Source organism: Galbitalea sp. SE-J8, assembly GCF_030345695.1.
GTDB lineage: Bacteria > Actinomycetota > Actinomycetes > Actinomycetales > Microbacteriaceae > JAUASV01.
The window spans coordinates 169,143-282,442 of the sequence record NZ_JAUASV010000001.1 but is presented as its reverse complement, the minus strand read 5'-3'; the positions used below and the strand labels follow the sequence as shown (position 1 = coordinate 282,442).

The 113,300-nt window shown below is 72.4% G+C and carries 106 protein-coding genes, 1 tRNA gene and 2 pseudogenes (2 of these 109 cut by a window edge); 67 read left to right on the top strand and 42 right to left on the bottom strand.

Annotated features, from left to right (window positions below):
* The 8 genes from folK to QT381_RS01285 form a co-directional block, all read left to right on the top strand.
* Positions 1 to 130 carry the final stretch of a 2-amino-4-hydroxy-6-hydroxymethyldihydropteridine diphosphokinase gene (folK, locus tag QT381_RS01320; protein ID WP_289246820.1) on the top strand. Its footprint begins 410 nt before the window's first position, so only the last 130 of its 540 coding nucleotides appear in the window; the start codon falls outside the window, past its left edge; it ends in the stop codon at positions 128 to 130.
* Positions 127 to 639 carry a DUF3180 domain-containing protein gene (locus tag QT381_RS01315; RefSeq protein ID WP_289246818.1) on the top strand — a complete coding sequence of 171 codons (513 nt, stop codon included), beginning with the start codon at positions 127 to 129 and terminating at the stop codon, positions 637 to 639. The genes folK and QT381_RS01315 overlap by 4 nt, the downstream gene beginning before the upstream one ends.
* A 35-nt stretch (positions 640 to 674) precedes the next feature.
* Positions 675 to 1,160, top strand: coding sequence for a PH domain-containing protein (locus QT381_RS01310; RefSeq protein WP_289246817.1), 486 nt, complete (start codon positions 675 to 677; stop codon positions 1,158 to 1,160).
* Between the two features lie 10 nt (positions 1,161 to 1,170).
* Positions 1,171 to 2,898: a PH domain-containing protein gene (locus QT381_RS01305; protein ID WP_289246816.1), complete on the top strand. Its 1,728-nt coding sequence runs from the start codon at positions 1,171 to 1,173 to the stop codon at positions 2,896 to 2,898.
* Entirely contained in the window at positions 2,885 to 3,769 is an 885-nt protein-coding gene (gene panC / locus QT381_RS01300) for a pantoate--beta-alanine ligase (protein WP_502877397.1), read from the top strand. Before QT381_RS01305 ends, panC begins: the two co-directional genes overlap by 14 nt.
* Before the next feature lie 54 nt (positions 3,770 to 3,823).
* Positions 3,824 to 5,350, top strand: coding sequence for a lysine--tRNA ligase (gene lysS / locus QT381_RS01295; RefSeq protein ID WP_289246812.1), 1,527 nt, complete (start codon positions 3,824 to 3,826; stop codon positions 5,348 to 5,350).
* A gap of 336 nt (positions 5,351 to 5,686) precedes the next feature.
* A complete protein-coding gene (locus tag QT381_RS01290) occupies positions 5,687 to 5,827 on the top strand; it encodes a hypothetical protein (protein WP_289246810.1) in 141 nt (46 codons plus the stop codon).
* A 297-nt stretch (positions 5,828 to 6,124) separates the two neighbouring features.
* Positions 6,125 to 6,298, top strand: coding sequence for a hypothetical protein (locus tag QT381_RS01285; protein WP_289246869.1), 174 nt, complete (start codon positions 6,125 to 6,127; stop codon positions 6,296 to 6,298).
* A gap of 547 nt (positions 6,299 to 6,845) precedes the next feature.
* Here QT381_RS01285 and QT381_RS01280 read toward each other — a convergent pair.
* Positions 6,846 to 8,093, bottom strand: a complete 1,248-nt coding sequence (locus tag QT381_RS01280) for an aspartate aminotransferase family protein (protein ID WP_289246809.1) — start codon at positions 8,091 to 8,093, stop codon at positions 6,846 to 6,848.
* A gap of 155 nt (positions 8,094 to 8,248) precedes the next feature.
* Here QT381_RS01280 and QT381_RS01275 point away from each other — a divergent pair, with 155 nt between their 5' ends.
* Entirely contained in the window at positions 8,249 to 9,187 is a 939-nt protein-coding gene (locus QT381_RS01275; RefSeq protein ID WP_289246807.1) for a hypothetical protein, read from the top strand.
* Positions 9,188 to 9,592: 405 nt separating this feature from the next.
* Here the strand turns inward: QT381_RS01275 and QT381_RS01270 are convergent, their stop codons facing one another.
* Positions 9,593 to 10,561, bottom strand: a complete 969-nt coding sequence (locus QT381_RS01270; RefSeq protein ID WP_289246806.1) for a phosphotransferase — start codon at positions 10,559 to 10,561, stop codon at positions 9,593 to 9,595.
* 122 nt (positions 10,562 to 10,683) lie between these two features.
* A complete protein-coding gene (locus tag QT381_RS01265) occupies positions 10,684 to 11,568 on the bottom strand; it encodes a cytochrome c oxidase assembly protein (protein WP_289246804.1) in 885 nt (294 codons plus the stop codon).
* A 192-nt stretch (positions 11,569 to 11,760) separates the two neighbouring features.
* Between QT381_RS01265 and QT381_RS01260 the strand changes: the two genes are divergently transcribed.
* From QT381_RS01260 to QT381_RS01245, 4 genes are all read left to right on the top strand, one after another.
* Entirely contained in the window at positions 11,761 to 14,265 is a 2,505-nt protein-coding gene (locus tag QT381_RS01260) for an ATP-dependent Clp protease ATP-binding subunit (protein ID WP_289246802.1), read from the top strand.
* 163 nt (positions 14,266 to 14,428) lie between these two features.
* Positions 14,429 to 15,595: an SLC13 family permease gene (locus tag QT381_RS01255; RefSeq protein WP_353889746.1), complete on the top strand. Its 1,167-nt coding sequence runs from the start codon at positions 14,429 to 14,431 to the stop codon at positions 15,593 to 15,595.
* 214 nt (positions 15,596 to 15,809) lie between these two features.
* Positions 15,810 to 16,313: an amino-acid N-acetyltransferase gene (locus tag QT381_RS01250; RefSeq protein WP_289246801.1), complete on the top strand. Its 504-nt coding sequence runs from the start codon at positions 15,810 to 15,812 to the stop codon at positions 16,311 to 16,313.
* A 47-nt stretch (positions 16,314 to 16,360) separates the two neighbouring features.
* Entirely contained in the window at positions 16,361 to 16,960 is a 600-nt protein-coding gene (locus QT381_RS01245) for a hypothetical protein (protein WP_289246799.1), read from the top strand.
* A gap of 46 nt (positions 16,961 to 17,006) precedes the next feature.
* On the opposite strand, the gene QT381_RS01240 is transcribed toward QT381_RS01245, so the two are convergent.
* Positions 17,007 to 17,216, bottom strand: a complete 210-nt coding sequence (locus QT381_RS01240) for a hypothetical protein (RefSeq protein WP_289246797.1) — start codon at positions 17,214 to 17,216, stop codon at positions 17,007 to 17,009.
* Positions 17,217 to 17,359: 143 nt separating this feature from the next.
* Between QT381_RS01240 and QT381_RS01235 the strand changes: the two genes are divergently transcribed.
* The 3 genes from QT381_RS01235 to QT381_RS01225 are packed head-to-tail and all read left to right on the top strand — an operon-like array spanning position 17,360 to position 18,193.
* Positions 17,360 to 17,566 carry a hypothetical protein gene (locus tag QT381_RS01235; protein ID WP_289246795.1) on the top strand — a complete coding sequence of 69 codons (207 nt, stop codon included), beginning with the start codon at positions 17,360 to 17,362 and terminating at the stop codon, positions 17,564 to 17,566.
* Complete coding sequence (locus QT381_RS01230; protein ID WP_289246794.1) at positions 17,563 to 17,907, top strand: hypothetical protein; 345 nt, start codon at positions 17,563 to 17,565, stop codon at positions 17,905 to 17,907. The genes QT381_RS01235 and QT381_RS01230 overlap by 4 nt, the downstream gene beginning before the upstream one ends.
* Positions 17,900 to 18,193 (top strand): hypothetical protein, encoded by a 294-nt coding sequence (locus tag QT381_RS01225; protein WP_289246792.1) that lies wholly within the window; start codon positions 17,900 to 17,902, stop codon positions 18,191 to 18,193. The genes QT381_RS01230 and QT381_RS01225 overlap by 8 nt, the downstream gene beginning before the upstream one ends.
* Before the next feature lie 159 nt (positions 18,194 to 18,352).
* Here QT381_RS01225 and radA read toward each other — a convergent pair whose 3' ends face one another.
* The gene (gene radA, locus QT381_RS01220; protein ID WP_289246790.1) at positions 18,353 to 19,723 is read right to left on the bottom strand and encodes a DNA repair protein RadA; all 1,371 of its coding nucleotides are present in this window, start codon (positions 19,721 to 19,723) and stop codon (positions 18,353 to 18,355) included.
* A gap of 159 nt (positions 19,724 to 19,882) precedes the next feature.
* Between radA and QT381_RS01215 the strand changes: the two genes are divergently transcribed.
* Positions 19,883 to 20,392, top strand: coding sequence for a GNAT family N-acetyltransferase (locus tag QT381_RS01215; protein WP_289246788.1), 510 nt, complete (start codon positions 19,883 to 19,885; stop codon positions 20,390 to 20,392).
* Between the two features lie 272 nt (positions 20,393 to 20,664).
* Here QT381_RS01215 and QT381_RS01210 read toward each other — a convergent pair whose 3' ends face one another.
* The 4 genes from QT381_RS01210 to QT381_RS01195 form a co-directional block, all read right to left on the bottom strand.
* Positions 20,665 to 21,393, bottom strand: a complete 729-nt coding sequence (locus tag QT381_RS01210) for a DUF5666 domain-containing protein (RefSeq protein ID WP_289246786.1) — start codon at positions 21,391 to 21,393, stop codon at positions 20,665 to 20,667.
* A 74-nt stretch (positions 21,394 to 21,467) separates the two neighbouring features.
* Entirely contained in the window at positions 21,468 to 22,685 is a 1,218-nt protein-coding gene (locus QT381_RS01205) for an ABC transporter permease (RefSeq protein WP_289246785.1), read from the bottom strand.
* Complete coding sequence (locus QT381_RS01200) at positions 22,682 to 23,413, bottom strand: ABC transporter ATP-binding protein (protein WP_289246782.1); 732 nt, start codon at positions 23,411 to 23,413, stop codon at positions 22,682 to 22,684. The genes QT381_RS01205 and QT381_RS01200 overlap by 4 nt, the downstream gene beginning before the upstream one ends.
* Positions 23,413 to 24,750, bottom strand: coding sequence for an efflux RND transporter periplasmic adaptor subunit (locus QT381_RS01195; RefSeq protein ID WP_289246781.1), 1,338 nt, complete (start codon positions 24,748 to 24,750; stop codon positions 23,413 to 23,415). Before QT381_RS01195 ends, QT381_RS01200 begins: the two co-directional genes overlap by 1 nt.
* Positions 24,751 to 24,893: 143 nt before the next feature.
* Between QT381_RS01195 and QT381_RS01190 the strand changes: the two genes are divergently transcribed.
* Positions 24,894 to 24,984: transfer RNA gene (locus QT381_RS01190), tRNA-Ser, on the top strand.
* A 144-nt stretch (positions 24,985 to 25,128) separates the two neighbouring features.
* On the opposite strand, the gene QT381_RS01185 is transcribed toward QT381_RS01190, so the two are convergent.
* From QT381_RS01185 to QT381_RS01175, 3 genes are all read right to left on the bottom strand, one after another.
* Positions 25,129 to 25,788 (bottom strand): methionine ABC transporter permease, encoded by a 660-nt coding sequence (locus tag QT381_RS01185; protein WP_289246779.1) that lies wholly within the window; start codon positions 25,786 to 25,788, stop codon positions 25,129 to 25,131.
* Positions 25,788 to 26,813, bottom strand: coding sequence for a methionine ABC transporter ATP-binding protein (locus tag QT381_RS01180; RefSeq protein WP_289246865.1), 1,026 nt, complete (start codon positions 26,811 to 26,813; stop codon positions 25,788 to 25,790). The genes QT381_RS01185 and QT381_RS01180 overlap by 1 nt, the downstream gene beginning before the upstream one ends.
* A gap of 95 nt (positions 26,814 to 26,908) precedes the next feature.
* Positions 26,909 to 27,922 carry a MetQ/NlpA family ABC transporter substrate-binding protein gene (locus tag QT381_RS01175; RefSeq protein WP_289246777.1) on the bottom strand — a complete coding sequence of 338 codons (1,014 nt, stop codon included), beginning with the start codon at positions 27,920 to 27,922 and terminating at the stop codon, positions 26,909 to 26,911.
* Between the two features lie 247 nt (positions 27,923 to 28,169).
* Here QT381_RS01175 and QT381_RS01170 point away from each other — a divergent pair, with 247 nt between their 5' ends.
* The 3 genes from QT381_RS01170 to QT381_RS01160 are packed head-to-tail and all read left to right on the top strand — an operon-like array spanning position 28,170 to position 31,047.
* Positions 28,170 to 29,009, top strand: coding sequence for a DUF1684 domain-containing protein (locus QT381_RS01170; RefSeq protein ID WP_289246776.1), 840 nt, complete (start codon positions 28,170 to 28,172; stop codon positions 29,007 to 29,009).
* On the top strand, positions 29,006 to 30,118 hold the full coding sequence (locus QT381_RS01165) for an LLM class flavin-dependent oxidoreductase (protein WP_289246775.1): 1,113 nt from the start codon (positions 29,006 to 29,008) through the stop codon (positions 30,116 to 30,118). The genes QT381_RS01170 and QT381_RS01165 overlap by 4 nt, the downstream gene beginning before the upstream one ends.
* A complete protein-coding gene (locus QT381_RS01160; protein ID WP_289246774.1) occupies positions 30,088 to 31,047 on the top strand; it encodes an ATP-grasp domain-containing protein in 960 nt (319 codons plus the stop codon). Before QT381_RS01165 ends, QT381_RS01160 begins: the two co-directional genes overlap by 31 nt.
* Here the strand turns inward: QT381_RS01160 and QT381_RS01155 are convergent.
* Entirely contained in the window at positions 31,037 to 31,783 is a 747-nt protein-coding gene (locus QT381_RS01155; protein ID WP_289246773.1) for a tyrosine-protein phosphatase, read from the bottom strand. The genes QT381_RS01160 and QT381_RS01155 overlap by 11 nt on opposite strands.
* Before the next feature lie 158 nt (positions 31,784 to 31,941).
* Between QT381_RS01155 and QT381_RS01150 the strand changes: the two genes are divergently transcribed.
* The 16 genes from QT381_RS01150 to QT381_RS01075 all read left to right on the top strand — a co-directional run bounded on the left by QT381_RS01150 (position 31,942) and on the right by QT381_RS01075 (position 48,610).
* The gene (locus QT381_RS01150; RefSeq protein ID WP_289246772.1) at positions 31,942 to 32,847 is read left to right on the top strand and encodes an alpha/beta fold hydrolase; all 906 of its coding nucleotides are present in this window, start codon (positions 31,942 to 31,944) and stop codon (positions 32,845 to 32,847) included.
* Positions 32,844 to 34,157, top strand: coding sequence for an O-acetylhomoserine aminocarboxypropyltransferase/cysteine synthase family protein (locus tag QT381_RS01145; protein WP_289246770.1), 1,314 nt, complete (start codon positions 32,844 to 32,846; stop codon positions 34,155 to 34,157). The genes QT381_RS01150 and QT381_RS01145 overlap by 4 nt, the downstream gene beginning before the upstream one ends.
* A 61-nt stretch (positions 34,158 to 34,218) precedes the next feature.
* Positions 34,219 to 35,847: an ABC transporter substrate-binding protein gene (locus QT381_RS01140; protein ID WP_289246769.1), complete on the top strand. Its 1,629-nt coding sequence runs from the start codon at positions 34,219 to 34,221 to the stop codon at positions 35,845 to 35,847.
* Positions 35,848 to 35,854: 7 nt separating this feature from the next.
* Positions 35,855 to 36,814 carry an ABC transporter permease gene (locus QT381_RS01135; RefSeq protein WP_289246767.1) on the top strand — a complete coding sequence of 320 codons (960 nt, stop codon included), beginning with the start codon at positions 35,855 to 35,857 and terminating at the stop codon, positions 36,812 to 36,814.
* Positions 36,811 to 37,773, top strand: coding sequence for an ABC transporter permease (locus tag QT381_RS01130; RefSeq protein WP_289246766.1), 963 nt, complete (start codon positions 36,811 to 36,813; stop codon positions 37,771 to 37,773). The genes QT381_RS01135 and QT381_RS01130 overlap by 4 nt, the downstream gene beginning before the upstream one ends.
* Positions 37,770 to 38,561: an ABC transporter ATP-binding protein gene (locus tag QT381_RS01125; RefSeq protein ID WP_289246765.1), complete on the top strand. Its 792-nt coding sequence runs from the start codon at positions 37,770 to 37,772 to the stop codon at positions 38,559 to 38,561. Before QT381_RS01130 ends, QT381_RS01125 begins: the two co-directional genes overlap by 4 nt.
* On the top strand, positions 38,558 to 39,346 hold the full coding sequence (locus QT381_RS01120) for an ABC transporter ATP-binding protein (RefSeq protein ID WP_289246763.1): 789 nt from the start codon (positions 38,558 to 38,560) through the stop codon (positions 39,344 to 39,346). Before QT381_RS01125 ends, QT381_RS01120 begins: the two co-directional genes overlap by 4 nt.
* Positions 39,343 to 40,338 (top strand): LLM class flavin-dependent oxidoreductase, encoded by a 996-nt coding sequence (locus QT381_RS01115; protein WP_289246762.1) that lies wholly within the window; start codon positions 39,343 to 39,345, stop codon positions 40,336 to 40,338. Before QT381_RS01120 ends, QT381_RS01115 begins: the two co-directional genes overlap by 4 nt.
* Positions 40,335 to 41,729: an LLM class flavin-dependent oxidoreductase gene (locus QT381_RS01110; RefSeq protein WP_289246761.1), complete on the top strand. Its 1,395-nt coding sequence runs from the start codon at positions 40,335 to 40,337 to the stop codon at positions 41,727 to 41,729. The genes QT381_RS01115 and QT381_RS01110 overlap by 4 nt, the downstream gene beginning before the upstream one ends.
* Positions 41,726 to 43,072: an LLM class flavin-dependent oxidoreductase gene (locus QT381_RS01105; RefSeq protein ID WP_289246760.1), complete on the top strand. Its 1,347-nt coding sequence runs from the start codon at positions 41,726 to 41,728 to the stop codon at positions 43,070 to 43,072. Before QT381_RS01110 ends, QT381_RS01105 begins: the two co-directional genes overlap by 4 nt.
* A gap of 34 nt (positions 43,073 to 43,106) precedes the next feature.
* Entirely contained in the window at positions 43,107 to 43,451 is a 345-nt protein-coding gene (locus tag QT381_RS01100) for a carboxymuconolactone decarboxylase family protein (RefSeq protein ID WP_289246759.1), read from the top strand.
* Positions 43,452 to 44,494: 1,043 nt separating this feature from the next.
* A complete protein-coding gene (locus tag QT381_RS01095) occupies positions 44,495 to 45,289 on the top strand; it encodes a helix-turn-helix transcriptional regulator (RefSeq protein ID WP_289246757.1) in 795 nt (264 codons plus the stop codon).
* Positions 45,290 to 45,393: 104 nt separating this feature from the next.
* The gene (locus QT381_RS01090) at positions 45,394 to 45,921 is read left to right on the top strand and encodes an MmyB family transcriptional regulator (RefSeq protein ID WP_289246756.1); all 528 of its coding nucleotides are present in this window, start codon (positions 45,394 to 45,396) and stop codon (positions 45,919 to 45,921) included.
* A gap of 102 nt (positions 45,922 to 46,023) precedes the next feature.
* Positions 46,024 to 46,923, top strand: coding sequence for a helix-turn-helix transcriptional regulator (locus QT381_RS01085; protein ID WP_289246755.1), 900 nt, complete (start codon positions 46,024 to 46,026; stop codon positions 46,921 to 46,923).
* A 21-nt stretch (positions 46,924 to 46,944) separates the two neighbouring features.
* Positions 46,945 to 47,739, top strand: a complete 795-nt coding sequence (locus QT381_RS01080; protein ID WP_289246753.1) for an SDR family NAD(P)-dependent oxidoreductase — start codon at positions 46,945 to 46,947, stop codon at positions 47,737 to 47,739.
* A gap of 31 nt (positions 47,740 to 47,770) precedes the next feature.
* A complete protein-coding gene (locus tag QT381_RS01075; RefSeq protein WP_289246752.1) occupies positions 47,771 to 48,610 on the top strand; it encodes an alpha/beta hydrolase in 840 nt (279 codons plus the stop codon).
* 72 nt (positions 48,611 to 48,682) lie between these two features.
* On the opposite strand, the gene QT381_RS01070 is transcribed toward QT381_RS01075, so the two are convergent.
* On the bottom strand, positions 48,683 to 49,168 hold the full coding sequence (locus QT381_RS01070) for a MarR family winged helix-turn-helix transcriptional regulator (protein ID WP_289246751.1): 486 nt from the start codon (positions 49,166 to 49,168) through the stop codon (positions 48,683 to 48,685).
* 134 nt (positions 49,169 to 49,302) lie between these two features.
* On the opposite strand from QT381_RS01070, the gene sigJ reads away from it, so the two are divergent.
* From sigJ to QT381_RS01045, 5 genes are all read left to right on the top strand, one after another.
* Positions 49,303 to 50,241 (top strand): RNA polymerase sigma factor SigJ, encoded by a 939-nt coding sequence (sigJ, locus tag QT381_RS01065; protein ID WP_289246750.1) that lies wholly within the window; start codon positions 49,303 to 49,305, stop codon positions 50,239 to 50,241.
* 149 nt (positions 50,242 to 50,390) lie between these two features.
* A complete protein-coding gene (locus tag QT381_RS01060) occupies positions 50,391 to 51,146 on the top strand; it encodes an SDR family oxidoreductase (RefSeq protein WP_289246748.1) in 756 nt (251 codons plus the stop codon).
* 747 nt (positions 51,147 to 51,893) lie between these two features.
* A complete protein-coding gene (locus tag QT381_RS01055) occupies positions 51,894 to 52,232 on the top strand; it encodes an ArsR/SmtB family transcription factor (protein WP_289246747.1) in 339 nt (112 codons plus the stop codon).
* Complete coding sequence (locus QT381_RS01050; protein WP_289246746.1) at positions 52,229 to 52,699, top strand: SRPBCC domain-containing protein; 471 nt, start codon at positions 52,229 to 52,231, stop codon at positions 52,697 to 52,699. The genes QT381_RS01055 and QT381_RS01050 overlap by 4 nt, the downstream gene beginning before the upstream one ends.
* A 35-nt stretch (positions 52,700 to 52,734) precedes the next feature.
* Positions 52,735 to 53,910, top strand: coding sequence for a methyltransferase domain-containing protein (locus QT381_RS01045; protein WP_289246745.1), 1,176 nt, complete (start codon positions 52,735 to 52,737; stop codon positions 53,908 to 53,910).
* On the opposite strand, the gene poxB is transcribed toward QT381_RS01045, so the two are convergent.
* The 10 genes and pseudogenes from poxB to QT381_RS00995 form a co-directional block, all read right to left on the bottom strand.
* On the bottom strand, positions 53,870 to 55,588 hold the full coding sequence (gene poxB, locus QT381_RS01040) for a ubiquinone-dependent pyruvate dehydrogenase (protein ID WP_289246744.1): 1,719 nt from the start codon (positions 55,586 to 55,588) through the stop codon (positions 53,870 to 53,872). The two genes, QT381_RS01045 and poxB, sit on opposite strands and share 41 nt — an antisense overlap.
* A gap of 59 nt (positions 55,589 to 55,647) precedes the next feature.
* Positions 55,648 to 57,021, bottom strand: a complete 1,374-nt coding sequence (locus tag QT381_RS01035; protein WP_289246743.1) for an FAD-binding oxidoreductase — start codon at positions 57,019 to 57,021, stop codon at positions 55,648 to 55,650.
* Positions 57,018 to 57,848 carry a sulfurtransferase gene (locus QT381_RS01030; protein ID WP_289246863.1) on the bottom strand — a complete coding sequence of 277 codons (831 nt, stop codon included), beginning with the start codon at positions 57,846 to 57,848 and terminating at the stop codon, positions 57,018 to 57,020. The genes QT381_RS01035 and QT381_RS01030 overlap by 4 nt, the downstream gene beginning before the upstream one ends.
* A 42-nt stretch (positions 57,849 to 57,890) precedes the next feature.
* Positions 57,891 to 58,655, bottom strand: a pseudogene (locus QT381_RS01025) (DUF1684 domain-containing protein); the annotation flags it as partial.
* Entirely contained in the window at positions 58,655 to 59,839 is a 1,185-nt protein-coding gene (locus QT381_RS01020) for an LLM class flavin-dependent oxidoreductase (RefSeq protein WP_289246742.1), read from the bottom strand. The pseudogene QT381_RS01025 and the gene QT381_RS01020, both read right to left, overlap by 1 nt.
* A gap of 30 nt (positions 59,840 to 59,869) precedes the next feature.
* Positions 59,870 to 60,883, bottom strand: a complete 1,014-nt coding sequence (locus QT381_RS01015; protein WP_289246740.1) for a ketopantoate reductase family protein — start codon at positions 60,881 to 60,883, stop codon at positions 59,870 to 59,872.
* Positions 60,884 to 60,896: 13 nt separating this feature from the next.
* Positions 60,897 to 62,540, bottom strand: a complete 1,644-nt coding sequence (locus tag QT381_RS01010; protein WP_289246739.1) for a dipeptide ABC transporter ATP-binding protein — start codon at positions 62,538 to 62,540, stop codon at positions 60,897 to 60,899.
* On the bottom strand, positions 62,537 to 63,412 hold the full coding sequence (locus tag QT381_RS01005; RefSeq protein WP_289246738.1) for an ABC transporter permease: 876 nt from the start codon (positions 63,410 to 63,412) through the stop codon (positions 62,537 to 62,539). The genes QT381_RS01010 and QT381_RS01005 overlap by 4 nt, the downstream gene beginning before the upstream one ends.
* Positions 63,409 to 64,365, bottom strand: a complete 957-nt coding sequence (locus tag QT381_RS01000; RefSeq protein WP_289246737.1) for an ABC transporter permease — start codon at positions 64,363 to 64,365, stop codon at positions 63,409 to 63,411. The genes QT381_RS01005 and QT381_RS01000 overlap by 4 nt, the downstream gene beginning before the upstream one ends.
* Before the next feature lie 64 nt (positions 64,366 to 64,429).
* Positions 64,430 to 66,049, bottom strand: a complete 1,620-nt coding sequence (locus QT381_RS00995; protein ID WP_289246736.1) for an ABC transporter substrate-binding protein — start codon at positions 66,047 to 66,049, stop codon at positions 64,430 to 64,432.
* A 236-nt stretch (positions 66,050 to 66,285) separates the two neighbouring features.
* Here QT381_RS00995 and QT381_RS00990 point away from each other — a divergent pair, with 236 nt between their 5' ends.
* The 8 genes from QT381_RS00990 to QT381_RS00955 all read left to right on the top strand — a co-directional run bounded on the left by QT381_RS00990 (position 66,286) and on the right by QT381_RS00955 (position 73,719).
* The gene (locus QT381_RS00990) at positions 66,286 to 66,993 is read left to right on the top strand and encodes a hypothetical protein (protein WP_289246735.1); all 708 of its coding nucleotides are present in this window, start codon (positions 66,286 to 66,288) and stop codon (positions 66,991 to 66,993) included.
* A 29-nt stretch (positions 66,994 to 67,022) separates the two neighbouring features.
* Positions 67,023 to 67,994: an EamA family transporter gene (locus QT381_RS00985; RefSeq protein WP_289246734.1), complete on the top strand. Its 972-nt coding sequence runs from the start codon at positions 67,023 to 67,025 to the stop codon at positions 67,992 to 67,994.
* Positions 67,995 to 68,028: 34 nt separating this feature from the next.
* Complete coding sequence (locus QT381_RS00980; protein ID WP_289246732.1) at positions 68,029 to 68,502, top strand: SRPBCC family protein; 474 nt, start codon at positions 68,029 to 68,031, stop codon at positions 68,500 to 68,502.
* Positions 68,503 to 68,613: 111 nt separating this feature from the next.
* A complete protein-coding gene (locus tag QT381_RS00975; protein ID WP_289246730.1) occupies positions 68,614 to 69,570 on the top strand; it encodes a nucleoside hydrolase in 957 nt (318 codons plus the stop codon).
* A 7-nt stretch (positions 69,571 to 69,577) separates the two neighbouring features.
* Positions 69,578 to 70,501, top strand: a complete 924-nt coding sequence (locus QT381_RS00970; protein ID WP_289246729.1) for an alpha/beta hydrolase fold domain-containing protein — start codon at positions 69,578 to 69,580, stop codon at positions 70,499 to 70,501.
* Between the two features lie 819 nt (positions 70,502 to 71,320).
* Complete coding sequence (locus QT381_RS00965) at positions 71,321 to 72,082, top strand: SOS response-associated peptidase (protein WP_289246728.1); 762 nt, start codon at positions 71,321 to 71,323, stop codon at positions 72,080 to 72,082.
* 9 nt (positions 72,083 to 72,091) lie between these two features.
* Positions 72,092 to 72,628, top strand: coding sequence for a hypothetical protein (locus tag QT381_RS00960; protein ID WP_289246727.1), 537 nt, complete (start codon positions 72,092 to 72,094; stop codon positions 72,626 to 72,628).
* A gap of 227 nt (positions 72,629 to 72,855) precedes the next feature.
* Positions 72,856 to 73,719, top strand: a complete 864-nt coding sequence (locus QT381_RS00955) for a universal stress protein (RefSeq protein ID WP_289246726.1) — start codon at positions 72,856 to 72,858, stop codon at positions 73,717 to 73,719.
* A gap of 71 nt (positions 73,720 to 73,790) precedes the next feature.
* Here QT381_RS00955 and QT381_RS00950 read toward each other — a convergent pair whose 3' ends face one another.
* The 4 genes and pseudogenes from QT381_RS00950 to QT381_RS00940 form a co-directional block, all read right to left on the bottom strand.
* A complete protein-coding gene (locus tag QT381_RS00950; RefSeq protein ID WP_289246725.1) occupies positions 73,791 to 74,594 on the bottom strand; it encodes a DNA-formamidopyrimidine glycosylase family protein in 804 nt (267 codons plus the stop codon).
* A 2-nt stretch (positions 74,595 to 74,596) separates the two neighbouring features.
* Complete coding sequence (locus QT381_RS00945; protein ID WP_502877405.1) at positions 74,597 to 79,210, bottom strand: Lhr family ATP-dependent helicase; 4,614 nt, start codon at positions 79,208 to 79,210, stop codon at positions 74,597 to 74,599.
* Between the two features lie 204 nt (positions 79,211 to 79,414).
* Positions 79,415 to 80,383 (bottom strand): annotated as a pseudogene (locus tag QT381_RS15785) (DEAD/DEAH box helicase); the annotation flags it as partial.
* Between the two features lie 233 nt (positions 80,384 to 80,616).
* Positions 80,617 to 81,231 (bottom strand): alpha/beta hydrolase, encoded by a 615-nt coding sequence (locus tag QT381_RS00940; RefSeq protein WP_289246723.1) that lies wholly within the window; start codon positions 81,229 to 81,231, stop codon positions 80,617 to 80,619.
* A gap of 136 nt (positions 81,232 to 81,367) precedes the next feature.
* On the opposite strand from QT381_RS00940, the gene QT381_RS00935 reads away from it, so the two are divergent.
* Complete coding sequence (locus QT381_RS00935; RefSeq protein WP_289246722.1) at positions 81,368 to 81,949, top strand: NUDIX hydrolase family protein; 582 nt, start codon at positions 81,368 to 81,370, stop codon at positions 81,947 to 81,949.
* A 31-nt stretch (positions 81,950 to 81,980) separates the two neighbouring features.
* On the opposite strand, the gene QT381_RS00930 is transcribed toward QT381_RS00935, so the two are convergent.
* From QT381_RS00930 to QT381_RS00920, 3 genes are all read right to left on the bottom strand, one after another.
* Positions 81,981 to 82,409: a TA system VapC family ribonuclease toxin gene (locus QT381_RS00930; RefSeq protein WP_289246721.1), complete on the bottom strand. Its 429-nt coding sequence runs from the start codon at positions 82,407 to 82,409 to the stop codon at positions 81,981 to 81,983.
* Positions 82,406 to 82,666: an antitoxin gene (locus QT381_RS00925; protein ID WP_289246720.1), complete on the bottom strand. Its 261-nt coding sequence runs from the start codon at positions 82,664 to 82,666 to the stop codon at positions 82,406 to 82,408. The genes QT381_RS00930 and QT381_RS00925 overlap by 4 nt, the downstream gene beginning before the upstream one ends.
* A 107-nt stretch (positions 82,667 to 82,773) precedes the next feature.
* Complete coding sequence (locus tag QT381_RS00920; RefSeq protein WP_289246719.1) at positions 82,774 to 83,373, bottom strand: TetR/AcrR family transcriptional regulator; 600 nt, start codon at positions 83,371 to 83,373, stop codon at positions 82,774 to 82,776.
* Positions 83,374 to 83,496: 123 nt separating this feature from the next.
* Between QT381_RS00920 and QT381_RS00915 the strand changes: the two genes are divergently transcribed.
* A complete protein-coding gene (locus QT381_RS00915) occupies positions 83,497 to 84,318 on the top strand; it encodes an alpha/beta hydrolase (RefSeq protein WP_289246717.1) in 822 nt (273 codons plus the stop codon).
* On the opposite strand, the gene QT381_RS00910 is transcribed toward QT381_RS00915, so the two are convergent.
* From QT381_RS00910 to QT381_RS00890, 5 genes are all read right to left on the bottom strand, one after another.
* A complete protein-coding gene (locus QT381_RS00910; protein ID WP_289246715.1) occupies positions 84,308 to 84,697 on the bottom strand; it encodes a GNAT family N-acetyltransferase in 390 nt (129 codons plus the stop codon). The genes QT381_RS00915 and QT381_RS00910 overlap by 11 nt on opposite strands.
* The gene (locus tag QT381_RS00905) at positions 84,694 to 85,194 is read right to left on the bottom strand and encodes a GNAT family N-acetyltransferase (protein WP_289246714.1); all 501 of its coding nucleotides are present in this window, start codon (positions 85,192 to 85,194) and stop codon (positions 84,694 to 84,696) included. Before QT381_RS00905 ends, QT381_RS00910 begins: the two co-directional genes overlap by 4 nt.
* 41 nt (positions 85,195 to 85,235) lie before the next feature.
* Positions 85,236 to 86,858, bottom strand: a complete 1,623-nt coding sequence (locus QT381_RS00900; RefSeq protein WP_289246713.1) for a DEAD/DEAH box helicase — start codon at positions 86,856 to 86,858, stop codon at positions 85,236 to 85,238.
* 238 nt (positions 86,859 to 87,096) lie between these two features.
* Positions 87,097 to 87,714, bottom strand: a complete 618-nt coding sequence (locus tag QT381_RS00895; RefSeq protein WP_289246712.1) for a DUF1684 domain-containing protein — start codon at positions 87,712 to 87,714, stop codon at positions 87,097 to 87,099.
* On the bottom strand, positions 87,711 to 88,175 hold the full coding sequence (locus QT381_RS00890) for a hypothetical protein (protein WP_289246711.1): 465 nt from the start codon (positions 88,173 to 88,175) through the stop codon (positions 87,711 to 87,713). The genes QT381_RS00895 and QT381_RS00890 overlap by 4 nt, the downstream gene beginning before the upstream one ends.
* Before the next feature lie 137 nt (positions 88,176 to 88,312).
* On the opposite strand from QT381_RS00890, the gene QT381_RS00885 reads away from it, so the two are divergent.
* The 3 genes from QT381_RS00885 (at position 88,313) to QT381_RS00875 (ending at position 94,304) form a co-directional block, all read left to right on the top strand.
* Positions 88,313 to 88,615, top strand: coding sequence for a DUF427 domain-containing protein (locus tag QT381_RS00885; protein ID WP_289246710.1), 303 nt, complete (start codon positions 88,313 to 88,315; stop codon positions 88,613 to 88,615).
* A 132-nt stretch (positions 88,616 to 88,747) separates the two neighbouring features.
* Positions 88,748 to 91,753: an ExeM/NucH family extracellular endonuclease gene (locus tag QT381_RS00880; RefSeq protein WP_289246708.1), complete on the top strand. Its 3,006-nt coding sequence runs from the start codon at positions 88,748 to 88,750 to the stop codon at positions 91,751 to 91,753.
* 37 nt (positions 91,754 to 91,790) lie between these two features.
* The gene (locus tag QT381_RS00875; protein WP_502877395.1) at positions 91,791 to 94,304 is read left to right on the top strand and encodes a bifunctional metallophosphatase/5'-nucleotidase; all 2,514 of its coding nucleotides are present in this window, start codon (positions 91,791 to 91,793) and stop codon (positions 94,302 to 94,304) included.
* A gap of 43 nt (positions 94,305 to 94,347) precedes the next feature.
* Here QT381_RS00875 and QT381_RS00870 read toward each other — a convergent pair whose 3' ends face one another.
* From QT381_RS00870 to QT381_RS00860, 3 genes are read right to left on the bottom strand one after another with little or no spacing between them, the layout of a single operon-like run.
* Positions 94,348 to 94,857, bottom strand: coding sequence for a CGNR zinc finger domain-containing protein (locus QT381_RS00870; RefSeq protein ID WP_289246707.1), 510 nt, complete (start codon positions 94,855 to 94,857; stop codon positions 94,348 to 94,350).
* A gap of 17 nt (positions 94,858 to 94,874) precedes the next feature.
* Positions 94,875 to 95,330 (bottom strand): SprT-like domain-containing protein, encoded by a 456-nt coding sequence (locus QT381_RS00865; protein WP_289246705.1) that lies wholly within the window; start codon positions 95,328 to 95,330, stop codon positions 94,875 to 94,877.
* 36 nt (positions 95,331 to 95,366) lie between these two features.
* Positions 95,367 to 96,470 (bottom strand): PQQ-dependent sugar dehydrogenase, encoded by a 1,104-nt coding sequence (locus tag QT381_RS00860; RefSeq protein WP_289246704.1) that lies wholly within the window; start codon positions 96,468 to 96,470, stop codon positions 95,367 to 95,369.
* 140 nt (positions 96,471 to 96,610) lie between these two features.
* Between QT381_RS00860 and QT381_RS00855 the strand changes: the two genes are divergently transcribed.
* The gene (locus tag QT381_RS00855) at positions 96,611 to 97,624 is read left to right on the top strand and encodes a CAP domain-containing protein (protein ID WP_289246702.1); all 1,014 of its coding nucleotides are present in this window, start codon (positions 96,611 to 96,613) and stop codon (positions 97,622 to 97,624) included.
* Positions 97,625 to 97,761: 137 nt separating this feature from the next.
* On the opposite strand, the gene QT381_RS00850 is transcribed toward QT381_RS00855, so the two are convergent.
* Positions 97,762 to 98,628, bottom strand: coding sequence for a spermidine synthase (locus QT381_RS00850; protein WP_289246699.1), 867 nt, complete (start codon positions 98,626 to 98,628; stop codon positions 97,762 to 97,764).
* Positions 98,629 to 98,848: 220 nt separating this feature from the next.
* On the opposite strand from QT381_RS00850, the gene QT381_RS00845 reads away from it, so the two are divergent.
* The 9 genes from QT381_RS00845 to QT381_RS00805 all read left to right on the top strand — a co-directional run bounded on the left by QT381_RS00845 (position 98,849) and on the right by QT381_RS00805 (position 109,975).
* On the top strand, positions 98,849 to 99,892 hold the full coding sequence (locus tag QT381_RS00845) for an alcohol dehydrogenase catalytic domain-containing protein (protein WP_289246698.1): 1,044 nt from the start codon (positions 98,849 to 98,851) through the stop codon (positions 99,890 to 99,892).
* Positions 99,893 to 99,950: 58 nt separating this feature from the next.
* Positions 99,951 to 100,688, top strand: coding sequence for a FadR/GntR family transcriptional regulator (locus QT381_RS00840; RefSeq protein WP_289246697.1), 738 nt, complete (start codon positions 99,951 to 99,953; stop codon positions 100,686 to 100,688).
* 65 nt (positions 100,689 to 100,753) lie between these two features.
* Positions 100,754 to 102,037: an extracellular solute-binding protein gene (locus QT381_RS00835; RefSeq protein WP_289246695.1), complete on the top strand. Its 1,284-nt coding sequence runs from the start codon at positions 100,754 to 100,756 to the stop codon at positions 102,035 to 102,037.
* 132 nt (positions 102,038 to 102,169) lie between these two features.
* Positions 102,170 to 103,030 (top strand): carbohydrate ABC transporter permease, encoded by an 861-nt coding sequence (locus QT381_RS00830; protein WP_289246694.1) that lies wholly within the window; start codon positions 102,170 to 102,172, stop codon positions 103,028 to 103,030.
* Positions 103,027 to 103,911: a carbohydrate ABC transporter permease gene (locus tag QT381_RS00825; protein ID WP_289246692.1), complete on the top strand. Its 885-nt coding sequence runs from the start codon at positions 103,027 to 103,029 to the stop codon at positions 103,909 to 103,911. Before QT381_RS00830 ends, QT381_RS00825 begins: the two co-directional genes overlap by 4 nt.
* Complete coding sequence (locus tag QT381_RS00820) at positions 103,911 to 105,218, top strand: apiosidase-like domain-containing protein (protein ID WP_353889745.1); 1,308 nt, start codon at positions 103,911 to 103,913, stop codon at positions 105,216 to 105,218. Before QT381_RS00825 ends, QT381_RS00820 begins: the two co-directional genes overlap by 1 nt.
* A gap of 23 nt (positions 105,219 to 105,241) precedes the next feature.
* Positions 105,242 to 106,090 (top strand): phosphogluconate dehydrogenase C-terminal domain-containing protein, encoded by an 849-nt coding sequence (locus QT381_RS00815; RefSeq protein WP_289246691.1) that lies wholly within the window; start codon positions 105,242 to 105,244, stop codon positions 106,088 to 106,090.
* Positions 106,090 to 106,926: a sugar phosphate isomerase/epimerase family protein gene (locus QT381_RS00810; protein ID WP_353889740.1), complete on the top strand. Its 837-nt coding sequence runs from the start codon at positions 106,090 to 106,092 to the stop codon at positions 106,924 to 106,926. Before QT381_RS00815 ends, QT381_RS00810 begins: the two co-directional genes overlap by 1 nt.
* On the top strand, positions 106,919 to 109,975 hold the full coding sequence (locus QT381_RS00805) for an alpha-mannosidase (protein ID WP_289246690.1): 3,057 nt from the start codon (positions 106,919 to 106,921) through the stop codon (positions 109,973 to 109,975). Before QT381_RS00810 ends, QT381_RS00805 begins: the two co-directional genes overlap by 8 nt.
* Before the next feature lie 38 nt (positions 109,976 to 110,013).
* On the opposite strand, the gene QT381_RS00800 is transcribed toward QT381_RS00805, so the two are convergent.
* On the bottom strand, positions 110,014 to 110,307 hold the full coding sequence (locus tag QT381_RS00800; protein WP_289246689.1) for a hypothetical protein: 294 nt from the start codon (positions 110,305 to 110,307) through the stop codon (positions 110,014 to 110,016).
* Positions 110,308 to 110,529: 222 nt separating this feature from the next.
* Positions 110,530 to 110,994: an NAD-dependent epimerase/dehydratase family protein gene (locus QT381_RS00795; protein WP_289246688.1), complete on the bottom strand. Its 465-nt coding sequence runs from the start codon at positions 110,992 to 110,994 to the stop codon at positions 110,530 to 110,532.
* 26 nt (positions 110,995 to 111,020) lie between these two features.
* On the opposite strand from QT381_RS00795, the gene QT381_RS00790 reads away from it, so the two are divergent.
* Positions 111,021 to 111,815 (top strand): SDR family NAD(P)-dependent oxidoreductase, encoded by a 795-nt coding sequence (locus QT381_RS00790; RefSeq protein ID WP_289246687.1) that lies wholly within the window; start codon positions 111,021 to 111,023, stop codon positions 111,813 to 111,815.
* On the top strand, positions 111,812 to 113,300 hold the 5' portion of the coding sequence (locus QT381_RS00785) for a D-apionate lactonase family protein (protein ID WP_502877393.1). 314 nt of this gene lie beyond the right edge of the window; only the first 1,489 of its 1,803 coding nucleotides appear in the window; the start codon lies at positions 111,812 to 111,814; its stop codon lies off the right edge, out of view. The genes QT381_RS00790 and QT381_RS00785 overlap by 4 nt, the downstream gene beginning before the upstream one ends.

Genomic DNA, 113,300 nt, shown 5'->3' with positions numbered 1-113,300 from the left:
GTGGCTGCAGGTCGACGCGGACGCCGCCATCCCGGGGCGCGGGCGCGTGGACGCGCTGCTCGCGGCGACGGGGGAGCATCCGCCCTCGGCCGGCCCGCTGCTGACGGATGCCGCGGGGGCGACCCGATGACGCGCACCCGGCCCACCGTGCTGCTGCTGGTCGCGCTGCTCGGCGGCGCGGGCGGCTGGTTCGTCGAGGTCTGGCAGGTCGCGGTCGGGCACCCGGCCGTCGTGCCGCCCTGGACCCTCGCCGTCGTGCTCGCCCTCATCGGCGTCATCATCGTGCTCTACGCGATCCCGGTGTGGCGTTCGACGAGCGGCCGCTCGAAGCGCGAGAAGCCGGATGGCGCCGTGCCCGCGAAGCGCGTCGACCCGTTCTACGCGACCCGCGTCGTGCTGCTCGCGAAGGCCTCATCGCTCACCGGCGCGATCCTCGGCGGGGCGGCCGTCGGCATCCTGTTCTTCCTGCTGACCCGGTCCGTGGTCGCGGCGGTAGAGTCGGTCACGCTCGCGATCGTCACGGCCGTGGGCGCGCTCGTGCTGCTCGTCGGCGGGCTCGTCGCCGAGCGCATGTGCACGCTGCCGCCGGACGACGGCGAGGGCGAGCAGGACCACCCGAGCGTCGCGCCGCACTCCTGAGCAGCCGGCGCTCGTCGAGGGGGAGAGGAATCACCGTGACCGCTCGCCTCGACGTCGCCCCCGGCGACTGGCTGCGGGTGTCGGCCCGCTACGTCGTGGTCGACGCCGTCGGCTGGGCCGTGTCGGGGGCCGTCGCCGTGGGCGTCTCCTTCCTGCCGTGGCTCGCGTTCCACTGGGGCTGGGCGTGGCCGCTCCCGATCGTCGTCGGCGTGGTCGCGCTCGTCGTCGTCGGGCTGACGCCGCGCCGCGTGCGCGCCATCGGCTACCGGCTGCGCGACGACGACCTGCTCGTGCGGCGCGGGCTCGCCTGGCAGCGCTTCCTCGCGGTGCCCTACGGGCGGATGCAACTCGTCGACGTGACGCGCGGCCCGCTCGCTCGGGCGCTCGGCCTCGCCGAGCTGCGCTTCGTGACGGCCGCCGCGTCGAGCACGATCGTCGTGCCGGGGCTGCCCGTCGCCGAGGCGGAACGGCTGCGCGACGAGCTCGTGGCGCTCGCCGAGAGCCGCCGGGCCGGGCTGTGAGCGCGGGCCTGTGAGCGACCGGCCCGCGAGCGAGCCGCCCGCTCCCGCGGGCGCGTCCCGCGTCGACTCCTCGCACCTCGCCGACGGGGACTGGCACCGGCTGCACCCCGCCACCCCCCTCCTGCGCGGCGGGGTCGCCCTCGTCGCGATCGCGGGCGTCGTCGTCGTGAACCTGCGCGACACGGTCATCGACGCCCTCGTCGGCGGCGGCGACCGTGCCGATCGTGACAGCGACCCCATCCGCTGGCTGCTCGGCAGCCCGTACCTTCCGCTCGCGCTCCTCGGCGTGCTCGTCGTGCTGCTCCTGCTCGTCGGCGGCTACTACCTGTCGTGGCGGATGCGCTCCTTCCGCGTCGGCGACGAACTCGTGGAGGTGCGCAGCGGCGTGCTGTCCCGCAACCACCGGCGCGGGCGGCTCGACCGCGTGCAGGGCGTGTCCATCCAGCGGCCGCTGCTCGCGCGCCTGTTCGGCGCCGCGCGCCTCGAGATCGACGTCGCCGGGCAGGACGCCAACGTGCGCCTCGACTACCTCTCCACGGCGGCCGCGGACGCGCTGCGCCGCGACATCCTGCTGCTCGCCTCCGGCGCGCGCGCCCTGGAGCTGAAAGCGACGGGCCAGCGTCGCCACGACGCTCCCCACCGGCACGGACCGCCGGAGCTTCGCACCGTCGGTAACCGCCGGAGTGGGCCCGGCGCCGAGGGAGCCGGCGACCGGGGCTCGGTTTCGGCAGGCTCGTTCGTCGACGCGCGCGTCTCCGAGTTCCTCGCGCCCGAGCTCGACCCCGCCCTCGCCGCCCCCGAGAGCGTCGTCGCGATACACCTCGGCCGGCTCATCGGCTCGATCGTGCTCAGCGGCCCGATGTTCTGGATCCTGCTCGTCACGATCGCGCCCCCGATCGTGTTCCGCGACGCGCCCGTGGTGGCCCTCGCATCCGTCGTGCCCGGCGTGCTCGGCGTCGGCAGCTTCCTCGTGCGGCGCTTCACGCGCTCGCTGCGCTACACGATCGCGGCGACGCCCGACGGCATCCGCATCGGCTTCGGGCTGCTGTCGACGAGCAACGAGACGCTGCCGCCGGGCCGCATCCACGCCATCGAGGTGTCGCAGCCGCTGCTCTGGCGACCGTTCGGCTGGTGGCGCGTGCGGATCGACCGGGCGTCGTCGTCGCGCACCAACGGCGCGGCCGGCCAGGCGAACACGACGATCCTGCCGGTCGGCGACCGGGACGACGTGCGCCGGGTGCTCGCCCTGGTGTTCCCGGAGGCGAGCGTCGAGGCGATCGACGCGGGGCTGACCCGCGGCGGCCCGTTCGTGGGGTCGCCGCCGCGCGCCCGGGTGCTGCGCTGGTTCTCCCGCCGCCGCAACGGGTACGCCCTCGCCGCTGACCTCGTGCTGCTGCGCACCGGCGCCGTGCTCCGGGCGCTCGTCGTCGTGCCGCTCGCGCGGGTGCAGGGCGTGTCGGTCCACCAGGACCCGCTCGAACGGATGCTGCGCCTCGCCTCCGCGCGCGTGCACACCGTCGCGGGACCGGTCGTGCCGCGCGTCGGCGCCCTCGACGCGCGTGACGCCGAGGCGCTGCTCGAGGCGGTGGCGTCCGGGGCGATCGCCGCGGCATCCGTCGACCGCGCGCACCGCTGGCGCATCGACGCGGGGGCCGCACCGCTGGTTGAGGATCGCGCGAGCGAAGCGAGCCCGCGTCTCGAGACCCCGCCGTCGGCCGACGACGATGCGCGGCACTAGCCTGTCGGGAGCGCCCGACCCGAAGGACTCCTCCGTGCACCACCCCCGCATCGTCACGACCATCGCCGAGCTGCGGGAGGCGCTCGCCGCGAGCGGCTCCGTCGGGCTCGTGCCGACGATGGGCGCGCTGCACGACGGACACCTCGCGCACGTGGCGCGCGCCCGCGAGCTCGTCGACACGGTCGTCGTCTCGATCTTCGTCAACCCGCTGCAGTTCGGTCCGAACGAGGACTACCTGCGCTACCCGCGCGACCTCGAGGCGGACGCGGCGAAGCTCGCCGACGCCGACCTCATCTTCGCGCCCGAGCCCGCCGAGATGTACCCGAACGGCGCGATCGAGACCCGCATCACCGCGGGCCGCGTCGGCGACACGTTCGAGGGCCGCTCGCGCCCGGGGCACTTCGACGGCGTGCTCACGGTCGTCGCGAAGCTGCTCAACATCGTCGGGCCGCGCGTCGTGACGTTCGGCGAGAAGGACGCCCAGCAGGCCTTCCTCGTCGAGCGGATGATCCGCGACCTCGACATCCCGACGCGCGTCGAGCTCATCCCGATCGTGCGCGAGGACGACGACCTCGCCATGTCGAGCCGCAACCGGTACCTCTCCGACCGCGAGCGGGTGGCCGCGCGGGCGCTCTCCCGCGCGCTCGAGGCCGCCGAGTCATCCGCCGACCGGGGCATCGACGCGGTCATCGCCGCATCCCAGTCCGTCGTGATGGGCGAGCCGCTCGTCGAGCTGGACTACTTCGCGATCGTCGACCCGGCGACGTTCCAGCCCGTCGACGACGGCTACCGCGGGCCCGCCCGGGCGATCATCGCGGCACGGGTCGGCTCGACGCGGCTCATCGACAACACCCGCCTGCGGCTCGGCTGACGCGGCCGGGCTCGCCGGCGGGGGCGGCGCCCCCGCCGGATACCATGGGGGACCGTGACCCCCCAGACCCCCGCCGCGCCCGACGAGGCCCCCGAGCCCACGGCCGAGGAGGTCAGCGAGCAGAAGGCGGTGCGGCTCGCCAAGCGCGAGCGCCTCATCGACGAGCGCACGGATGCCGGCGGCGGCGCCTACCCGGTGAGCCTGCCGCTGACGACGACGATCACCGCCGTGCGCGCCGCGCACCCCGACCTCGAGCCGGACGCGACGACTGGCGAGATCGTCGGCATCGCCGGCCGCGTGGTCAACGCGCGCAACACCGGCAAGCTCTGCTTCGCGAGCCTGCAGGCGGGCGACGGCGAGCGCATCCAGGCCATGGTGAGCTTGGCCGAGGTGGGCGAGGAGAGCATCCGGCGCTGGAAGGAGCTCGTCGACCTCGGCGATCACGTGTTCGTCTCGGGCGAGGTGATCAGCTCGCGGCGGGGCGAGCTCAGCATCCTCGTGACCGACTGGGCGATCGCGGCCAAGGCGATCCTGCCGCTGCCGAACCTCTACAAGGAGCTCAGCGAAGAGAACCGGATGCGGTCGCGCTACCTCGACCTCATCCAGCGCGAGCAGGCGCGCACCACGGTCGTCGCCCGAGCCCGCACGAACGCGAGTCTGCGCGCGACGTTCGCACGGCACGGCTTCCTCGAGGTCGAGACGCCGATGCTGCAGACGATGCACGGCGGGGCATCCGCTCGTCCGTTCGTGACGCGGTCGAACGCGTTCGACACGGAGCTGTACCTGCGCATCGCGCCCGAGCTGTTCCTGAAGCGCGCGGTCGTCGGGGGCATCGACCGGGTGTTCGAGATCAACCGCAACTTCCGCAACGAGGGCGCCGACTCGACGCACAGTCCCGAGTTCGCGATGCTCGAGGCCTACCAGGCCTACGGCGACTATCACACGATCGCCGACCTCACGCAGGAGCTGATCCAGGATGCGGCGGTCGCCGTCGCCGGGTCGACGACCGTGACGTGGGCCGACGGCACGGCGTACGACCTCGGCGGCGACTGGGACCGCGTCTCGATGTACGGGTCGCTCTCCGCCGCCGCGGGCGTCGAGATCACGCCCGGGACCCCGCTCGCCGAGCTCGAGGCGCTCGCCGCGCGCGAGGGCGTGGAGGTGACGCTCCCCACGCACGGCAAGTACGTCGAGGAGCTCTGGGAGCACTTCGTCAAGGGCGGCCTCACCCGGCCGACGTTCGTGATGGACTTCCCGGTCGACACGAGCCCGCTCGTGCGCGACCACCGCGCGATCCCCGGCGTGGTGGAGAAGTGGGACCTCTACGTGCGCGGCTTCGAGCTCGCCACCGGCTACTCGGAACTCGTCGACCCGGTCATCCAGCGCGAGCGCTTCGTCGAGCAGGCCCAGCTCGCGGCCCGCGGCGACGACGAGGCGATGCGTCTCGACGAGGAGTTCCTGCGCGCCCTGGAGCACGGCATGCCCCCGACGGGCGGCATGGGCATGGGCATCGACCGCCTCATGATGGCGATCACGGGCCTCGGCATCCGCGAGACGATCCTCTTCCCCCTGGTCAAGTAGCCGGTGCCGCGGGTGGCGGCGGGTGCCGCGGGTGCGGCGCGGTGGGGCGGTGCGGCGCGCCGCGGTTCGTGTGCCGCCTGCGTCCGCTCGATGTAGGAAATGCAGGAGTGCTCGTCAGGGGTGTTTTCGACATCCGCGCGAACATAGGGGCCCGTACTGCGTGAGGTGACATAACGGCGCGGCCCTCCTGCATTTCGGTCGTCGCCGCCGCGTCGAGGGACGAGTCGGGGCGAAGGGCCAGCGCGGTGCGCGGGCGCCGGATCGCGGTGCGCGGGGCGGGATGCCGGGGCACCGAGTGCGGATCGGTCGGCCGCGGGCGCGACTAGGCTTGCCGCCGTGTCTGAGCCCGGCGATCCGCAGCGCGATCCGAACGAGCGGAAGCCGGTCAGCTTCGCTCGGATCGTGATCTGGGTGGTGGTCGCTGGCATCGGCGTCTGGTACATCGCCCAGGGGTTCATCGGGATGATCGGGGACTAGGCGATGGATCGTCGCTCGTCCCGCCTCATCATGACCGCCGCGCTCGTCGGCATCCTGGTCGTCATCGCGATCGTTGCCCTCTGGCCGCGCTGACTCCCCCGCGACTTTTCGTCGATCGACGCAATTCACCGCGACGAGGCGGTCGATCGCCGCAACGCACCGACGCGCGCAACGCACCGCGCGCAACTCCTCGGGCCGCGTGACCACCGGCCCGCGCAACCCGGCCCGCGCAACGCACCCGGCCAGACCGCCGCCGATGCGACGCCGCGTTCAGCCGGGCCGCGTACTCTGGACGCCGTGATCCAGGACTACGGCTGGGCGGTCGTCTTCTCCCTTGCCCCGACGGTGCTCGTCGGGCTGCTGTTCTGGTTCATCATGCGCGCGCTGGTGCGCGCCGATCGCACCGAGCGCAAGGCCTACGCCGACATCGAGGCCGAGGAGCGCGCCCGCATCGCGCGTGATCGCGCCTAGGACACGGATGCCGCGCCCCGCCGGTCGGACGGCGCCCGAGCGTTGATCGAGCCGACGTCTCGCGGCCGCATTCGCCCGTTGGTCGAGGAGTCCGCGAGCGCAGCGAGCCGACGTCTCGAGACCACCACGGATCCTTCGGCGAGCGAGTGGTCTCGAGACGCGTCCTCGCTGCGCTCGGGCGCTCCTCGACCAGCGGAGGGGGCGCTCCTCGACCAGCGGAGGGGGCGCTCCTCGACCCGCCGGTCGGACGGCGCCCGAGCGTTGAGCGGGCCGACGTCTCGCGTCCGCATTCGCCCGTTGGTCGAGGAGTCCGCGAGCGCAGCGAGCCGACGTCTCGAGACCGCCACGGATCCTTCGGCGAGCGGGTGGTCTCGAGACGCGTCCTCGCTGCGCTCGGGCGCTCCTCGACCCGCCGGAGGGGGCGTTCCTCGACCCGCCGGAGGGGGCGTTCCTCGACCAGCGGGAGGGGGCGTTCCTCGACCAGCGAGAGGGGGCGCTCCTCGACCGGCGGGAGGGGGCGCTCCTCGCCCCGCGGCGGACGTCGGCGTCAGTCGCCGGTCCCGGCGAGGGCCGCCTCGAGCTCCGTGACGAGTCGGTCGGCGTCATCCGTCGAGAACGGCAGCGGCGGACGGATCTTGAGAACGGTGTTGTCGGCGCCGGACGCGGCGAGGAGCACGCCGCGGTCCCGCATCCGGTTCACGACGGCCACTGTGCGGTCGGTCGATCCGAGCTCGACGCCGACGTAGAGCCCGGCGCCGCGCACGTCGACGACGCCGAGCGACGCGTCGAGCCCGCGCAGCGCGGCGAGCAGGCGCCCCCCGACGAGCCGGGCGTTCTCGACGAGGCCCTCGTCGCGGATGACGTCCAGCGTCGCCTGCGCCGCGGCCATCGACACCGGGTTGCCGCCGAAGGTGTTGAAGTACCGGGCGTGCGCGCCGAACGCCTCGACGAGCTCGGGCCCGGCGAACACGGCGGCGACCGGGTGACCGTTGCCCATCGGCTTGCCGACCGTGACGAGGTCCGGCTCGAGGCCGAGGCGCTCGAAGCCCCAGAGTCCCGTGCCGAGGCGGCCGAATCCGGGCTGCACCTCGTCGGCGATCAGGAGGCCGCCGGCGGCGCGGACGTCGGCAGCGGCATCCGTCAGTCCGGCGGGGTCGGTGATCACGCCGTCGCTCGCGAGGATCGTGTCCAGGATGAGCGCCGCGGGCCGGAGGCCGTCGGCGAGCGCGGCGCGCACCGAGGCGCCGAGGTCGAGCGGGTCGACGAGTCGCGTCCAGGCCGCGATCGAGCCGACGCCGCCGAGCGACGGCGAGATCGCCGCGGTCTCGGTCGTCACGCCGTGGTACGCGTTGCGGCTCGCGAGCACGCCGTCGCGGCCCGTCGTGAGCTTCGCGATGCGCAGCGCGAGGTCGTTCGCCTCCGAGCCGGTGCAGGTGAACATCGCGTTGCCGAGGTGCGCCGGGAGGGTGGCGAGCACGTCCTCGGCGTAGTCGACGACGCCCTCGGCCAGGTAGCGCGTGTGGGTGTTGAGCGTCGCCGCCTGCTCGGCGATCGCCGCGACGACCCGCGGATGCGCGTGCCCCACCGCGGGCACGTTGTTGTACGCGTCGAGGTACTCGATGCCGTCGGCGTCCCAGACGCGCGTGCCGCGACCCCGCACGAGGTGCAGGGGACGCTCGTAGAGCAACCGGTACGCGCCGCCGAGCGCGCGCCCGCGGCGCTCCACGAGGTCGCGCTCGCGGGCCGGGAGCCCCGGAGCGTTCGCAGGATCGAAGTAGGTCACGGGGCCCGCCATGGCCACATCGTAGGCTGGCGAGCATGAGCCGGATGCTGCATCCGCGACGGGCATCGGCGCGCGTTGCGCGGGCGCGCGTTGCGGGGGCGCGCGTCGTGGGGGCGCGTCTTGTGGGGGCGTGCGTCGTGGCGGCCCGTCTTGTGGCGGCGCGTCTGGTGGCGGCGCGTCTCGTGACGGCCCGCGTCGCGGCCGCCCGACTCGTCGCTGGATGCGTGCTCGCGGGCGTGGTGGCATCCGTTCTCGGCGGGTGCGGACTCGGCGTGACCGACCGCGACCTGGTGGCGCGGCAGCTGGCGGGCCTGTCGGGCACGACGAGCACCGCCGTGACGCGGGACGACGACGGAACGGTCGCGGTCGAGGTCGGCCTCGAGCGCGACGTCGACGAGCAGCGGGTCGTCGCGATCGTGACCCGGTGGGTCGATGCCGCGCACGACATCGAGTCGCCGAGTCGGCTGCACGTCGCGGCGGCATCCGCAGGCGCGGCGGCGAGCACCCTCGATGTCGTGAGCGTCGCCGCGGACCCGGCCGCGGTCGCGCGCGCCTGGGTCGAGCTCGGCACCGTCGCGTCGGTCGCCGTGGTCGCCGACGCCGACGGCGCGCGGGCGGAGGTCGCGCCGCTGCAGCACCGCGACGCGAGCCCCGCGGCGGTCGCCGACCTCGCCGGCGCGGTGAGCGCGGTCGTCGACCCGGAGCGGATCGACTCGTGGACGTTCACGGTCGGTGCCGTGAGCCTGCTCTCGGCCGGCGGCCCGCCCGACGCGGGCCTGCTCACGACGGTCCGCGGGTTCGACGACGCGTGGCGGGTGCGCGCGGACGACGCCGGCGCGTCCCTCGACATCACCGCGACGACGGATGCCGGCCTCGCCCTCGACCTGGACCTCGCGCCCGACGCCCTCGCCGACCTCGACGACGCGGCGCTCGCCGCGGCCCTGCCCGAGTCCGACGCGTGGCGGGTCGCCGTCGCCCTCGACCGCGCGCTGCCGGACGGGGCGACGCTCGACGTCACGGCGTTCGGCGGGTCCGTGGTCGCGAGCGCCGGCGCCGGCTCGTGCGGCGGTCCGCTCGCCCCGGCGCTCGACGCCGCCTGCGCGTAGCCGCGCGTCGGCGTGCGTCAGGGGCGGGGCCCCTGGGCGGCGTCGCGCCCAAGCGGTGTCGTGTCGCCCCCGAGCGGCGTCGCTCCCGAAAACGAAGGAGCCTGCGTCCTCTGCGGGCGGATCGGGCGGCTATTTGGCCGATTCGCGCGCGTCCTCCTTCGTTTTCGGACCGCAGCTGATCGGAGATGCCACCGCTGGTCGAGGAGCGCCGGAGCGGAGCGAGGTCGCGTCTCGAGACCACCACGGTTCGTGGTGGGCGTTGGTTTCGAGACGCCTGCTCGCTTCGCTCGCGGGCTCCTCAACCAACGGCGTGGGGCCGGCCGCTGGTGGGCGTTGGTTTCGAGGCGCCGGCTTGCTTCGCTCGCGGGCTCCTCAACCAACGAGTGCGGCCGGCCGGGGCCGCCGCTACCCGAGCGACGCGAGCTGCGTGCGCGAGCGCTCGAGCCCCGCGATCGGCAGCGGCGTCCCGGTGCGCAGCGCGGCCGACGTGCCGAGCAGGATGCGCTGCACGAGCCGTCCGCGCACGAGCGCCGGCAGGGCGGCGAGCTCGGCATCCGTCAGGGCGACGTGCCGGCGGTACCCCTCGACGACCGGCTCGATCGACGCCCACCCGACGGCCGGGTCGACGAGGTAGCTCGCGGTGATCGCGAGGTCGGCGACGCGCCAGGTGCGCACCGCATCCCCGAAGTCGAGGATGCCGACGACGAAGTCCGCAGCGCCCGGGTCGACGACGACGTTGTGGTGGTTGAGATCGTTGTGCACGACCTGGCGCGGCAGCTCGGCGAACCCCGGAGCGGCCGCGACGAACGCGTCGAACGCCCCGGCGAGGTCGGGCGCGAGCTCGACGAGAGCGGCGAGCTCGGGCAGCCGCGCCAGATCCCACGCGTGCGCGCGCTCGTCGGCGGGATGCCCGAACCCCTCGAGCGCCGCGCTCAGCCGTCCGTTCGCGGCGCCGAGCGCGCGCAGGTGCCCGGCGGTCGGCTCGACCTCGCTGAGCATCCGCCCGGGCAGCCAGCTCAGCACGCGCGTCACCCGGACGCGGCCGCCGGCGCCGACGAGCGTGGGCTCGATCTCGCCATCGACGCTCGGCAGAACGCGCTGCACCGGCAGCGCCGGATCGACGTCGCCCGCCCACGCCATCGCCGCGGTCTGCAGGTTGACCTCGAGCGGATCGTCGTCCGGGTGGGCGACCTTGAGCACGAACTCGCCGTCCGGGCTCTCCACCCGGAACGTGTCGTCGCGCTCGCTCTCGAGCCGGCGGAGCGCGGGAGAACGGATGCCGTACCGGTTCCGCAGCACGCCCGCGGCATCCGCCTCGGTCATCGCCGCGAACGGCGCTCCGAGGGCGTCGGCGAGTCCGGGGGCATCCGTCATGCGCCGACGCTAGCGCGCCCGCCGCCCCAGCGCGCCCGCCGCCCCCGCGCGCCCGCCCGCGCGGGTGCCGACACTAGCCCGCGCGCCGGCCGGCCTCGCGCCGGCCCGCGCAGGCGCCGACGCTAACCCGCCGGCCCGCGCAGGTGCTGCTGCACGAGCGCGTCCATCTCCGCGTCGCTCAGCTCGTCGAACCGCCGCGCCTCGCGCCGGTCGTTGCGCATCCACTGCACGATGAACACCGCGAGCACGGGCACGTCGACGATCTCGGCGATGAACCAGAGCAGATCGCCGGAGAGCTGCTGATCGCGCAGCGGGTTCGGGAACCAGCCCGGCACGGCGCCGGTCGCGCGTCCGGCCTGGTCGAGCACCGTGCCGTTGAGCCGCAGCAGGATGCCGGGCAGCGCGTCGAGCAGCAGCTCGATGAACGCGAGCATGAACTCGATCACTACGATGCGCTTCGCGCTCACCTCCCCGTCGCCCGCGAGCGGCAGCACGAGCAGCAGTCCGACGAACGGCACGAGCACCGGGATGAGCGCCTCGCTCACCGGGCTCAGCCGCAGCACGCCCGCGATCGGCGTGAGCAGCAGCGAGAACACCGCGAGCGCGAACAGCGGCGCGACGATGGGGTTGCCGACCAGGCGCATCGCCCACGAGCCGACGATGCGCTCGAATCGCCTGAGCGCGTCACCGCGCAGGGCACGCCGGGCGAGCGTCACGGGCTTGCCGACGGTCAGCAGCCCGGGCACCGCGAACAGGTCGAGGGCGAGGCGGGTGCTGAACGCCCAGCGCAGCTCCCCGCTCCACGCGCCGAGGAAGCCGAACTCGACGATCGCGAACAGCCCGAGTCCGCCGAGCAGGAAGCCGGTGGTGCGCCATCCGCTCCACCGCTCGCCCCGGCGATGGAGTGTCACGAGCCCGGCGACGTACAGGCCGCCGGCCAGCAGCAGCACGGCGAGCGCGACGGGCGAGAACCGCCACGTGGTGACGAGGTCGACGAGAGGGGGCATGGACTCCTGCCCGCGGATCGGCACGGGCGCTCCGCATGCTAGCGCCGCCCGCTGAGCGCGCGGCATCCCTCCCCCGCCCGCCCGGCTCGCCGCGGTTCACGCCGACGGCGAACACGCCCGAATCGCCGCGGGGCGCGACGTACTCTCGATGCATCGGCGCCGCATCCGCATCGGTGCCAGGGGAGACAGCACATGTTCGAACGCTTCACCGACCGAGCCCGCCGCGTCGTCGTCCTCGCCCAGGAAGAGGCGAAGATGCTGAACCACAACTACATCGGCACCGAGCACATCCTGCTCGGCCTCATCCATGAGGGCGAGGGTGTCGCGGCGAAGGCGCTCGAGTCGCTCGGCATCTCGCTCGACGCGGTGCGCGAGCAGGTGCAGGACATCATCGGCCAGGGGCAGACGCAGCCGACCGGGCACATCCCGTTCACGCCGCGCGCCAAGAAGGTGCTCGAGCTGAGCCTGCGCGAGGCGCTGCAGCTCGGCCACAACTACATCGGCACGGAGCACATCCTGCTCGGCCTCATCCGCGAGGGCGAGGGCGTCGCCGCTCAGGTGCTCGTCAAGCTCGGCGCCGACCTCAACAAGGTGCGCCAGCAGGTCATCCAGCTGCTCTCGGGCTACCAGGGCAAGGAGGCCGTCGCCGTCGGCGGCACCGAGCAGCAGGCCGACAAGGGCTCGCAGGTGCTCGACCAGTTCGGCCGCAACCTCACCCAGGCGGCCCGCGAGGGCAAGCTCGACCCGGTCATCGGGCGCGAGAAGGAGGCGGAGCGGGTCATGCAGATCCTCTCCCGCCGGTCGAAGAACAACCCGGTGCTGATCGGCGAGCCCGGCGTCGGCAAGACCGCCGTCGTCGAGGGCCTCGCCCAGGCGATCGTCAAGGGCGACGTGCCCGAGACGCTCAAGGACAAGCAGCTCTACTCGCTCGACCTCGGCTCGCTCATCGCGGGCAGCCGCTACCGCGGCGACTTCGAGGAGCGCCTGAAGAAGGTCACCAAGGAGATCCGCACGCGCGGCGACATCATCGTCTTCATCGACGAGATCCACACGCTCGTCGGTGCGGGCGCCGCCGAGGGCGCGATCGACGCGGCCTCGATCCTGAAGCCGCTCCTCGCGCGCGGCGAGCTGCAGACCATCGGCGCGACCACGCTCGACGAGTACCGCAAGCACTTCGAGAAGGATGCCGCCCTCGAGCGCCGCTTCCAGCCGGTGCAGGTGAGCGAGCCGAACCTGCCGCACGCGATCAACATCCTCAAGGGACTCCGCGACAAGTACGAGGCGTTCCACAAGGTGTCGATCACGGATGGCGCGCTCGTGGCCGCCGCGAACCTCGCCGACCGCTACGTGCAGGACCGTTTCCTGCCGGACAAGGCCATCGACCTGATCGACGAGGCCGGCGCGCGTCTGCGGCTCAGCATCCTGTCCGCTCCGCCGGAGCTGCGCGAGTTCGACGAGAAGATCGCCACGGTGCGCGGCCAGAAGGAGGCTGCGATCGAGGACCAGGACTTCGAGAAGGCCGCGAGCCTGCGCGACGAGGAGAAGAAGCTGCTCGGCGAGCGGCTGCGCCTCGAGAAGCAGTGGAAGGCGGGCGAGGTCGGCGCGTCCGGCACCGTCGACGAGGGACTGATCGCGGAGGTGCTCGCGCAGGCGACCGGCATCCCGGTGTTCAAGCTCACCGAGGAGGAGAGCTCGCGCCTCATCTTCATGGAGCAGGCGCTGCACCAGCGCGTCATCGGTCAGGAGCAGGCGATCAGCGTGCTCGCGAAGACCATCCGCCGCACGCGCGCCGGCCTCAAGGACCCGAAGCGTCCCTCGGGCTCGTTCATCTTCGCCGGTCCCACCGGCGTCGGGAAGACCGAGCTCGCGAAGGCGCTCGCCGAGTTCCTGTTCGACGACGAGGACGCCCTCATCTCGCTCGACATGAGCGAGTACGGCGAGAAGCACACCGTCTCGCGACTGTTCGGCGCCCCTCCCGGGTTCGTCGGCTTCGAGGAGGGCGGCCAGCTCACCGAGAAGGTGCGCCGCAAGCCGTTCAGCGTCGTGCTGTTCGACGAGATCGAGAAGGCGCACCCCGACATCTTCAACTCGCTGCTCCAGATCCTGGAGGAGGGACGTCTGACGGATGGGCAGGGTCGCGTCGTCGACTTCAAGAACACCGTGATCATCATGACGACCAACCTCGGCACGAAGGACATCACGGGCGGCCCGGTCGGCTTCACCATCGCCGGCAACGCCGAGGTGAGCTACGGCGCGATGCGCGGCAAGGTGGTCGAGGAGCTCAAGAAGCACTTCAAGCCCGAGTTCCTCAACCGCGTCGACGAGACGATCGTGTTCCCCCAGCTCACGCAGGAGGAGCTGCTGCAGATCGTCGACCTGTTCATCAAGCGCCTCAGCTCGCGCCTCATGGACCGCGATCTCACGATCGTGCTCTCGACGGCCGCGAAGGAGCAGCTCATCAAGGTGGGCTTCGACCCGACGCTCGGTGCGCGCCCGCTGCGCCGTGCCGTGCAGCACGAGGTCGAGGACCGGCTGAGCGAGAAGATCCTGCACGGCGAGCTCGACGCGGGCGACCACATCGCGGTCGACTACGTCGACGGGGAGTTCACCTTCGACACGACCCGCCAGCCCGGTCGCGAGCTCGAGACCGTCGGAGCGCCGGCAACGGATGCCGCGGGCGCCGCGATCGAGGAGTGAGACCCGCGTAACGCGAGAGACGGGGGCGGATGCTGCGGCATCCGCTCCCGTTGTCGCGCCCGGGCCGCCCAGCCACGGCCCGGGTGGCGGACGGGGCTCCGGGCTCGGTGCGGGGGTCGACCCGCGGCCGCGGCCCGGCCGCCGCGGGCGTTACGCTCGGCACATCGCCCGGATCATCCGTCCTCTCATCGCACTCGCCCTCGGGTCGGCGGCGGTCGTGCTCGTCGCCACGGGAACGCTTCCCGCGACGGATGCGGGTGCGCTCGCCGGGCGCGTCGTGCCGGTGCTGCTCTTCGTCGTCGGCATCACGGTCGTGGCTGAGCTCGCGGCGGAGGCGGGCGTGTTCGACCTGGTCTCGCACGCGTTCGCTCGCGTCGCCCGGGGCCGGGTGCCGCTGCTGTGGGCGCTCGTCGTGGTCCTCGCGGTGCTGTCGACCGCGTTCCTGTCGCTCGACACGACGGCGGTGCTCGTCACGCCCGTCGTCGTGGTGCTCGCTCGGCAGGTGGGCATCCCGCCGATCCCGTTCGCGATGGCCACGGTCTGGCTCGCGAACACCGCGTCGCTGCTGCTGCCGGTCTCGAACCTGACCAACCTGCTCGCGGCCGGGCTCCTCGACCGGGATGCCCCGGGCTTCCTCGCGCTCGCCTGGGCGCCCGCGCTCGTCGGCGTCGTGCTCCCGGTGCTCGTGCTGTCCGTGCGCTACCGCCGCATCCTGGCCGGGTCGTTCACGCCGCTGCCGCGCGAGCACAGCAGGGACCGGGTGCTGCTGGTCGCGGCATCCGTCGTCGTGGCGGCGCTCGTGCCGCTGCTCGTGAGCGGCGTGCCCGTCGAGTATCCGGCGCTCGCCGCGGCGGTCGTGCTCATCGCGCTGTTCGTCGTGCGTCGCCGGTCGGCGCTCGCCTGGTCGATGGCGCCGTGGTTCCCGGTGCTCGTGGCGGGCGGGCTGTTCGTCGTCGTCGCCACCATGCACGCGCGCGGGCTCGCGGATGCCGTCACGGCCTGGGCGGGCGGGGGCACCTCCGCCGGCGACCTCGTGCGCCTCGCGGCGACCGGTGCCGTGGCGGCGAACGGCATCGACAACCTGCCGGCGTATCTCGTGCTCGAGCCCGCGGCGGCCGGCGACCCGACCCGGCTCGTGGCGCTGCTCATCGGCGTGAACCTCGGGCCGCTCGTGACGCCGTGGGCATCGCTCGCGGCGCTGCTCTGGCACGAGCGGCTCGCATCCCTCGGCGTCGGCGTGCGCTGGCGGTCGTACTCGCTCGCGGGGCTCGGGCTCGTCGTCGTGCTCGTGCCGCTCGCCGCGCTCGCGCTCGCGATCACGGCCGACTGACCGCGCTCGCGGGCGCCGCGGCGCACGGCTCGACCCGCCCGAAACGCCGGCGCCCGCAACGCCGGCACCCGAAAACGGGGTGCCCCGAAAACGGGGTGCCCCGAAAACGAAGGAGGGCGAACCCGTTTCGACGCTGTACGCCCCCGACCCGGGCCGGAACGCGGCGAACTCCTTCGTTTTCGGGACCCGGTCCGCGCGACGCTACTGTGAAGGCGTGACCGGCATCAGCGTCCGCCGCGCGCGCACGAGCGACATCCCCGTCATCCTCGGGCTCATCGAGCCGCTCGTGCAGCAGCGCATCCTGCTCGGTAAGGAGCGCGTCGCGCTCTATGAGGCGGTGCAGGAGTTCCGCATCGCCGAGGACGAGGCGGGCGACCCCGTCGGCTGCGGCGCGATCCACGTGTTCTGGGAGGACCTCGGCGAGGTGCGCACCCTCGCGGCGGTCGACGGATGGCGTGGCCGCGGCGTCGGGCACGCCCTGCTCGAGCGCCTCGAGTCCGACGCCCGCGACCTCGGGCTGTCGCGGCTGTTCTGCCTGACCTTCGAGACGGCGTTCTTCGCCCGGCACGGTTTCGTCGAGGTGCCCGAGCGCATCGTCGACCCGGAGACCTACGCCGAGCTCGTGCGGAGCCCGGATGAGGGCGTCGCCGAGTTCCTGGACCTGTCCAGGGTCAAGCAGAACACGCTGGGCAACTCCAGGATGTTGAAGCACCTCTAGCGCGTCGCTGCCGGGCGTCGCGCGTCGCGCGGCCTACCCTGGGCGGCATGTCGACGTTCCGTCATCCGGTCGGTTCGCAACCACCGAACGTCTATTGGCGACGCCGTCTGGTCGTCGGCATCGGCGCGCTCGTCGTGCTCATCGTGATCCTGCTCATCGTGTTCGTGCCGAAGGGCGGCACCCCGGCGACGCAGCACACGTCGAACCCGCCCACCGACCCGAGCACGTCCGCGACGGCCCCGGCGTGCGCCGCCGACGCGCTCACCGTGACCGCGTCGTCGGACAAGGCGAAGTATGCGGCCGGCGAGCTGCCCCAGCTCTCCTACACGGTCACGAACAACGGCGCCGCAGCGTGCACGATCGACGCCGACCCGACGAAGCAGGAGTTCCTGATCACGAGCGGCAAGCAGAAGGAGAAGTACTGGTCGTCGAAGGACTGCCAGACGGATGCCGCGACCGCCGTGCCGTACACGATCGAGGCCGGCAAGGACGTCAGTTCGAGCGTGCCGGTCGAGTGGGACCGCACGCGCTCCTCGACCACGACGTGCGACGGCGGGCGCACGGCCGTGCCGTCCGGCGCGACGTACCAGCTGACCATCACGATCGACGGGGTCGCGTCCAAGCCGATCGACATCGTCCTCAGCTGAGGACGGGGCGCATCGCGGGTGAGGGCGGTGCGGCATCGCGGTCGGGTCAGGCGGTGATGATCGCCATCGCGCGGGCGAACTCGTCGTCGTCGAGGGCGATGCTCGCGTCCGCGAGCCGATCGCGCAGAGTGGTCTCGGCATCCGGGGCGGAGCCCAGCAGGTGGTCGGCGCGCACCTGCCGCACGAGGCCGGCGACCTGCTCGGGGAGGCCGGCGTCCGCGGAGCCGGGCTCGATCGGGTGGTTCTGAGTGCTCATGCAGCGATGGTGCACCGGCGTGCCGCGCGCGGATGCGGCCGCAGCGGTTCTCCCGGTCAACGCGAGGCTGCGACGGTGAGCGTCGGGTGTGAGTCGCCGTGGCGCGGGTGCGCCGGTCGGCGCGCGGGGGGTGGACTGGGCGGATGAGCGACACGACCGACAGCACGACGAACACGGACCCGTATTCGGGCGGGGAGCTTCCCGCTGACCCGGACCTCGCGCCGGCCCCCGACGACGTCAAGGACGACGCTGTCAAGCACGACGAGGACGCCGGTGAGGGCGCCGACGAGAAGCTCGAGAACGTGCTCCCCGAGGGCACGCGCGCCGACCGCGAGGAGCCGCTGCCATGAGCGACGAGCAGCACGACCCCGCGGACGAGCCGTCGTACCGGCAGCTCGGCGAGGCCGGCAACCCGTTCAGGCGCGGCGGCTCGGGAGCGTCCGACGAGCCCGGCGGCGACCTCGAGGTCGACGTGGCCGCGGAGAGCGAGCCCGGCGTCCACCGGCGGTCGGATGACGAGGTCGCCGCGGAGGGCGAGCCCGGCGTCCACCGGTGGTCGGATGACGAGGTCGCCGCGGAGAGCGAGCCCGGCGTTCACCGGCGGTCGGATGACGAGGTCGCCGCGGAGAGCGAGCCCGGCGTTCACCGGCGGTCGGATGACGAGGTCGATCGGGCCGATCGCCATGACTGACGAGCCGACCCCCGAGCAGCCACCGCCGGGCGCTCCCGAGGAGCCCGGCACTCGGCCGGCGGGCGATCCGCCCTCGCTGCCCGACACCGATCCGCCGTCGCTGCCGGCCACCGAACCGCCGGCCTCGCCGTCCGACACTGATCAGCCGGCGTCGCCGTCCGACACCGATCGGCCGGCCCTGCCCGACGGCGGGCCCGATCGGCAGTTCCCCGAGGATCATCCGGACCGAGCGGATGTCGCTCCCGCCGACCTCGACGTCGACAGCGACCACGTCGTGAGCGACTGACGCCCACGCCCACGCCCACGCCCACGCCCGCACCCGCGCCCGCGTCCACGCCCGCGCCGCCGCCGCGGACGGGGCGTGCCCCGCCGCCAACGAAGCGCCGAGAGCGCCGCGGATCGCCGGGAGTGCCGGGGAGTGCCGGGGAAGCCGGGAGCCGCCGGGTCAGAACGCGGGGACGTCGTCGAGGCGTCCGGCGCCGCCCCGCGTGGGGGGCGCCGCCGCCCAGGCGCGCCGCAGCGCCTCGTTGACGTGCGCGGCATCCGCGTCGATGAGCGTCGAGAAGCCCAGTCGCCGCGCCTCGCTCGCGCGCTGCCGGGCGCTCGCCGCCGGGCGGATCTCGCCCGCGAGGCTGATCTCGCCGACGGCCGCCTGGGTGATCGCGAACGGACGGTCCTTCGCGGCGCTCGCGAGCGCGAGGGCGATCGCGAGGTCGGCGCCGGGCTCCGTGAGCCGGATGCCGCCGACCGTCGAGACGTAGACGTCGTGGTCGCCGAGCCGGATGTTCGCCCGGCGTTCGAGCACGGCGAGCAGCATCGCGACGCGGCTGCCGTCGACGCCGTTGACCACCCGGCGGGGCTGCGGCGCCTTCGAGTCGACGATGAGCGCCTGCACCTCCACCGGCAGGGCGCGGCGACCCTCGACGGCGATCGTCACGCACGTGCCGCTCACGGGCGTGCGGGCGCGCGACAGGAACAGCCCCGACGGGTCGGGCACCTGCGCGATGCCCTCGCCGGTCATCTCGAAGCAGCCGACCTCATCCGTCGGCCCGAAGCGGTTCTTGAGCGCGCGCACGAAGCGCAGCGCGGTCTGCCGGTCGCCCTCGAAATGCAGCACGACGTCGACGAGGTGCTCGAGCAGGCGCGGGCCGGCGATCGTGCCGTCCTTCGTGACGTGCCCGACGAGCAGCACGGGGATCGCGCGGTCCTTCGCGACCCGGATGAGCGTCGACGCGACCTCGCGCACCTGCGACGGGCCGCCCGCGATCCCCTCCGAGAGGGCGGACGACACGGTCTGCACGCTGTCGACGATGACGAGCTGGGGTGCGACCTCGTCGATCTGGCCGAGGATCGTCGCGAGGTCGGTCTCGCTCGCCAGGTAGAGGCTCGGCACGAGCGCGCCCGTGCGGGAGGCGCGCAGCCGCACCTGGCTCGCCGACTCCTCCGCGCTCACGTAGAGCACGCGGCGACCGGCGGATGCGGCGCGCGCCGCGACCTCGAGCAGCAGCGTGGACTTGCCCACGCCCGGTTCGCCCGACAGCAGGATCGCGGCGCCCGGCACGACGCCGCCGCCGAGCACGCGGTCGAACTCGCCGATTCCCGTCGGGGCGTGCTCGGCATCCGTCGCGCTCACCTCGGTGATCGGCACCGCGACGCGGGCCGCCGCGAGGCGGGCTGGAGCGACCCCGCGGGCGGGGGCGGCATCCGTGACGTCGACGAGCGTGTTCCAGGCGCGGCACTCGGCGCACTGGCCGACCCACCTCGGCGTGGTCCAGCCGCAGTCCGCGCAGCGGAAGGCGGAGGAGACGCGGGCCATGGGCGCCAGCATAGGTGTCGCCCACGACACCGACAGCCCCGGCGCGCAGCGGTGTAAAACCTGCGTGAATTCACTGTTTCGTGAGGAGCAGACCGATCGGTCGTCGTTCGGCCGATCGCTAGCATCCAGACCATGGGGGAAGTAATACGACGCGCCGAGTTGGGTGATGCTCCGGCGCTCGGGAAGTTGCACGCGTACTGCTGGATGGAGCTCTACTCCTCCCAGCTTTCCAAAGAGGTGCTCGGTCAGCTCAGCATCGAGACGATGACGAGCCTCTGGGAGAAGTTCGTGTCGCGCGGCGACCCGTACATCCAGTACGTCGCCGAGGTCGACGGCGAGGTGCTCGGGTTCGTCGGCATCGGGCCCGGCCGCGAGGACGGTGACGAGCGCTTCAAGGAGCTCTACTTCATCTACGTCGCCCCGAAGGCGCGCAGGACCGGCCTCGGCCAGCGCCTGCTCGCGCAGGCCGACCCCGACTACATGTGGCTGTGGGAGGGCCTGAAGTCGACGCGCAAGTTCTACGACAAGCGCGGCTTCAAGCCCGAGGTGGTGCGGGCCGTGCGCGGCATGGGCAACCGCACCCGGGCGAGCAGCATGTTCGGCTCCTACTTCACCGAGTACCGCATCGTGCGCACGGCGCCGCGGGCGCAGCAGGCCGTCGCGGTCTGACGCGGGCCGGGTCGACCGCGGGCGGGGCGGCCGAGGGCGGTCGTCGTCGGGGCGGGTCGTCCAAGGGCGGTCGTCGTCGGGGCGTCCGGCCGCAGAGTTCGGGCCGTCGGCGGGTCCCGGCGAGCGGATGCCGCAGCATCCGCGCGCCCCCCGCAGCATCCGCTCGCGCCCTGCTGCTTCGCTCGCGCCCTGCTGCTTCGCTCGCGCCCTGCTGCTTCGCTCGCGCCCTGCTGCTTCGCTCGCGCTCCGTTGCTTCGCTGCCCGGGGCGCGGTCAGCCGTTGGAACCGGAGCCGCTGCCCGGGCCGGATCCCTCACCGCTTCGCCCACCGAGGCCGGCGAACGGGGAGTCGCCCTCGGTGATGGCGGTCGCGGAGACGTTGCCGTCGGCATCCTTCTCTCCGCGGATCGTGACGGTGTCCCCCTCGGCGAGGTCGCTCACGCTGCCCGAAGTCGACTCGGTGACGGTCGTGTCGCCGCTGGTCGTGACGGTCACGGTCGAGCCGTCCTTCGTCGTCACGGTGAGCGTGCCGTCGTCGTTCTTCGTCACCGTGCCGGTCGTGAAGCCGCCGCCGAAGCCGCCGCCGCCCGAGCCGCCGCCGGGTCGGTTCGTGCTCGATCCGCCGGGGAAGCCCGATCCGCCGCCGGAACCCTGGCCGCCGGGGCCCGAGCCGCCGAAACCCTGGCCGGCGCGGAAGCCGCCGCCCGCTCCGCCGTGAGAGTTCGCGAGGTTCTGCCCGATGAGCACGCCCCCGAACAGGCCGACGGCGAGCAGGGCGACGCCCGCGAGGATCGGCGTGACGAACCGTCCCGCGCCGCGCTTCCTGCCGCCCGGCGTCGGGGGGGCGCCGGGCGTTTTAGGCGCGCCGGGCGTCTCGGGCGCGCCGGGCGTCGCGGGGACTCCGCTGGCCGCAGGGCTGCCGGGGGCGCCGGGCACGGCATCCGAATTCGAAGGAGAAGCCGCGGGCTTCGGCGTCTCGGGGGCGTTCTCGGGGCTGGACATGGGTGGAACTCCTTCGTTTTCGGGGGTGGGTTCGGGGGTGGGTTCGGGGGAGGCGGGGCGGATGCCGCTCGCGGTCAGACGGAGCGGAGCGCCTGGATCGGACGCAGGTTCGCCGCGCGCGCGGCCGGATACGAGCCGAAGAACACGCCGATCGCGACCGAGACACCGAGGGCGAGCGGGATGGAGTAGCCGAGGATGATCGGCTGCGTGCCGTTGATCTCGAATCGGGATCCGATGAGCGCGGCGGCGACGCCGAGCACGCCGCCGAGGAGGGTGAGCGCGGCCGCCTCGGTGAGGAACTGCCCGAGGATCGCGCGGCGACGGGCGCCGAGCGCCTTGCGGATGCCGATCTCGCGGGTGCGTTCCGTGACGGTCACGAGCATGACGTTCGTGACGCCGATGCCGCCGACGAGCAGCGAGATCGCCGCGACCGCGCCGAGCAGCACGGTGAACGTGTTCGCGCTCTCCTCCTGCGTCTCGAGCAGGTCGCTCGCGTTCGAGATCGTGTAGCTCTCGTCGTCGGCGGTCTGGCCGAGCAGCTGGTCGAGCATGATCTCGATCTCGCCGGCCGCGGCGTCGACGCTGTCGGAGTCGGTCGCCTCGACCGTGAGCGTCGACACCGAGCCGAAGCCCGTGAACGAGCGCTGCACGCGCGTGATCGGCGCGACGAGCACCGAGTTCGCGTCGGTGAACCCCGTGCTCGACTGCTGCTTGAGGATGCCGACGATCGTGAACGGCGTCCCGTCCACCTGCACGGTCTGACCCAGCGCGCTGCCGGTCGGGAACAGCTCGGTGGCGAGCGTGGACCCGATCACGGCGACCTTCTGAGCGGATGCCGTGTCGTCATCCGTGAACGCCTCGCCCGACGCGACCGCGGTCGTGCCCACCGCGAAGTAGCCGCTCGTGGTGCCGATGATGCTCACGCCGTCCTCGCTCGCGGCGGTCGAGGAGACCGTGAGGCTCGTCGACACCTGCGGCACGACGGCGGCGACGTGGCCGAGGTGCGCGCTCTCGAGGGTCGTCGCGGTCTGCGCCGTGATCTGCTTCTCGCTCGTGGAGGTCGCGGCCGCGCCGCCGCCGAATCCGCCGCCGCCCGACGCCCGCACGGTGAGGGTGTTGGTGCCGAGGCTCGAGATCGAGTCGCGGATCGACTGGGCCGAGCCGTTGCCGACCGCGAGCAGCAGGATGACCGCGCCGACGCCGATCATCACGCCGAGCAGCGTGAGGATCGAGCGGAGCTTGTTGGCGGTGATGCCCCGCAGCGCGCTGCGCAGCAGCTCGAGCGGGCTCACGCGGCCACCGCCGCGCTGTCGTGCACGACGAGCCCGTCGGCGACGGTGAGCACGCGGTGCGCGCGCTTCGCGACCTCGTCCTCGTGCGTGATGAGCACGATCGTGCGGCCGGCCGCCGCGAGCTCGTCGAGGATCGACAGGATGTCGTCCGTCGAGCGGCTGTCGAGGTTGCCGGTCGGCTCGTCCGCAAGGATGAGCGTCGGATCGGTGACGAGGGCCCGGGCGATGGCGACGCGCTGCTGCTGGCCGCCGGAGAGCTCGACGGGCTCGTGGCCGGCGCGGGCGGAGAGGCCGACGCGGTCGAGCGACTCGGATGCACGCCGGGCGCGTTCCGCGCGCGCGACGCCGCCGTAGATCAACGGGAGCTCCACGTTCGCCTGCGCCGTCATCCGCTGGATGAGGTTGAACGACTGGAAGACGAAGCCGATCTCCTGGTTGCGCACGCGGGCGAGCTCGTTCTCGGTCATCTCGGCCACGTCATGTCCGGCGAGGGTGTAGCTGCCGTGGCTCGCGACGTCCAGGCAGCCGAGGATGTTCATGAGCGTCGACTTGCCCGAGCCCGACGGGCCCATGATCGCGATGTACTCGCCCGTGGTCACGGTGAGGTCGATGCCGCGCAGCGCGTGAACCGCGGCATCGCCGGAGCCGTAGACCTGGTGCACGCCGTCGAGGCGGAGCACGGTCTCGCCGGGGAGCACGGGCACGCGGGTGCCGCGGGAGCGGGCCATCAGTTGCCGTTCCCGCGCTGGAAGCCGCCGACTCCCCCGCCGAAGCCGCCGGAGCCCGTGCCCTCGCGCGAGAAGCCGCCGGTGCCCCCGCCGAACCCGCCGAACCCGCCGGAGCCACCGAAGCCGCCGTGCTCGCCGGTGCCGGTCGTCCCCGCCGTCGTCGCGCTCACGGTGCCGAGCACGATCGTCTCCCCCGCGCTGAGGCCCGACGTGATCTCGGTGCCGTCGTCGCCGACGACGCCCGTCGTGACGGTCTTCTCGGTGGTCGTGCCGTCGTCGCCGACGACCTTCACGGTCTTCGTGCCGTCGGATGCCGTGCTGATCGCCGCGGCCGGCACATAGAGGGCGTCGGCGGCGCTCGTCGACGTGGTGATCGTCGCCTGGGCGGTCTGCCCGAGCCGGAGGCCGTCGGGGACGCTGTCGAGCGTGATCGTCGTCGCGTACGTGACGACCGAGTTCGACGAGGTGGCCGTCGGCGCGATCGAGGTGACCTTCGCGGTCGCGGTCACGTCGGTGAGCGCCGGGAACGTGATGGCGACGGCCTGGCCGACCTCGACGTCGGCGATGTCGGCCTCGGCGATCGCGGCGGTCATGGTCATCGACGAGACGTCGGCGATGGTGACGAACCCGCTCCCGCTCGACGCGGTCGAGCCGGACGACGAGCCGCTCGTGCCCGACGCGCCGCCCGAGCCCGCGCTGTCGCCGACCGCTCCGTCGACCGCGATCACGAGTCCGGCGATCGGGGCGGTGAGTCTCGCGTCGGCGAGGTCGGCCTTCGCGTCGGCGACGCCCTCGACGGCATCCGTCACCTGGTCCTGGGCCTGCTCGAGCTTGTCCTCGGCGCTCTGCCGGGACTGCGTGGCCTGCTCGAGCGTGCTCGCCGCCTGTGCCCTGGTCTGCTCGTCCTTCGAGGTCGCGTCCTTCTTCGCCCGTGCGATGTCGTTCTCCGCGTCGTCGACCGTCTCGTTCGCCTCGTCGACCGCCTGGTTCGCCTCGGTGAGCGCGCGCTGGGCCTTGGTGACGGCATCCGTGAGGTCGGCGGTCTTCAGCGTGCCGAGCGTCGCCCCCTTCTTCACGGTGTCGCCGACCGCGACCTTGACGGACGCGATCGTGCCGCTCACCGCGAAGTCGGCCGCGACCTCCCGCACGGGCGCGATCGATCCGCTCGCGGTGATCGTCGTGCTCACCGTGCCCTGCTGCACTGTGCCGGTGAGCTGGGTGGCGCCCGTCGACGAGGATGCGGAGCGGGGCAGGAACAGCACGAGACCGACCGCGAGGATCGCGACGATCACGACGCCCAGCACGATGTTGGTGAGCGCACGTCGGGAGAGCTTCATGATCCGCGAGCGTTCCGGTCGCGGCTATGCCGCCGATTGGCCGATGGTAAGAAAACGCCGAGAACGGATGCCGTCCCCGGCAGCGCCCGTCGTCCGTGGTCCGGTGGTCGGCCGGGCGCCGCGTTTCGGCTACACTCGTCGGCGGTGACGTGTCCGAGCGGCCGAAGGTGCAACTCTCGAAAAGTTGTGTGGGCGATGAGTCCACCGTGGGTTCAAATCCCACCGTCACCGCCACAGAACCCCTGGTCAGCAATGCTGATCAGGGGTTCTTCTCTTGCAGAAGGCGTCGCGAACTCGCACGCGAGGCGTCGAGCGGACGGGCAGCCGAGAACGTGCGCGCTGACGGAATCCCGAGCAGCGCGGAGCGCGGACCTGTGTCTACCGGCGCAGGAACCGTCGCGCCAGCACGTTGCCGATCACCTGGGTGAACTGCACGAGCACGATGATGATGAGCACGGTCGCCCAGGTCACGACCGGCTCGAACAGCCGGTAGCCGTACTGGATCGCGAAGTTGCCGAGCCCGCCGCCGCCGATGACGCCCGCGATCGCCGACATGTCGGTCACCGCGATGACGATGAACGTGTAGCCGAGCACGAGGGGGCCGAGCGCCTCGGGGATGAGCACGGTGCCGATGATGCGCAGCCGCCCTGCGCCGACCGATCGCGCCGCCTCGATGACGCCGGGCTGCACGGTGAGCAGGTTCTGCTCGACGATGCGGCCGATCGCGAACATCGAGCCGACGACGAGTCCGAAGATCGCCATCGGGTTGCCGATGCCTGTGCCGACGACGATGCGGCCGAGCGGCTGCACGGCCGCGAGCAGGATGACAAACGGGATCGGTCGGAAGAAGTTGATGAGCACGTTGAGGATCGTGAACACGACGCGGTTCTCGAGCAGGTTGCCCGACCGCGTCAGGTAGAGGCCGAGACCGAGCGCGAGCCCGACCGTGCCGCCGACGACCATCGCGATGCCGACCATGTAGACGGTCTCCCACGCGGCGACGCCGAGCTTGGGGAGCAGTTCGATGAGGCGGTCCATCACGCCACCTCCGTCACATGGGCCGAGCCGACGGATGCGAGGGCGGCGTCGATCGCCGCCGTGTCGCCCCGCAGGGCGAGGGTGAGCGTGCCGAAGGTGCGCCCGCGCACCTCGTCGACGCCGCCGTGCACGAGCTCGAAGCCGACGCCGCCGCGCGCGAGGGCCGCGAACAGGTCGGCCTGCGCGGTGTCGTCGTCGGCGAACGTGACCGTGACGAGACGACCGGTGTGGCGGGCGCGCAACCCGACGACGGCATCCGGGTCCGGGGCGTCGGACACGACGGTCGAGACGAACCGGCGCGCGACATCCGTGCGCGGATGCGCGAACACCTCGAACGCGGTGCCGATCTCGACGACGCGGCCGCTCTCCATGACCGCGATGCGGTCGGCGATCGTGCGCACGACGTCCATCTCGTGCGTGATGACGACGACGGTGATGCCGAGCTCGGCGTTGACGCGGCGCAGCAGGCGCAGCACGTCGGCCGTCGTCTCGGGGTCGAGGGCGCTCGTCGCCTCGTCGGCGAGCAGAATGCGGGGGTTCGTCGCGAGCGCGCGTGCGATGCCGACGCGCTGCTTCTGACCGCCGGAGAGCTGTTCGGGGTAGGCGTGCGCCTGCGCCGCGAGACCGACGAAGCGCAGCAGTTCGACGACGCGCTCGTGCCGCTTCTCGCGCGGCACTCCGGCGACGGCGAGCGGGTAGGCGATGTTGCCGTAGACGGTCTTCGACGAGAACAGGTTGAACTGCTGGAAGATCATGCCGATGTCGGAGCGGATGCGCCCGAGCCGCCGTTCGGGCAGGGCGGCGATGTCCTGGCCGTCGATCTCGACGGAGCCGGAGGTCGGCCGCTCGAGCAGGTTGATGAGGCGCACGAGCGTCGACTTGCCGGCGCCCGAGTAGCCGATGATGCCGACGATCTCGCCGGCCTCGATCTCGAGCGAGACGCCGTCGACGGCGATCGCCGACTCGGCGCCGCGCTGCCGCGGCGGATAGTGCTTGCGCACGTCGGTCAGACGGATGAGGGGCATGGTGTCCTCCGGACGCAGGGAGGCGGATGCCGCTCCCGATCGTGTCGGGAGCGGCATCCGCAGTGGCCACCGAGCCGGTCGGTGGTGTCGAACGGTTACTTCGAGGCCGAGAGTGCCGCCTCCGTGTCGGCGAGCGACTGCTCGAGGTCGGCGACGGGGGTCTTCACGAGCGACGCGGTGCCGCCCGAGGTCTCCTGCAGTCCGTCGGTGACGGCCTTCGTGTCCTGGAAGATCGAGACGAGCTCGAGGTAGACGGGGTTGTCCTTGTCCTCCGCGCGCGCGGCGAAGATGTTGATGTACGGCTGCGCGCTGGGGTCGGTGGGGTCGTCCTTCGCGATGGCGTCGTCGAAGCTCAGGCCGGCGTCCTGGACGAAGTCGTTGTTGATGATCGCGGCGGCGACATCCGGGAGCGACGTCGCAGTGAGGTTCGCGTCGAGGGTCGTGACCTTCACGCGCGAGCTCGGCAGCACGTCGTCGATCGTCGAGAACGGGCTACCGCCGTCCTTCAGCTCGACGAGGCCCGCCGACTGCAGAACGAGGAGGCCGCGGGCGAGGTTCGACGCGTCGTTCGGCACGGCGACCGTCGCGCCGTCCGGGATCGCGTCGGTCGAGTCGTACTGCGTCGAGTACAGGCCGAGCGGGTAGATCGCGGTCGAGCCGATGGGCGTTACGTCGGCCTTCGCGTCGACGTCGTACTGCGCGAGATAGATGATGTGCTGGAACTGGTTGAGGTCGAGATCGCCCTCGGTGAGCGCCGGGTTGGGCTGCGCGTAGTCGGTGAAGTCGACCAGATCGATGCTGATGCCCGCGTCGGCGGCCGCCTGCTTGTAGAGGTCCCAGTAGGGGTCGCTCGCGCCGACGACGCCGATCTTCACGGGGTTGCTCGCGGAGCCCTTGTCGCCGTCGGCGATGGGGGTGGCGTCGTCGGCCGGGTCTGTGCTGTCGCCGGTGGCCGCTCCGCCGGGAGCGGCGGTCGACCCGCCGTTGTTCGCGTTGACGCCGATGACGATGCCGACGGCCGCGACGATGACGACGACGACCGCGACGATGGCGGCGATGAGCGGGCCGCGGCGCTTGGGCGGCTGAACGGTGACGTCCTGGTCGGACATGTCTCCTCCTTGGTGGTGCTGTGCTGTGGTGCCGCGGGGCGGCGTCGTCGGTGATCGACCGACCGGGCGATCATTCGTGAGCTCGGCGTCGTCGTCGAATCGTGTTCCGAACTGTTGCGTCGTACGACGCGAGGTTGCGCCGTTGATCGCGCGATTCCGCGCGGTCGGACGAATCGGTCGAGCTGCCCGGTGCGTCAGAGTTCGTCATGAGGACGTGCGGACGGGACGTGCGGCCTACCGTGCCCGCATGAGCACGGTTCAGACTCCTGTCGACTCCCCGCCGCTGGCGCAGTTCCTCACCGGGCGCGAGGCGCATCTCTCGGGGGCCCGTTCCCCCGTCGCGTTCGAGTGGGGCGACTTCGTCACAGCCCCGGCCACCCGCGTCGCCGGCGCGCCGGGGCTGTGGTCGCCCGCACCCGCGGGCGTCGCGGGGCTGCGCGTCACCGTAGCCCCCGACGACGCCGTCGAGATCGGCGGAACCCTCGTCGAGCACACGGCCGTGCTGTACGCGGACGCGGTCGACGGCCCGTCCGTCGCGCGCTTCGGGAACGGGGCCGAGGGCGTGATCTTCAGCTACGACGGGACGAGGCACGCCCTGCAGGTCTGGAACAGCCACCGTGCGGCCGCTCGACGTTTCGCCGGCGCAGCGCGGTTCGACGAAGCCGATCACCCGTCGGGAGCAGCACCGTGGGTGGTCGAGGCGACCGTGCACGCTGCTCCCCAGCGCACCGTGACCATCACGCACGTTCGTGACCCGCGTCCCGTGGAGGTGCCCGTGGCGGCCGTCATCCGCTTCGTGCTCCGCGGCGAGCACGTCGCGCTGCTCGCGACAGCCGACGGCGATGGCCTGCGTGTGCACTTCACGGATGCCACGACCGGCGTCGACTCCGTTGGATCGGGGCGCACCCTGCGTCTGCCCGCGCCGGTCGAGGGCCGTGTCGTCGTCGATCTGCGCCGCGCGGTGCTGCTGCCGTGCGCGTTCAGTCCGGCGTGGAACTGTCCGCTGCCGCCGGTCGAGAACCGCATCCCGGTGCGCGTCGAAGCGGGGGAACGGCATCCTGTGACGGTCGACGGGGCACCGCTGTGAGCGCGCCCGGTCTCGGTTTCCTCGTCTTCGTCAGTCACGATCGACCCGCGGATGCGGCGCGGTCGCTCGAACAGGGCATCGACCTGTTCCGGGCGGCCGAGCGTCTCGGCTACGGCAGCGGCTGGGTGCGAGTCAGGAGGCATTCGCCGACGCTGTCGGCGCCCTTCCCGTTCCTGTCCGCCGTCGCCCGTGAGACGAACGCCATCCGTCTCGGCACGGGCGTGCTGCCCGTGGGGTTCGAGGACACGCTCCGCCTCGCCGAGGACGCCGCGACGACCGACCTGCTGAGCGGCGGGCGGCTCGAGCTGGGGGTGAGCTCCGGCCACGGCGCCGTCGACGCCCCGGTCGGTGCTGACCGCGAGGCGGTCGTGTCCGGTCGCCTCGCCGCTCTCCGTGACGCGATCGCCGGACGGCCGCTCGGCGAGCCGTACGCATCGCGTTTCGCCGCCGATCCCTTCGTCGCCCGCGAGCAGGCGACGGCCGGGTCGGCGGGCACGACACCGACGGATGTCGCGGCCGCCTCCGGCTGGACGGACCCGCAACCACGACCCAGCGGTGCGGTCGCGCAGCCCATCAGCGCGGGGCTCTCGTCGCGGCTCTGGTACGGCTCGGGCACGCTCTCGAGCGCCCTGCGTGCTGCACGACTCGGCTACGACCTGCTGCTCTCCACGCTCAACGGCGAGTTCGTTCCCGGCACGCTCGGCGAGAACCAGGCGCGCCAGATCGCGGCCTACCGCGACGAGTTCGCCCGGCAGCATCCGGATCGCACTCCGCGCGTCGCGATCTCGCGCTCGATCCTGCCGCTCGTCGGGGCCGAGGACCGCGCGCGGTTCGGGGGCTACGTCGAGCGCTATCGCGGCCTCGTCGATGCGGAGGGGCGCTTCGCCGGCACACCGCCGACGACCCAGTGGAGTCCGCTCTACGGCGGCGAACCGGAGAGCATCGCCGAGGAAATCGCCGCCGATCCGAGCGTTGCGCTCGCCGACGACGTGCTGCTCACGCCGATCACCGAGCTCGATCTGCCGACGCTGCACCGCGTGCTCGAGACCGTGGCGGTCGACGTGGCTCCGCTGCTCGGATGGCGCACCCCCGCCGGAGCGATCGCGTGACGCTCGCGGTGCACGTTCTGCACGACCATCCGGAGTGGCTGCCGCCGTTCCGCGCGGCGTTCGCCGCGGAGGGCGTCGCACTGCGGGAGTGGCTGCTCGAGGACGGCGCGCGCATCGACCTCTCCGAGGCGCCGCCCGACGGCCTGTTCTGGTCGCGGCTCAGCGCCTCCTCGCACACGCGCGGTCGCCGCGTCGCCAAGGAGGCCGGCCGAGCGACTCTCGCGTGGCTCGAGGCGCACGGACGCCGCGTCGTGAACGGACGAGGCGTGCTCGAGATCGAGGTGAGCAAGGCGGCGCAGCACGCCGCGCTCGCCGCGGCGGGCATCGACGTGCCGCGCTCGATCGCCGTCGTCGGGCGCGACGGCATCGCGGATGCTGCGCGCGCCATCGGAGCACCGGCGATCGTGAAGCACAACCAGGGCGGCAAAGGTCTCGGGGTGCGCGGGTTCGACGCGGTGGAGCACCTGGAGGAGTACCTCGCCTCGCCGCTCTACGAGGAGCCCCTCGACGGGATCACCATCGTGCAGGAGCGTCTCGTGCCCGTCGAGCCGTTCGTGACCCGGGCGGAGTTCGTCGGCGGCCGATTCGTCTACGCCGTGCGCGTCGACACAGCGGCGGGCAGCTTCGAGCTCTGTCCGGCCGACGTCTGCGAGGTGCCCAGCGGATCGCTGCATGAGCCCTTCGAGCTGCGCAACACCGTGACTGCGGACCATCCGCTCATCCGCCGCGTCGAGAGCTTCCTGTCCGGGGCGGGCATCGAGATCGCCGGGGTCGAGTTCATCGAGACCGTCGACGGACGATCCGTCGTCTACGACGTCAACACCAACACGAACTACAACCCCGCGGTCGAGGCCGTCGCACCCGAATCGGCGACACGCAGCGTCGCGCGCTTCCTCGGGGCCGAACTCGCTCGCGTCCCTACCCGCTGAAGCGGGCGCGCAGCGACGCGAGTGCGGCATCCGTGAGCCCATGCGCGCGCAGGAAGGCCTCCGCGGAGCCCCACTCCGACCCGATGCGGTCGATGACGGTCTCGATGGCACGGCGCGGGCTGCCGCCGATGAGTTCGAGCGACGCCTCGAGCACGGCCGGTCGGTGGAAACCCGCCAGCCAACGCAGCCGCTCGTCGAGCCACGAGGCGCGCAACAGCTCCTCGGAGGTCGAGTAGTCGTCGACGACGGCGGACCGATCGACCCCGATCGCGAGAAGGACCAGCGCGATGACGATGCCGGTGCGGTCCTTGCCCGCGGAGCAGTGCACGAGCACCGCGCCCTCCGGAGCAGCCGCTACTGCGTCGACCGCGGTTACGAGGCCCGGCGCGTGCCGCCCGAGCAGATCGGCGTAGAGGTCGTCGATCGATGCACCCGTCGCCACGTAGTCGGCCGCCCCGGCGGCGAAGACCGGGGCGGACTCGACACGGATGCCGACGGCGGCCGCGCGGGCGCCCGTCGCGACGCCCTTCTCGTCGTCGCCGCGCAGATCGATGACCGTGCGCACGCCCCGGTCGGCGAGCGCGGACCACGACGACGGATCGAGAGCGTGGAGCGCGTCGGAGCGCAGCAGGGCTCCGACGCGCAGAGCGGGCGCCGACACCGTCCGCAGGTTGTGGGTGCCGGGCAGGGCGATGCGTCCGGCGTCGGATGCGGGGCGGGAGTCGTCGGTGGTCATCTCCGGCGGGAATGTAATCCGCTCGCCGGCGTCGTGCCGGGCGCGCGTCACACGACGACACAGGACTTCACCGTGTGACGCCGACGGCGCGCGGGGCGACCGGCGACCGGATGCTGTCGGTCGTCCACCCGTCTCGACGACCCGAACCGGAGCCCAGCATGAGCGACCAGAACACGCTCGACGAATTCGCCTACCTGGCGAGCGAGGCGGCCGCCGTCGGCGCTGCCGTGCCCGTGCACGCGCGCGTCGCGGTCGTGACGTCCGAGGGAACCGTCAGCGGCATCCGCTGGGGGACGTCGACCCCGGAGGTCGTGCTGCTGCACGGCGGCGGACTCAACGCGCACACGTGGGATGCCACCGTTCTCGCGCTCGGCGTGCCCGCGCTGGCGATCGACCTACCCGGTCACGGCGATTCGGGGTGGCGCGACGACGCGGACTACGCGCCGACCACCATCGCACCGGCCGTGGCCGAGGCGATCGCCCGCCTAGTCGACGCCCCGGTTGTCGTCGTCGGGCAGTCGCTCGGCGGCCTCACCGCGGGAGTACTCGCGGGCGATCGGCCCGATCTGGTGCGCTCCACCGTCATCGTCGATGCCGTGCCGTTCGCGCCCGTCGACCTGCCGACCGACGCGCCGAACCCGGTGCGCGACTTCCTCGCGGGGCCGAACGTGTTCCCGTCGCGCGACGCGATCGTCGACCGGGCGCTGTCGTTCGGCTTCGGCCCCGACCGCTCGTCGGTCGAGCGCGGGGTCGCGCTCAACACGCGGGTGCGCGACGACGGGCAGGTCGTGTTCAAGCACCACCTCGCCAACCTCGACGCGGGCGCGAGCCCGTTCGCCACCGACTTCTCCGCCGTCTGGTCGCCGCTCGAGCGCGCGACCGGCGACGTGCTGCTCATCGCCGCCGAGAACGGCTTCGTGCCGCCGGCGCGCGTCGAGGAGTTCCTCCGCCGCGTTCCGCGCTCGAGCGTGGTGCGCGTGAGCGGGGGACACAACGTGCAGGAGGAGCGCCCGGTCGAGCTCGCCGCCCTCCTGCGTGACCACCTCGCGGCGGTGACCGCATGACGGATGCCGCCGACTGGCGCTTCGACACCGCCCAGGTGCACGCCGGCGCGCGCCCCGACCCGACGACGCACGCGCGCGCGACGCCCATCTACGCGACGACGAGCTTCACCTACGACAGCGCGGATGCCGCGGCCGCGTCGTTCCTGCTCGACGACCTCGAGAACTACGCCTACAGCCGCATGTCGAACCCGACGACGACCGTCGTCGAGCAGCGCATCGCCCGCCTCGAGGGCGGGGTCGCAGCGGTCGCGACCGCGAGCGGGCAGGCGGCGACCGCACTCGCGCTGCTCAACATCCTGCGCACCGGCGACCACGTGATCGTCTCCAACCAGGTCTACGGCGGCACCACGAACCTGCTGCTGCGCCGCTTCGCCGAACTCGGCATCGCGACGAGCCTCGTGTCCGAGATCAACGACCCGGAGGCGTGGCGCGCGCTCGTGCGCCCCGAGACGCGGGTGTTCTTCGCCGAGAGCATCGGCAATCCCACGGGCGCGGTCCTCGACATCCGCGCCATCGCCGACGTCGCGCACCAGGCGGGCGTGCCGCTCATCATCGACAACACTCTCGCGACGCCCTACCTGCTGCGCCCGCTCGAGCACGGGGCTGACATCGTCGTGCACTCGACGACGAAGTTCCTCGCGGGGCACGGCACGGCGATCGGCGGCATCATCGTCGACGGCGCGACGTTCGACTTCGGTGCAGAGCCCGAGAAGTGGCCGGGTCTGCACGTGCCCGACGTGGGTCACGGCGATGTCGGCTACTGGGAGCGCTTCTCGCCCCTCGGTCTCGCGTACGCTCTGCGCCTGCGCACGACGGTGCTGCGCGACTACGGCCCGGCGCCGAGCCCGTTCAACAGCTTCCTGCTCATCCAGGGGCTCGAGACGCTGAGCCTGCGCATCCGGCAGCACGTCGCGAACGCGCGCGCGGTCGTCGCGCACCTCGACGCCCACCCGCAGGTCACGCGCGTGCACTACGCGAGCCACCCCGACGCGCCGTGGGCGGATGTCGCGGCGCGCTACCTGCCCGAGGGCGGCGGCGCGATCGTGTCCTTCGAGATCGCCGGCGGATTCGCCGCGGGTGCCGCATTCGTCGACGCGCTCGAGCTGTTCAGCCACCTCGCCAACATCGGCGACGTGCGCAGTCTCGTCATCCACCCGGCATCGACCACCAACTCCGGCCTGAGCGAGGAGCAGCGTGCGGCGGCATCCGTCGATCCGTCGCTCGTGCGGCTCTCCATCGGCATCGAGGATCCTCGCGACCTCATCGCCGATCTCGATCAGGCCCTCCGGGCGGTCGCGCACCTCGCGTGACCCGCCATCGCACCACCCCTATCCGCACCACCCCACCTCACAGCACCCAGGAGAACCCGTCATGAGCGACGAGAACACCCCCACGCCGGCCGAGGAGCCGGCCCTCACCGAGAAGAAGAAGCCGACGGGATCGCGGCGCGGCCTCATCGCCGGGATCGTCGTCGCAGCGGTCGTCGTCGTCGGCGCCGGCATCGGCATCCCGGTCGCGATCAACGCCAACAGCGGCTCCGGATCGTCGACCGGTGGAGGCGACAGCGACGGCGGAGACGCCGCTCCGGCTGCGGCCGTGAACGCGGACGCCACGCTGCGGGTCGGCCTGCGCCTCGAGCCGACGAGTCTCGACATCCGCACCGTGTCCGGAGCCGCACTCGACCAGATCCTCATCGACAACGTCTACGAGGGGCTCGTCTCGCGCGATGCGACGGGCGACATCTCGCCGAGCCTCGCGACCGACTGGACGGTCTCCGACGACGGTCTCACCTACACGTTCACGCTCGCGCCCGACGAGACGTTCTCGAACGGCGACGCGCTCACCGCGGACGACGTGGTGTGGAGCATCCAGGGCCTCATCGACGCGAAGGGCGTCAACTCCGGCGATCTCGGCAAGGTGACGGATGTCGCTGCCGACGGCGACACGACGGTCACGATCACCCTGTCCGACCGCGACCCCGAACTGCTCTACTCGCTCGCCGGTCGTGCCGGCCTCGTGCTCGATCAGGACGCCACCAACGAGATCGCGACGACCGCGATCGGCAGCGGTCCGTTCCTGCTCGACTCGTGGAAGCAGGGCGACAGCATCACCCTCACCCGCAACGACGACTACTGGGGCGAGGAGCCGCAGCTGAAGAGCGTCGTGTTCAGCTACTACACCGACGCGACAGCCGGCAACAACGCCATCCTCGCGGGCGACCTCGACGTGCTCACCGGCGTCGACGCCAACACCGTGTCCCAGTTCGACGGCGTCGACGGCCTCTCGGTGGTCGACGGATCTGCGAGCGACAAGTTCGTGCTCGCGTTCAACAACGCGAAGGCGCCGCTGAACGACGAGAAGGTGCGTCAGGCGATCCGCTCCGCGATCGACCACGAGGCGATCATCACCGCGGTCGGTGGCGCCGGGAAGGTGCTCGGCGGACCGATCACGAGCAACGACCCGGGTTATGAGGACCTGAGCGGCCTCTACCCCCACGACGTCGACAAGGCGAAGAGCCTGCTCGCCGACGCGGGCTACGCCGACGGTCTCGACCTGACGCTCACCATTCCGTCGTTCTACGGCACGACGGTGACCGACCTGCTCACGTCGCAGCTCGCGGAGGCGGGCATCACCCTCACGGTCAACTCGGTGGAGTTCAGCACCTGGCTGTCCGACGTCTACACGAACAAGGACTACGAGCTGAGCATCGTCGACCACGCCGAGGCTCGCGACTTCAAGAACTGGGCCAATCCGGACTACTACTTCGGGTACGACAACGCGACGGTGCAAGACCTCTACGCGCAGGCGTCGTCCGCCGCCTCGACCGACGAGGAGGCGGATCTGCTCCAGCAGGCCGCCAAGATCGTGTCCGAGGATGCCGCGGCCGACTGGCTGTACAACTCGACGGGCACGACCATCGTCGCCGACACGGTGCACGACTTCCCGACCGATTCGACGAGCTCGCGGCTCGACGTCACCGGCGTGACCGTCACCGACTGACGCGACCGTGCTGCGATTCCTGATCGGCCGACTCGGCCTGCTCGTCGCGGGGCTGCTGCTCGCGAGCGTGCTCGTCTTCCTCGTGCTGCGTGTGCTCCCGGGCGACGTCGCACAGGTGATCGGCGGCACGAACGCGACGCCGGCGCAGATCGCGGCGATCCGGGAATCGCTCGGACTCGATGCCGGTCCGGTCAGCCAGTACCTCTCCTGGCTGGCCGGGCTGGTGCGGTTCGACCTCGGCGACTCGCTCATCACGGGCACCCCGGTCGGCGAGGAGCTCGGCCAGAAGTTCCAGGTGACGCTGCCGCTCACGCTGCTCGCCCTCGTGGTCGGCCTCGTCATCGCGCTGCCGCTCGGCGTGCTCTCGGCCGTGCGCGCCGAGCGCGGCGGCGGCGCGATCAACGTCGCCGCGCAGGCGCTCGCGGCGGTGCCGGCGCTCTGGGCCGGGCTGCTCCTCATCCTCCTGCTTGGTCGGGGCGTGGGGCTCGTGCCCCTGCTGCCGACACAGGGCTTCCCGCGCGACGGTTGGGCTGACCCGTCGGCGGCGCTCGCGGCGCTCGTGCTTCCGGCGCTCACGATCGGCGTCATCGAGGGCGCGGTGCTGCTGCGGTTCGTGCGCTCGGCGACCCTCGAGGCGCTCGCCCAGGACTACGTGCGCACGGCGGCGGCGAAGGGCCTCACCCGCACGCGCGCCCTGCTCACGCACGGGTTGCCGAACGTGGGGTTGTCGATCATCTCGGTGACCGCGCTCACCGTGGCGGGCCTCATCACCGGGGCCGTGCTCGTCGAGTCGCTCTTCAACCTGCCGGGCGTCGGGCGCATGCTCGTCTCCGACGTCGGCAACCGCGACCTCGTGAAGGTGCAGAGCGAGATCCTCTTCCTCACTGCGATCGTGCTCGTGATCGGTGCCGTCGTCGACGTCGTGCACCGCGTGCTCGACCCGCGACTGCGCGAGGCCGGCGCGTGAGCGCGGTCGGGGGTGCTCTCCGCGAGCTCCTGCGGCGCCCGGGCGGCGTGATCGGGGTCGCGGTGGTCGTGCTGCTCGTCGCCTCCGCGGCGCTCTCGCTCGTCTGGACGCCGTGGCCGCTCCTGCACACGGATATCGCGGAGCGCTGGCAGGGGCCGAGCGCGCGGCACTGGCTGGGGACCGATCAGACGGGCCGTGACCTGTTCAGCTGGCTGCTCGCGGGCGCCCGCACGACGGTGCTGGTGGCGGTCGGGGCGACGCTCGTCGCCGGCCTCGTCGGGGTGTCGCTCGCGGCCCTCGGCTCGCTCACCCCGCGGGGCGTGCGCGAGGCCGTGACGGTGCTCGTCGACCTCGCGATCGCCTTTCCCGTGCTGCTCATCGCGATGCTGCTCGCGGCGACGATCGGGGGCTCGTTGACGGTCGTCGTGCTCGCGGTGGGCATCGGGTTCGGCTTCAGCGTCGCGCGGGTCACCCGTCCCGAGATCCGCCGGGTGCAGCGCTCCGACTACGTGCTCGCGGCGCGCGCCGCCGGCGTCGGCCGGGTCGGCATGGTCGTGCAGCATCTCGTGCCCAACGTCGGACCGACCCTCGTCGTGCAGCTCTCGCTCGCGGCGTCCGTCTCGGTGCTCGCCGAGGCCGGCCTGTCGTATCTCGGTTACGGTGCTCCGAGCGGCACACCGTCGTGGGGGCGGCTGCTGAGTGCGACGCAGGGCTACATCGCCACGCAGCCCCTTGCCGTGCTGTGGCCGGGGCTGACGATCTCGATCGCGACGCTCGGACTCACGCTGCTCGGCGACGCCCTGCGCGAGGCGCTCGATCCGCGCCTGCGGCGCTCGCGCGCGGCGTCCATCCCGACCGAGGCAGCCCCGGGTGCGGCGGCGGATGCGGCAGGCGCCGACTCGTCAACGCCCGCGCCCGCGACGCCGTCGTCGACAGTCGTGGGGGAGGCGCGCGCGTGACCCTCGAGATCGAGAACCTGCGCATCGATATCCGCGGCCGCCGCGTCGTCGACGGCGTCTCCGTGCGCGTCGACGACGGCGAGCGCGTCGGCCTCATCGGCGAGTCGGGATCGGGCAAGTCGCTCACGGCACTTGCGGTGCTCGGGCTGCTGCCCCCGGTGGCGGCGGTGACGGGCCGCATCCGCCTCGACGGTCGCGACCTGCTCGGACTGTCCGATCGCGAGCTCGCGCGCGTGCGGGGCAAGCAGGTCGGCATGGTGTTCCAGGAGCCCCGCGCGGCGCTCAATCCGACCCGCCGGGTCGGGGCGCAGATCGCCGAGGCGCTGCGCATCCACTACGAGATCTCGACGGCCGACGCGCTCGCGCGGGCCGTGCGACTCGTCGAGCGCGTGCGCCTCCCCGACCCCGAGGGCATCGTGCAGCGCTATCCGCATCAGCTCTCCGGCGGTCAGTGCCAGCGCATCGCGATCGCCATCGCTCTCGCCACGAGTCCCGGACTCGTGATCGCCGACGAACCCACGACCGCTCTCGACGTGACGGTGCAGGCGAGCATCCTCGACCTGTTCTCGGATGTCGTCGCCGACCGCGGCACGGGCCTGCTGTTCGTGACGCACGACATCGCGGTCCTCGCGCGTGTCGCCGAACGCGCCGTGGTGCTCGCGCTCGGTCGCGTCGTCGAGGAGGGCAGTGTGAGCCGGCTCATCGCGACGCCGGCCGAGCCCCTCACCCGACGCCTCGTCGATGCGGCCCGCGCGACGAGCTGGAGACCGTTGGAGGTCCGCCGGTGACCGAGGTGCTGCTCGAGGGCCGGGGACTCCGCCGGTCGTACACCGTCGCGCGCGAGGGACTGCTCTCGCGACCCGTGCGGCATGACGCGCTCGTCGACGTCGACATCGAGGTGCGCTCCGGCGAGACGCTCGCGATCATCGGCGAGTCGGGGTCGGGCAAGTCGACGCTCGTGCGCATCCTGCTCGGACTCGATCGAGCGGATGCCGGGGAGACGCTGTTCCGCGGCGAACCAGTGGACGCTGCCGCGGAGCGGCGGCTCCGCCGCGAGACCGGGATCGTGCTGCAGGATCCGTACACGTCGCTCGACCCGCGCTTCACGATCGAGCGCACGATCGCCGAGCCGCTCCGGGCGCAGCGCGTCGCGGGGGATCATCGTGCGCTCGTCGCCGAAGCGCTCGGACACGTCGGTCTCGAGACCTGGCGCGCCGGGCAGTTCCCGCACGAGCTCTCGGGTGGTCAGCGCCAGCGGGTCGCCCTCGCTCGCGCCATCGTGCACCGGCCGCGGGTGCTCGCGGGCGACGAGCCGCTCAGCGCCCTCGACGTCACGGTACGGGCGCAGATCCTCGAACTGCTGCGGCGTCTGCGCGCCGAGCTCGGTCTGTCGATCGTGCTCGTGAGCCACGACATCGGCCTCGTGCAGAGCGTCGCCGACCGCATCGTCGTGCTGCGAGGCGGCCGCGTCGTCGAAGCGGGCGACGCGGCTCGCGTGCTCGCGGAGCCGACGCACCCGTACACGCGGGAGCTTCTCGCCTCGGTCCCCACGATCCCGGAGTTCAGCCGATGACCGCACCGTTCCGTCTCGGGTTCCTTACGCACGCGCACGGCACCGCCGAGGTCACCGCCCGCGAGCTCTACCCGGCCCTCGTCGATCTCTTCGTCGCGGCCGACGAGCTCGGGTTCGACTCGGGCTGGGTGTCGCAGCACCACCTGCAGACGCTGCAGGGACGGCTGCCCTCGCCGCTCGTGCTGCTCGCCGCGGCCGCCGCACGCACCCGCCGCATCCGTCTCGGCACCGCCGTCGTCGTGTTGCCGCTCGAGCACCCGGTGCGGGTCGCGGAGGACCTCGCCGTGCTCGATGCCCTCGCGGGCGACCGCGTGGAGCTCGGACTCGGTTCGGGCGGTCCGTCGCTCGAGCAGTTCGCGGCGTTCGATCGCGACCCCGACCGCCGCCGGGAGCTGTACGCGCAGCACCGCGATCGGCTCGAGTCGGCCCTGCGCGGCGACGTGCTGCCGGGCGGGGCGCTCCTGCAGCCCGACGCGCCGACACTCGTCGATCGTGTCTGGGAGACGCCGGTGCGCGCCGAAGCCGCATGGGCCGCCGGCGCCGCGGGGCGCGGCATCTTGCTCGGCCTGGGGCCAGCGCGCGGCGTGCAGGAGCAGCTCGCGGCCGAGCACGCCGCGGGGTGGGCCACCTCGTCGCGGGCCGCGGAGCGACCGCGCGCCGCGGCCGTGCGCGGTGCGTTCCCCGACGTGAGCAGGGAGGCGGCGGCCGCCCGCCTCGCCCCGGATGTGGCGCGTCACCTCGACTACCACGTCGAGTACGGATGGCTCGGCCCCGACGCCGGGCTCACCGAGCTGCTGGATGCGCTGAACGTGCAGTACGGCCGACCGGACGACATCGTCGCCTCGTTGAGCGCCGACCCAGTGCTGCCGTCGTCCACCGACCTCGTGCTCGCCGTGCAGGCGGAGAGCACGACGGTCACGACGGCGATCGCCGCCCTCGAGACCATCGCGACCGAGATCGCGCCCGCCCTGGGATGGAGCCCCGCACCATGACCGATCACACTCCGCGAGGAACGCGGGACGAGCCTGCCGAGACCTCGTCGGCCGACGCTCACCCGAGCATCCAGTTCGGCGCCCTGTTCTACGGCGCCGGCGGCCACCTTGCTGGCTGGCGGTACCCTGGCGCGAATCCGCGAGGACAGCTCGACGTTGACGCGTACATCGCGGCCGCCCGCACCCTCGAGCGGGGCGGCTTCGACGCGATCTTCGTCGCCGATGTCGTCGCGATCTGGGGGAAGGACCTCGACTCACTCAGCCGCACGGCGCGCGCCGACTTCTTCGAGCCGATCACCCTCCTCGCCGCGATCGCCGCGAGCACCTCGCACATCGGCGTCGTCGGCACGGCGACCACGAGCTACAACGAGCCGTATTCGATCGCCCGGCGATTCGCGACCCTCGACCACATCTCGGGGGGCCGTGCGGGATGGAACGTCGTCACGAGCGTCGTGCCCCTCGAAGCCGCGAACTTCGGCCGTGCCCAGCACTTCGAGCACGAGGAGCGCTACCGGCGCGCCGAGGAGTTCGTCGACGTCGTGCGGCGACTCTGGGACGGCGCGACGGATGACGCCTTCCTGCGCGACCAGCGCACGGGCGTCTATCTCGACACCGCGAAGCGCCGAGCGATCGACCACGACGGCGCGTGGTTCCGCATCGCGGGTCCGCTCAACGTCAGCCGGCCGCCGCAGGGGCACCCGGTCGTGTTCCAGGCGGGAGCGTCGCCCGTCGGGCAGGCGTTCGCCGCGAAGCACGGCGAGGTGCTGTTCACCGCGACGACCGACCTCGACCAGGCGATCGCCTACCGTGCGCGCGTGCGCGAGCTCGCCGTCGAGGCGGGTCGTGCGGCCGACTCGATCAAGGTCTGGCCCGTCTTCACGCCGATCGTCGCGGACACGGATGCCGAGGCGCGCGAGAAGCTCGACCATCTGCAGTCGCTGCTGCACGACGACGTGCTGCGCCGCAGCATCCAGGACAACATCGGCGACATCGACTTCACCGAATTCGACCTCGACGCACCGTTGCCCGAGATCCCCGAGAGCAACCGGTCGAAGAGCCGCCGCGACGGGATCCTCGCGATCGCACGCGAGAAGAACCTCACGCTGCGGCAGCTCGCCCTCGAGTTCAACGAGCGCGGCACGACGGCGGGTTCGCCCGAGACGATCGCCGACCGCATCGAGAGCTGGTTCCGCGCCGGCGCAGCGGACGGCTTCAACGTCTCGTTCCCCTACCTGCCCGACACTCTCGACGGTTTCGTCGACCGCGTGCTCCCGATTCTCGAGGAGCGCGGCGTGTTCCGCCGGCACTACGGCGCGACGCTGCGCGACACGCTCGGGCTCGCCCGCCCGGAATCCGTTCCGTCCCTCTCGACCGAAGGAGCGCGCGCATGAGCCGCGAACTGCACCTCACCGGCTTCCTCAAGCCGGCGGGCGAGTACCTCGCCGGCTGGCGCCACCCCGACGCTCCCCGAGCGGCGGGTGTCGACTTCCCGTTCATCGCCGACCTCGTGCGGCGTCTCGAGGCCGCGCGTTTCGACGCCGTGTTCCTGCCCGACCTCGTCGGCGTACCGGACACGACGGATGCCGCGCTCGCCCGGGTCGCGGTCGTCAACGACGCGCTCGAGCCGACCACCGTGCTCGGCGCGCTCAGTGCGGTCACGAGCCGCATCGGGTTGCTCGCGACCGCATCGACGAGCTTCACGCAGCCCTACACGCTCGCCCGCATCCTCGCGTCGATCGATCACCTCTCGCACGGCCGCGCGGCGTGGAACGTCGTGACCTCGCTCAACGACAGCGAGGCGCGCAACTTCGGCCTCGACGCGCACCTCGACCACGGCGACCGGTACCGGCGGGCCGGCGAGTTCCTCGATGTCGTGCGCGGTCTCTGGGACAGCTTCGACGACGACGCGTTCGCGTTCGACGTCGAGGCGGGTCTGTACTTCGATCCCGCGCGGCTGCACGCGCTCGACCACGCCGGGGACTCGTACTCGGTCGCCGGCCCGCTCAACATCGCCCGACCACCCCAGGGGTATCCCGTCATCGCGCAGGCCGGCTCGTCGGATGCGGGCCGCGATTTCGCGGCCCGCGAAGCGGATCTCGTGTTCAGCGCCCAGGTGCCGGCGGATGCGGCCCGCGCGTACTACGCCGACATCAAGCGCCGAGCCGTCGCGCACGGCCGCGATCCCGAGCACGTGCTCGTGCTGCCCGAGCTCGCCACCGTCGTCGCCCCGACCCGCGCCGAGGCGGAGGACCGCTTCGCCGCGATCCGGGAGCTCCTCGACCCCCGCGTCGCACTCGCCGACGTCGAGTACTGGCTCGGAGTCGATCTCGGCGGACTGCCGCTCGACGCTCCCTTGCCACTCCTCGCCGAGTCACCGACCGACGGCGCGACCAACCGCAGTCGCGGCCGCAGCCGTGAACTGTACGCGCAGGCCGCGGCATCCGGTTCGACCATCCGCGGTCTCGTCGAGCTCGTCACCGGCGGAGACGGCGCGATCATCGGCACGCCGACCGACGTCGCCGACCACATCGAGGAGCTGTTCACGACGGATGCCGCCGACGGCTTCACCGTCTCGTTCCCGTGGCAGCCAGGCACGCTCGTCGACTTCACCGAGCTCGTCGTCCCGGAGCTGCAGCGCCGTGGACTGCTCCGCACCGAGTACGCCGGCGCGACGCTGCGCGACCACCTCGGGCTGCCGCGCCCGGCGAGCCGCTACGCACCGTCGGCAGGATGAAGCACGTGACGACCACCGAACCCGAGGAGGACCGATGACCGACGCCTACTACGACCGTGACGAGGACAAGAAGTACGTCGCCGCCTACAAGGAGACGACGCCCGACGTGCTCGCGGCCTTCGCCGCGTTCGATGCCGCAGTGTTCGCCGACGAGGGCCGGGAGATCCCGCGCAAGTACCGCGAACTCATCGCCTACGCCGTCGGCATCTCGAAGCAGTGCGTCTACTGCATCGACGGCCACGCGGCGAACGCGGTCAGGGCCGGAGCCACCGAGACGGAACTCGCCGAGGCGGCCTGGGTGGCCTCCGCGATCGGCGCCGGTGCGGCCTATGCGCACGGACGCCTGGGCTTCAAGCTCTCCGGCACGCACACCCACTGAGGTCGGACGTCAGGGAGAGTGCCGGACTGACGGGGAGCCCACGAAAACCCCACGAACATCGAGAAGCACAACGAACCGAACCAGCGCTGACAGCGTCCGCGCGGCCCATCGATCGTGGATTCGTGCTCGTGAGGAGCCGAGCCGACGGCTTGGTCTATGGGTTCAAATCCCACCGTCACCGCCACTGTAGAAGCCCCGCGAACCCCGGAAACGGGGGGATCGCGGGGCTTCTGTCATCGGCGGGAGCCGTTGTCGCAAGGTGCGTCGCCGTGCGCGAGTACGTCGAGCGTCACCGCGAGGAGATCCAGGATGCCGCGCTCGAGCCCACCGGCGCCCGTCATGCGCCGGTCCGTCTCCGTTCAGAACTCCTGAGGAATTTCGGAGCCCCTCGGCGCGGCCCCAGAATCCGGCGGCGCTGCGGACGCGGGGGGCTGCACCCGTGCGAATTCTCAGGAGTTCTGAACGGCGGCTAGGCGAACGGTGCGTAGGCAAGCGGGCAGGCAGACGGCCGCGCTGCCCGAGGCCGCGCCGCCCGAGGCCGCCGGTGCTGATCGCCGTCGGCGAGCACGGGCTCGGGTCTCGCCACCGCCCGAGGCCGCCGGCGCCCGTCATGCGCCGGTACCCGTCATGCGCCGGCCTGTCCCCGTTCAGAACTCCTGAGGAATTTCGGAGCCCCTCGGCGCGGCCCCCGGAACCCGGCGGCGCTGCGGACGCGGGGGGCTGCACCCGTGCGAATTCTCAGGAGTTCTGAACGGCGGCTAGGTCGTGTTGCTGAAGCTGCTGTCGAGCCGGTGGAGGGCTGCGGCGAGGCAGAGGGCGGCGCGGTGGTTGCGGGCGGTCTCGTCTGAGCGCATCGCGATGCCGCGTCCGTTTCCATGCGGGCTTCGCGCTGGACGACGGCGTTGCCGGGGCCGAGATCGTCGACGCGATCACGCACCTCGCCTTCTACGTCGGCTGACCGCGCGCGATGGCCGCGATCGCTGTGGCACGGACGGTGTTCGCCGACCGAACCTGACCGCCCCGCGCGGCTCTACGCTGGCGCCGTGGCGATCAACGACCTCGGCAACTATCTGCGCGCGCGACGCCACGCGCTGCGGCCGGCGGATGTCGGACTCACGACCGAGCCCGGACGGCGGGTCGAGGGGCTGCGCCGCGAGGAGGTCGCGCGTCGTGCCGGGATCAGCCCCGAGTACTACCTGCGGCTCGAGCAGGGGCGGGACACGCATCCGTCCGACCAGGTGCTCCGGGCTCTGGCCGTCGCGCTCGGTCTCGACGACGCGGCGACCGCCTACCTGCAGCGGATCGCGGACCCGCCGCCGCTGCGGTCGTTCGCCCCGCTTCCCGGGTCGCTCGACGACGACGTGTTCGTGTTCCTCGACGGCTTCCAGGACACCGCCGCGTACGTCATCAACGCGTGTCAGGACGTGCTCGCCGTCAACGATCGCGCGAGCCGGGTGTTCACGTTCGGCGCGGTCGGCTCCAACATGTTCGACACGCTGTTCTCGGATGCCGCCCGCGCGAACCTGCCGAACTGGGACGATCACGTGCTGCTCGCCCTCGCGGCGCTGCGGGAGCGCAGCGACCCGGACGACCCGCGCCTGCACGAGCTCGTCGGCCGGCTGGTCGTCACCGAGCCCGATTTCGTGCGCCTGTGGGGCCGGCACGACGTCACCGTGCAGTCGAGTGGCGTGGGCACCACCTGGGTGGCCGGGATCGGCCTGCTCACCCTGCGCTGGCAGAGCCTCGCGGTGCCCGGCGACGCTCGGCTGACCCTGGTCGCCCACTACGCCGACCCGGGCACGCGGGAGGAGGAGATCCTCCGCTCGCTCGGCGACTGACCGGCGACGAGAACGCCCGACCGGCGACGAGGGCGCCTGACCGGGCTGCGCCTAGGAGCGGCGGGGACGCGATCGCCGTCCGGGCTCTGGTTAGGCTCGGCGGCATGGACCCGGTCGACTCTCTGCTGGCCGAGCTCGTGGAGTCGCTGCCGACCACGCCCGCCGTGCTGGTCAACGCCCGCTGGGACGTGATCGCGTCCAACCCGGTCGCCCGGGCGGTCTCGCCGCGCCTCGCGGTGGGCGTGAACCTCGCCGAGGCGACCTTCATCGACGAGAGCGCACGCCGCACGCTGCCCGAGTGGCGCGAGGTCTCCCGCCGGATGGTCGCGCTGCTCAAGCACCAGCTCGAGCAGACGGATGCCGGCGACCCGCGGGTGCACGGCCTCCGGAACGACCTGGCGCGTCGCAGCGACGACTTCAGCCGCGCGTGGCACGACGACGACCGCCCCGACGCCTTCGCGGTGGACATCGTGATGGACCACCCCGACGTCGGGCGGATGGAGCTCGGCTACGAGCTGCTGCGCGTGCCCGGCACCGACCAGACGCTCGTGCTCGGCCACGCCGCACCCGGCAGCGACTCCGAGCGCCGGCTGTTCGAGCTGGTCGCCCGCCTCGACGCGGACGGGACCTGAGCCCGAGCGGGGCCTGAGCCCGAGCCCGGTCTGAACCCGGGGCCGGAGCCTGGTTGCAGCGCGGACACGCGCCGCGGCGCGTCCGGGCCCTACGGTGTTCCCATGGATCGGCCCGGGCCACTCGCGGAGTTCCTGCGCGCGCGCCGCGGCCGGCTCACGCCGGAGGAGGTCGGCCTCCCGCCGAGCTCGGCGCGCCGTCGGGTCGACGGCCTGCGCCGCGAGGAGGTCGCGCTCATCGCCGGGATCAGCAGCGACTACTACCTCAAGCTCGAGCAGGGGCGGGAGCGGCATCCGTCGTCCGCGGTGCTCAGCGGGCTGGCCCGGGCGCTCGCGCTCGACGCCGACGCGGTCGCGCACCTGCACCGCCTCGCGCATCCGGCGCTCGCCACGGCCGCCGCGGCGAGCACCGTCAGCCCGAGCCTCGTCGGCCTGATCGCCTCGATGCCGTCCATTCCCGCGCACGTCGTGGACCGCTATCTGACGATCATCTACGTCAACCGCCTCGCGGAGCTGCTCAGCCCCGGGTTCCGGATCGGCAACAACCTCGTGGAGCTCATGTTCCATCCGAGCGTGCCGCGCGACGCGTACTGGCGGATGACGGCGCGGCGGGCGGTGGCGTACCTGCGCTCGTCCGTCGACCCGCACGACGACGGGCCCGAGATCACCGCGCTGCTCGAGCGGCTCAACGACCTGGACGCGGAGTTCGCAGTGCTCTGGGCGCGGCACGAGACGCGGGGGCCGGCCGGTCATCCGTCGACCTTCAGCCACCCGGCCGTCGGCCTCGTCGAGCTGCGCTACCAGACCTTCGACCTGCCGGGCACGGGCGGGCAGTCGCTGGGCATGTACATCCCGGCGCCGGGCGGTCCGTCGGCCGAGAAGCTGCAGCTGCTGTCCCTGCTCGCCGACCCGGGGCTGCTGGCCGACCCGTCCGTAGTCCAGCCCTCCGCCCCGCAGAGTGACCGCGTCGCACCCAGGAAGAGCGGGGACACGCCCGCGAGCTGACGAATCCCTAGCGTCTGGGCCATGGACCTCGGACTCGACGGCACGGTCGCGATCGTCACGGGCGCGGGCAAGGGGATCGGCCTCGCCGTGACCGAGGCGCTCGCCGCGGAGGGGGTTCACGTCGTCGCGGGATCCCGCACGCCGACCGCGGCGCTCGGCGCGCTCGTCGAGCGCGGGTCGGCCACCTTCGTGCCGGTCGACCTGACCGACCCGGATGCCCCCGCCGCTCTCATCGACGCGGCGCGCGCACGCGGCGGCCTCGACATCCTCGTCAACAACGTCGGCGCCGTGACGCTGCGCTCGGACGGCTTCCTCTCGATCGACGACGACGCGTGGCAGCGCACGCTCGACGTGTGCTTCCTGACGATGGTGCGGATGTCGCGGGCCGCAATCCCGGAGCTGATCGCCCGCGGCGGCGGCACGGTCGTGACGATCGGCTCGGTGAACGCGTTCCTGCCCGATCCCGGGGTCATCGACTACTCGGCCGCGAAGGCGGCGGTCTGGAACCTCTCGAAGTCGCTCTCGAAGGAGTACGGGCCGAAGAACCTGCGGTTCAACAGCATCAGCCCGGGACCGGTCGCGACCGATCTCTGGCTCGGCGACCACGGTGTCGCGGCGACCGCGGCGAAGCAGCTCGGCGTCGATTTCGCGACCGCCCGCGACACGGTCGTCGCCGGTCAGGGCGGCTTCTCCACCGGTCGCTTCACGCAGCCGGCCGAGGTCGCCGACCTGGTGCTGCTGCTCGCGAGCGGCCGCGCCGGCAACGTCACGGGCGCCGACTTCCTCATCGACGGCGGCCTCATCAAGACCCTCTGATCCTCCACCATCCACCCCAAGGAGATACCCCATGCCCACCACCGCACCCGACGTCGTCTTCATCCACGGCCTGTGGATCCACAGCGCTGCGTGGCGCCCGTGGATCGACCTGTTCGCCGAGCACGGCTACAGCGCGATCGCCCCCGGCTGGCCCGGCGACCGCGACACGGTCGCCGAGACCCGGGACGACCCGCACGGGCTCGACGGGGTCGGGATCGCGCAGATCTTCGACCACTACGCGGCTCTCATCGCCGGCCTCGACAGCAAGCCGATCGCCGTCGGCCACTCGTTCGGCGGCCTCATCGCGCAGGAGCTGCTCGCGCACGACCTCGTGCGGGGTGCCGTCGCCATCGACCCCGCGCCGATCAAGGGCGTCACGGCGCTGCCGTTCTCGCAGCTCAAGTCGGGCTTCCCCGTGCTGCGGAACCCGGCGAACCGCAATCGCACCGTGGCCCTGACGGCCAAGGAGTTCCACTACAGCTTCGGGAACGCCATCTCGGAGGAGGAGTGCAACGCGATCTTCGACGCGTACGTCATCCCGGGGCCGGGCCGGCCGCTGTTCGAGGATGCCACCGCGGCCTTCGCGAAGAACTCCCCGGCCGCGGTCGACACGCACACCGCCGTCCGCGGTCCGCTGCTGCTGACCTCCGGCACCGAGGACCACGTCGTGCCGAAGGTCGTCACGCTGCAGGTCGCGAAGCTGTACGCCGACAACGTCGCGTCCACGACCGAGTACCACGAGTACGCGGGCCGGGGGCACTCGCTGACCCTCGACAACGGCTGGAAGGATGTCGCCGACGACGTGCTCGTCTGGCTCGGCGAGCAGGGCCTCACGCCGTCCGGGATGCAGACGGTCGGGGTCGCGCACTGAGACCGCACGTCGGCGTGGGCGGGCGGCCGCCGGGGCCGCGCGCCTGCGCCGGGCGGCGGGAGCCGCATCCGTTCACGATCGCTCGCCGAGGGTGCGCAGCCCCTCGATGAGCGCGGCACGCTCGCGCGCCGGCACGCCCTCGAGCATCGCCGCCTCGGCGTCGACGAGGGCGCGCATCGCGCGGTCGGCCGTTGCGGCGCCCGTCGCGGTGAGACGGATGAGCAGGCGCGTGCTGCCCGACGGGCGGAAGCGCGACACGAGTCCCCGCACGGCGAGGGCGCCGACCCGCCTGGCTGTCGCGGCGGCCTCGGGGCGCACCGCGTCGACGAGCTCGCCGAGGGTCAGCGGCGCGCCGTCGGGCACCTGCCGCAGCGCGGAGAGCACCTCGAACTCGCTCACGTCGAGGCCGGCGCTGCGGAACGCCCGCGCCCGCTCCGCGTCGAGCGTGCGCGCGACGCGGCGCAGGCGCGACATCACGTCGAGCGGCGAGAAGTCGACGTCGGGCAGGATGCCGGCCCACGCGTCGATCACGAGATCGACCTCGTCGTCCTCGCGCATCCCGCCCCTCCCCCTCGTCCGCGTACCTCCAGCATGGCCCGCGCCGCCGTCGAGCGTCACATTCCGGGGGCCCGTGCCGTCGATAGCGCGAGAGCTGTTCGCCGGGACGCGGCGCGACGAGAATCGAGGGCAGCATGACCCACCCCACCGACCCCGACCGGACCGGCGCCGGCGCACCCGCCGACCAGGCGGACCTCGAGACCCTGCTCGGCGAGCGGCAGCACCTGCTGAACGTCGCCTTCCGCATGCTCGGCACGCGAGCGGATGCCGAGGACGTCGTGCAGGAGACCTACGCCCGGTGGTTCCGCCTCACCGACGCGGAGCGGGAGGCGATCGAGGTGCCGGGCGCCTGGCTCACCCGGGTCGCGAGCCGTCTCTGTCTCGATCAGCTCGGATCGGCGCGGGCTCGCCGCGAGAGCTATGTCGGCGAGTGGCTGCCGGAGCCGTTGCCGTCCGCCGCGCTCGCGTCGTCATCCGTCGCCGAGGACCCGCTCGACCGGATCACGCTCGACGACAGCGTGACGATGGCGCTGCTCGTCGTGCTCGACTCGCTCACCCCCGCCGAACGCGTCGCCTTCGTGCTGCACGACGTGTTCGCGCTCCCGTTCGACGAGATCGCCGCGATCGTGGGCCGCACCCCGCAGGCCTGCCGCAAGCTGGCGTCCTCGGCGCGCACGCACATCCGCGATCGGCGGGAGGGCGCGACGACGCCCGAGTATCACCGCAGCGTCGTCGAGGCGTTCGCGGCCGCGTGCCAGGGCGGTGACATCGACGCGCTGCTCGCGCTGCTCGACCCGACCGTGACGGCGCGGTCGGACGGCGGCGGCCGGGTGCGCGCGGCGATCAATCCGATCGTCGGCGCGGATCGCGTCGCCCGCTTCCTGCTCGGACTCATCGCCAAGGAGGACCCCGGTCGCGTCACCGCCTCGTTCGAGGAGGTCAACGGCCTCACCGGCATCGTGTTCCGGCGCTCGGGAACGGTCGCCGTGGTGCTCAGCCTCGACGTGCGGCACGATCGGGTGACCGACGTGTGGATGGTGCTCAACCCGGACAAGCTCACCGCCTGGGCGTGACCGGCCTCACATCCGCTCGCGCTGCGTCGTCGGATCGGTATGACACCGATTCGCCGGATCCTGCTCACCGCTCCCGCCCTGCCGACTCGGCTGCGCCTGCCCGCACGCGCGGCACGCGCGGCATCCGGTCGTGCCGAGGCGGTGCGGTCGTGAGGGTCGCGGTCGCCGGAGGCACGGGCGCGGTCGGCGCACGGGTGGTCGAGGCCGCGCGCGAGCGCGGGCACGAGGTCGTCTCGCTGTCGCGCTCGGGCGGTGTCGACCTGGAGCACGGCACCGGGCTCGCCGCGGCGCTCGCGGGGGCGGACGCGGTCGTCGACACGGCATCCGTCAGCTCGCGCTCCGCCGAGCGGTCGCGCGCCTTCTTCGGCGCCGTCACGCGCAACCTCCTCGCGGCCGAGGCGGCCGCGGGCGTCGGCCACCACGTGCTGCTCTCGATCGTCGGCATCGACCGGTCGCCGTACGACTACTACGCGGGCAAGGTGCTCCAGGAGGAGCTCGTCGAGGCGACGGATGTGCCGTGGACGATCCTGCGGGCGACGCAGTTCCACGAGTTCGCGCGCCAGATCCACGGGGCGGTCACCGCCGGGCCGTTCGTGCTCGTGCCACGGATGCGATCGCAGCCGATCGCGGCGCGCGAGGTCGGCGAACGCCTCGTCGACCTCGTCGAGGCGGGCCCGTCCGGCCGGGTCGCCGACCTCGCGGGACCGCGGCCCGAATGGATCGGGTCGATGGTGCGCCGGTACGCGCGCGCGATCGGGGATCGCCGTCCCGTGATCGCGGTGCCGTTGCCCGGTCCGGGCGGGCGGGCGCAGCGCGACGGCACGCTCATCCCCGACGCGGTCGCGGCCGACCACGGCCGGGAGACGTTCGAGCAGTGGCTCGCGTCTCTCGTGCCCCCGAGGTAGCGGCCGCACACCCGCCCGAACGATCCGTGGTGGTCTCGAGCGCCGCCATCACGGAAATGCAGGAGCGTGGCGCGGCGCGCGTGAGCCCAGCCCCGGTATCGCGCGAACGTCTCTGCGGTGACGCTCGGATGCTCCTGCATTTCCGTGATCGGGGGAGGGGCGTTTCCGTGATCGAGGGAGGGGTTTCCGCGGTGGGGCCGCGCTGGGCGGCGCGCTGGGCGGTGCGCTGGGCGGCGCGCCCGGACCCGCCCGGGGGAGCAGCGCCGGCTCGCTTCGCTCGCGGGATCCTCGCCCGGCGGGGCGTGACGCCGTCGCCCCACCGCTGGTTGAGGAGCGCCCGAGCGCAGCGAGGACGCGTCTCGAAACCACCCACCCGCCCGAACGAGCCGTGGTGGTCCCGAGCGCCGCCATCACGGAAATGCAGGAGCGCGGCGCGGCGCACGCGCGCCCAGTCCCGGTATCGCGCGAACGTCTCTGCGGCGACGCCCGGATGCTCCTGCATTTCCGTGATCGAGGGTGGGGCATTTCCGTGATCGAGGGGAGGGGTTTCCGCGCTGGGCGGTGCGCTGGGCGGCGCGCCCGGACCCGCCCGGGGGAGCGGCGCCGGCTCGCTTCGCTCGCGGGCTCCTCGCACCGCATCCGCTCGTCCGCGGCGGCCAAGGCCGATGTGCGCGTCTCAACCCGTTCCGACGATTGCGGCGGGCGCGGCGACGCGCTAGCGTCAATGCTCAACAGAGAGGTTGAGCATTGACGATCGCCGCGCCGCTCCCGCACACCGCCTTCGCCGCGCTGGGCGACCCGGTGCGCGCCGCGATCGTGGAGCGGCTCAGCCGCGGCGACGCCACCGTCTCCGCCCTCGCCGCCGACTTCCCGATCTCGCTCCAGGCGGTCTCCCGGCACGTCCGGGTGCTCGTCGAGGCGGGGCTCGTCGCGCAGCGCAGCGCGGGCCGCACCCGGCCCGTGACCCTCGACGCGGGCGCCCTCGAGCGCACGGCCGACTGGCTCCGCGACGCGGGCCGGCGACGGGAACAGCAGTACGAGCGGCTGGACGGCCTGCTCGCCCGGATGCAGCAGGAGGACTCATGAGCGACCGCATCGTCACCAGCCCCGAGGACGCGCCGACGATCCTCTTCACCCGCGAGTTCGACGCGCCGCCCGCGCTCGTGTTCCGCGCGCACGTCGACGAGACCCTCGTCCCGCAGTGGATCGGGCCGCGCGGCACGACCCTCGCGATGCGGCACTGGGACGCACGCACGGGCGGCTCGTGGAGCTACGTCGTCTCGATGGGCCACGAGCACTGGGGGTTCTTCGGCTCGTTCCACTCCATCACGCCCGACACCCGCATCGTGCAGACCTTCGAGTTCGACGACGAGCCCGACCAGGTCAACCTCGACATCCTCGGATTCGCCCCGCTGCCCGGCGGCCGCTGCCTGCTCACCGGCACCTCGGTCTACCCGACGATCGCGCTGCGCGACGCCGCGCTCGGGCTCGACGAGGGCCGCGACGAGGACTTCGCTCGCCTCGACGACCTGCTGGCCGGCGGCATCCGCTGAGCGCCCTCGGCCGGGGCGCGGCTAGCCTCGACGCCGTGCAGTGCGACTACTTCGACGCGGGGGTGTGCCGGTCGTGCGACCTGATGGGCGTCGCCTACGGCACCCAGCTCGCCGGCAAGGACGCGCACGCCCGGCGGCTGCTCGAGCGTCATCCGGATGCCGAATGGCTCCCGCCGCTCGCGAGCGATCCCGAGGCGTTCCGCTCGAAGGCGAAGATGGTCGTCGGCGGAACGTCCGCCGAGCCGACGCTCGGCATCCTCGACGAGGCGCGGATCGGCGTCGACCTGCGCCGCTGCGGGGTCATCTCGACGGGCATCCGCGCCGCGTTCGACCCGGTCGCGGCGTTCATCGCCCGGGCCGCGATCGAGCCCTACGACGTGCGCGCGCGGCGCGGCGAGCTCAAGCTCGTGGTCGTGCTCGAGGCGCCCGACGGCTCGCTCATGATCCGGTTCGTCCTGCGCTCGCGCGAGGCCGAGGGTCGGATGCGCAAGCACCTGCCGGCGCTGCTCGCGGCCGTGCCGACGGCGGCCGTCGTGACGATCAACCTGCAGCCCGAGCACAAGGCCGTCGTCGAGGGTCCCGACGAGCTGCCGCTCACCCCGGTCGACACGCTGCTCGTGCGCCTCGACGACGTGACGCTGCACGTGCGGCCAGGCAGCTTCGTGCAGACCAACACGGGCGTGGCATCCGCGCTCTACCGCGAGGGCGCTGAGTGGGTCGCGGCGGCCGCGCCGCGTTCCGTGTGGGACCTGTACTGCGGCGTCGGCGGCTTCGGCCTGCACGTCGCGGCGCGGGCCGCGGCCGACGGCCCGGGGATGCGCGTGCTCGGCGTCGAGCTGAGCGCCGAGGCGATCGAGAGCGCGCGGGCCGCGGGCGTGCCCGGCACGCGGTTCGAGGTCGGCGACGCGACGGCGTTCGCCGAGCGGTCCGACCCGGCCGACCGGCCCGATGTCGTGATCGTGAACCCGCCGCGCCGGGGCCTCGGCGCGCGCCTCGCCGGCTGGCTCGAGCGGGAGGGGCCGGCATCCGTGCTCTACTCCAGCTGCAACTCCGTCAGCCTCGCCGCGGACCTGGAGCGGATGCCGTCCTACCGCGTCGACCGCGCGCGCGTGTTCGACATGTTCCCGCAGTCCTCGCACTACGAGCTGCTGACCCTGCTGACCCGCCGTGTCAGAAGAGCTGGCGCAGGTTCGCCTTCGCGAGGTCGATGAGCTCGTCCCCGCGGCCCGACATGACCGTGCGCAGCGCGTACAGCGCGAAGCCCTTCGCCTGCGCGGCCTCGATCGACGGCGGCAGCGAGAGCTCCTGGCGCTCGACCACGGCGTCGACGAGCGTCGGCCCGTCGTGCGCGAGCGCCTCCTGGATCGCGCCGCGCACGTCATCCGCCCTCTCGACCCGGATGCCGTGCAGGCCGAGCGCACGGGCGAGCGCCGCGAAGTCCGGGTTCGTCAGGCTCGTGCCGAAGTTGACGAAGCCCGCGGCCTTCATCTCCAGCTCGACGAAGTTGAGTGACGAGTTGTTGTACACGACGACGTTCACGGGCAGCTCGAGCTGCGAGATCGTGAGGAGCTCGCCGAGCAGCATCGCGAGCCCGCCGTCGCCCGACAGCGCGATCACCTGGCGGGACCGGTCGACGGCCTGCGCGCCGAGCGCCTGCGGCAGCGCGTTCGCCATCGTGCCGTGCGCGAACGAGCCGATCAGCCGGCGTCGGCCGTTCGTGCGCAGGTAGCGCGCCGCCCACGTGACGGGGGAGCCGACGTCGGGCACGAACACCGCATCCTCGGCCGCGAGCTCGTCGATGACCCGCGTGAGGTACTGCGGGTGGATCGCCCCGGCGCCGGGCGTCGCGAGCTCGTCGAGCGAACGGCGTGTCTTCGCGTAGTGGTCGAGGGCGTCGTCGAGGTGGTGGCGGTGGCCGGTGCGCTCCAGCCGGTCGAGCAGCGCGAGCGCCGTGTCGCGCACGGTGCCGTGCAGCCCCAGCGTGAGCGGCACGCGGCGGCCGAGCTGCTCGCCGCGCTCGTCGACCTGGATGATCTTCGCCTTCGGCGGATAGAACTGCTGGTACGGGAAGTCGGTGCCGAGCATGAGCAGCACGTCGCACGACTCCATGGCGCGATAGCCGGATGCGAAGCCCAGCAGACCGGTCATGCCCACGTCGAACGGGTTGTCCCACTCGATGTGCTCCTTGCCGCGCAGCGCGTGCACGATCGGCGCGCCGAGCGTGTCGGCGAGACGGATCACCTCGTCGTGCGCCCCCTCGACGCCGGCGCCGGCGAGGATCGTGACGCGACGTCCCGACGACAGGATCGCCGCGGCATCCGCGAGCTCCTCGGGCGAGGGCACGATCGCCGACCGGGTCGGGCGGATCGCGGTGACCCGCTTCGCGTCGGCCGCCTCGCTGAGCAGCACGTCCCCGGCGAGCACGAGCACGGCGACGCCGCGCTTCTCGATCGCGGTGCGCATCGCGATCTCGAGCAGGCGCGGCATCTGCGACGCGTTCGTGACGGTCTCGCAGAACACGCTGCAGTCGAGGAACAGGCGCTCCGGATGCGTCTCCTGGAAGTATGTGGAGCCGATCTCGGCGGTCGGGATCTGCGCCGCGATCGCGAGCACGGGCAGCCGGGACCGGTTCGCGTCGAACAGCCCGTTGATCAGGTGCAGGTTGCCGGGGCCGCACGATCCGGCGCACACGCCGAGCCCGCCGCTGACCTGCGCGTCGGCGCCCGCGGCGAACGCGGCCGCCTCCTCGTGCCGCACGTGCATCCACGCGATGTCGTCGTTCGTGCGGATGGCGTCGGTGAACCCGTTGAGCGAGTCGCCGGGGATGCCCCACACCCGGGTCACCCCGTTCGCGGCGAGCACGGTCGTGATCTGCGTGGCGATGTCCATGCGGCCACTATCCCGCCGCGCACCCGAATGCTCGGTGAACACCCAGACACGCCGGCCGGTCAGATCGCCTTGCCGGGGTTGAGGATGCCGTGCGGGTCGAGCAGCGCCTTGATGCCGTCGGCGATCCGCGCGGCCCGGGGACCCACCTCGCGCGCGGCCCAGGCGCGCTTGAGCGCCCCGACGCCGTGCTCGCCCGTGACGGTGCCGCCGACGGCGAGCGCGAGCGCGAAGATGTCGTCCGCCGCCGCGGCCGCGGCGGCCGGGATCGGCCCGTCCTCCGGCGAATCCGGCACCAGGATGATCGGATGCACGTTGCCGTCGCCCGCGTGCGCGAACACGAAGATCCGCACGTCGTGACGCTCGCCGATCGCCTGCACGGCGTGGATCGTCTCGGCGAGACGGCTGCGCGGCACGGCGATGTCCTCGATGAGCACGCGCCCGAGGCGCTCGATCGCGGGCAGCGCGAGCCGCCGGGCCGCGAGCAGGTCCGCCGCGAGCAGCTCGTCCTCCGCCACCTCGACGGCCGTCGCGTACGGGCGCGCGGCGTCGGCGATCCGCCCGATGTCGATGGCGGCGCCCGAGCCGTCCGTCTGCGCGAGCAGGAACGCGCCGCCCCGTTCGCGGAACGCCGTGCCGAAGCCGGCGTCGATCGCGGCGAGGGTCGCGGCGTCGACGATCTCGAGCACGGTGGGCCGCACGCCCGTCCGGCCGATCGCCTCGACGGCCCGGGCGGCATCCGTCAGCTCCGGGAACCAGCCCGCCAGGCTCGCCGTCTCGGCCTGCACCGGGAGCAGGCGCACGGTCGCCCCGACGACGATCCCGAGCGTGCCCTCGGAGCCGACGAACAGCCCGGCGAGGTCGTAGCCGGTGACGCCCTTCGTGGTCTCGCTGCCGACGCGGATGAGGTCGCCGTCCGCGAGCACCACGTCGAGGGCGAGCACGGCGTCGCGGGTGACGCCGTACTTCGCCCCGCGCAGGCCGCCCGCGTTCGTGGCGATGTTGCCGCCGATCGTCGAGATGCCGACACTGCCCGGATCGGGCGCGTAGAACAGGCCGTGCTGCCGGGCCGCCGCCTCGAGGTCGGCCGTGACGACGCCCGGCTCGACGACGGCGACCTGATCGACGACGCGCACCTCGACGATGCGGTCGAGCTGCGAGAGATCGAGCACGATCTGGCCCTCCGCGGCGACGGCACCGCCGGCGAGCCCGCTGCCCGCCCCGCGCGTCACGATCGGGATGCCGTGCTCGGCCGCGAACCGCACGGTCGCCTGCACCTCGGCGACGCTCCGTGCGCGCACCACGATGCGCGGCGCGCCGTCGGGCAGGAGCCCCGAGCGGTCGCCGGCGGCACCGGCGACGTCGGCCGCATCCGTCGACCAGTCGCTCACCGCGGCCGTGAGCGCGTCGAGGGTCGCGGGGCCGGCGCTCGTCACGGCTGCGCTCCCACCGCGACCGGGCGGTCCGGGTGGTTCGACCACTGGCTCCACGAGCCGGGGTAGAGCGCGGCGGGGATGCCCGCGATCGCGAGCGCCGCGATCTCGTGCGACGCCGTGACGCCCGATCCGCAGTACACCGCGACCGGCGTGCCGGCCGTCGCTCCGAGCGCCTCGAACTCGTCGCGGAGCTCCGCCGCGGGCCGGAACCGGCCGTCGGCGCCGACGTTCTCGGTCGTCGGCCGGTTCACCGCACCCGCGATGTGCCCGGCCCGGGGGTCGATCGGCTCGGTCTCGCCGCGGTAGCGGTCGCCCGCTCGCGCGTCGATGAGCAGGCCGCGCGCGGGGAAGTCCGCCGCCTCGTCGATGGTCACGCTCGGCAGCCCGCCGGGCGCGAGCACGACGTCACCCGGCGGCGGGGTCACGTCGCCCGATTCGACGGGGTGCCCGGGGTCGGTCCATGACCTGATGCCGCCGTCGAGGATCCGCACGTCGACGATCCCGCCGGCGCGCAGCAGCCACCACGCGCGCGCGGCGGAGAGCCCCTTGAGGTTGTCGTAGACGACGACCGCCTGGCCGTCCCGCACGCCCCAGCGGCGGGCGGCGGCCTGCAGGTCGGCCGCGGACGGCAGCGGATGCCGTCCGTCCGCCGGTGCGCCGTGCCGGGCGAGCTCGCGGTCGAGATCGACGTAGACGGCGCCCGGGATGTGCGCCTCGAGGTAGTCCGGGCGTCCGTCGGGCCGGTCGAGCCGCCAGCGGACGTCGAGCACGGCCGGCGGCTGCGACGAGGCGAGCTCGCGCCGCAGCTCGTCCGCCTGGATCGTCACGCCGCGACCCGGCTCGCGCTCGAAGGGCAGCCGCTCCCCGGCCTCGACGGGCACGTCGAGCACGTTCCCGGCGGGCGGCAGCGGGCAGATCGCGTGGTCCGTGTACGCGCAGTTCTTGTTCTGCGTGCGGGTGAAGTCCAGCGTCACGGCGCCCGCGGCATCCGGTCGGCTCACGATGAGCTCGCGCACGGAGCCGATCGTGGTCACGCCCGAGGTCGCGTCGCGGAAGTGCAGCGCGACGGCGTCGGGCCGGCCGGGCGCGGGCACGGCGATGAGCCGGTGGGTCGCGCCGCCGAGCTCGAACTCGACCACTCCGGGCGAGGCCACCTCGCGACCGAGCCGCGCCGCCACCGAGTCCACGCGGATCGTCCGGGGCTCGTCGTGCGGGATCCAGCGGCCCTGCACCACCCAGCGCGGATCGGGCCGGTAGGCGGGCGTTCCGCGGAAGCCCGTGCGCAGCGCGTGACCCGGGTCGCGCGGGCGCACCACGATCCAGCCGGCCGACCGGAACACCTCGATCCGCACGTCGCTCGCCGCGATGCGGAGCTGACGGGGTGCGGCACTCGCCTCGACGTCGACGCTGCCGCGCAGCACCGCGCCGTCGTCGAGCAGCTCCTCGCCCTCCGCGAGGTCGACGTGCGCGCCGGCCGCGCCCGCGCTCCACCGCCCGGGCACGCCCTCGATCGCGATCGGCTGCTCGGTGAGGTAGTCGATCGACGTGACGGAGAGGATGCCGTACGGCGCGGCGAGCGACTCGTCGCGCGCCGCGCGCCACGCCGTCCACTCGGTGACGAACTCCCCGGCCATCAGGCGGCCGCCGGGTCCCAGCCGAGCGGCTTGGCGACGAGCTCGGCGATGTTCTCGATGAGCTCGAGGTTCTCCCGGTGGCTGAAGCCGGGCGGCAGGAAGATGCCGAGCTCGTCGGCCGCCTGCACCGCGACATCCGACCGCAGGTATTCGACGATCTCGTCGGGCTCGCCCACGACGACGGGCGACTGCAGACCGGGGCCGCGCGCCCCGGACGGCGCCGGCGCGTCGTTCCGGCTCTCGACGGCCCGCGGCGGCAGCGACCCGGCCGGGCGGGACGCGGCGGCGCCCTCGCGGTCGCGGAGGTCGGCGTACGCCCGGTAGAGCGCGCGCTGACCGTCGTTCACGAACGGGAAGAACAGCCGGTGCGCGGAGACCCGCGGCGCACGGTCGGTGCGGGTCCAGGCCTCGCGGTGCGCGTCGATCTGCGCGCGCTGACCGCCCTCGAACCCGAGACCGATGTTCGGGCCGATGGCGCTCAGCAGCAGGTCCAGTCCCTGGCTCGCGGCGTGCGCGGCGCTGTCCACGCCGCCCGGCCCGTACCAGATCCGGTCGCGCAGCCCGGGGACGTAGGGCCGCGTGTAGTAGGGGGTCCCGCGCCCGGGCGCGTGTTCCCCGGCGGGGCCGAACACGCGGCCTTCCGCCGGGTCGGCCACGGTCGCCGGCCCGGGCGTGCCGGCCGGGGCGTAGCCGAGCACCGTGCCGGCGAGGGCCTCGAGCAGCCGATCCACCTTGTCGGCCGCCGACTCCTTGAACGGCCGGGCGTCCGCCGCGCCGAAGATCGGGTCGAAGCCCGGGATGCCGGTGGCGATGCCGAGCTCGAGACGCCCGTCGACGAGCAGGTCGACCGTCGCCGCGTCCTCTGCGACGCGGATCGGGTGCTCGTAGCCGACCGGGATGATCGCCGTTCCGAGCCGGATCCGGGAGGTGTGCTGGCCGGCGGCGGCGATGACCGTGAGCGGCGACGACAGGTAGTTGTCGAAGTGCCGGTTGCGCACCCAGCCGCGGCCGTAGCCGAGCTGCTCCGCGATCCGGAACAGCTCGATGACGTCGCGGTGGCCCTGCGCCGAGCCGCCCGGCGCGCTCGGCGAGTAGGCGCCGTTGGTGAGGAACGCCAGCGAGAACCCGGTTCTCGGGTTGCGCTGCCGGGCGGGCTCGAGCAGGGTGACGGGCTCATTCGCCATGGGGGACTCCTTGATCGTCAGACGGTCGGTTCATGCGACGGGGGCGAGCTCGAGGATCTCGCCGATGCGGTGCGCGCCCGGCCCCTCGCCGAGCAGCTCCGAGCGGCCGAGCACGCGCTGCACGCGCTCGTTGAGCGGGGTGGGCACGCCGTGCCGGCGGCCGAGCAGCACGATCTCGCCGTTCAGGAAGTCGAGCTCGCTGCGCGTGCCGCGGGCGAAGTTCTGCCATGTCGAGCCCCGGAAGGCCGGGCGCCCGGCGGTGGGCGGCTGCGGTTCGCGACCGCCGCCGACCGCCCGGCCGGGATCGACGTCGGCCGCGATGTCCAGGTCGACTCCGGCTGCCTCGAGCACTGCCCGCGCCTCGGCGACGAGACCGTCCGAGAGGAGCGTCCGCTCGCGGTCGTCGCCGTCGAGCACGCTCACGGCGTTGAGGATGTTGTGCAGCAGCTTCTCGTGCTTGCGGCGCGTGATGTCCGTGCGGACCCGCACCAGGTAGCCGGCCGCCTCGAGGTCGGCGGCGACGGATGCGACGGTGCCGGCATCCGCGTCCTGACGGCCGTCGAGGGCGCCCACCTGGAGGTACCCGGTGCCGCCGGCCGCGTACGGGATGACGACCCCGGGCTCGAGGTAGTTGACCGGCACGATGGTCGCGACGGACACCACGCGGGCGAAGCGCCGCCGCGCCGCGTCCTCGGTGGCGACGCCGTTCTGCAGCACGACGAGCGGCAGGTCGGCGGCGACGAGCTCCGCGGAGTCCGCGAGCGGCAGCCACGCCCACCCGGAGATGACCTCCTCCGCGTCCTGCGACTTGACGGCGAGCACGAGCACGTCATCCGTCGTGAGCCGGGCCTCGGCGGCATCCGCGACGACCCGGAGGCGAACGCGCTCGTCCCCGTCGGCCTTGCGGAGCACGAGCGGCCCGGCGCGCAGGGCGTCCAGCTGCCGCCCGCGCGCGACGAGCACGGCGGGGATGCCGGCCGAGGTGAGCTGCGCGGCGAGGTGGGCGCCGATCGCGCCGGCGCCGATGATCACGTACCTGGTCATTCGTCCTCCTGGGTCAGATGGCGATCGCGTCGGTGCGACGGCCGGGGATGGCCTCGATCAGCCGGATGGTCTCGGCGGCGGCGGGGCGGTCGAACACGGCCTCGACGGAGCCGGTCTCGACGACGCGGCCGCGAGCCACGACGGCGACCTCGTCGGCGATCTGCCGCACCACCGCGAGGTCGTGGGTGATGAACGCGTAGCTGAGACCGTACTCGGCCTGCAGATCGACGAGCAGCTGGAGGATCTGGGCCTGCACGGAGACGTCGAGCGCCGAGACGGGCTCGTCGAGCACGAGCAGGTCGGGGCGGAGCACGATCCCGCGGGCGAGTGCCACCCGCTGGCGCTGACCGCCCGACAGCTCGTGCGGTCGGCGTCGGCCGAGCGCCCGCGGCAGCGCGACGGCGTCGAGGGCGTCGTCGACGCGGGCGCGCAGCTCGGCTCTCCCCAGGGAGCGGTAGTTGCGCAGCGGCTCGGCGATCGTCTCGACGACGCTGAACCGGGGGTCGAGCGACGCGTACGGGTTCTGGTAGATGAGCTGCACGTGGTCGCGATAGGCCCGGAGCGCCCGGGCGCCGCGCCGCGGCACCGGCTCGCCGTGCACCTCGACGGTGCCCGAGTCGGGATGCTCGAGGCCGACGAGCACGCGCGCGAGCGTCGACTTGCCGCTGCCCGACTCGCCGACGATGCCGAGCGTGCGCCCGCGACCGACCGCGAGGGACACGCCGTCGAGCGCCTGCACGACGTGGCGGCCACGCACGAAGGCCTTGCGCACGTCGTCGACGACGAGCACGGCGGCCGGGTCGGGCGCCTTCGCGTCGGGGGCGGGCGCCGTTCCCGGGGACGGGACGAGCCGGCCCGACGCGAAGGACGGCGCAGCGGCCAGCAGCGACCGGGTGTACTCGTGCTGCGGGTTGGTCGCCACCGCGAGCGCGGGACCCTCCTCGACGATGCGGCCGTTCTGCAGCACGACGATCCGGTCCGCTCGCTCGACCGCGACGCCGAGGTCGTGCGTGATGAACAGGATCGCGGTGCCGTGCTCCGCTCGCAGCAGGTCGAGCCGATCGAGCACGGCGCGCTGCACCGTGACGTCGAGCCCGCTCGTGGGCTCGTCCGCGACGATGAGCTTCGGGTCGGAGGAGAACGCCATCGCGAGCAGCACGCGCTGCTGCTGGCCGCCGGAGAGCTCGTGCGGGTACTGCCCGAGTCGCCGCTCCGGCTCGTCGAAGCCGACCTCGCGGAGCAGGTCGACGAGCCGGGCGCGCGCCTCGTGCGGCCGGGCGAGCCCGTGCAGCACGAGGTGCTCGGTGGCCTGGGAGCCGATCGTGCGCACGGGGTTGAGCGACACGGACGGGTCCTGCGGCACGAGCGACACGGCCGTGCCGCGCACGGAACGCCAGAGCGGGTCGGTCCAGTCCCGGATGGCCGTGCCGCCGAGCTCGAGCCGGTCGAACCGTGCCAGCGCGTTCGGGGCGAGCAGCCCGATGGCGGCCATGCCGAGGGTCGTCTTGCCCGAGCCCGACTCGCCGACGAGCGCGACGACCTCGCCCGCGCCGACCGTGAGCGCGGTGGGCTCGAGGGCCGTCGCCGTGCCCGTGCGCGCCGACCGGTAGTCGACGGTCAGCCCCTCGATGACGAGGGCCGGCTCGAGCGCGCTCATCGCACCGCCTCCTGATCGGGGTCGAGCGCGCGGCTGATGCGATTGGCCGCGAGCACGGTGAGGATGATGACGAGCCCGGGCAGCGTCGTGAGCCACCATGCGGTCTGCAGGTATCCGCGCCCGTCGTTCACGAGCGAGCCCCACTCCGGCTGCGGCGGCTGCGCGCCGTAGCCGAGGAAGCTCAGGGCGCTGAACGCGAGGATCGCCCCGCCGAACTCGAGCGCGGCGAGCGTCAGCACGGTGCCCGCCGAGTTCGGCAGCAGGTGCCGGAACAGGATGCGCAGCCGCGAGGACCCGACCAGGCGCGCGGCCTCGATGTACCGCGTGCCCCGCACCCGGTACACCTCGGCCCGCATCAGCCGGGCGAACACCGCGACGGATGCGACCCCCACCGCGATCGCGACGTTGACGGTGCCGAAGCCGAGCGCCGTGACCACGGTCATGGACAGCAGCAGGCCCGGGATCGCGAGGATCACGTCGATGACGCGCATGACGAACGTGTCGACGAAGCCCCCGACGTAGCCCGAGACGAGGCCGATGAGCGATCCGGCGACGAGGGCGATGAGCACCGCGAGCAGCGAGCCGCGCAGGGAGAGCGACGAGCCGTACACGACGCGCGTGTAGAGGTCCCGCCCGACGTAGTCGGTGCCGAACACGTGCTGCGCCGACGGCGCCTGGAGGGCTGCCGTGGGATCGACGGCGAGCGGGTCGGCGCCGGTCAGCAGGGTCGGGAAGAACGCGCCGACGAGCACGAGCACGACGAACGCGGCCGACGCGCTCAGCCCGATCCAGCGGGTCCAGCGACGCGGCCGGGCCGAGGGGCGCGGCGCCGCACCCCGGTGCCCGACGAGCAGGCTCCGCACCGCACTCATGCCGCCACCAGCCCGCGCCGGCGGATGCGGGGATCGATCACCGGGTAGAGCCCGTCGACGAGGAGGTTGACGACGACGAAGATCGCCGCCGCCAGCACGACGACGAACTGCACGACCGGGAGGTCCTGCTGCGTCACCGCCTGCTGGGTCACCCGCCCGAGCCCGGCCCTCGAGAAGACGGTCTCGGTGATGACGGTGCCGGCGAGCAGGTGCCCGAACGTGATGCCCGCCATGGTGAGCGCCGGGATGACGGCGTTGCGCAGCACGTGGCGCGACAGCAGCCGGGGCCGGCCGAGTCCCTTCGCCTGCGCGACCTGCACGAAGGGCTGCTGCCAGGTCGTCAGGAAGTTCTTCGTGAGCACCTGGGCGATCGTCGCCGACACCGGGATGGCGAGGGTGAGGGTGGGCAGCACGAGGGTGTTCGGCGCCCGGTCGCCGAACGACGGGAACCAGTGGAACGTGAACGAGAACAGCTGCAGCAGCACGAGCCCGAGCCAGAACGGCGGCAGCGAGAGGGCGAGCGGCGGCAGGGACTGCAGCACCTGGCGCAGCCACCGCATCCGGGTGCTCGACGCGACCACGGCGAGCGCGAGGCCGAGCGCGACGGCGACGCCGAATCCGGCGAGCGCGAGCACCGTGGTCGAGCCGATGCCCCGGCCCACGATGTCGACGACGGGCTGCCCCTGCTCGATCGAGGTGCCGAAGTCGCCGCGGAGGAAGGCCCCCAGGTGGTCGACGTACTGCAGGACGAGCGGACGGTCGAAGCCGTACTCCCGGTTGAGGGCGGCGATCGCCTCCGGATCGAGGTTGCCGGAGGCGCCGCCCTGGCTGAGCATGAGCGACACGGGGTCGCTCGGCAGCCCGTAGAGGATGAAGAAGCTGAGCGTGAACGCCGCCCACAGCACGAACACCGACTGGGCGAGCTTCGCGCCCCAGTAGCGGAGCAGGAGCATCACGGAGTCCTTCCCTGTGTCGATGCGGATGCGGATGCGGTACGGATGCGGTGGGCGGCGCTCGTCAGCCCTGGCTCACCCAGACGTCGTAGAACACGAGCTTCGTCTCGCCGTCGGCGCGCAGGCCGTGCGCCGACGCGTTGTACGCGTACGTCCACGCGCGGTCGTCGAGCGGGATCGCCCAGTGGTTCTCGATGAGGTACTGCTGCACCTTCGCCGATGCCGCCGCCCGATCGCCCGGGTCGATCGCCGACTCCTGGGCGTCGAGCAGCTCGTCGAGCGGTCCGGGGCTGGCCCAGGCGTAGCCCTGCGAGGTGTGGTTGGAGTTCCACACCGCATTGAGCACCGACACGTCGGCGCGAGTCATCTGCCATTTGTCGGCCTCGTAGTCGCCGTTCGCGAGCGCCGCGCTCGACGTCGCCTGGTCGGACTTGTCGAGCGGCAGGTCGATGCCGACCTTGAGCAGCTGGGCCTGCAGCAGCTCGGCGCCCGGCCAGTTGCCGATCGCGGGCACGCGGACGGTGAACCGCGTGCCGTCCTTGGTGCGGATGCCGTCGTCGCCGACCGTCCAGCCGTCGTCGTCGAGCACCCGCTCCGCCTTCGCCGGGTCGTACTCGATGGCGCCGCTCTGGTCGGCGAACCCGGGCGTGCCGCTGCCGATGGCGCTCGCACCGGCGCCGTAGCTCGGCCCGAACACCGTGCTGACGATCGTCTTCGAGTCGATCGCGAGCTGGATCGCCTCACGGGCGGGCGCGTCGGTCCCCAGGAACGACTTCTGGTTGATGATGAGCGTCTCGGTGAGCCCGGGGATCTTCAGTGGCAGCAGGGTGACGCCCTCGGTCGCGCTCAGTCGTGCCTCGTCCTGGAAGGCGATGAGCGCGGCCGACTGGATCTCGCCGTCGGCGACCTGGTTGGCCCGGGTGGACGCGTCGCCGATCTCGACCAGGCGCAGGTGGTCGACGTACGCGTCGCCGGTGTGCTCCGCGATCGACGACGGGGTGTCGTACCCGACCCGCTTGTCGAGGTCGATCTCGGTCTGCGGGTTGTAGCTCGCGAGGGTGAACGGTCCCGATCCGGCGTACTCGCCCTTCGCCAGGTCGGCCGGATCCTTGCCGAGGTCGTTCGGCGAGATGAGGCCGAACACGGCACCCGACACCGCCTGCAGGAAGTACGCGGCGGGCTTCGCGAAGTCGAACTCGACGGTGCGCGGGTCGACGACCTTCGTCTCGGTGAGGCCCAGCAGCAGCGGGTACGCGCCGACGGCCTTCGGGCCGAGCGCCACCGCGCGATCGAAGTTCGCCTTGACGGCCGCCGCGTCGATGGGGGCGCCGTCGGAGAACGTGCCGCCCTCGCGCAGGTGGAACGTGTAGACGGTCGCGTCGTCGTTGATCTCCCAGCTCTCGGCGATCCACGGCACGATCGTGCCGTCCGGCTTCTGGTCGACGAGGGAGTCGGCGAGCGCGCGCACCACCTGGAGCGCCTCGTGGAAGATCAGGGTCGGCGGATCGAGGGACGTGATCGCGCCGACGGCGGAGAACGCGTGGGTGTACGTGCCCCCGGTCTGGACGGTCTCGGCCGTCGACGCCTCGTCGGCGTCGGTGCCCGGAGTCGCCGAGCAGCCGGCGAGGACGAGGCCGGCGGCCAGACCCAGCGCGATGGCGGCGCGGGCGCGGAACTGTGGCATGTCGGTGACTTTCGATGGAGGGGCCCGGGGACCGGGCCGTGGATGGCGAACGAGGGGCCACCCTGGCCGGGCGGGCGCGGGTCCGCCATCCCCGGCTACACCGGGGGCAACAGCGCGTCACAATCGTCACGTTCGCCCCGGACGGCGCCGTCCCGTGGCAGGGTGGACGACCCGCACCTCCCGGATCGGCCGATCCCCCGCGCGCCGTCGTAATCGATTTGTTACCCTGGCCGGGCATGCCTTCTCCACGACGCGCCACCCGACCCGACGCGCCGGCCACTCCGCCGGCGCCCGTCGTCGGCACCGCGACCCCGCGACCCCGCATCGCGATGCGCCGCCGATCGGGGCTGGAGGCGCTCGCCGTGCTCGGGCTCGTGGCATCCGTCGCGATCGTGCCGGTCGCGAGCGCGCAGGCGCAGGACCTTCCGTCGAGCGTCACCGACCTCGAGTCGCAGTCGCTCGTCGTGTCGGCGGCGGCCGACGAGCCGGTCATCGCGCGCCCGGATGCGACGGCATCCGACGGCGTCGAATCGCTCGTCGCGAGCGGCACCAACGCCGACTGGGCGACGCTCGTGCTGCTCGACGGCGACTTCCCGATCACCCAGGAGAACGTCACCGTGTTCCTGCGCTGGATGCGGCAGGAGAACGGACCGGACGACTGGTTCAACCGCAACAACCCGCTCAACAACGGCTATGGCTCGGGCGGCGGAGGCGGCACGGGCGTGTACTCCGAGCTGCAGACGGCCGCGCAGAAGGCCGCCGAGAACCTGCGTCGCCCGATCTTCTCCGACATCGCGGCCGCGTTCGACGCGAAGCAGAGCGCCGACGCCACGGCCCGCGTGATCTGGGCGTCGCGCTGGTCGACGAGCCACTACGCGAACGGCCACCACTGGAGCACCGCGCCCGTGAAGATCGTCACGGCGCCGGCCGGCGCCTGGCACTGAGCCCGTCGATGCGCGCCTAGGCTCGACGGGTGCGCGCGCTCGACCGGATCCCCGCGCCCCTGCTCGCCGTCGCCGCGGTGTTCTCGGTGCAGTTCGGCAGCGCGACGGCCCGCACGTTCTTCGGCGAGACCGGCCCGGTGGGCGCCGCCGCGCTGCGGCTCGTGTTCGCGAGCGTCGTCATGCTGCTCGTCGTGCGTCCGCGGGTGCGCGCGTGGAACCGCCGCACCTGGCTCACGGTCGTCGCCCTCGGCATCGCGCTCGGCGGCATGAACACCCTCATCTACCTCGCCATCCAGCACGTGCCGATCGGGGTCGCGGTCACGGTCGAGTTCCTCGGCCCGCTCGGCGTCGCGCTCGCGCAGACGAGACGCGCAGTGGATGCCGCCTGGGCACTCCTCGCGCTCGCCGGCGTCGTGCTCCTCGGCCTCGAGGCGCTCGAGTCGCGCGGGCCGGGCGCCCTCGACCTCGCCGGGCTCGGGCTCGCGGCGCTCGCCGCGGTGTTCTGGGCGGGATACATCGTCACGAGCGCGAGCCTCGGCTCCCGGGCGACGGGGCTCGACCCGCTCGCCGTGTCCATGCTCGTCGCGACCCTCGTCGTGCTGCCGTTCGGGGCGGCGCCGGCCGGATCGGCCGTCGCGGCCGACCCGCGTCTGCTGCTCGTCTTCCTCGGGGTGGGGCTCGCGACATCCGTCATCCCGTACTCGCTCGAGTTCGCGGCGCTCCGCCGCATCCCGACCCGGGTGTTCGGCGTGCTGTCGAGCCTCGGGCCCGCGATCGCCGCACTCGCCGGACTCGTCGTGCTGCACCAGGCGCTCGGCTGGCGGCAGTGGCTCGCCCTCGCCCTCGTCACGGCGGCGAGCGTCGGGGTCACGGTGCTCGCCCGGCGTCCCGGCGGCCCGAGCGCGCCGGGCGCGACGCCCGGGCGCGACGCCCGGGCGCGCCGCCTGGGCGCGACGTGCGAGTCGGCCGGATGCGAGGCGCGCCGGACCGGTGCTCTCTAGCGTGGTCAGCCACGAACCGGAAGAGGAGGTCGCCATGACCACCGTGCAGAAGAGCATCGACGTCGATGTGCCGATCAGCGTCGCGTACAACCAGTGGACCCAGTTCGAGGAGTTCCCCGAGTTCATGAACGGCGTCGACTCGATCAGCCAGATCGACGACACGCACCTGCACTGGAACGTCTCGATCGGCGGGGCGAAGCGCGAGTTCGACGCCGAGATCACCGAGCAGCATCCCGACGAGCGCATCGCGTGGAAGAGCGTCGACGGCGAGACCCACGCGGGCGTCGTCACGTTCCACCGCATCGCCGATGACAGCACGCGGGTGAGCGTCGAGTTCGACTGGAAGCCGGAGGGGATCGTCGAGAAGGCGGGCAGCATCCTGCAGGTCGACGACGTGCAGATCGCGGGCGACCTGAAGCGGTTCAAGGACATCATCGAGGCGCAGGGCTTCGAGACCGGCGGATGGCGCGGTGACGTCGACCGCGCCCCGGACGGCACCGGGCGCTGAGCCGCCCGCGTTCGGCGGTGCGGGATGTTCGGACGCCCGCGCCTCGGCGGCGCGCGGCGCTCCGCGGTCAGGCGCGCGCGGTAGGCGCGCCGGCCTCGATACCCTCGACGGATGGGGCGACCGCTGTACTTCGACTGTGACACCGGCATCGACGATGCCCTCGCGCTCGGCTACCTGCTCGCGAGCGACGCCGCGGGCGAGATCGAGCTGCTCGGCGTCGGCACCGTGAGCGGCAACGTCGACGCGACCACGGCGGCCCGCAACACGCTCGACCTGATGGCGCTCGCGGGCCGCGGCGCGCCCGTGGCGATCGGGGCGCAGCATCCGCTCGCGCGTCCGTTCGAGGGCGGGGTGCCGCACATCCACGGGCGCAACGGCGTCGGCAACGTCGAGCTCCCCCGAGCCGCGGCCGAGCCGGTCGACGAGTCGGCCGCCGAGCTGCTCGTCTGGCTGAGCCACGAGTACGCGGGTGCGCTCGAGATCGTCGCGGTCGGCCCGCTCACGAACCTCGCGCTCGCGCTGCAGCTCGACCCGACGCTGCCGAGCCGGGTCGCCGTCGTCACGATCATGGGCGGCGCGGCGATCGTGCCCGGCAACGTCACGCCGGTCGCCGAGGCCAACATCCACAACGACGCGGATGCCGCTGCCGCGGTCCTCGAGGCGGACTGGCCGATCGTGCTCGTGCCGCTCGACGTCACGCTCGAGCACCAGCTCGACGAGGACCACCGGGTGCGCCTGCTCGAGTCGGGCCGGCCGTTCGCGGAGGCGCTCGGCCGCATCCTCGACCTGTACTTCGGGTTCTACGTCGACCTGTACGGGCACCGCGCGTGCGCGCTGCACGACCCGCTCGCGGCGGCGCTCGCGGTCGGCGGCATCCGTGCCTCGATCGCCCCCGCGATCCCCGTCGTCGTCGACGCGACCGACGGTCCCGGCCGGGGGCAGACGATCTGCGATCTGCGCGGCCAGCGGATCGGGCCGCGGGATCACCCCGGCGCGCACGTGCGCGTCGTGCTGCGCACCGACTCGCAGCTCGGCGATCACCTCGTCGACACCGTGCTCACGCTGTGACGGCCGCGTGAACGCGCACTCGCCGGGCGCGCATCCGCCGGGCGGGCACGCGGCGGGCCCGCACCTGCCGGGCGCGCACCTGCCGTCGAGCCTCCTGCCGCTCGTCGGCATGCTCACCGGCGCGAAGCACCGCTACCGCTCGGCCGAGCTGAGTCGCGAGAGCATCGAGGCGCAGCTGCGCAAGCCCGCGCGGTTCGCCCCGCCGCCGTTCCGCGACCTCGCGGTGTCGCGCGCGGACGACGCGGGCTTCCCGGTGTTCACGGTCGAGCCGCAGCAGGCTCCGGTCGGCACGGTGGTGTACCTGCACGGCGGATCGTACGTGCACGAGATCAGCACGTTCCAGTGGAAGTACGTCGGTGACCTGGCGCGCACGACGGGCGTGCGGGCGATCGTGCCGATCTACCCGCTCGGCCCGGTCTGGACGGCGGACCGCACGGTGCCCGCGATGGCCGACCTCGTCGCCGCGAGCGGGGCGGATGTCGTCATGGGCGACTCCGCGGGTGGCGGGCTCGCCGTGGCATCCGTGCTCGCCTCCGGTCGTCCGCTGCCGACGGCGCTCATCGCGCCCTGGCTCGACCTCGGGCTGACGGACCCCGCGCTCCCGGACCTCGACGCGGTGGATCCGTGGCTGTCGCCCGTCGGGCTGCGGGTGAACGGCGACGCGTACCGCGGCGCGGTGCCGCTCGACGACCCGCGGGTGAGTCCGCTGTTCGGCGACCTGTCGCGGCTGGGGCCGTCGATGGTCGTCGTCGGCACGCACGACCTGATGCTCGCGGACGCCCGCGCGTTCGCGAGCCGTGCGACGGATGCCGGGGTCGCGGTGACCCTGCACGAGGAGCCCGGCATGGTGCACGTCTACCCGCTGCTGCCGATCGCCGAGGCGGAGGCCGCGCGGGCGCTGGTGAGGGCCTTCGTGCGCGCCCACGTCTGACCGCCTCCGCCCTCCGCCCTCCGCCCCCGCCTCCGCCTCCGCTCCCGCCCCCGCCCCCGCTGGTCGAGGAGCCTGCGAGCGGAGCGAGCCGGCGTCTCGAGACCGCCACCGTCCGCTGGTCGAGGAGCCCGCGAGCGGAGCGAGCCGGCGTCTCGAGACCGCCACCGTCCGCTGGTCGAGGAGCCCGCGAGCGGAGCGAGCCGGCGTCTCGAGACCACCACCGTCCGCTGGTCGAGGAGCCCGCGAGCGGAGCGAGCCGGCGTCTCGAGACCACCACAGTTCCCTCGGCATAGGGCTGGTTTCGAGACGCGACGTTCGCTCCGCTCACGGCGCTCCTCAACCAGCGGAACGAACAGCTCCACACCGCTGGTCGAGGAGCCTGCGAGCGGAGCGAGCCGGCGTCTCGAGACCACCACACCCCCCTCCGCGTAGGGTTGGTTTCGAGACGCGGCGTTCGCTTCGCTCACGGCGCTCCTCAACCAGCGGAACGAACAGCTCCACACCGCTGGTCGAGGAGCCTGCGAGCGGAGCGAGCCGGCGTCTCGAGACCACCACACCCCCCCTCCGCGCACGGCTGGTTTCGAGACGCGACGTTCGCTCCGCTCACGGCGCTCCTCAACCAGCGGAACGAACAGCTCCACACCGCTGGTCGAGGAGCCTGCGAGCGCAGCGAGCCGGCGTCTCGAGACCCTCACACCCCCCTCCGCATACGGGCGGGTTTCGAGACGCGACGTTCGCTTCGCTCACGGCGCTCCTCAACCGGCGGAGCGACCAGCCGCACGAACCCCCCGCGTCGGACCCTCCGCGTAGCCTGGCGGCATGTGCGGGCGGTTCGCGGTCGACAGCGAGGTCAACGACCTCATCGAGGAGTTCGTCGCCCAGGGCGGCGACGTGCACGACTGGCGGCCGAGCTACAACATCCGTCCGACCGATCCGATCCCCGTGGTGATCGAGAGCGTGCGCCGCAACGGGGACGCGGCCGGCGAGCTGCAGCGCCGGCTCGAGCTCGCCCGCTGGTCGCTCACCCCGTCGTGGTCGAAGGACCTGAAGATGAAGGGGCCGACGTTCAACGCGCGCTCCGAGACGGCCGCGACGACCTCGATGTTCAGGGCGAGCGTCGAGGGCAAGCGGGCGCTGATCCCGGTGACCGGCTACTACGAGTGGCACACGGATGCCACCGGCCCCGGCAAGCCGCGCAAGACGCCCTACTTCATCCACGACCCGTCCGGCGACGACTTCGCGTTCGCCGGCCTGTACTCCTGGTGGCGGGACCGCTCGAGGCCCGATGACGACCCGGAGCGCTGGGTGCTCACGGCCACGATCCTCACGATGGATGCCGTGCCGCACCTGCGTGCGATCCACGACCGCAACCCCGTGCCGCTGCCGCGCGAGCTCTGGCAGCACTGGCTCGATCCCTCGCTCATCGGTGACGAGCAGCTCGTCCGCGAGGCGGTCGCGGCGGGCACCGAGCTCGCTGAGCGGCTGGAGTTCTACGAGGTCGCGCCCGTCACGGGCGAGGGCCCGGAGACCATGCGGCCGCTCCACCCGGGAGCTGAGGCTTCATCCGGTCAAGGCGGCTAGGCTCGGGGCATGACCGACGACGGCCGCCCTCTCGACCCGCGATTCGACCCCGCGTTCCAGCGCGGGTATGTGGGCGAGGTGCGCACGCAGCACCGCCGGCCCACGATCGGCACGCCCTCGGTGCTGCCCGCGGGCTCGCTCGTCGACGGCCGGCCGTCGCCGTCGCCGTCGGTCGCGACAGCGCCCGTCGCGCCGACGGCCGCCGCACTGCCCGCCACACTGCCCGCCACGTTGCCTGCCCCGCCTACCGTCGTCACGACCGAGCCGGATGCGGATGCGGATGCCGACGCCGACGACGCGGTCGTGTCCCGCGTGCGGGTCAACCCCTTCGTCATCGCCCTGGTCGCGCTCGCGATCGGGTTCGGCCTCGTCGGAGTGTGGCTCGTGCAGGTGGCGCTCGCACCGGTCGAGGACACGAACAATGCGTCGCAGCAGGCCTGGATCATGGTGCAGCTCGCGACCTACGGCGCACCCATCGCGTTCGGCGCCGCCGGGCTGGCGATCGTGGCCGCGGTCGCCGTGCTCGGCATCCGCTGGCGGCGCTGACGGCGACCCGGCCCCGCCGGCCTCGGTGACCCGGCCCGGCCCGCCGCGCCCGCGCGCCGCTGCGAACGACCCGCCCGGCCCGCGCCGCAGCCGACCCGACCCCGCGCGCCCGCGCGCCGCAGCCGACCCGACCCCGCCAGGACTCGCCCGGACCCGGTCCCCAAGCCGCTGACGACGCGGGACCTTCGGCACTGCCGCGCCGCGCTCGCGGCCGCGAGGCTCGCGGTATGGAACGCATCACGATCGGGATCGACTCCGAGCGGGCGAGCGACATCGCCCTCGACTGGGCGCTGGCGCGCGCCGCGAGCACGCCCGCCGACCTGCGCCTGGTCAGCGTGCCGGAGCATCCGCTGCACGGCGACCAGGCCGTCCGGGCTCGGCTCGCGGGACTCATGGTGCGCGTCATCACGGCATCCCCCGAGTCGCCGTGCCGCGCCGACCTGCTCGGCGCCCCGATCGTCGACGCGCTCGCGGACGCGGGCCGCGACGCCGACCTGCTCGTGCTCGGCTCGCACCGCACCCGGCCGGTGCGCTCGGCCCTCACCGGCTCGATCGTCACGCGGGTCGCCGCGAGCTCGGCCACGCCGACGGTCGTCGTCCCCGACGACTGGACGCCCGGCGATGGCCCCGTCGTGGTCGGCTACACCGACGACGAGACCGCGGATGACGCCCTCGCGTTCGCGGCGGGCGAGGCGCTGGCGAGCGGGCGCGAGCTCGTCGTGGTGCACGCCTGGCGGGTCGTGCCGGTCGACGGGCGGTTCGAGTCGCCGCGTGAGCAGAGCTGCGCCGACCACGCGGCGATGCTCGCCGCGGCCGTCGCGCGGATGACCGCGCGTTTCCCGGGCCTGCGGGCGCGGGCGGTGCTGCGCGAGGGACGTCCGGCCGCCGCGCTGCTCGCCGAGGCGCGGGATGCCGCGCTCGTGGTCGTCGGCACGCACGGCTACGGCCCGCTCGCCGGCGCGATCGTCGGCTCGGTCGGAGCCGAGGTGATGCGCGGGTCGACGAGCCCGGTGTGCGTGGTCCCGTTCGGCTATGCGCTCACCGAGCGACTCGCCGACCGCTTCACCGCTCCGCTCGCGGCCCGCCTCTGATCCGGCGTGGCCTCTGATCCGGCGCGGCCCGCCCCTGAGCGGCACGACACCCTCCTGACCGGCGCCGCGCGTCAGGTCTGGCAGTGCGGACACCAGTAGACGACGCGCTCCTGGCCGCCGCCGGGCGACCCGCCCCCGGACGACGCCTCGCCGAACGCCTCATCCGTGCGGATGCCCGTGCCGCAGCGCAGGCACGGACGCCCGCGCCGGCCGTACACCCAGAGCGGATCGCGTCGCAGCGAGCCTGTCGTGGTGCGGTGGTGACGGTCCTTGTTCGCGGCGATGAGGCGGTGCGCGAGGGCGACGAGCCCGGGCAGGTCGGACACGTCGCCGACGCGGCGGGACGGCAGCACGCCGCGCAGGAAGCACACCTCGCTGCGGTAGACGTTGCCGAGTCCCGCGAGGTTGCGCTGGTCGAGCACGGCGACGCCGATCGCTCGGTCGGGCTGCGCCGCGAGGTTGGCGACCGCCGCATCCGGGTCCCAGTCCGGTCCGAGCAGGTCGGGTCCGAGGTGACCGACGACCTCGGCCTCGGCGGTGCGCGGCACGACCTCGACGATGCCGAGGTCGAAGCCGACCGCGACCCGCTCCGCGTTCTCGAGGATGATGCGCGCCCGCCACGCGGGCCGCCGCCAGGCCGACCCGTGCCGGTAGACGTGCCACGCGCCCTCCATCTTGAGGTGCGTGTGGATCGTGGCATCGCCGACGCGCATGAGCAGGTGCTTGCCGCGGCTGACGACCTCGTCGACGCGCTCGCCGGTGAGGTCGACGGTCGCGAACGCGGGCACGCGGATGTCGCAGCGCGTGAGCGTCTCGCCCGCGAGCGCGGCGCGCAGGTTCTTCGCCGCCAGGTAGACGGTGTCGCCCTCAGGCATGCTCAGGCACGCAGTCTCAGTCCCTGCGGGAAGACGCCGAATCCGGCCTCGACCAGCGCTTTTCCGAACGCGGTGCCCGCCGCGAACTCCCCGTCGACGGTGTCGATGCGCGCGCGGCCGAGGCTGCGGCGCACGGTCGCGGCGAGGGACGCGGATGCCGCGGCGAGCACCGCCTCGTCATCCGTGAACGTCAGCACGGTCTTGCCGCCCTTCTCGACGTACACCGCGAGTGCGCCGTCCACGAGGATGACCAGGGCGCCCGCCTTGCGGCCCGGGCGGTGCTTCGACTCGCTGTCGCGCACCGGCCAGTCGAGAGCTGCGCCGTAGGGGTTCGCGGGGTCGACCGCGGCGAGCGTGACGGCCGCGAGGGCGGGCGCGGCATCCGGGTCGACGACGAAGCTGCGCACGCGGTCGATCGTCGCGCCGGTGGAGAACTGCGCGGCGCCGAGCCCCTCGACGATGTAGCCGCGCCGCGCCCGCCCGGTCTCCTCGAGCTGTCCGAGCACCCGGTACGTCGTGGCGAAGCCGCCCGGCACGCCCTCGGCCGCCACGGAGCCGCGCGTGACGACGCCGTAGCGCTCGAGCAGCTGCTCGGCGGCTGCCTTCGCGCGGATGGTGACGTCGGAGCCGCCCGTCGGCACGAGCGACCAGCGGCCGGAGACGAGGGGCGGGGAGGACGATGCCGCGCGGTATCTCGGGCCCCGCGGGGCGAGCCCGCGGGGCGCCGGCGTCGCGGCGTCGTTTCGCGACGCTCCCAGCTCCAGCCCGCGCGCCCGTCCGCGGTACGAGCGCGCCCGCGGCCTCGACGTCGGTCCGCCGAGGAACGCGCGCAGCGGCGCGAGCGTGTCGTTCGTCACGAGGCCGGACCAGACCAGCGCCCAGAGCGCCGCGGTCAGCTCGCCGTCCTGCGTCGCATCCGTGCCGACCGCGGCCGCGAGCTGGCGGAAGAAGAACGCGCCGCCACCCGCGAGCGCCTCCAGGATCGCGTGTCGCAGGTCGTCGAGCTCGACCCCGCCGCCCGCGGGCAGCGTCGTCGGCGCGGAGTCGGCGAGGTGCAGGCCCACCCAGCCGTCGCTGCCGGGCAGTGCGCCGGCGCCGGTCCAGAGCACCTCGCCCGCGAGGGTGAGCTCGTCGAGCATCGTCGGCGCGTAGTCGCGCACGCGCGCCGGGAGCACGAGCGTCTCCCACGCGGATGCCGGCAGCGGCACGCCCGCGAGCTGGTCGATCACCTGCGCGACACCGTCGACGCCCGTGAGCGGCGGCCGCACGGGCTCGCGGCGGGTGTCGCCCACCCCGACGTGCTGCCAGGCGGCGAGGAAGCGCGCGAAGGCGCGGCCGTCGACCGGCTCGACCTCGCGGCGGAGGGCCGCGAGGGAGCGTGTGCGCAGGCGTCGCAGCACCTCGGCGTCGCACCACTCGGTGCCGGTCGCGTCGGCGCGGAACTCGCCGTCGACGACGCGCCGGTCCGCGCCGAGGCGACGCAGGGCATCCGTCACGACCGCGATGCCGAGACCGTAGCGGGTGGCGACGTCGGCGGCGTCGAACGGCCCGTGCGTGCGCGCGAACCGGGCCACGAGGTCGCCGAGCGGATCGGGCACGGGCTCGAGGAACGCGGTCGGGATGCCGATGGGCAGCGCGGCGCCGAGCGCGTCGCGCAGGCGGGCGGCGTCCTCGATCGCGGCGAACCGCGGCTCCCCCGCGAGCGTGACGCGGATCGCGCGCCCGGCCCGCGCGAGCTCGTCGGCAAGCCCCTCGGCTCGAGCGGTTTCCGCTGGTCGAGGAGCGCCCGAGCGCAGCGAGGTCGCGTCTCGAGACCGCTCGTTCGCCGATCGATCCGTGGTGGTCTCGAGGCGCCGGCTCGCTTCGCTCGCGGGCTCCTCGACCAGCGGGGAGGGGCCTGTCTCCTTCGCGGGCTCCTCGACCAGCGGGGAGGGGCCTGTCTCCTTCGCGGGCTCCTCGACCGGCGGGTCGGCGGCTCCGCTCGCGGGCTGCAGCCGCTCCCCGATGTCCGCTGCCGTCAGCGGCCCGAGCACGCGCAGCAGGTCGGCGACGCCCTCCGCATCCGCTCGCACCCGCCGGTCGGGAGCGAGGCGCTGCAGCTCGGCCTCGGTCCGCGCGATGACGGCCGGGTCGAGCAGCTCGCGCAGTTCGGCGCGCCCGAGCAGCTCGGCGAGCAGGGTCGGGTCGAGCGAGAGCGCGGCGGCGCGCCGCTCGGCGAGTGGCGAGTCGCCCTCGTACATGAACGCGGCGACGTAGCCGAACAGCATCGAGCGCGCGTACGGGCTCGGGATGTCCGTGTCGCTCTCGATGAGACGGATGTCGCGGCTCGCGATCCGGCCGGTGACCGCGAGGAGCGCGGGCAGGTCGTAGACGTCCTGCAGCACCTCGCGCACGGTCTCGAGCACGATCGGGAAGCTCGGGTAGCGCCTGGCGACGTCGAGCAGCTGGCTCGCCCGCTGCCGCTGCTGCCAGAGCGGGCTGCGCTTGCCCGGGTCGCGCCGCGGCAGCAGCAGGGCGCGGGCGGCGTTCTCCCGGAACCGGCTCGCGAACAGCGCGGAGCCGCCCACCTCATCCGTCACGAGGTCGCGCAGCTCGTCGGCGTCGAACAGGAACAGCTCGGCGCCGGGCGCCTCGCCGTCGGTGTCGGGCACGCGCACGACGATGCCGTCGTCGCTCGCCATGGCGGCGCCGTCGACGCCGAGCCGCTCGCGGATGCGGGCTCCGACGGCGAGCGCCCACGGCGCGTGCACGGGCATGCCGTAGGGCGAGTGCAGGATGACCCGCCAGTCGCCGAGCTCGTCGTGGAACCGCTCGACGACGAGCGTCGTGTCGGTCGGGACGGCGCCGGTCGCGGCCTTCTGCTCGGCGAAGAACGCGAGCAGGTTGCCGCGGGCGCGCGCGTCGAGGCCGGCTGCCGCGAGCCGCTCCTCGACGGCCCCCGCCGGTCGGGGAGCGCCGCTACCCGCTGGTCGAGGAGCGCCCGAGCGCAGCGAGGTCGCGTCTCGAGACCGTTCGTCCGCCGAAGGATCCGTGCTGGTCTCGAGACGTCTGCTCGCTGCGCTCGCGGACTCCTCGACCAGCGGGCGATAGCGTTCCTGGACCGGCGGGGTCGGCAGCGAGGTCGCGTCTCGAGACCGTTCGTCCGCCGAAGGATCCGTGGTGGTCTCGAGACGTCTGCTCGCTGCGCTCGCGGACTCCTCGACCAGCGGGCGGCGGCGTTCCTGGACCGGCGGGGTCGGCAGCGAGCTCGCGACCTCCGCTGAGAACCGGCCGATCGCCTCGCCGAGCTCCGCGGGCCGGCCGATGCCGTCGCCCTTCCAGAACGGGGCCCGCGCCGGCACGCCGTAGGCGGGACTCACGAGCACGCGGTCGTGCGTGATGTCCTCGATGCGCCAGCTCGTCGTGCCGAGCGCGAAGACGTCGCCGACGCGTGACTCGTAGACCATCTCCTCGTCCAGCTCGCCGACGCGTCCGCCGCCGCGCGCTGTCGACTCGGCCCCCACGAGGTACACGCCGAACAGCCCGCGGTCGGGGATGGTGCCGCCGGAGGTCACGGCGAGCCGCTGCGCTCCGGGGCGCCCGCTGAGCTCGCCGCTGACCCGGTCGTAGACGATGCGCGGGCGGAGCTCGGCGAACTCGTCGCTCGGGTACAGCCCGCTGAGCAGGTCGAGCGTCGCGTCGAACGCGCTCCGCGGCAGGGTCGCGAACGGCGCGCTGCGGCGCACGGTGTCGTACCAGTTGTCGGCGTTGAGCGTGTCGAGCGCGAGCGCGGCGACGGTCTGCTGGGCGAGCACGTCGAGCGGGTTCTGCGGGATCGCGATCGCCTCGATGGCGCCCGCCAGCATCCGCTCGGTGGCGACGGTCGCGTGCAGCAGGTCTGCCCGGTGGCTCGGGAAGACGACGCCCTCGCTGATCTCGCCGACCTGGTGGCCGGCGCGGCCGATGCGCTGCAGCCCGCTCGCGACGCTCGGCGGCGCACCGACCTGGATGACGAGGTCGACCGCGCCCATGTCGATCCCGAGCTCGAGGGATGAGGTGGCGACGACGCAGCGCAGCGCGCCCCGCTTGAGGTCGTCCTCGATGATCGCCCGCTGCTCCTTGCTCACCGAGCCGTGGTGCGCCCGGGCGAGCAGCGGCGGCGCCCCGCGCAGCACGCCCGACTGCGCCATGAGCTGCGCCGGCATCCCGCCGGCGCCCGCTGGTCGAGGAGCGCCGACAGCCGCTGGTCGAGGAGCGACCGAGCGGAGCGAGGTCGCGTCTCGAGACCATGCGTCTGCTGAGCGATCCGTGGTGGTCTCGAGACGCCGGCTCGCTGCGCTCGCGGGCTCCTCGACCAGCGGTGCTTCGACCAGCGGTGCCTCGACCAGCGGTGCTTCGACCAGCGGTGGAGGGCTCGCTCCGTTCGCGGGCTCCTCCGCGACGCCGTCGGCGACTCCCTCGGCTCGACTGGTTTCCGCCGGTCGAGGAGCGCCCGAGCGGAGCGAGGACGCGTCTCGAGACCATTCATTCGCTGAAGGATCCGTGGTGGTCTCGAGACGCCGGCTCGCTGCGCTCGCGGGCTCCTCGACCAGCGGGGGAGCGCTCGCGGGCTCCTCGACCAGCGGTGCCTCGACCAGCGGTGCCTCGACCAGCGGGGGAGGGCTCGCTCCGTTCGCGGGCTCCTCCGCGACGCCGTCGGCGACTCCCTCGGCTCGACCGGTTTCCGCCGGTCGAGGAGCGCCCGAGCGGAGCGAGGACGCGTCTCGAGACCATTCATTCGCTGAAGGATCCGTGGTGGTCTCGAGACGCCGGCTCGCTGCGCTCGCGGGCTCCTCGACCAGCGGGGGAGCGCTCGCGGGCTCCTCGACCGGCGAGTCGGCCGCCGCGCGCCTCTCGTTGGCGATCTCGTTGAGCCGCCCGGTCAGCCGCTCCGCGAGCCGCCGCGAGTTCGCGAACACGATCGTCGAGCGGTGCGACTCGATGAGGTCGACGATCTCCTCCTCGACGTGCGGCCAGATCGACGACTGCGGCGGGTTCGCCGACGCGGACCCCTCGGCGACCGGCTGCTCGCCGAGCGCGGTCATGTCCTCCACGGGCACGGCGACCGAGAGGTCGAACGTCTTCGACGCGGGCGGGTTCACGATCGCGACGGGCGCGCGTCCGCCGAGGAAGCGGGCGACCTCATCCGTCGGCCGCACGGTCGCCGACAGCCCGATGCGCTGCGCGGGCCGGTCGAGCAGCTCGTCGAGCCGCTCGAGCGACACCGCGAGGTGCGCCCCGCGCTTGGTCGCGGCGACGGCGTGCACCTCGTCGACGATGACCGTCTCGACGCCGCGCAGCGTCTCTCGCGCCTGGCTCGTGAGCATGAGGTAGAGCGACTCGGGGGTCGTGATGAGGATGTCGGGCGGGGTCCGCAGCAGCCGTCGCCGCTCATCCGTCGGGGTGTCGCCGGAGCGCACGCCGACCGTGATCGACGGCGACTCGACGCCGAGCCGGCGCGCGGCCTGCTGGATGCCGACGAGCGGCGTGCGCAGGTTGCGCTCGACGTCGACGCCGAGCGCCTTGAGCGGCGAGATGTAGAGCACGCGGGTGCTGGTTGCGGCGTCGGGCGCGGGTTCGGACGCGAGCCGGTCGATCGACCACAGGAACGACGCGAGCGTCTTGCCGGAGCCCGTGGGCGCGACGACGAGCGCGTGCGAGCCGGTCGAGATCGCGTCCCAGGCCCCGGCCTGCGCGGGCGTCGGCGCGGCGAACGCTCCCTCGAACCAGGCGCGCGTGACCGCGCTGAAGCGGTCGAGCACGTCGGTCATCCGGCTATCGTCCCAGGCGCCGCCGACGTGCGCCGGGTGACCGTCGATTCGCCGAACCGCTCCCGGCGAACGCGCGGCCGGACCGCTCCCGGCGAACGCGTGGCCGAGCCGCTCCCGGCGAACGCGCGGCCGGACCGCTCCCGGCGAACGCGCGGCCGGACCGCGTCAGCGCAGGAACGCCGATAGTGCCCGAACGCCGTCAGCGCGGCAACGCCGATAGTGGGCGAACCGCGTCAGCGCAGGAACGCCGTCACGTCGGACAGCTCCGCGCGCGACACCGCGTGCGGCAGGTGCTCGTAGACGCGGATGGTGGCCTCCGCGTGCGCGGGCAGCCAGCGCTCGGTGCGCGCCACGGCATCCGCCGGGATCACCGTGTCGTCGGTGCCGCGTCCCCAGAACACCGCGGGGCACACGGCCGCGAGCTCGGCGTCGCCGGGGTGCGAAGCGGATGCCACGAATCCGCTGAGCGCCACGGTGCGCCGCGGGCGCGTCGGCGCGAGTCGCAGCAGCTCGAGCGCGACCGCCGCGCCCTGGGAGAACCCGATGACGCTCACGGACTCGTGCCCCTGCGCGTCGATCCAGGCGAGCACGGATGCGGCCGCAGCGTCCGCCTCGTCCGCCGCCGGCTCGCCCGGCACCTGGTCCGCGAGCGACCACCAGGCGAAGCCCGGCCCCTCGGCGAGCGGCGCGCGCAGCGACGCGACGACGGCGTCGAGCGGCAGCACGGGCGCGAGTGCGAACAGATCGCCCTCGTGCGAGCCGTAGCCGTGCAGCAGCACGATGAGCTCTCGTCCGGCCCGCTCGCGCTCGGGCGTGCTCCAGATCACGGACGATTCGTCGATGCGCATCCGCCCATCCTGCCCGCCCGGCCGTCGGTGGCGCGGTGGGATCGCGTGAGGTCGCCGACCCGGAAGCCGCCCCCGGCATCCGACACGCGCTCGCCGCGACATCCGTGCGAAACGCGCGACCGGGTAGGAATGACGCATGAGTGCCATCGGAGCCGGAGAGCTCGAACCCGAGCCGGAGGAGCCGCGCGAGCACGGCATCCGCAATCCCGCGTGGCTGAGCACCGAGGAGCTCGAGCGGGTGCGGATGCGGCTCCCGCTGCTCTACGTGGAGGCGGTGCCCGTGCGCCTCGACGGGGCGGGCGTGGTCACCGAGGTCGGCATGCTGCTGCGCGCGAACGAGGTCGGCGAGATCACCCGCACGATCGTGTCGGGTCGCGTGCTCTACGGCGAGACGATCCGCGACGCGCTGTACCGGCACCTCGAGAAGGACCTAGGGCCGATGGCGTTCCCGCAGCTGCCGCCGAGTCCGGTGCCGTTCACGGTCGCCGAGTACTTCCCGATCCCCGGGGTGAGCGCGTACCACGACGACCGCCAGCACGCCGTGTCGCTCGCCTACGTCGTGCCCGTCACCGGCACGACGGACCCGCGGCAGGATGCCCTCGAGCTCACCTGGATGTCGCCCGCCGCGGCGGCGAGCGACGACGTCGCGAGTGAGATGGAGGGCGGCCGCGGCGCCCTCGTGCGCGCGGCCCTCGCGAGCGTGGGCCGCCTGCCCTGAGCGCGCCTGCCCTGGGCGCGTCTGCGCCGGATCAGCTGTCCGGCCGCTCCCAGCGCACCCCGGGGAATCGGCCGAAGTCCGAATCGAACGTGCCCACCACGGCGTCGAACTGCAGCGCGAGGGCCGCGAGGTGTGCGTCGTTGACGAGGTTGCCGCCTCGACCGGTCGCAGCGAGCGCCTGGCGCATTCGGATGAGGTGGCGCGCGTCCGGATCGAGCGTCACGACGTTGGGGCGCGCGAGCCAGGCGTCTGCGACGTCGAGTGCCTGGTCCACGCGCAGCGGGTGCTCGTAGATGTTCGGATGGGTCGCGATGCGGATGAACGCGAGCAGGCTGACCCACGGCATTCCGACGGTCTCGCCGCTCGTGATCGAACGATCGAGCCACTGGCGCGCCGCGCCGTGGTGCGTGGCCGACTCGTCTATCGCGTAGAGCAGGACGTTGGCGTCGACGAGCTTCACTTGCCCAACGATCGCTTGCGCAGCAGCTCTTCGTCCTCGAGGTCGCCGTACAGCGTGAGAGCGCGCTCGACGGGCACCCGCGGCGACCCGAGGGGAAAGGTCGGCGTCTCGAACGATTCCGCGGACTGGTGCTCGTGTGACGTCAAGCCGGCGATGATCGCTTCGTTGACGGCCTGCTTGAAGCCGATGCCGCGCTCACGCATGCGCGCCGCGAGCAGGTGCTCGGCCTCGGGGGTGAGCGTGACGGTCGATCGCACGCGGGCATCATAGCATCACAGAGACGCGCACCATGATGCTCGAGGTCGCGCGGCCAGCGCCCCACCGCAGCGCAGCGCCCCACCGCAGCGCAGCGCCGCACCGCAGCTCAGCGCCGTGCCGCGCGGCGCGCGGCCGCGATGAACGCGGGCCGCACGCGCGCCCAGCCGTCGAGGTAGCCGCCGACGAGGGCCGCGTCGCGCAGCAGCACGAGCTCGGCGGCGGCCTCGGGCGCATCCGTCACTCCGGCGTCCGCGAGCACGTGCTCGAGCGTGCTCCGGAACCACTCGCGGTGTCGCGTCACGCTCTGGCGCACGGATGAGGCCGCGTCCGGGTACTCCGCGGCGGCGTTGATGAACGGGCAGCCGCGGGTGTGGTTGCGCTCGACGTCGTCGGCGAGCCCTTCGATCACGAGCTCGATGAGGCGGTCGGGGTCGTCGGTCGAGGCGCCGGCCGCGGCGAACGCGGCCCTGAGGTCGGCGTCCTCGACGGCGAGGTAGGCGTCGACGAGGTCCTCCTTGCTCGGGAAGTGCCGGTAGAACGTCGCGCGCGTCACCCCTGCCTCGGCGACGATCCGGTCGACGCCGACCGCGTGGATGCCCTCGCGGTAGAAGAGGTCGGATGCGGTGCGCAGCAGGCGCGCGCGGGGTTCCGATCCGCCGTCGGCGGTCTTGCGTCTGCGGCTCGGGGCGGCATCCGTGGTGCTCATGGCAGCAGTGTAGAACGATCTTTCTCTTTTTGCTTGACAGCGGGAATGTCCGAGCGCTACCGTCGCGTTCACAGACAACAAGAACGATCGGTCTCTTTGACCGACGCAGCGGGAGGAAGAGCAATGAACGAGAAGAAGGCCCCCATCGTCCTCATCCACGGGCTCTGGATGACGCCGAAGAGCTGGGACACCTGGGCGGAGCGCTTCCGCGCGGCCGGTCACGAGGTGATCGCGCCGGCCTGGCCCGGCATCGGCGACCGCACGCCCGCCGAGGTGCGCCACGACCCGTCGGCGCTCGCCGGCGTCGGCCTCGCGGAGATCGCCGACTACTACGAGGGCATCATCCGGGCGCTGCCCGAGAAGCCGATCATCATGGGGCACTCGTTCGGCGGGGTGATCACGCAGATGCTCGCCGACCGCGGACTCGGCGTCGCCTACGTCGGCGTCACGCCCGGGCAGACCGCCGGCGTCACGACCCTGCCGCCGTCGACGGCGCGCACCGGCTTCCCGATCCTCTCGAAGCCGTGGACCAGGAACGGCACGACCCCGATCTCGACCGGGCACTTCCGCTTCACGTTCGGCAACGACCTGAGCCACGCCGCATCCGACCGCATCTGGGCCGAGCAGGCGATCCCGTCGTACAACCGGGTGTTCTTCGAGGGCGTCGCGGCGGCGTTCAACGAGAAGGGCGGCGTCACGCACGTCGACTACGACCGCACGGACCGCGCGCCGCTGCTCATCATCACCGGCGGGATCGATCACGTCGTGCCGCCGGCCATCGGCGAGGCGCTCGTGAAGAAGTATCGCCGCGCGGGCGGGCCGTCGGTCGTCGACTACCGCGAGTTCGCGGGCCGCACGCACCGCATCGTCAGCCAGGACGGCTGGGAGGAGGTCGCCGACTTCGCTCTCGACTGGGCGACGTCGCATGCGGCGGTCAGCGCCTGACCATGCACACCTCGACGAGGTCCTCCCACGCCGGCTCGGAACGCCGAGCCCCGTCGCGCTCGAAGCCGTTCCGGGCGTAGCACCGTTCGGCGCGCGCGTTGCCCTCGGCCATCCACAGGTGGGCGGGGGCATCGCCGATGGCCGCATCGAGCAGGGCCTGCCCGCTGCCAGAGCCGTGCTCGGACGCCAACGGGTAGAGCAGCTGCAGCTCGAGACCCGTCGGAGCGTCGGATGCGGTGGGCGGCTGGGCGAGCGCGAATCCGCGTACCTGCCGGCCCGCCGCGTCCGTGAGCACGTCGAGCACGTGCACGCGGCGCCCGGCGGTCGCGAGACGGATGCGGTGGTCGCTCGTGCGGGACGCGCGCGGAGGCGCGCTCACCGCGACATCCGCACCTCGCGCAGGGGCGCGCCGAACAGTGATCCGTCGCGCGCGACGCTGTCGGGGAAGAACTTCTGCTTGCGGTAGAACGTGCGGGCCGCGCGGTTCTCCTCCCACACCCAGAGGTAGTCGGGGTCGGCCTGTCTGAGCAGCGCACGCGCGATGCCCCGGCGACGCACGCCCGGAGCCACCACGAGGAAGTACAGCTCGGTGCCCGCCTCGTATCCGATCTCGCGCCCGGGTCCGGTGCCGACGAAGCCGACCGGGTCGCCGCCGAGCTCGGCGACCCACTGCACGTAGCGCTCGCCGCGCGACACGAAGCGGTGCCAGAGCGCCGCCATCGCCTCGGGCGAGAGCTGGGCGAGGGTCGACTCGGGCAGCACGCCGAAGTACAGCTCGAGGAACACCTCGGCGTGCATCAGGCCGAGCGTCGGAGCATCCGATGCCTCCGCGCGACGGATGACCAGGGCGGGGTCGGCGCGGCGGTCGGGTGACACGTCGCCATGCTAGCGCCAGCACCCGACGTCATGACGACGGCTCAGCGACCTCCGCTGCGACCCGCGCGGTTGGGGCGCACGACGCTGCCGACCATGAGCTTGGGCGTGCCCGCGGGGGCACCGGCGCGGCGGTTTCCGCCGCGCTGGCCGCCCGCGCCCGACGCGCCGTTCGCCGCCGAGCGGGACTCGCCGCGCTGTCCCGAGCGGGCCTGCTGCTCGGACGACGCGGAGGCCGCGCCGCCCGCCGAGGCACCGTTGGCACCGTTCGCGGCGCCGCGTCCGCGCCGCCGACGCCCGCCGCCGGCCGAAGATCCGGCCGCCGAGGAACCGCCGGCCGAAGAGCCGCTGCCCGCGGGGCCCCGGCCGCCGCGCTCGATGCCGCGCTCGCCGCCGTCGCGCGCGGCGCGCTTGCGCTGCGCGTTGGCGCCGGTCGAACGACCGCCGGTGGACCGACCGCCGCCCGACGACGCGGACTGCTCGGCGCGGGGCGCCGGGGCGACGTACGCGGCGACCTCGCCGACGAGCGCGGCCACCGCATCCGACGACGGCGTCACGCTCTGCGGCGTCACCCGGATGGCGGCCTTGCGCAGCAGGTCGAGCGTGTCCCGGCGCTGCGACGGCAGCATGATCGTGACGACCTCGCCCTCCTTGCCCGCGCGGGCCGTGCGGCCGGAGCGGTGCAGGTAGGCCTTGTGCTCGGCCGGCGGGTCGACGTGCACGACGAGCTCGATGTCGTCCACGTGCACGCCGCGGGCCGCGACATCCGTGGCGACGAGCACGCGCACGTCGCCCGCGCCGAACGCCGCGAGGTTGCGGTCGCGTGCCGGCTGAGAGAGGTTGCCGTGCAGGTCGACGGCCGGGATGCCCGAGTCGGTGAGCTTCTTGGCGAGCTTCTTGGCGTGGTGCTTGGTGCGCATGAACAGGATGCGGCGCCCCGTGCCCGAGGCGAGCGTGCGCACCAGGTCGTCCTTCTCGGCGGCGTCGACCTCGAACAGGTAGTGCGTCATGGCGGCGACGGGCGAGTTGGCCTCGTCGACGCTGTGCATGACGGGGGCGTGCAGGAAGCGGCTGACGAGCTTGTCCACGCCGTTGTCGAGCGTCGCGCTGAACAGCAGGCGCTGCCCGGTCTGCGGCGTCGCGTTCAGGATGCGGGTGACGACGGGCAGAAAGCCCAGGTCGGCCATGTGGTCGGCCTCGTCGAGCACGCTCACCTCGATCCGGTCGAGCTTCGCGAAGCCCTGCTTCATGAGGTCCTCGAGGCGCCCGGGGCAGGCCACGACGATGTCGACGCCGGACTGCAGCGCGGCGACCTGGCGGTTCTGCGACACGCCGCCGAAGATCGTCGTGACCGCGAGGCCCTGCGCGGAGGCGAGGGGCTCGATGGTCGCGGTGATCTGGGTGGCGAGCTCGCGGGTGGGTGCGAGCACGAGGGCGCGCGGGCGGCGGCCCTTCACGGCGTGGTGGTCCGTCAGGCGTGCGACGAGCGGGATGGCGAACGCGAGCGTCTTGCCCGAGCCCGTCTTGCCGCGGCCGAGCACGTCCCGACCCGCGAGCGAGTCGGGCAGCGTGTCGGCCTGGATGGGGAAGGGCTCCGTGCGGTCCATGCCGGCGAGGGCGGTGACGAGGGGAGCGGGAACGCCGAGTTCGGCGAAGGTCTGAGACATGTGTCCTCGGGTGGTGGGTGCGCGGGCACACGGGGTGCCCGGTCGCGGGGAGCCGTCGTGGCTCCGGATGGCGAGAGCGGCGGACGCCGCAATCGATCGCCGTTCGAAAGAGTGTCAGCCCGGCCGCGGGCCTGCGTGGTGCGCAGGAGCGGGGGCGAGGGAAGCGTTCAACGACGCGGGCGGACCGGATGGTCCAGCCGATGACCCCACCCTATCGCACTGCGCCCTGAGCAGGCGATCAGGGGTAGCGCTCGCCGACCGGCACCTCGACGGCGACGGTGTTGCCGGCCGGCGCGAGCGGGCACGCCCACGCCGGGTCGTACGCGCACGACGGGTTGTAGGCGAAGTTGAAGTCGAGCACGAGCGAGCCCGGCGCCCCGCCCCGGCCGAGGTCCGCGCCCTTGATCGTGTCGAGCAGGTAGCGCCCGCCGCCGTACGTGCCGCGGCCGGCGAGCCGGTCCTTGACCGGCACGAAGACGCCGCCGCCGTACGTGGTGAGCCGCCACACGTCGAGGTCGCCGACACCGGGCACGGATGCGATGCCGACGCGCTCGAAGGGAACGGTGCCGTCGGTGCCGGTCTCGACCTCGAAGCGCGCGGGAGCCGCATCCGTCAGCTCCACCTCGAACCGCCAGGCCGGGTCGTAGCCGGCGACCGGAAGGCCCGCGAAGCCGGCGCGGTCCGCGGGCAGCAGCGGCGTCGACGGATGCGACGCGAACAGCTCGTCGCGTCCGGCGCGCCAGAGCGCGTGGCCCTCCGCGGGCGGGAGCGACCGCACCTCGGCGTAGAGCGCGAACACCCGTCGGCGCCAGTCGGCGACGTCGAGCGCGGTCGCGCCGGCGGTGGGGCTGCTCACCGCCACGATGATGCCAGGCCACGGATGCGGTGCGCCCGCCACTGCCAGAACAGCCAGTACGCGGGCCACAGCGCGACGGTCGCGGGACCGGCCGCGAAGCGCAGCTGGTCGCGGTAGAGCGTGCGCCCGTCGCCGGTCGCGCTGATCGCCATGGAGTGCTCCCAGCGCGTGACGACGGTGAGAGCACCGGTGAGCCCGAGCCCGGAGTCGTGCTGGATGCGCGCGCCGCGGCGCTCGCGATGGCGGAGGTCGATCACCTGCTCGCCGAGGTCGACGAGGCCGAGAGCGCGCACGGCCATGACGTGCGGTCCCTCGCCCCACAGGTCCGGGAACCCGTTCTCCTCGAGCGAGGCGAACGCGAGGAACGGCGACGCGACCCGCCGCATGACCGCGGGCGAGCGGATGGCGCGCCAGGCCGCATCCGGCTCGCAGTCGAGCTCGAATCTCAGCAGTACCCGCATGGGGCGAGTGTGGCGCAGGGCCCCTGCCCTGGCCAGGCCTCCCAGGTCGCTGTACGGCAAGCGCGGAGGGAATCGCCGCGCCCGGCGGGCGGTTGGCGTTCGAGAGCGCCGAGCGGCGCCCGGAAAGGCAGGACGACATGAAGGCCGTGGTCGGCGACACCGTCATCGCTCAGGCTCCCCAGGAGGACCTCATCCAGATCGAGGGCAACTGGTATTTCCCGCCGTCGAGCGTGAACCAGGCGCTGCTCGAGAAGAGCCCGACGCCGTACACCTGCCCGTGGAAGGGCGAGTGCCAGTACTTCACGGTCGACGTGGCCGGTCAGCGGCTGCAGGACCGCGCCTGGAGCTACCCGGAGCCCTATCCGACGGCGTTCGACCGGGTCGGCAAGGACTTCTCGAACTACGTCGCGTTCTGGAAAGAGGTGAAGGTCGTCGACTGACGCCCTTTACCGGGGCCCCCGTTTGCGGGTAGACATCTCTGTGTACGATCTGTCAGCGCCGCGGTAGCAGGGTCGCCCCGGGGATTTCCGGAGGCCGGCCGCGGTGCCCGTCGAGCCACCGGAGTCTCCCGCATGCACCGTCCGCCCGCCCCGTCCTGGAAGGCGGGCGTCGCGGCCCTCGCCGCCGCCGCACTCGTGCTCTCGCCGGTCGCCGCGGCGCCCGCCCTCGCGAACACCGCGGGCACGGGGCTCGTGATCAGCGAGGTGTACGGCGCGGGCGGCAACGCCGGCGCCGTGCTCGACCAGGACTACGTCGAGCTCTACAACCCGACCTCCGCCGCGATCGACGTCTCGGGCTTCTCCGTGCAGTACCGGTCCGCGACCGGCACTGCGAACCCGAGCGGCGTCGTGCCGCTCGCCGGATCGGTGCCCGCGAGCGGCCACTACCTCGTCGCGCTCGCCGCGGGTGCGACCGGCGGCGCGATCCCCGCGGGCGACGCGACGAACGCGAGCGTCAACATCAGCGGCACGTCGGGAACGGTGTTCCTCGCGGCGCAGTCGACCGCGCTCTCGTCACCGCCCACCGGGTCGCTGCTGTCGAACCCGGCGATCATCGACCTCGTCGGCTTCGGCGGCTCGAACACCTACGAGACGGCGCTCGCCGCGCCGGGAAGCCCGACGACCTCCATCGCCCGCAGCGCCGCGGGCGCGGACACCGACTCCAACGCGGCCGACTTCACCGCGGGCGCGCCGACCCCCGAGAACTCGGGCGTCGTGCCGCCGCCGGCGGCGTGCGATCCCGACCTGCCGATCGCGGGCATCCAGGGCACTGGCGCCGCGAGCCCGTGCGTCGGGCTCTCGGTGACCACGCGCGGCATCGTCACGGCCGCGTACCCGACGGGCGGGTTCGGCGGCTACTACCTCCAGACCCCGGGCACGGGCGGCGACCTGGACCTCGCCGCGCACACCGCGTCCGACGGCCTGTTCGTCTACTCGCCGTCGACGGTCGGCGGCGTGGCCGTGGGCTCGTACGTGCAGGTCACCGGCACGGTGAGCGAGTTCGGCGGGCTCACCGAGCTGTCCGTGTCATCCGGAGCGGGCCTCACGGTGCTGACGGATGCCGTGCCGGCCGTGCGGCCCGTCACGACCGCGCTGCCCACCGGCGACGCGGCTCGCGAGCGCCTCGAGGGCATGCTCGTCGCGCCGTCGGGCGACTACACGGTGACCGACGACTACGACCTCAACGCCTACGGCTCGATCGGCGTGGTCGCGGGCTCCGCCCCGCTGCTCACGCCCACCGTCGCCGCGGAGCCCGGACCGGCCGCGGTCGGCTACGCGGCCGACAACGCCGCGAAGCTCCTGACGCTCGACGACGGCGCGAGCATCAACTTCCTCGGCGCCGATGCGAACAAGGACATCCCGCTGCCCTACCTGAGCCCGGCGAGCACGGTGCGCATCGGCTCGGGCGTGACGTTCACCGGGCCCGTGGTGCTCGACTACCGCAACAGCCTGTGGAACCTGCAGCCCACGCGGCAGCTCACCGCCGCGAACGCCGCCGACGTGCAGCCCGCGTCCATCACGAGCGTGCGCCCGGCATCCCCGGCCGACGTCGGCGGCGACGTGACCATCGCCACGTTCAACGTGCTCAACTACTTCCCCACCACGGGCGACAGCCAGGTCGGCTGCACGTACTACGACGACCGCGACGGCAACCACATCACCGTGAAGGACGGCTGCGCGGTGCGCGGCGCGGCCGACGCCGCGAACCTGGCCCGGCAGCAGGCGAAGATCGTCACGGCGATCAACGGCCTCGGCGCCGACGTCGTGAGCCTCGAGGAGATCGAGAACTCGGTGCGCGTGGGCAAGGCCCGCGACTTCGCCCTCGCCACCCTCGTCGACGCGCTCAACGCGGCCGCGGGCGCGCCGGTGTGGGCCTTCGTGCCGTCTCCGCTCGCGACCCCGACCGGCCAGGACGTCATCCGCACCGCGTTCATCTACCGGCCCGCGACGCTCGAGCCGGTGGGGTCATCCGTGATCCTCGACGACCCCGCGTTCGCGAACGCGCGGCAGCCGCTCGCGCAGGCGTTCCGCCGGGTCGGCGGCGCGCCGACGGATGCGTTCCTCGCGATCGTCAACCACCTCAAGTCGAAGGGGTCGGGCGACGGCGCCGACGCCGACCAGGGCGACGGCCAGGGCGCCTCGAACGCGAGCCGGGTCGCCCAGGCGAAGGCGCTCGTCGCCTTCGCCGACCGGCTGAAGGCGACGACCGGGCTGCCGCGGGTCTTCCTCACCGGCGACTTCAACTCCTACCTGCGCGAGGACCCGGTCGACGTCATCGAGGCGGCCGGCTACGTCGACCTCGGCAGCACCCGCACCGCGAAGCAGACCTACGCGTTCGACGGCGCCGTCGGCTCGCTCGACCACGTGTTCGCCTCGACCGCGGCGGCAGCGGATGTCGCGGCCGTGGACGTCTGGAACATCAACGCCTACGAGTCGGTCGCGTTCGAGTACAGCCGCTACAACTACAACGCCACCGACTTCTACGCCCCCGACCCGTACCGGTCGAGCGATCACGATCCGTTCCTCGTCGGCGTGAACCTGCGCTCCACGATCACCGCGGCGACCCCGAGGATCGGCGGCGATGCCAAGGTCGGCGCGAAGCTCACCGTCAGGCCCGGCACCTGGACGCCCGCGCCCGTGAGGCTCGCCTACCGCTGGCTGCGCGACGGCCGGCCGATCGCGAAGGCGACGCACCCGACCTACCGGGCCACGAGGGCCGACATCGGCCACCGGATCTCGGTGCGCGTGACGGGCAGCAAGCGCGGCTACGCGAGCGTCGAGCGGGTCAGCGCCGCGCTGAAGGTCTACCGCGCGCTCACCGCGACGCCGAAGCCGAGGATCGTCGGCACGGCGACCGTCGGGCACCCCCTCACCGTGCGGGCGGGTCGCTGGAAGCCCGCGAAGGTCACCCTGCACTACCGCTGGTACCGCAACGGCACGGCCATCGCGAGGGCCACGAAGAAGACCTATCGGCTGACCAGGGCCGACAGGGGCGATCGGATCACGGTCCGGGTGACCGGATCGCGCACGGGCTACTTCACCGAATCCCGCACGCGCTCGATCGCGAGGATCCGCTGACCGCGGACCCACCCCATCCGAGAAAATGGAGCACCCCATGAACCTGCCCAACCGGAGAGCGAGGGTCGGCCTCGCCGCCCTCCTCGGAGCCGCGCTGGTCGCGGCGCCGATCGCCGTCGCGCCGGCGGCGGCGGCCGATCCCGTGTCGATCGACCTGCTCAACATCAACGACTTCCACGGACGCATCGACTCGAACACCGTGCAGTTCGCCTCGACCATCCAGAAGCTCAAGAAGGATGCCGCGAACGGCGGCGAGGCGAACACGCTGTTCCTGTCCGCCGGCGACAACATCGGCGCATCCGTCTACGCGTCGGCGTCGCAGCAGGACAAGCCGACGCTCGACGTGCTCAACGCGCTCGGCCTGCAGACCTCGGCCGTCGGCAACCACGAGTTCGACCAGGGCTACGCCGACCTGGCCGGTCGGGTGGCGGACGTCGCGAACTGGGACTACCTCGGCGCGAACGTCTACACGAAGGGCACCACGACCGTCGCGCCGGGCCTCAAGGAGTACGACACGTTCGACGTCGCGGGACTCACCGTCGGCGTGATCGGCGCCGTCACCCAGGAGACGCCGTCGCTCGTGTCGCCCGCCGGCATCGCCGACCTCGACTTCGGAGACCCGGTCGACGCGGTCAACCGGGTCGCCGCGCAGCTCACCGACGGCAACGACGCCAACGGCGAGGCCGACGTCATTGTGGCCGAGTACCACGAGGGCGCCGGCGAGGGCACCCCCGACGGCTCGAGCCTGCAGCAGGAGGTCGCGGCCGGCGGCGCGTTCGCGAAGATCGTGACGCAGACGTCCGCATCCGTCGACGCGATCTTCACCGGGCACACGCACAAGCAGTACGCCTGGGACGGCCCGATCCCCGGTGTCGCGGACCGCACGCGCCCGATCCTGCAGACCGGCAGCTACGGCGAGTTCATCGGCCAGATCGTGCTGAGCGTCGACCCGGCGACGGGCGACGTCGCGTCGTACACGCAGAAGAACGTGGCGCGCCCGGCCGGCACGCCCGCGCTCGACGCGGCCGCGGTCACGGCGGATGGCGGCGACGCCAGCCCGGTGGGCCAGGTCGCGGCGATCACGAAGGCCGCACTCGACCAGGCGGCCGTCACGGGCAACGTGCCGGTCGGCACGGTGACGGCGGACATCACGACGGCGTACCTCGGCACGGAGCGCGACGACCGCGCCTCGGAGTCGACCCTCGGCAACCTCGTCGCCGACGCGCTCGTCTCCTCGCTCTCGCCCGCCGACCGCGGCGGTGCGACGATCGGCATCGTCAATCCGGGCGGCCTGCGCGCCGAGCTGCTCAAGGGCGACGACGGCGTCATCAGCTACGCCGAGGCCAACGCGGTGCTCCCGTTCGCGAACGGGCTGTTCACCGAGGACCTCACGGGTGCGCAGCTGAAGACCGTGCTCGAGCAGCAGTGGCAGACGAACGCCGACGGCAGCATCCCGTCGCGCCCGTATCTCGCACTCGGCCTGTCGAAGAACGTGTCGTACACGTACGACCCGAACGCGGCACGGGGATCGCACATCACGTCGATCTCGGTCGACGGCGTGCCGATCGAGGAGGCGAAGACGTACCGGATCGGCACGTTCAGCTTCCTCACCTCGGGCGGCGACAACTTCCGTGAGCTCGCGAAGGGCAGCAACCTCCGGGACTCGGCGCTCATCGACCGGGACGCGTGGATCGACTACATCACCGCGCACAGCCCGCTCACGCCGTCGTTCGCCCGGCGCTCGGTCGCGGTCGGCGCGCTGCCGACCGGCCTCCACCCGCAGGGCTCGAGCGGCACGGTCGACCTCGCGAAGCTCGACCTGACCTCGCTCGGCAGCCCGGCGAACACGTCGGTCACGGCGACGTTCGCGGGGAGCACGGCGAAGGGCGTCGTGACGCCCGTCGTCGCCGGCGCGGTGACGGCACGGTACACGGTGCCCTACGACGCTCCCGCGAACGCGACCCTCGTGCTCACGGCCGCGCCCTCGGGCACGACCGTGCGCATCCCGGTGACGACGAGCCTCGCGATCGACGCCAACACGCCGAAGGTCTCGGGGCATCCCGTTACCGGCTCGACGCTCCGCGCGAAGGTCGGCACGTGGGATCCGCGGCCGGTGAGCATGTCGTTCCGCTGGTACCTCGACGGAAAGCCGATCGCCAGGGCGACCACCAAGGCGCTGAAGCTCAAGAGGGCGTGGATCGGCCACACGATCACGTTCCGGGCCGTCGGCAAGAAGGCCGGCTACCCGACCGTGATCAAGTACGCCGCCCCGGTCAGGGTGCTGCACGCGTTCGGCAAGACGCCGAAGCCGACCATCGTCGGCACTCCGAAGGCGGGCCACCGGGTGTCGGTGCTCGCGCACCGCTGGTCGCCGAAGGCGAGCCACGCCTACCAGTGGTACCGCAACGGCGTCGCCATCGCGGGTGCCCACGCGAAGAGCTACCTGCTCACCGCGAAGGACCGCGGCAAGCGCGTCACGATCAAGGTCTGGGGCATCCGTGCGGGCTACCTCACGGTGACCGAGACCCGCTCGATCGCGAGGGTGCGGTAGTCCCGCGGGGTTCATCGCCGGCTGAGGAGCGCCCGGGCGCCCCTCAGCCGGCGGCGCCGCGCGCGCGGTGGGCGCGCACCTTCGCCCGGTTGCCGCAGCGCTGCATCGAGCACCAGCGGCGGTTGTTCGACCGGGACTCGTCGTAGAACACGATCGCGCAGTCCCCGGCCGCGCACTCCCGGACGCGCTCCCCGTCGGCCAGCACGCGCACGGCCTCGCGCGCGAGCTCGCTGAGCGCCTGGCCGACGCGGGCGCGGCCCCGGCCGGCCTGGCGGGTGCCGCCGGCGAGCGCGGGCGGGATGTCCGGCGTCGCGGCCACGAGGTTGACGACGTCGACGTCGGAGGCGGCGGGCACCCCACCGGCGCTGAGCACGGATGCGGCGCGCGCGATGGCGTCGCGCAGCATGCGCGCATCCGCGAGGTCGCGCTCGGTGGCGGCATCCGTCTCGACCGGGTAGCGCGCGGCGATCCATCGCCCCAGGGTCGCGGGCGCGTCGAGCGGCGCGTTCTCGACGAGGTCGAGGCAGTGCGCGCCGAACTCCGGGTCGGTCATGTAACCAGAGTAGGCGGTTACGGGGCCGAGCGTCGCTGCCAGGTGATCACGTGGGCGACGTCGAAGCGGCGCGAGCAGCGCCCGCACGCGAGCGCACCCGTCGGCCGGCGGTAGCGGTAGTGCACGTGGCCGGCCGGGCAGTGGCCGATCCAGGTCGCGAACTCGCTCGCGATCGCGCCGTCGTGGGTGCGCTTGCCGTCGTAGCCGAGGGCCTTCGCCGTGCGCTTCCAGAGCGGACCGTGCGCCGCCCGCGGGCCGGCCATCGCGTGGGCGACCTCGTGCAGCAGCACCTGGTGGATCTCGTCGTCGGCATACCGGGCGGCGAGGTGACGCGAGACGCTGATGCGCCTGCGGGTGTAGTCGCACAGCCCCGCGCGCGTCTTGGCGTTGTCGAAGCCGAACGTCCACGAGGCGTCCAGGTGCAGGTCGATGAGCGCCTGCGCCCACTGCCTCACGCGATCCAGCTCCGCCACGCAACGAGGGTAGTTCGCCCCGCCGACGCTGCGCCGTCACGACGCTGCGCCGAGCTCCACTCGCACCAGTCGGTCGTCGCCGTCGCGCGGATCGCCGCGCCCGTCCGTGTTGTTGGTGAGCAGCCAGAGCGAGCCGTCCGGGGCCGCGACGGCGTCGCGCAGCCGCCCGAGCTCGCCGACGAAGCTGTCGTCCGCGGTCGCGCCGCCGTCGCCGTCGATCGTGATCGTCCAGAGGCGCTCGCCGCCGAGCCCGGCGAGGAAGAAGGTGCCGCCGATCCGGGTCAGGCCGCTCGGGCTGGCATCGTCGGTCGCCCACTGCACGAGCGGATCGACGAAGCGCGGGTCGTGCGCGATCCCCTCCGCCTCGGGCCAGCCGTAGTTGCGGCCGGGCTCGATGCGGTTGAACTCGTCCCAGGTGTCCTGACCGAACTCGGCGGCGTAGAGCCGGCCGTCCGCATCCCACGCGATGCCCTGCGGATTGCGGTGCCCGAGCGAGTAGACGAGCGAGCCGGGGAACGGGTTGTCGGCCGGCACGGCGCCGTCGGGCGTCATCCGCAGGATCTTGCCGTTCAGCGATCCGACGTCCTGCGCGCGGGACGGGTCGCCCGCGTCGCCGACCGTGGCGTAGAGCATCCCGTCCGGTCCGAAGGCGATCCGCCCGCCGTCGTGGTTCGCCGCCCGGGCGAGCCCGTCGAGCACGACGACGGGGGCGCCGATCGTGCGGCCGCCGGCCGGGCCGCCGAGCGGCATCCGCACGATGCGGTTGTCGGATGCCGTGGTCAGGTATGCGTACAGCTCGCCGCCCGCGGGTGCCGGCGCGAGTCCCAGCAGCCCGCCCTCGCCCGCGTGGGCGACCCCCGGCACGGTGCCGACGAGGCGGCTGCCGCCGGCGAGGTCGAGCTCGAGGATCCGCCCGGAGTCGCGCTCGCTCACGAGGGCGCCGCCGTCCGGCATCGACAGCACCGACCACGGCGCCGCGAGCCCGCTCGCGAGGTCGCGCGTCGCATCCGTCGGCGTGAGCGGCGGCGCTGCGGGCGCGGGCGGCGTCGGCGAGGTCGGCGTGGCCGGGGCGGGGGTCGCGGACGAGCACCCGACGAGGGCGCCGACGCTCAGCAGGACCGGGATGAGCAGTGCGCGCATACGACATGGTCCCGCCGGCGGACGGTCGCGGCGAGAGACGCACCCCACCCCGAAGGGGGACTGGGAGCCCGGCGCCCGGATTGCCTAGTCTGCTCGTGCCGCTCCCGTGACACTCCAAGGAGGGTAGAAGGGTCGTGCCCGTGGAATCACCCCGCCGACGGATGCTCGCGGTCGCCGCGCTGCTTGCGGCATCCGTCGCGCTCTCCACGGGCGTCGCCGGCGCGAGCGTCGCTGCGCCGAACGCGACCCGTGCCACCACCGCGAGCGGGGCGACCAGCGCGAGCGGCGCGACCGGTGCGAGCAAGGCCGCCGTGCTGCGCGGCTACCGCACGGTGTACGCCCCCGCGCAGCGGGTCCCGGTGGGCTGGACCGGCTCGGTCGACGGATGCGACCCCGGCACCGAGAGCGCCGCCTCGCGGACGGCGACGATCGCCACCGTCAACTACGCGCGCTCGCTCGCGCGGCTCAGTCCGGTGAAGCTCGACAGCGCGACGAGCGCGAAGGCGATCCGGGCCGCGCTCGTCTACCAGGCGAACGGGCAGCTGGAGCACGAGATCCCGGCCGGCTGGGACTGCGTGACCGCCGCAGCGAAGGCCGCCGGCCGCCACTCGAACATCGCGCTGGCCATCAGCGATGACCCGCGCGACGGGCTCAGCGGGGCCCGGGCGATCACGGCGTACCTCGACGACCCCGGCGCGGGCAACGTCGTCGTCGGACACCGCCGCTGGGTGCTCGACCCGCGACTGCGCCGGGTCGGCACCGGTTCGACGACGTTCGCCAACGCGCTCTGGGTGATCGGCGGCCAGGCGTCGTCGGGCTTCAAGAACCCGGCGTGGGTGTCCTGGCCGACGGCCGGCTACTTCCCGAGTCCGCTCGAGCCCGACGGCCGCTGGTCGCTCTCGGGACGCGCCGGCAAGAACTACGACTTCTCCCGGGCGAAGGTCACGGTCACCGACCGCGGCGGCCACCGTCTCACGGTGAAGAAGCGGGCGAGCGCCGACGGCTACGCGAGCGACACCCTCGTGTTCGAGGTCGCGGGCGTGAAGAAGCCGACCGGCGCCGCGGCGAAGGTCTACCGGGTCAGCGTCTCGGGCATCCGGGTCGGCGGCAGGAAGGTCGCGCACCGCTACACGGTCAAGCTCGTCAAGCCCTGATCGCCCTCGCGTGGTCGCGCCGTCCGCAGGTGCGTCCAGCGCCGTGCCGTCCGCACGCGTGCCATCCGCCGTGCGTCGACCAGCGCCGCGTCCTCCGCCGGTGCGTCGACCAGCGCCGCGTCCTCCAGCGCCGCAGCTCAGTCGCGGCCGCGCACCTGGAACACGCTGCGCGCGGGCGGCGGGGACGGCACGGCCGTGGCATCCGTCGCGATGGGCGCGCCCGCGATCCAGTCGACGACCTCGTGTCCCGCGAGCACCTTCGACGGATGCGGCCCGCCCGCGAGCAGCCGCGGCAGCCACTCGACCGGCAGCGGCTCGCGGGATGCGGCGAGCACGACGTTGCCGTAGCGCCGGCTCTTGAGCAGGGATGCGTCGGCGAGCACGGCGACGTTGCCGAACGCGTAGCGCAGGGTGGCGGCCTGGCCGCGTGCGAACGCCAGTCCCGGGCCGTCGGCGATGTTCACGAGCACGACGCCGTCGTCGGCGAGCAGCGCGCCGACCTCGCCGTAGAACTCGGCGCTCGTGACGTGGGCGGGCGTGCGAGCCCCGGCGAACACGTCGACGACGACGAGGTCGACCGTGCCGCGCAGTCCCGCGGGCAGCTGGGCCAGGGTGGCGCGTGCGTCGCCGTAGCGAACCCGGATGCTCGCGTCGCGGGGCAGCGGAAGCTCGGTCCGCACCAGGTCGACGAGCGCGCGCTCGAGCTCGATGACCTGCTGGCGCGACCCCGGCCGGGTGGCGTGGATGTAGCGCGGGATGGTGAGCGCTCCGGCGCCGAGGTGCACGGCCGTGAGCGGCTCGCCCGGCAGCTTCAGCCGGTCGATGACGTGTCCCATGCGCTGGATGTACTCGAAGAACAGCGCGGTCGGATCGTCGAGGCTCACGTGCGACTGCGGGGTGCCGTCGACGACGAGCTCGAACGCCCCCGGAACGAACCGGTCGCCCACGATCTCGGCGTGCAGCCCGCTCGAGAGCGTGACCGACGGATGCTCCTGCTGCGCCATCCGTTCACGCTAGCGCTGCGCGTCGGGCCCCGCCCCGCGCCCCTGCCCCATCGCCCCGCCCCATCCTGCTTCTCATCGGGTTCGGGACGACTCGTGGCGGGCGCGCGACATGAGTCCTCCTGGACCCTATGAAACGCGGGCCCGCACGACGATACGATCCGCCCGCGCACCGTTCGTTCGATGCGTAACATGATCCTTCGCCGACCCGGGAGGAGCCACCGTGGCAGAGGAGCCGCACGCGAACGGCGGGGCCCGGTCACGCCGACTGGTCACGATTGGTCCGGGCGACGTGCGACTCGAAGTCGAAGCAACTGAGCGGCGAACCCTTGCGGCCGACGATGTGCGGTTGCGCGTACTACGCGTCGGTATCTGCGGTTCGGACGCGCACATCCTGGACGGGACCCACCCGTATCTCGGCTATCCGGTCGTGCAGGGGCACGAGATCGTCGCGAGAGTGGAGGCGGTGGGCCACAACTCCTCGGCGCTGCATCCCGGTGACGTGGTCGTCGTCGAACCTGCGCTGGCGTGTGGCGAGTGCCCGACGTGCCGACGCGGATCGACGAACTGCTGCCCGGATCTCCAGGTCGTCGGTGTGCACAGGGACGGCGGCCTCGCGGACGCTCTCATTGTGCCTCGGCGAGCGACGCATCCCGTCGCCGAGGTTCCGATCGACGCGGCAGTCTTCGTCGAGCCGATCGCAGTCGCGCTGTGGGCTCTGCGACGTGGCCGGATGCGCAAGGGTGATCGTGTTCTCGTCCTGGGCGCCGGATCGCTTGGCCGATCGGTGGTGCTCGCGGCGGCAGCGGCCGGAGCGGCGGTCACGGTTGCGGATCGTTCGCCCGCGCGACGTCACCTCGCGGCGGCGCTGGGCGCGGACTCGTCGCTGTCGCCGCACGACTTGCGTGGAGTCGCCGGAACACGGGGAGCGCCCGATCTCGTGATCGACACGACGGGCTCAAGTGAGCTGATCTCGATCGCGGCGGAGGTCGTCCGGCCCGCCGGACTGATCGTCGTCGTCGGCATCTCCGAGGACGCGCTCGATGTGCCGGTCGCCGACTTCTCCCGCCGAGAGCTTGCTGTCGTCGGAGCTCGGAACAGCGTGGGAATGTTCCCGGCGGCCATCGATCTGGTGCGTTCGCACGCCGCCGCGCTCGTCAATACGATCCAACTCCGGGTCCCTCTGGAGGGTGCGAGCGACGCCCTACTGGCGGTCGCGGGACGCACGATCCATGGGCGCGCGCTGGTCGTGGTCTCCGACATATAGGCGAGTTGCTGCGTACGCCATACGATTGTCATCTGGCATGCCAAGAGGAGCGACGCACATGGCCCGAGGAGAGTTGGACATCACCGCGGTCTCACGACCAGGAAGCCTGTATCAGGATGTCAGCGGGCAGCTCGTGGATGCCATCCGCCGCAGCGGGCTCGAGCCGGGAACGCGGATTCCATCCGAGCGTGAACTCGGCGAGCGCTTCGGCGTGTCACGCACAGTGATCCGCGAAGCGACGCGTCATCTGGCAGCGAAAGGCGTGTTGCAGGTCGTAACCGGCTACGGGGTCATCGTCGCGGACGTCGATGAGTCGCACGTGCGCGAGTCGTTCGACCTCTATGTCTCTCAACGCGACGAGATCGACCCCGATCGCATCTTCGAGGTGCGAGAGACTCTCGAGGTTCGGATGGTGGCGCTCGCCGCGCGACGCGCCACCGACGATCAGCTCAGGCGGATCGCCGACGTGTGTGAGTCCATGGCGGATGTCCTCGACGACGCGGGCGCGGCCTCGGCTGCCGACGTCGCCTTCCACCGTGCGATCGCGGAAGCGTCCGACAACCCTCTGTTCCCGCTTCTCGTCGACTCGCTCGGCACCGTGCTCTATCGAATTCGGCGCGCGACGCTCAATGCCCCTGGGCGAGGCGAGATCGCGCTCGAGGCACATCGCCGCATCGCCCGCGCGCTCACTGCACGCGACGAATCGGCCGCCGTGGCGGCGATGCGGGAGCACCTCGAGGACTCGCGTCGGGCGCTCGCGCGTGCGATCGAGGCAGGCGGAGCGACGGCCTCATAGCTCAGGCTTGACGTCGACGTGCCCCTCTCGCCATACTTTGGTATGCCATATCATCAGACGATGGCATGGCTCTGTTTTCCATGGAGGCAATGATGCTCAGGAAATTTCTCGCGACGGCGACCGCCGCCGTCGTCCTCGCCGTCGGGCTGAGCGGATGCTCGGCTGCGGGGGCGAACGACGACAAGACGCTCGTCTTCTGGACGGTGACCCAGGGTGACGAGCAGCTGCCCGTGCTCGAAGACATGATTCAGCGGTTCGAGGACGCGCATCCCGGGGTCACGGTCGATCTCGAGCAGCGATCGATCGACGCGCACAAGGACGCGTTGCGTCAAGTCGCCGGCACCGGTGTCGGACCCGATGTCTACTTCTACTGGGAGGGCTCGGGCCTCGCTGGGGAGCTCGTGGATGCGGGCCTGAGCGCGGACCTGACGTCGTACTACAACAAGTACGACTGGGACGACCGCTTCACATCCGCTGCACTCGCGGGCATCACGCAGTACGGCGGCCATCACGGTGTGCCGTGGACGCGGCAGGCGATGGCCGTGTACTACAACAAGACCCTCTTCAAGAAGGCCGGCATCGCGACCGAGCCGACGACGTACGACGAACTGATCGCCGACGCGGACGCTCTGGTCGACGCTGGCGTCACGCCGATCGAAGTCGGGGGCACGGTGAACTGGCACATCATGCGGCTGCTCGACTCGCTCGTCGAGACGGAGTGCGGCGCAACGACGGCCACGGCGCTCTTCTCGGGCTCCGCCTCCTGGGCCGACGAGACCTGCGTGACCGCCTCCTACGAGCAGCTCAAGACCTGGGGCGACAAATACTTCAACGATGGCTACCTCAGCATGAGTAACGACGACTCCTCGCTGCTCTTCTTCAGCGGCGACGCGGCCATGGCGATCGAGGGCACCTGGTTCGACGGCACGGTCGTCGAGAACGGCATGGATCCGAACGAGCTCGGCATCTTCCGGTTCCCCACGGGAACCGGTCGGCTCTCGGGCTTCGGTGAGGCGCTCTACGTGAACGACGCCAGCACCAAGAAGGATCTTGCGGCGACGTTCCTCGATTTCGTGACGTCGACTCCGATCCAGAAGGACAGCGTGGGCACCTGGGCTTCCCTCTCCGCCAACAAGGAGGTCGCGGCCGGTACGGACAATCCGCTCGACGCACTCTGGGAGCCGTTCTTCACCGAGGCTGACGGCGTCTACAACCCCGCCGACCAGAGTCTGTCGGGCGAAGTGACGACGGAGTACTGGCGCATCCAGAACGCGGTGCTGACGGGGGAGATCGCTCCTGCTGACGCGGGCGCACAACTCCAGACATTCATCGACGGCAGCGCGAAGTAGCGCAGCGGCAGTAACACTGACGTCCGTGGGGGGCCGGCCCCGGCCCCCCACCCGTCATGGAGGTCAATGGTGACAACCCTCTCCCCTCGGCGCGGTGCGCCGAGCTCGTACCGCCCGGATGCGCGCAACGGCATGCTCGCCGTGCCGTACCTGGTGCCGGCGCTCGTCCTCTACGTCGGATTCGTGCTCTACCCGCTCGTCGACACTGTGCGTCTCTCCTTCTTCTCGTGGTCAGGCTTCCGAACGCGGCCACAGGACTTCGTGGGAGTGGACAACTACGTGCGTCTGTTCACGGCGGACCCCGTCTTCTGGCGCGCGATGCTCAACTCGGTTCTGTGGGTTGCGCTCTCCTTGCTCGTTCCCATGCTGCTCAGCCTCGTGCTGGCTCTCGCGCTCAATCGTCGGATGGTGGGGCGAAACGTATTCCGCTCGATCTTCTACATGCCCGCGGTGTTCGCGTCGATCACGGTTGCCGCCGTCTGGCGGTGGATCTACAACCCGACGATGGGCGCGCTCAATCAACTGCTCGACCACGTCGGTCTCGGTGGCCTGGCGCACGAGTGGCTGGGCGACCCGTCGATCGCCATCTATTCGATCTTCGCCGCATCCATTTGGCAGGCGGTCGGATTCGGACTGGTGCTGTTCCTCGCCGGCCTGCAGCAGGTGCAGCAGGAACTCGTTGACTCCGCACGCGTCGACGGCGCCAACGCCTGGCACGTCTTCCGCAACGTGACGCTGCCCGCGCTCCGGCCAACGACGGCCGTCGTGGTCGTCCTGACGGTCATCAATTCGCTCAAGGTCTACGACCTCGTCGTCGGCATGACGGGGGGTGGGCCCGTGCAGTCCACGCAGGTGCTTGCGCTCTGGTCGGTGACGCAGTCGTTCCAGAACCACAACGTCGGGATGGGAAGCGCGGTGGCCGTCGTGCTGCTCGTCATCTCCCTCTCCCTGGTCGTCCCGTATCTCGTGTGGAGCCTGAGGGACAACAAGTGAGCGGTGTGATGTCGAGTTCGATTCCGTCGGTGCGCTCGGGCGTGCGGCGCCGAGCCCGGCCCGACTGGTTCCGGGCGGGGCTCTGGGTCGCACTGCTGCTCGCGCTCATCGTGTGGAGCATTCCGTTCCTCGTCATGGTCTTCACGTCGTTCAAGGCGAACGCCGACGCGGCCGCGTCGGCGCCGTGGCTACCGCCTTCGGAGTGGCATGTGGCGAACTACGCGGATGCCGCGCGCACCGGGCGGCTGGCCACGACGGCGGTCAATAGCCTCATCGTCGCGCTCGTCAAGGTGCCGATCGGGCTCGCTGTCGCGAGCGCGGCAGCGTTCGCGCTCAGCCGCCTGCCGTTCCGAGGGTCGCGCGTGCTGCTGGCGGTGATCGTGGTCGGGTCGATGGTGCCGGTGCAGATCGCCCTGTCTCCGCTCTTCACGGAGATGCTCAACCTCGGCCTGCTGAATTCGCTGGCGGGACTGGTTCTGCCGTATCTGGCGTTCGGCATCCCGTACCAGATATTCATCCTGCACGGGTTCTTCTCAGCCATCCCCGTCGAGCTCGAGGAGGCCGCGCGTCTCGATGGCGCGTCGACGTTCCGCATCTTCTGGAGGATCTGCCTGCCGCTGGCCGTGCCGGCTCTGGGTGCACTATTCATCCTCGACTTCGTCGCCACGTGGAACGAGTACGCGATCGCGCAGACCCTGTTGCAGAGCCAGTCGAATTGGACCATCCCGCTCGCGGTGCAGGGATTCAGCACTCAGTACTCGACGAACTTCGGGCCGCTCAACGCCTTCATCATCATGTCGGTCGTTCCCGTGCTCATCGTGTACCTGCTTTTCCAGCGCTCGTTCGTTTCGGGCGCTTTCGCCGGGGCGGTCAAGAGCTGATGGAGGAAACGATGGCCGGATCGACAGTGCCGCACTGGCGCGTGTCGCCAGATGGTCCGTGGTTCGAACGCGACGGCGAGCGCACGTTCCTGCTCGCCGACACTCTCTGGGCCGCGTTCTCCCGGATGACGGAGCACGAATGGGACGACGCGATTCGCCTGCGGCGTCGGCAGGGTTTCACCGCCGTCAACGTGAGCGTGCTGCCGATCCCACACGACCGTTCGCTCTCGCGCGACGCGCGGGCGCCGTTCGCCGTCGACGCGGAAGGCGGGTGGGACCTCGATCGGCTGAACGAGGAGTACTGGGTGCGTGCTGGCCGGATGGTGCGTCGGGCTGCGGAGCAGGGCATCACCACCGTGCTCGTCGTGCTCTGGTGCAACTACGCCCCGGGCACGTGGGGCGCCGACCGCACGCCGTGGGCCGTGCTGAACGATGCGCAGACGGATGCCGTAGTCGAGCGGGCAGTCGCCGAGTTCGCACGCTCAGGGGCCATCTTCTGCGTAAGCGGAGACGAGTCCTTGAGATCGGAATCGGCCATTGCGCGCTACGAACGCGCGGCATCCCGCATCCGCTCGCTCGCACCGACCGCGCTCATCACGTGGCACACAACGCCGTCGACGTCGCTCCCCGCGAGCATCGCCGTGTCGGACGACATCGACTACTACTCCTATCAGGCGGGTCACGATGTCGGATGGCAGGACCGTGCGGTTGCGATGGCTCGCGAGTATGCGGACCTGAAACCCACGCGCCCGGTGGTGAGCATGGAACCGCCCTACGAGGCGCACGGCTACGGCGGAGGGACCTTCCGGCACACCGCTCGCACCGTGCGCCGCGCGTCATGGACGGGAGTGCTCGGTGGCGCGGTCGCCGGGTTGGGATACGGCGCACACGGATCCTGGTCCTGGCACCGCCTCGGCGACGCCTTCAACGGCGAGGACTTCTCCGGCATACCCTTGCCGGCCCAGCGAGCGCTCGAACTCCCCGGAGCGTGGGACGTGGGCCTGCTGCGCACGATCGTGGAGGGCCACGGACTCCACCGGCTGCGCTCTGCCGACGCTGCGCTCGTCGACGACCGAACGGGAGCGCGGTTCGGGATGAGCGTCGATTCAGCGATCGCGGCGATCTATGTGCCCGAACCGTTCCGCGTGCGCGTCCGCGGCGACTTTGGCGGCCATGCACTCGAGGTCTGGGACCTCGCGGCAGGGCGCCGTGATCACGTCGAACGCAGCGTTGCCGATCGCGTGACGACCTTCGGTCAACCCGATACCACGGGAGACCTGCTCTACGTGCTGAGTCGACGCGACTGAGCCACTCGAAAGGAACGACCATCGTGACCGTCATCACCATTCTCGGAGCCGGAGGCAACATGGGTCGGCGTATTGCCGCACCTTTGCGCGAGAGGGGCTTCGAACTGCGATATGTCGAGCCTGGCGAAAGCGGTCGACTTCGTCTCGAGAGCCTCGGCCTCGGCATTCAGCTTGCGTCAGCAGAGGACGCCGTAGTCGGGTCGGATGTCGTGATCTTCGCGGTTCCCGACGCGATCGTCCGTCACGTCGCGGCCGACATCGTGCCCAAGCTCGGTGTCGGCACCAGCGTGCTCTTCCTCGACCCGGCGGCTATCGCGGCTGGCCGAATCGCTCCGCGGCCCGACGTCAGCTGCTTCGTGACCCATCCGACTCATCCGCCGTTGTACAGCCTGCTGGCCGAGCCGCGCGCCGAGCAGCGGGCTGACTACTGGGGTGGCGGACTGGCTCAACAGGCAGTGGTATTCGCGCACGCCTGGGGACCGGAGGAGCCGACCGCACTCGTGGAGCGGGTCGTCATCGAGATGTTCGCGCCGGTGTCGGCAGCCCATCGGATCACGGTGGAGCAGATGGCGATGCTCGAACCAGCGCTGAGCGAGACGCTCACCAACGGGTGCATCGCCCTCATCCGCGAGGGACTGGACCGGGTGATCGCGGCCGGAGTGCCCGAGGCAGCGGCACACGACTTCTGCATGGGTCATCTGCAGATCGGAATCGCCCTGCTCTTCGGCCAGCTCGACTGGAAGCTGTCCGATGGCGCGCAACTCGCGCTCGCCAAAGCGCGAGGGCAGATCGTCCGGGACGATTGGTACCGCATCTTCGAGCCGGAAGCGATCCTCGAGAGTGTTCGGGCGATCACGGGCGGCGACGACTGATGCGCGTCGGTGTCTCGAGCTACAGCTATCCATGGAGCCTCGGGATGACTGGTGCGCATCCCCGGCCTTCATTCGGGCTTGACGGACTGCTCGAGGAGGCGAGCGCGATCGGCGCCGACGTGCTCCAGATCGCGGACCTGCCGGCCTTCTTCGCCGCCGTTCCCGAGCGACTCGACTCGCTTCGTAGAAGAGCAGAGACGCTGGACCTGGCGATCGAGGTCGGCACCCGCGGTATTCGAGCGACGGACCTCGAGGACGCACTGAAGCGAGCGACCCTGGTGGGGGCGCGCACGCTGCGGACGGTGCTCGATCGCGGCGCGGACCAGCCCGATTCGCTGACCGCCATCGCGCTCCTCCGGGCCGCGGTGCCGAGGCTTGAACAGGCAGGTGTGACCCTCGCGATCGAGAATCACGACCGTCTCTCCGTTGGACGCCTGAGGGACATCGTCGTCGCGGTCGGATCGTCGCGCGTCGGAGTCTGCCTCGACACGGTCAATTCCTTCGCGGTGCCGGAGGAACCTGGTCGCGTGATCGCGGCGCTCGCACCGCACGCGGTCATGGTGCACGCGAAGGACTTCCGCATTCGCCGTGCCGACCACGGCCTGGGGCTCGTGGTCGAGGGAACCGCGCTCGGTGAGGGCATGCTCGACGTCCCCGCCCTCGTAGCCGCCGTCGGAGGAGCGGGCTCTCGGATCTCGATCGTCATCGAGTCGTGGCTTGCACCCGACGCCTCCCCGGAGAGGCTGTGGCGCACCGAGTCCGCTTGGGCTCGGAGCGGCGTCGCGGTGCTGCGGGCCCTGATCGAGCCGATGCCTGCGGATCCCGTGCATGCATGACGACACTGAGCTCGTCTTCGGCCGTGTGGAGCGCTTTCTCCGTGAGGTGCTCGTGCCCGCGTGCGAGCGCGACTCCGCCGGTGTGACGCTCGCGGCCTGGACCGTGGGCGGTGAGCCCGTACCGTTCGCCGACGTGCCGTCGGCCCCGTTCGTCCCGTTCGAAGTCGGTGAGCCGTGGGGCGCGCCATGGGACACCGTCTGGTTCGACCTCCGGGCGCAGGTCCCAGCCGAATGGCGCGACGATGAAGTCACGGCGATCGAGCTGGTGGTCGATCTCGGATTCGGCCACCGCCCCGGATTCCAGGCCGAGGGTCTCGTCTACACGCGCGTCGGCCGGATCGTCAAAGGGCTGGCGCCGCGCAACAACGCCGTTCCTCTCACGCTCCTCGACGACCCGGATGCCCGCGCGGTACACCTGTTCATAGAGGCGGCGGCGAATCCCGACGTGACAATGGACTACAGCTTCGTGCCGACACCACTCGGGCTCAAGAGCACGGCCGGTACGCAACCGCTGTATGCGCTGCGCCGCGCAGAGCTCGTGCTGAGAGATCGCATGGCCTGGGAGCTCGTGCAGGATGTTCGCGTGCTGCTCGCGCTCGCTCGCGAACTCAGCGAGCACACGCCCCGGCGCGCCGACATCGTTCGCGCGCTCGACCGGATGGTGGACGTCGTCGACCCGTTCGACGTCGGAAGCACGGCGGGCGCGGGCCGCGCGGTGCTCGCACCGACACTCGCGTCGCCGGCCTGGCCGAGTTCGCACGAGGTCGTGGCGGTGGGGCATGCGCATATCGATTCCGCGTGGCTGTGGCCGCTCCGGGAGACCGTGCGCAAGGTCGCGCGCACCTTTTCCAACGTGCTCGCGCTCGCGCGCCAGCATCCGGACTTCCGCTTCGCCGCGTCATCGGCGCAGCAGTACGCCTGGATCAAAGAGCGCTACCCGGAGCTCTTCGAGCGCATCAGAGCCGCTGTCGCGCGGGGTGAGTTCGTGCCAGTCGGGGGGATGTGGGTCGAAGCCGACACGATGATGCCCGGCGGGGAGTCGATGGTGCGGCAGTTCCTCGAGGGCAGCACCTTCTTCCGCGACGAGTTCGGGATCGACACGACCGTGGTGTGGCTGCCCGACTCGTTCGGGTACTCCGGCGCTCTTCCGCAGATCGCGCGGGGGTCGGGAGCGCGCTACTTCTTGACGCAGAAGCTCTCCTGGAACCAGACCAACCGGATGCCGCACCACACCTTCCACTGGGAGGGCATCGACGGTAGCCGGGTGTTCACTCACTTCCCGCCGGTCGATACCTACAACTCGGACCTCTCGGCCCGCGAGCTCGCGCACGCCGAGCGCGGCTACCGGGAGCACGGACGCGGCTCCGTGTCGCTCGCGCCGTTCGGCTGGGGGGACGGCGGCGGCGGGCCCACGCGCGAGATGCTCGCGAACGCGGCACGAGCCCGTTCGCTGGAGGGATCTCCTCGCGTCACGCTGGGAACCCCGGAGGAATTCTTCCGGCGCGCCGAGGCGGAGTACCCGCGCCCGCCCGTCTGGAGCGGCGAGATGTACCTCGAACTGCATCGGGGGATTTTCACGTCGCAGTTGCGGGCGAAGCAGGGCAATCGGCGCAGCGAACACCTGCTCCGCGAGGCCGAGTTGTGGTGCACGAGCGCGACACTGCGTCGTGGAGTTCCGTATCCGGCCGAGGAGCTTCGTGCGCTGTGGCAGAACGTTCTCCTCCTGCAGTTCCACGACATCCTGCCGGGATCGTCGATCGCGTGGGTGTACCAGGATGCCGAGGAGCACTACGCCGACGTCGCCGCCCGGGCCGAGAGGCTCATCGAATCCGCGTTGCGCGTGCTCGTCGGGACGGGGCACGTTGCTCTGGGGGTGAACGCCGGTCCGCGCCTTCGTTTGGGCGTGCCGGAGCTCGGGATCGGGCCCGTTGCGCTTCCGGGCTCGCGTCGCCGGGTCACGGCCGTCGAGGATGAGGACGGCCTGGTCGTCCTCGACAACGGCCGCATCCGCGCAGCGATCGATGAGATCGGCGGAATCGTCTCGCTCGTCGACCATCGAACCGGCCGTGATGCCATCGCACCGCAGACTCCGGCTGCCGTGTTCGTCGTGCATCGCGATGTTCCCAACCAGTGGGACGCGTGGGACATCGACGAGCACTTCCGGCAGAGCCGCGCGGAGTTCGGCGTCGGCTCGGCTCGTCGGGTCGAGCGTGACGAGCACGCGGTCACCGTATCGGTCACCGGCCGCATCGGAGGGCGATCCGCGCTGACCGTCCGCCTCACGCTCCGCGGCGACGCGGACGCACTCGACCTCGACATCGCTATCGACTGGCGCGAACGCCAGTCGCTGCTCAAGCTCGAGGTACCGCTCGACATCTCGACCGAGACGGTCGCAGCGGAGACCCAGTTCGGATACGTGCGTCGGCCGACGCACCGCAACACGTCGTGGGATGCGGCACGGTTCGAAGTGTGCGCTCATCGCTGGGTGCATGTAGGCGAGCAGGGCTATGGCGTAGCCATCGCGAACGACTCGACCTATGGGTACGACGTCACGACGCGATCGCGACCCGGCGGCGGTCGACTCACGGTCGTCGGGCTGTCTCTGGTGCGTGCGCCCCTCTATCCCGATCCCGAAGCCGACCAGGGCGTGCACCGCATGTCCGTAGCGATCAGACCCGATGCCGGGGTGCGTGAGGCGATCGAGGAGGGTTACCGGCTCAACCTGCAGGAGCGGATCGTGCTCGGGGCCGAACCGGTGGCATCCCTGGTGAAGATCACGGATCGCCACGGAGCGTCGAGTTCAGTGCTCGTCGAGGCGGTCAAACTCGCGCACGATGGCAGCGGGGATCTCATCGTCCGCCTCTACGAGTCCGAGGGCGCTCGAGCGGCCGCGTGCGTGCGCCTCGACGTTCCGATCGAGCGGATCGTCCGCGCGGACCTCCTCGAGCGGCCGCTCGAGGATCTCGTGCTCGCCGATACCGCGGGTGTGGACGTGACCGTCCGCCCGTTCGAGATCGTCACCGTGCGCGTCGTGGTCGCGCCCGAGTGAAGCCGGTTCGCGCGGGGCGGTACCCGAGTCGGCAGTGGTCAGCGGGGGAGCTCGTCGGTCGCCGCGTGCCAGCGCGCGAGTATCGATTCGAGGTCCGCACGTACGGTCGCACTGACGGGCGTCACGAATTCGGTGTCGAGACCCGCCGCGCCGGTGGGCCAGTCGATGGTCGGATCGAAGCCGAGGTCGCGGTGCGCAGCGGTGGTGTCGAAAACGTTGCTGTACTGGAAGTTCTGCACGCACCACGGGGCCCCGTCGGCGGAGAGCCGGGCAATCACGTCCGTGGGGATGTGCACGATGCGCGGGTCCTCGACCCCGACGGCCTGCGCCACGATCCGCCAATACCGATTCCACGAGTAGAGCTCGTCGCTTGCGGCGTTGTAGGCGCGATTGGTGGAGCGCGTCTCGACGGCTCCGACGAACGCGCGGGCCAGGTCGTCGCGGTGCAGTGCCGACCAGATGGACGAGCCATCACCGTGGAGCACGATCGGCAGTCCCGCCCGAAGGCGCTCGATGTAGAGCTGGTAGCTCCCGAGCGGCGCGACCGCGGTGTTCTAGTATGTGGCTGCCGGGCGCACCACTGTCAGATCGAAAAGCCCTCGCTCCGCAGCGTTCTCGAGCACCTCCTCCGAGCGGGCCTTGCCGAACGCGTACGGAAACCGGGGCGATGGGTTGCGGGGGGCGGTCTCGGCGATCGGGAGGGCCACCGCATCCTTCCGGTACACATCGACGGTGCTGCACATCACGTAGCGCAACGTGTTTCCGCGGAACGCCGCGATGGACCGCTCCGCCTGCGCTGGCGAGAAGCAGACCAAGTCGACCACGGCATCCCATCCCTCCCGGGCGATCCCTCCCAGCACGCCTGGCTCGTCCCGATCGCCCAGCCGCCGCGCGACGTGAGCCGCGAGAGGCACGGTCGCCGTACGAGTGAGCGCCGTGACGCCGTGACCGGCGAGCGCGAGGTCGCGGCCCACCGCCCAGCCGATCAGGCCAGCACCGCCAATGATGAGCACACGCACGGGAACCCTCTCGATCTAGACATATGATGGCATACCACCCCCACCCTCTTCTGATTGGTTCGCCCATGTCCGAGCGTCTCAGCGGTCACACCGCTCTCGTCACCGGCGCCGCAAGCGGCATCGGCCGCGTCGTCGCCGATCGGTTCGCCGCCGAGGGAGCGCGTGTCGTCTACGCGGACATCGATGTCCGCAGAGTGCGCGCTGCCGCGGGGTCCACTGCCGACCGCCGGTGGCTGGAGATGGACATCGCCGACGAGAGTGCGATCGAGCGGGTCTTCGGGGAGCTCGTCCGTGCGGGCTGGTCGCCCGACATCGTCGTTGCGAACGCCGGCGTGCAGCTCTTCGGCCAGGATGCGCCCGCAGCCGAACTGGACCTCGCGGTCTGGCGACGGACGCTCGACATCAATCTGACGGGCACCTTCCTCACGGTCAAACACGCGGTGCGAGCGATGCTCGCGGGACATGGCGGCTCGGTGATTCTCACCGGCAGTCCGACCGGGATCCGGGGCGGCGGCGCCGACTTCACCGCGTACTCGGTCTCGAAAGCGGGCATTCACGGGCTGACCCGCACGGTCGCGGCCGCGTACGCGCGGTCCGGCATCCGGGTGAACGCGGTCGTTCCCGCGTACACCGAGACACCGCTCGTCGATACGCTCGCGCACGATCCGGCAGCCCGTGCCAGCCTCATCGACGCCATTCCGATGGGGCGCGCGGGTGTCGCCTCCGACGTCGAGGGAATCATGGTCTATCTCGCCAGCGACGAATCCGGATTCAGCACGGGCGGACTCTTCGAGATCAACGGCGGATCGACGACCCTGTGACGTCGGGGGAAGAGCGACTCGCTCCCGCACGTGGGGCTACGGGGTGGGGTGACGACGAACCATCCGGGTGGCGCTGGAGCAGCGGTCGCTGGTCGATCGAGGTCCGAGGCGACGAACTCGCGAACATCGCCCTCGATGGCACGGTGGTGCTGCGCTCCGTTCGCGCGGCGGCTCGCGACCGGCGGTGGTCTACGGTTCCGGTCACCGTGATGGAGGTGGAGCGCCGACCAGCGCGAATGACACTTCGGCTCACGATGGTCGGTCTCGGCGCCGACATCAGCGGAACCCTCGCCGCACGGGATGCAGGAGCCGAGTTGCACGTGGACCTCGAGCTCGAGAACCACGTCGATTTCGATCGCAATCGGATCGGACTCGTCGCCCTCCATCCGCTCACCGTGGCGGGTTCGCCACTGCGGGTTCGGCATCCGAGCGGAGCAACGACCGAGACCGCGTTCCCGGTGCACGTCGCCCCCGATCAGCCCGCCCGCGACATCAGCGGACTGACGTGGCGAGTCGGCAATCGCGAGCACCGCCTGCGATTCGATGGCGACGTCTTCGAGATGGAAGATCAACGCAACTGGACTGACGCGTCGTTCAAGACGTACTCGACTCCGCTCGAGCGTCCCGCGCCAGTGATGCAGCGAGCCGGGACGACCGTGCACCAGTCGTTGGTGCTGGCGAGCGAGCCGGCGCCCTCCGCGGAACGGGCAACGCGGCTCGCTGCCTCGCCTCCCGAACCGCCGATCGTGCGGTTCCAGCCGACGGACCGCCCAGTTCCGGCGATAGGCATTGCCACCACCACCCACTGGTCAGGACACGGCTGGTCGCGACGCGCCAGTCCCGCGTCGACCCCGCAGCTCGACTTCGTTCTCGTTGAAGTCGACGCGCGGGCGGACAGTGTTCGCGGCGCGCTTGAACGCGCCACCGGGGAGGCAAATGGGGCACCGCTCGACGTGCGCATCGTCGCGGACGACGCGTCTCACGTCGAACGCGCCGTGGCCGAACTTCCCGCTCAGGGGGTCGTGCGGGTGGGTGTCTTCTCGGCGCGAACGCACGCGACCGAGCCCGCTCTCTGGGCAGCGCTGCAGGGGTTCGTGCGCCGACGCGCGCTCGACGTGGAGCTGATCGCCGGCACGCGCGGGCACTTCGCGGAACTCAATCGCCTGCCGGTCGGGGCCGTGCCGGAGGATGTCGCGATGACGTTCGGTGCCTCTCCGCAGGTGCACGAGCGAAGCCGAGCCCAGCTGGTCGAGTCCCTTGCGGTGCAGGGGACTGTGACCGGCGAGGCGGCCCGGATCGCGAAGGGCGCGGCGGTGCACGTCGGTCCCGTGACCCTGCTTCCGCGGTTTATCGCCACCGAGCCACTGCCCCCTGTCGTGGCAGGGCCGTTCGCAGGAAGTCCGCCGGGGTCCACTGACATCGACGCGCGACAGTGGGCACCGGCCCTCGCGGCGTGGACGATCGGCAGTGCGGCCTCCCTCGCGG

What these genes read in the sequence shown, in the direction of transcription:
- poxB (WP_289246744.1), bottom strand. Translation starts at nt 55,588, where the DNA reads ATGGACATCGCCACGCAGATCACGACCGTGCTCGCCGCGAACGGGGTG.
- QT381_RS01115 (WP_289246762.1), top strand. Translation starts at nt 39,343, where the DNA reads ATGACCGCACCGTTCCGTCTCGGGTTCCTTACGCACGCGCACGGCACC.
- QT381_RS01140 (WP_289246769.1), top strand. Translation starts at nt 34,219, where the DNA reads ATGAGCGACGAGAACACCCCCACGCCGGCCGAGGAGCCGGCCCTCACC.
- QT381_RS01235 (WP_289246795.1), top strand. Translation starts at nt 17,360, where the DNA reads ATGAGCGACACGACCGACAGCACGACGAACACGGACCCGTATTCGGGC.
- QT381_RS01090 (WP_289246756.1), top strand. Translation starts at nt 45,394, where the DNA reads ATGGACCCGGTCGACTCTCTGCTGGCCGAGCTCGTGGAGTCGCTGCCG.
- QT381_RS01160 (WP_289246774.1), top strand. Translation starts at nt 30,088, where the DNA reads ATGGCGCACCCCCGCCGGAGCGATCGCGTGACGCTCGCGGTGCACGTT.
- QT381_RS01180 (WP_289246865.1), bottom strand. Translation starts at nt 26,813, where the DNA reads ATGCCCCTCATCCGTCTGACCGACGTGCGCAAGCACTATCCGCCGCGG.
- QT381_RS00915 (WP_289246717.1), top strand. Translation starts at nt 83,497, where the DNA reads ATGAACGAGAAGAAGGCCCCCATCGTCCTCATCCACGGGCTCTGGATG.
- QT381_RS01155 (WP_289246773.1), bottom strand. Translation starts at nt 31,783, where the DNA reads ATGACCACCGACGACTCCCGCCCCGCATCCGACGCCGGACGCATCGCC.
- QT381_RS00850 (WP_289246699.1), bottom strand. Translation starts at nt 98,628, where the DNA reads ATGGCGCAGCAGGAGCATCCGTCGGTCACGCTCTCGAGCGGGCTGCAC.
- QT381_RS01265 (WP_289246804.1), bottom strand. Translation starts at nt 11,568, where the DNA reads ATGCCCCCTCTCGTCGACCTCGTCACCACGTGGCGGTTCTCGCCCGTC.
- QT381_RS01260 (WP_289246802.1), top strand. Translation starts at nt 11,761, where the DNA reads ATGTTCGAACGCTTCACCGACCGAGCCCGCCGCGTCGTCGTCCTCGCC.
- QT381_RS00965 (WP_289246728.1), top strand. Translation starts at nt 71,321, where the DNA reads ATGTGCGGGCGGTTCGCGGTCGACAGCGAGGTCAACGACCTCATCGAG.
- QT381_RS00830 (WP_289246694.1), top strand. Translation starts at nt 102,170, where the DNA reads ATGCTCGCCGTGCCGTACCTGGTGCCGGCGCTCGTCCTCTACGTCGGA.
- QT381_RS01005 (WP_289246738.1), bottom strand. Translation starts at nt 63,412, where the DNA reads ATGAGTGCGGTGCGGAGCCTGCTCGTCGGGCACCGGGGTGCGGCGCCG.
- QT381_RS00790 (WP_289246687.1), top strand. Translation starts at nt 111,021, where the DNA reads ATGGCATACCACCCCCACCCTCTTCTGATTGGTTCGCCCATGTCCGAG.
- QT381_RS01200 (WP_289246782.1), bottom strand. Translation starts at nt 23,413, where the DNA reads ATGGCCCGCTCCCGCGGCACCCGCGTGCCCGTGCTCCCCGGCGAGACC.
- QT381_RS01110 (WP_289246761.1), top strand. Translation starts at nt 40,335, where the DNA reads ATGACCGATCACACTCCGCGAGGAACGCGGGACGAGCCTGCCGAGACC.
- QT381_RS00975 (WP_289246730.1), top strand. Translation starts at nt 68,614, where the DNA reads ATGGGGCGACCGCTGTACTTCGACTGTGACACCGGCATCGACGATGCC.
- QT381_RS01185 (WP_289246779.1), bottom strand. Translation starts at nt 25,788, where the DNA reads ATGGACCGCCTCATCGAACTGCTCCCCAAGCTCGGCGTCGCCGCGTGG.
- QT381_RS00805 (WP_289246690.1), top strand. Translation starts at nt 106,919, where the DNA reads ATGCATGACGACACTGAGCTCGTCTTCGGCCGTGTGGAGCGCTTTCTC.
- QT381_RS01085 (WP_289246755.1), top strand. Translation starts at nt 46,024, where the DNA reads ATGGATCGGCCCGGGCCACTCGCGGAGTTCCTGCGCGCGCGCCGCGGC.
- QT381_RS00820 (WP_353889745.1), top strand. Translation starts at nt 103,911, where the DNA reads ATGGAGGAAACGATGGCCGGATCGACAGTGCCGCACTGGCGCGTGTCG.
- QT381_RS00890 (WP_289246711.1), bottom strand. Translation starts at nt 88,175, where the DNA reads ATGCGGGTACTGCTGAGATTCGAGCTCGACTGCGAGCCGGATGCGGCC.
- QT381_RS01070 (WP_289246751.1), bottom strand. Translation starts at nt 49,168, where the DNA reads ATGCGCGAGGACGACGAGGTCGATCTCGTGATCGACGCGTGGGCCGGC.
- QT381_RS01210 (WP_289246786.1), bottom strand. Translation starts at nt 21,393, where the DNA reads ATGTCCAGCCCCGAGAACGCCCCCGAGACGCCGAAGCCCGCGGCTTCT.
- QT381_RS00960 (WP_289246727.1), top strand. Translation starts at nt 72,092, where the DNA reads ATGACCGACGACGGCCGCCCTCTCGACCCGCGATTCGACCCCGCGTTC.
- QT381_RS00880 (WP_289246708.1), top strand. Translation starts at nt 88,748, where the DNA reads ATGCACCGTCCGCCCGCCCCGTCCTGGAAGGCGGGCGTCGCGGCCCTC.
- radA (WP_289246790.1), bottom strand. Translation starts at nt 19,723, where the DNA reads ATGGCCCGCGTCTCCTCCGCCTTCCGCTGCGCGGACTGCGGCTGGACC.
- QT381_RS00950 (WP_289246725.1), bottom strand. Translation starts at nt 74,594, where the DNA reads ATGCCTGAGGGCGACACCGTCTACCTGGCGGCGAAGAACCTGCGCGCC.
- QT381_RS01145 (WP_289246770.1), top strand. Translation starts at nt 32,844, where the DNA reads ATGACGGATGCCGCCGACTGGCGCTTCGACACCGCCCAGGTGCACGCC.
- QT381_RS01010 (WP_289246739.1), bottom strand. Translation starts at nt 62,540, where the DNA reads ATGAGCGCGCTCGAGCCGGCCCTCGTCATCGAGGGGCTGACCGTCGAC.
- QT381_RS00870 (WP_289246707.1), bottom strand. Translation starts at nt 94,857, where the DNA reads ATGACCGACCCGGAGTTCGGCGCGCACTGCCTCGACCTCGTCGAGAAC.
- QT381_RS01230 (WP_289246794.1), top strand. Translation starts at nt 17,563, where the DNA reads ATGAGCGACGAGCAGCACGACCCCGCGGACGAGCCGTCGTACCGGCAG.
- QT381_RS01020 (WP_289246742.1), bottom strand. Translation starts at nt 59,839, where the DNA reads ATGGCGAATGAGCCCGTCACCCTGCTCGAGCCCGCCCGGCAGCGCAAC.
- QT381_RS00940 (WP_289246723.1), bottom strand. Translation starts at nt 81,231, where the DNA reads ATGCGCATCGACGAATCGTCCGTGATCTGGAGCACGCCCGAGCGCGAG.
- QT381_RS00860 (WP_289246704.1), bottom strand. Translation starts at nt 96,470, where the DNA reads ATGCGCGCACTGCTCATCCCGGTCCTGCTGAGCGTCGGCGCCCTCGTC.
- QT381_RS01315 (WP_289246818.1), top strand. Translation starts at nt 127, where the DNA reads ATGACGCGCACCCGGCCCACCGTGCTGCTGCTGGTCGCGCTGCTCGGC.
- QT381_RS01000 (WP_289246737.1), bottom strand. Translation starts at nt 64,365, where the DNA reads ATGCTCCTGCTCCGCTACTGGGGCGCGAAGCTCGCCCAGTCGGTGTTC.
- QT381_RS01175 (WP_289246777.1), bottom strand. Translation starts at nt 27,922, where the DNA reads ATGTCCGACCAGGACGTCACCGTTCAGCCGCCCAAGCGCCGCGGCCCG.
- QT381_RS00900 (WP_289246713.1), bottom strand. Translation starts at nt 86,858, where the DNA reads ATGTCTCAGACCTTCGCCGAACTCGGCGTTCCCGCTCCCCTCGTCACC.
- panC (WP_502877397.1), top strand. Translation starts at nt 2,885, where the DNA reads ATGCGCGGCACTAGCCTGTCGGGAGCGCCCGACCCGAAGGACTCCTCC.
- QT381_RS01075 (WP_289246752.1), top strand. Translation starts at nt 47,771, where the DNA reads ATGCCCACCACCGCACCCGACGTCGTCTTCATCCACGGCCTGTGGATC.
- QT381_RS01240 (WP_289246797.1), bottom strand. Translation starts at nt 17,216, where the DNA reads ATGAGCACTCAGAACCACCCGATCGAGCCCGGCTCCGCGGACGCCGGC.
- QT381_RS01170 (WP_289246776.1), top strand. Translation starts at nt 28,170, where the DNA reads ATGAGCACGGTTCAGACTCCTGTCGACTCCCCGCCGCTGGCGCAGTTC.
- QT381_RS00835 (WP_289246695.1), top strand. Translation starts at nt 100,754, where the DNA reads ATGGCTCTGTTTTCCATGGAGGCAATGATGCTCAGGAAATTTCTCGCG.
- QT381_RS00875 (WP_502877395.1), top strand. Translation starts at nt 91,791, where the DNA reads ATGAACCTGCCCAACCGGAGAGCGAGGGTCGGCCTCGCCGCCCTCCTC.
- QT381_RS01105 (WP_289246760.1), top strand. Translation starts at nt 41,726, where the DNA reads ATGAGCCGCGAACTGCACCTCACCGGCTTCCTCAAGCCGGCGGGCGAG.
- QT381_RS00840 (WP_289246697.1), top strand. Translation starts at nt 99,951, where the DNA reads ATGGCCCGAGGAGAGTTGGACATCACCGCGGTCTCACGACCAGGAAGC.
- QT381_RS00955 (WP_289246726.1), top strand. Translation starts at nt 72,856, where the DNA reads ATGGAACGCATCACGATCGGGATCGACTCCGAGCGGGCGAGCGACATC.
- QT381_RS01080 (WP_289246753.1), top strand. Translation starts at nt 46,945, where the DNA reads ATGGACCTCGGACTCGACGGCACGGTCGCGATCGTCACGGGCGCGGGC.
- QT381_RS00995 (WP_289246736.1), bottom strand. Translation starts at nt 66,049, where the DNA reads ATGCCACAGTTCCGCGCCCGCGCCGCCATCGCGCTGGGTCTGGCCGCC.
- QT381_RS01245 (WP_289246799.1), top strand. Translation starts at nt 16,361, where the DNA reads ATGTCGACGTTCCGTCATCCGGTCGGTTCGCAACCACCGAACGTCTAT.
- QT381_RS00990 (WP_289246735.1), top strand. Translation starts at nt 66,286, where the DNA reads ATGCCTTCTCCACGACGCGCCACCCGACCCGACGCGCCGGCCACTCCG.
- QT381_RS01225 (WP_289246792.1), top strand. Translation starts at nt 17,900, where the DNA reads ATGACTGACGAGCCGACCCCCGAGCAGCCACCGCCGGGCGCTCCCGAG.
- QT381_RS00810 (WP_353889740.1), top strand. Translation starts at nt 106,090, where the DNA reads ATGCGCGTCGGTGTCTCGAGCTACAGCTATCCATGGAGCCTCGGGATG.
- QT381_RS01270 (WP_289246806.1), bottom strand. Translation starts at nt 10,561, where the DNA reads ATGACGGATGCCCCCGGACTCGCCGACGCCCTCGGAGCGCCGTTCGCG.
- QT381_RS00935 (WP_289246722.1), top strand. Translation starts at nt 81,368, where the DNA reads ATGAGTGCCATCGGAGCCGGAGAGCTCGAACCCGAGCCGGAGGAGCCG.
- QT381_RS01195 (WP_289246781.1), bottom strand. Translation starts at nt 24,750, where the DNA reads ATGAAGCTCTCCCGACGTGCGCTCACCAACATCGTGCTGGGCGTCGTG.
- QT381_RS00980 (WP_289246732.1), top strand. Translation starts at nt 68,029, where the DNA reads ATGACCACCGTGCAGAAGAGCATCGACGTCGATGTGCCGATCAGCGTC.
- QT381_RS01280 (WP_289246809.1), bottom strand. Translation starts at nt 8,093, where the DNA reads ATGGCGGGCCCCGTGACCTACTTCGATCCTGCGAACGCTCCGGGGCTC.
- QT381_RS00920 (WP_289246719.1), bottom strand. Translation starts at nt 83,373, where the DNA reads ATGAGCACCACGGATGCCGCCCCGAGCCGCAGACGCAAGACCGCCGAC.
- QT381_RS00885 (WP_289246710.1), top strand. Translation starts at nt 88,313, where the DNA reads ATGAAGGCCGTGGTCGGCGACACCGTCATCGCTCAGGCTCCCCAGGAG.
- QT381_RS01015 (WP_289246740.1), bottom strand. Translation starts at nt 60,883, where the DNA reads ATGACCAGGTACGTGATCATCGGCGCCGGCGCGATCGGCGCCCACCTC.
- QT381_RS01050 (WP_289246746.1), top strand. Translation starts at nt 52,229, where the DNA reads ATGAGCGACCGCATCGTCACCAGCCCCGAGGACGCGCCGACGATCCTC.
- QT381_RS01100 (WP_289246759.1), top strand. Translation starts at nt 43,107, where the DNA reads ATGACCGACGCCTACTACGACCGTGACGAGGACAAGAAGTACGTCGCC.
- sigJ (WP_289246750.1), top strand. Translation starts at nt 49,303, where the DNA reads ATGACCCACCCCACCGACCCCGACCGGACCGGCGCCGGCGCACCCGCC.
- QT381_RS01150 (WP_289246772.1), top strand. Translation starts at nt 31,942, where the DNA reads ATGAGCGACCAGAACACGCTCGACGAATTCGCCTACCTGGCGAGCGAG.